Source organism: Pseudidiomarina sp. CB1 (assembly GCF_024752025.1).
Taxonomy (GTDB): Bacteria; Pseudomonadota; Gammaproteobacteria; order Enterobacterales; family Alteromonadaceae; genus Pseudidiomarina.
This window is the reverse complement of the sequence record NZ_JANTPU010000001.1, coordinates 1-115,343: the sequence shown is the minus strand read 5'-3', so window position 1 is coordinate 115,343 and position 115,343 is coordinate 1. Positions and strand designations below refer to the sequence as shown.

Annotated in this window: 109 protein-coding genes and 4 tRNA genes (1 of these 113 running past the window's edge); 34 read left to right on the top strand and 79 right to left on the bottom strand. The window is 49.7% G+C overall.

What is annotated here, in order from left to right:
* The 3 genes from rimM to ffh form a co-directional block, all read right to left on the bottom strand.
* Nucleotides 1-299, bottom strand: the 5' portion of a protein-coding gene (gene rimM / locus NV375_RS00570; RefSeq protein ID WP_258806512.1) for a ribosome maturation factor RimM. The gene continues 232 nt to the left of window position 1, outside the view; the window shows 299 of its 531 coding nt (coding positions 1-299); it begins with the start codon at nt 297-299; its stop codon lies off the left edge, out of view.
* 38 nt (nt 300-337) lie between these two features.
* Nucleotides 338-586 (bottom strand): 30S ribosomal protein S16, encoded by a 249-nt coding sequence (gene rpsP, locus NV375_RS00565; protein WP_126769587.1) that lies wholly within the window; start codon nt 584-586, stop codon nt 338-340.
* Between the two features lie 107 nt (nt 587-693).
* Nucleotides 694-2,067, bottom strand: coding sequence for a signal recognition particle protein (gene ffh / locus NV375_RS00560; protein WP_258806511.1), 1,374 nt, complete (start codon nt 2,065-2,067; stop codon nt 694-696).
* A gap of 157 nt (nt 2,068-2,224) precedes the next feature.
* Here ffh and NV375_RS00555 point away from each other — a divergent pair, with 157 nt between their 5' ends.
* Nucleotides 2,225-3,013 carry an inner membrane protein YpjD gene (locus NV375_RS00555; protein WP_258806510.1) on the top strand — a complete coding sequence of 263 codons (789 nt, stop codon included), beginning with the start codon at nt 2,225-2,227 and terminating at the stop codon, nt 3,011-3,013.
* Nucleotides 3,014-3,080: 67 nt separating this feature from the next.
* On the top strand, nt 3,081-4,382 hold the full coding sequence (locus NV375_RS00550; RefSeq protein ID WP_126769584.1) for an HlyC/CorC family transporter: 1,302 nt from the start codon (nt 3,081-3,083) through the stop codon (nt 4,380-4,382).
* Nucleotides 4,383-4,387: 5 nt separating this feature from the next.
* On the opposite strand, the gene NV375_RS00545 is transcribed toward NV375_RS00550, so the two are convergent.
* Together NV375_RS00545 and gshA are read right to left on the bottom strand one after the other, a co-directional pair.
* Nucleotides 4,388-5,005 carry a hypothetical protein gene (locus NV375_RS00545; RefSeq protein WP_258806509.1) on the bottom strand — a complete coding sequence of 206 codons (618 nt, stop codon included), beginning with the start codon at nt 5,003-5,005 and terminating at the stop codon, nt 4,388-4,390.
* Nucleotides 5,005-6,615, bottom strand: a complete 1,611-nt coding sequence (gene gshA / locus NV375_RS00540; RefSeq protein ID WP_258806508.1) for a glutamate--cysteine ligase — start codon at nt 6,613-6,615, stop codon at nt 5,005-5,007. Before gshA ends, NV375_RS00545 begins: the two co-directional genes overlap by 1 nt.
* 86 nt (nt 6,616-6,701) lie before the next feature.
* Between gshA and NV375_RS00535 the strand changes: the two genes are divergently transcribed.
* Nucleotides 6,702-8,771 (top strand): response regulator, encoded by a 2,070-nt coding sequence (locus NV375_RS00535; protein ID WP_258806507.1) that lies wholly within the window; start codon nt 6,702-6,704, stop codon nt 8,769-8,771.
* A 195-nt stretch (nt 8,772-8,966) separates the two neighbouring features.
* Here NV375_RS00535 and NV375_RS00525 read toward each other — a convergent pair whose 3' ends face one another.
* From NV375_RS00525 to NV375_RS00485, 9 genes are all read right to left on the bottom strand, one after another.
* Nucleotides 8,967-10,097, bottom strand: a complete 1,131-nt coding sequence (locus NV375_RS00525; protein ID WP_258806506.1) for a sodium ion-translocating decarboxylase subunit beta — start codon at nt 10,095-10,097, stop codon at nt 8,967-8,969.
* Nucleotides 10,098-10,100: 3 nt separating this feature from the next.
* Nucleotides 10,101-11,885, bottom strand: a complete 1,785-nt coding sequence (oadA, locus tag NV375_RS00520; protein ID WP_258806505.1) for a sodium-extruding oxaloacetate decarboxylase subunit alpha — start codon at nt 11,883-11,885, stop codon at nt 10,101-10,103.
* Between the two features lie 47 nt (nt 11,886-11,932).
* Nucleotides 11,933-12,160, bottom strand: a complete 228-nt coding sequence (locus NV375_RS00515) for an OadG family transporter subunit (protein WP_258806504.1) — start codon at nt 12,158-12,160, stop codon at nt 11,933-11,935.
* 111 nt (nt 12,161-12,271) lie between these two features.
* A tRNA-Arg gene (locus NV375_RS00510) sits at nt 12,272-12,348 on the bottom strand.
* Between the two features lie 27 nt (nt 12,349-12,375).
* Nucleotides 12,376-12,452: transfer RNA gene (locus NV375_RS00505), tRNA-Arg, on the bottom strand.
* Between the two features lie 12 nt (nt 12,453-12,464).
* Nucleotides 12,465-12,557: transfer RNA gene (locus NV375_RS00500), tRNA-Ser, on the bottom strand.
* A gap of 182 nt (nt 12,558-12,739) precedes the next feature.
* Complete coding sequence (gene csrA / locus NV375_RS00495) at nt 12,740-12,931, bottom strand: carbon storage regulator CsrA (protein ID WP_126769577.1); 192 nt, start codon at nt 12,929-12,931, stop codon at nt 12,740-12,742.
* A 187-nt stretch (nt 12,932-13,118) separates the two neighbouring features.
* A complete protein-coding gene (alaS, locus tag NV375_RS00490; RefSeq protein ID WP_258806503.1) occupies nt 13,119-15,719 on the bottom strand; it encodes an alanine--tRNA ligase in 2,601 nt (866 codons plus the stop codon).
* Nucleotides 15,720-15,802: 83 nt separating this feature from the next.
* Entirely contained in the window at nt 15,803-16,273 is a 471-nt protein-coding gene (locus NV375_RS00485; RefSeq protein WP_258806502.1) for a regulatory protein RecX, read from the bottom strand.
* Nucleotides 16,274-16,370: 97 nt separating this feature from the next.
* Between NV375_RS00485 and NV375_RS00480 the strand changes: the two genes are divergently transcribed.
* Nucleotides 16,371-17,075, top strand: a complete 705-nt coding sequence (locus NV375_RS00480; protein WP_258806501.1) for an SIMPL domain-containing protein — start codon at nt 16,371-16,373, stop codon at nt 17,073-17,075.
* On the opposite strand, the gene NV375_RS00475 is transcribed toward NV375_RS00480, so the two are convergent.
* From NV375_RS00475 to NV375_RS00360, 24 genes are all read right to left on the bottom strand, one after another.
* Entirely contained in the window at nt 17,058-18,077 is a 1,020-nt protein-coding gene (locus NV375_RS00475; protein ID WP_258806500.1) for an agmatine/peptidylarginine deiminase, read from the bottom strand. The two genes, NV375_RS00480 and NV375_RS00475, sit on opposite strands and share 18 nt — an antisense overlap.
* Nucleotides 18,074-18,937, bottom strand: a complete 864-nt coding sequence (gene rluB / locus NV375_RS00470) for a 23S rRNA pseudouridine(2605) synthase RluB (RefSeq protein WP_258806499.1) — start codon at nt 18,935-18,937, stop codon at nt 18,074-18,076. Before rluB ends, NV375_RS00475 begins: the two co-directional genes overlap by 4 nt.
* A complete protein-coding gene (scpB, locus tag NV375_RS00465) occupies nt 18,934-19,509 on the bottom strand; it encodes an SMC-Scp complex subunit ScpB (RefSeq protein WP_258240650.1) in 576 nt (191 codons plus the stop codon). Before scpB ends, rluB begins: the two co-directional genes overlap by 4 nt.
* Nucleotides 19,490-20,320, bottom strand: coding sequence for a ScpA family protein (locus NV375_RS00460; protein WP_258806498.1), 831 nt, complete (start codon nt 20,318-20,320; stop codon nt 19,490-19,492). The genes scpB and NV375_RS00460 overlap by 20 nt, the downstream gene beginning before the upstream one ends.
* 15 nt (nt 20,321-20,335) lie before the next feature.
* On the bottom strand, nt 20,336-20,959 hold the full coding sequence (locus tag NV375_RS00455) for an L-threonylcarbamoyladenylate synthase (RefSeq protein ID WP_258806497.1): 624 nt from the start codon (nt 20,957-20,959) through the stop codon (nt 20,336-20,338).
* 19 nt (nt 20,960-20,978) lie between these two features.
* Nucleotides 20,979-21,848, bottom strand: a complete 870-nt coding sequence (locus NV375_RS00450; protein ID WP_258806496.1) for a PHP domain-containing protein — start codon at nt 21,846-21,848, stop codon at nt 20,979-20,981.
* Nucleotides 21,848-23,869 (bottom strand): NADPH-dependent 2,4-dienoyl-CoA reductase, encoded by a 2,022-nt coding sequence (locus NV375_RS00445; RefSeq protein ID WP_258806495.1) that lies wholly within the window; start codon nt 23,867-23,869, stop codon nt 21,848-21,850. Before NV375_RS00445 ends, NV375_RS00450 begins: the two co-directional genes overlap by 1 nt.
* A 95-nt stretch (nt 23,870-23,964) precedes the next feature.
* The gene (locus NV375_RS00440) at nt 23,965-25,362 is read right to left on the bottom strand and encodes a carbohydrate porin (RefSeq protein WP_258806494.1); all 1,398 of its coding nucleotides are present in this window, start codon (nt 25,360-25,362) and stop codon (nt 23,965-23,967) included.
* A gap of 9 nt (nt 25,363-25,371) precedes the next feature.
* Complete coding sequence (locus NV375_RS00435) at nt 25,372-27,345, bottom strand: choline BCCT transporter BetT (protein ID WP_258806493.1); 1,974 nt, start codon at nt 27,343-27,345, stop codon at nt 25,372-25,374.
* Nucleotides 27,346-27,480: 135 nt separating this feature from the next.
* Entirely contained in the window at nt 27,481-27,744 is a 264-nt protein-coding gene (gene rpsQ / locus NV375_RS00430; RefSeq protein WP_258806492.1) for a 30S ribosomal protein S17, read from the bottom strand.
* Nucleotides 27,744-27,935: a 50S ribosomal protein L29 gene (gene rpmC / locus NV375_RS00425; RefSeq protein WP_126754486.1), complete on the bottom strand. Its 192-nt coding sequence runs from the start codon at nt 27,933-27,935 to the stop codon at nt 27,744-27,746. Before rpmC ends, rpsQ begins: the two co-directional genes overlap by 1 nt.
* Nucleotides 27,935-28,348, bottom strand: a complete 414-nt coding sequence (gene rplP, locus NV375_RS00420; protein WP_126754485.1) for a 50S ribosomal protein L16 — start codon at nt 28,346-28,348, stop codon at nt 27,935-27,937. Before rplP ends, rpmC begins: the two co-directional genes overlap by 1 nt.
* Before the next feature lie 11 nt (nt 28,349-28,359).
* Nucleotides 28,360-29,046: a 30S ribosomal protein S3 gene (gene rpsC / locus NV375_RS00415; protein WP_126833340.1), complete on the bottom strand. Its 687-nt coding sequence runs from the start codon at nt 29,044-29,046 to the stop codon at nt 28,360-28,362.
* Between the two features lie 10 nt (nt 29,047-29,056).
* Nucleotides 29,057-29,389 carry a 50S ribosomal protein L22 gene (gene rplV / locus NV375_RS00410; RefSeq protein ID WP_126769551.1) on the bottom strand — a complete coding sequence of 111 codons (333 nt, stop codon included), beginning with the start codon at nt 29,387-29,389 and terminating at the stop codon, nt 29,057-29,059.
* A 12-nt stretch (nt 29,390-29,401) separates the two neighbouring features.
* On the bottom strand, nt 29,402-29,680 hold the full coding sequence (gene rpsS / locus NV375_RS00405; RefSeq protein ID WP_008488670.1) for a 30S ribosomal protein S19: 279 nt from the start codon (nt 29,678-29,680) through the stop codon (nt 29,402-29,404).
* Between the two features lie 16 nt (nt 29,681-29,696).
* Nucleotides 29,697-30,521 (bottom strand): 50S ribosomal protein L2, encoded by an 825-nt coding sequence (gene rplB, locus NV375_RS00400; RefSeq protein WP_126769550.1) that lies wholly within the window; start codon nt 30,519-30,521, stop codon nt 29,697-29,699.
* A gap of 14 nt (nt 30,522-30,535) precedes the next feature.
* Nucleotides 30,536-30,838, bottom strand: coding sequence for a 50S ribosomal protein L23 (rplW, locus tag NV375_RS00395; RefSeq protein WP_126754482.1), 303 nt, complete (start codon nt 30,836-30,838; stop codon nt 30,536-30,538).
* Nucleotides 30,835-31,440: a 50S ribosomal protein L4 gene (gene rplD, locus NV375_RS00390; RefSeq protein WP_126769548.1), complete on the bottom strand. Its 606-nt coding sequence runs from the start codon at nt 31,438-31,440 to the stop codon at nt 30,835-30,837. Before rplD ends, rplW begins: the two co-directional genes overlap by 4 nt.
* A gap of 18 nt (nt 31,441-31,458) precedes the next feature.
* Complete coding sequence (gene rplC, locus NV375_RS00385) at nt 31,459-32,103, bottom strand: 50S ribosomal protein L3 (protein ID WP_126769546.1); 645 nt, start codon at nt 32,101-32,103, stop codon at nt 31,459-31,461.
* Nucleotides 32,104-32,141: 38 nt separating this feature from the next.
* Complete coding sequence (gene rpsJ / locus NV375_RS00380) at nt 32,142-32,453, bottom strand: 30S ribosomal protein S10 (protein ID WP_126769544.1); 312 nt, start codon at nt 32,451-32,453, stop codon at nt 32,142-32,144.
* Between the two features lie 313 nt (nt 32,454-32,766).
* Entirely contained in the window at nt 32,767-33,960 is a 1,194-nt protein-coding gene (locus NV375_RS00375) for a dipeptidase (protein ID WP_258807932.1), read from the bottom strand.
* Between the two features lie 220 nt (nt 33,961-34,180).
* Nucleotides 34,181-34,444 (bottom strand): hypothetical protein, encoded by a 264-nt coding sequence (locus tag NV375_RS00370; RefSeq protein WP_258806491.1) that lies wholly within the window; start codon nt 34,442-34,444, stop codon nt 34,181-34,183.
* 161 nt (nt 34,445-34,605) lie between these two features.
* Complete coding sequence (gene dusA, locus NV375_RS00365; RefSeq protein ID WP_258806490.1) at nt 34,606-35,658, bottom strand: tRNA dihydrouridine(20/20a) synthase DusA; 1,053 nt, start codon at nt 35,656-35,658, stop codon at nt 34,606-34,608.
* A 71-nt stretch (nt 35,659-35,729) separates the two neighbouring features.
* Nucleotides 35,730-37,313 (bottom strand): amidase, encoded by a 1,584-nt coding sequence (locus tag NV375_RS00360; RefSeq protein ID WP_258806489.1) that lies wholly within the window; start codon nt 37,311-37,313, stop codon nt 35,730-35,732.
* 62 nt (nt 37,314-37,375) lie between these two features.
* Here NV375_RS00360 and zur point away from each other — a divergent pair, with 62 nt between their 5' ends.
* Nucleotides 37,376-37,816: a zinc uptake transcriptional repressor Zur gene (gene zur / locus NV375_RS00355; protein WP_258240662.1), complete on the top strand. Its 441-nt coding sequence runs from the start codon at nt 37,376-37,378 to the stop codon at nt 37,814-37,816.
* 12 nt (nt 37,817-37,828) lie between these two features.
* On the opposite strand, the gene dnaB is transcribed toward zur, so the two are convergent.
* From dnaB to rnr, 11 genes are all read right to left on the bottom strand, one after another.
* A complete protein-coding gene (gene dnaB / locus NV375_RS00350) occupies nt 37,829-39,241 on the bottom strand; it encodes a replicative DNA helicase (protein ID WP_258806488.1) in 1,413 nt (470 codons plus the stop codon).
* A 103-nt stretch (nt 39,242-39,344) separates the two neighbouring features.
* Nucleotides 39,345-40,307, bottom strand: a complete 963-nt coding sequence (locus NV375_RS00345; protein ID WP_258806487.1) for a DUF4097 domain-containing protein — start codon at nt 40,305-40,307, stop codon at nt 39,345-39,347.
* Between the two features lie 15 nt (nt 40,308-40,322).
* Nucleotides 40,323-40,841, bottom strand: coding sequence for a hypothetical protein (locus NV375_RS00340; RefSeq protein WP_258806486.1), 519 nt, complete (start codon nt 40,839-40,841; stop codon nt 40,323-40,325).
* On the bottom strand, nt 40,834-41,391 hold the full coding sequence (locus NV375_RS00335) for an RNA polymerase sigma factor (RefSeq protein ID WP_258806485.1): 558 nt from the start codon (nt 41,389-41,391) through the stop codon (nt 40,834-40,836). The genes NV375_RS00340 and NV375_RS00335 overlap by 8 nt, the downstream gene beginning before the upstream one ends.
* Nucleotides 41,392-41,530: 139 nt before the next feature.
* Complete coding sequence (rplI, locus tag NV375_RS00330) at nt 41,531-41,983, bottom strand: 50S ribosomal protein L9 (protein WP_126769529.1); 453 nt, start codon at nt 41,981-41,983, stop codon at nt 41,531-41,533.
* 43 nt (nt 41,984-42,026) lie between these two features.
* Nucleotides 42,027-42,254 carry a 30S ribosomal protein S18 gene (gene rpsR / locus NV375_RS00325; RefSeq protein WP_006956988.1) on the bottom strand — a complete coding sequence of 76 codons (228 nt, stop codon included), beginning with the start codon at nt 42,252-42,254 and terminating at the stop codon, nt 42,027-42,029.
* A gap of 10 nt (nt 42,255-42,264) precedes the next feature.
* On the bottom strand, nt 42,265-42,573 hold the full coding sequence (priB, locus tag NV375_RS00320) for a primosomal replication protein N (RefSeq protein ID WP_258806484.1): 309 nt from the start codon (nt 42,571-42,573) through the stop codon (nt 42,265-42,267).
* A 25-nt stretch (nt 42,574-42,598) separates the two neighbouring features.
* Nucleotides 42,599-42,970: a 30S ribosomal protein S6 gene (gene rpsF, locus NV375_RS00315; RefSeq protein WP_126769525.1), complete on the bottom strand. Its 372-nt coding sequence runs from the start codon at nt 42,968-42,970 to the stop codon at nt 42,599-42,601.
* 128 nt (nt 42,971-43,098) lie between these two features.
* A complete protein-coding gene (locus NV375_RS00310; protein WP_258806483.1) occupies nt 43,099-43,557 on the bottom strand; it encodes a hypothetical protein in 459 nt (152 codons plus the stop codon).
* Between the two features lie 5 nt (nt 43,558-43,562).
* Nucleotides 43,563-44,306 (bottom strand): 23S rRNA (guanosine(2251)-2'-O)-methyltransferase RlmB, encoded by a 744-nt coding sequence (gene rlmB / locus NV375_RS00305; protein ID WP_258806482.1) that lies wholly within the window; start codon nt 44,304-44,306, stop codon nt 43,563-43,565.
* Between the two features lie 15 nt (nt 44,307-44,321).
* Nucleotides 44,322-46,676, bottom strand: a complete 2,355-nt coding sequence (rnr, locus tag NV375_RS00300) for a ribonuclease R (RefSeq protein ID WP_405035610.1) — start codon at nt 46,674-46,676, stop codon at nt 44,322-44,324.
* A gap of 237 nt (nt 46,677-46,913) precedes the next feature.
* Here rnr and NV375_RS00295 point away from each other — a divergent pair, with 237 nt between their 5' ends.
* Both NV375_RS00295 and NV375_RS00290 read left to right on the top strand, forming a co-directional pair.
* Nucleotides 46,914-47,318, top strand: a complete 405-nt coding sequence (locus tag NV375_RS00295) for a hypothetical protein (protein ID WP_258806480.1) — start codon at nt 46,914-46,916, stop codon at nt 47,316-47,318.
* Between the two features lie 51 nt (nt 47,319-47,369).
* Nucleotides 47,370-47,840 carry a helix-turn-helix domain-containing protein gene (locus NV375_RS00290; RefSeq protein ID WP_258806478.1) on the top strand — a complete coding sequence of 157 codons (471 nt, stop codon included), beginning with the start codon at nt 47,370-47,372 and terminating at the stop codon, nt 47,838-47,840.
* Nucleotides 47,841-47,855: 15 nt separating this feature from the next.
* Here NV375_RS00290 and NV375_RS00285 read toward each other — a convergent pair.
* A tRNA-Leu gene (locus NV375_RS00285) sits at nt 47,856-47,942 on the bottom strand.
* A gap of 197 nt (nt 47,943-48,139) precedes the next feature.
* On the opposite strand from NV375_RS00285, the gene NV375_RS00280 reads away from it, so the two are divergent.
* On the top strand, nt 48,140-48,667 hold the full coding sequence (locus tag NV375_RS00280; protein ID WP_258806477.1) for an RDD family protein: 528 nt from the start codon (nt 48,140-48,142) through the stop codon (nt 48,665-48,667).
* A 33-nt stretch (nt 48,668-48,700) separates the two neighbouring features.
* Here NV375_RS00280 and lptG read toward each other — a convergent pair whose 3' ends face one another.
* Together lptG and lptF are read right to left on the bottom strand one after the other, a co-directional pair.
* Nucleotides 48,701-49,771, bottom strand: a complete 1,071-nt coding sequence (gene lptG, locus NV375_RS00275) for an LPS export ABC transporter permease LptG (protein ID WP_126769519.1) — start codon at nt 49,769-49,771, stop codon at nt 48,701-48,703.
* Between the two features lies 1 nt (nt 49,772).
* Nucleotides 49,773-50,876 carry an LPS export ABC transporter permease LptF gene (gene lptF / locus NV375_RS00270; RefSeq protein ID WP_258806476.1) on the bottom strand — a complete coding sequence of 368 codons (1,104 nt, stop codon included), beginning with the start codon at nt 50,874-50,876 and terminating at the stop codon, nt 49,773-49,775.
* 123 nt (nt 50,877-50,999) lie between these two features.
* Here lptF and pepA point away from each other — a divergent pair, with 123 nt between their 5' ends.
* From pepA to NV375_RS00255, 3 genes are read left to right on the top strand one after another with little or no spacing between them, the layout of a single operon-like run.
* Nucleotides 51,000-52,505 carry a leucyl aminopeptidase gene (pepA, locus tag NV375_RS00265; protein WP_258806475.1) on the top strand — a complete coding sequence of 502 codons (1,506 nt, stop codon included), beginning with the start codon at nt 51,000-51,002 and terminating at the stop codon, nt 52,503-52,505.
* Nucleotide 52,506: 1 nt separating this feature from the next.
* On the top strand, nt 52,507-52,962 hold the full coding sequence (locus NV375_RS00260) for a DNA polymerase III subunit chi (RefSeq protein WP_258240670.1): 456 nt from the start codon (nt 52,507-52,509) through the stop codon (nt 52,960-52,962).
* 17 nt (nt 52,963-52,979) lie between these two features.
* Nucleotides 52,980-55,832 (top strand): valine--tRNA ligase, encoded by a 2,853-nt coding sequence (locus tag NV375_RS00255; RefSeq protein WP_258806474.1) that lies wholly within the window; start codon nt 52,980-52,982, stop codon nt 55,830-55,832.
* Nucleotides 55,833-55,895: 63 nt separating this feature from the next.
* Here the strand turns inward: NV375_RS00255 and rraB are convergent, their stop codons facing one another.
* From rraB to NV375_RS00225, 6 genes are all read right to left on the bottom strand, one after another.
* The gene (gene rraB / locus NV375_RS00250; protein ID WP_258806473.1) at nt 55,896-56,258 is read right to left on the bottom strand and encodes a ribonuclease E inhibitor RraB; all 363 of its coding nucleotides are present in this window, start codon (nt 56,256-56,258) and stop codon (nt 55,896-55,898) included.
* Entirely contained in the window at nt 56,248-56,997 is a 750-nt protein-coding gene (locus tag NV375_RS00245) for a 1-acylglycerol-3-phosphate O-acyltransferase (RefSeq protein WP_258806472.1), read from the bottom strand. Before NV375_RS00245 ends, rraB begins: the two co-directional genes overlap by 11 nt.
* A 61-nt stretch (nt 56,998-57,058) precedes the next feature.
* Complete coding sequence (gene parC, locus NV375_RS00240) at nt 57,059-59,299, bottom strand: DNA topoisomerase IV subunit A (RefSeq protein WP_258240679.1); 2,241 nt, start codon at nt 59,297-59,299, stop codon at nt 57,059-57,061.
* Between the two features lie 14 nt (nt 59,300-59,313).
* Nucleotides 59,314-61,206: a DNA topoisomerase IV subunit B gene (gene parE / locus NV375_RS00235; protein WP_258806471.1), complete on the bottom strand. Its 1,893-nt coding sequence runs from the start codon at nt 61,204-61,206 to the stop codon at nt 59,314-59,316.
* Nucleotides 61,207-61,282: 76 nt separating this feature from the next.
* Nucleotides 61,283-61,723 carry a DUF1249 domain-containing protein gene (locus NV375_RS00230; protein WP_258806470.1) on the bottom strand — a complete coding sequence of 147 codons (441 nt, stop codon included), beginning with the start codon at nt 61,721-61,723 and terminating at the stop codon, nt 61,283-61,285.
* Nucleotides 61,720-62,325, bottom strand: coding sequence for an NUDIX domain-containing protein (locus tag NV375_RS00225; RefSeq protein ID WP_258806469.1), 606 nt, complete (start codon nt 62,323-62,325; stop codon nt 61,720-61,722). Before NV375_RS00225 ends, NV375_RS00230 begins: the two co-directional genes overlap by 4 nt.
* 222 nt (nt 62,326-62,547) lie before the next feature.
* On the opposite strand from NV375_RS00225, the gene tolC reads away from it, so the two are divergent.
* Together tolC and lpxL are read left to right on the top strand one after the other, a co-directional pair.
* Entirely contained in the window at nt 62,548-63,906 is a 1,359-nt protein-coding gene (gene tolC, locus NV375_RS00220) for an outer membrane channel protein TolC (RefSeq protein WP_258806468.1), read from the top strand.
* Nucleotides 63,899-64,831: an LpxL/LpxP family Kdo(2)-lipid IV(A) lauroyl/palmitoleoyl acyltransferase gene (gene lpxL / locus NV375_RS00215; RefSeq protein WP_258807931.1), complete on the top strand. Its 933-nt coding sequence runs from the start codon at nt 63,899-63,901 to the stop codon at nt 64,829-64,831. The genes tolC and lpxL overlap by 8 nt, the downstream gene beginning before the upstream one ends.
* On the opposite strand, the gene glnE is transcribed toward lpxL, so the two are convergent.
* Nucleotides 64,828-67,650: a bifunctional [glutamate--ammonia ligase]-adenylyl-L-tyrosine phosphorylase/[glutamate--ammonia-ligase] adenylyltransferase gene (gene glnE / locus NV375_RS00210; RefSeq protein ID WP_258806467.1), complete on the bottom strand. Its 2,823-nt coding sequence runs from the start codon at nt 67,648-67,650 to the stop codon at nt 64,828-64,830. The two genes, lpxL and glnE, sit on opposite strands and share 4 nt — an antisense overlap.
* Nucleotides 67,638-69,128: an inorganic triphosphatase gene (locus NV375_RS00205; protein WP_258806466.1), complete on the bottom strand. Its 1,491-nt coding sequence runs from the start codon at nt 69,126-69,128 to the stop codon at nt 67,638-67,640. Before NV375_RS00205 ends, glnE begins: the two co-directional genes overlap by 13 nt.
* A gap of 226 nt (nt 69,129-69,354) precedes the next feature.
* Between NV375_RS00205 and putA the strand changes: the two genes are divergently transcribed.
* Entirely contained in the window at nt 69,355-72,525 is a 3,171-nt protein-coding gene (gene putA, locus NV375_RS00200; RefSeq protein WP_258806465.1) for a bifunctional proline dehydrogenase/L-glutamate gamma-semialdehyde dehydrogenase PutA, read from the top strand.
* Here the strand turns inward: putA and NV375_RS00195 are convergent.
* From NV375_RS00195 to NV375_RS00185, 3 genes are read right to left on the bottom strand one after another with little or no spacing between them, the layout of a single operon-like run.
* A complete protein-coding gene (locus NV375_RS00195; protein WP_258806464.1) occupies nt 72,522-74,300 on the bottom strand; it encodes an acyl-CoA dehydrogenase C-terminal domain-containing protein in 1,779 nt (592 codons plus the stop codon). The two genes, putA and NV375_RS00195, sit on opposite strands and share 4 nt — an antisense overlap.
* Before the next feature lie 55 nt (nt 74,301-74,355).
* The gene (locus tag NV375_RS00190) at nt 74,356-75,081 is read right to left on the bottom strand and encodes a general secretion pathway protein GspB (RefSeq protein ID WP_258806463.1); all 726 of its coding nucleotides are present in this window, start codon (nt 75,079-75,081) and stop codon (nt 74,356-74,358) included.
* The gene (locus NV375_RS00185) at nt 75,081-76,532 is read right to left on the bottom strand and encodes an ExeA family protein (protein ID WP_258806462.1); all 1,452 of its coding nucleotides are present in this window, start codon (nt 76,530-76,532) and stop codon (nt 75,081-75,083) included. Before NV375_RS00185 ends, NV375_RS00190 begins: the two co-directional genes overlap by 1 nt.
* Before the next feature lie 105 nt (nt 76,533-76,637).
* On the opposite strand from NV375_RS00185, the gene NV375_RS12610 reads away from it, so the two are divergent.
* Nucleotides 76,638-77,744: a hypothetical protein gene (locus tag NV375_RS12610; RefSeq protein WP_309491675.1), complete on the top strand. Its 1,107-nt coding sequence runs from the start codon at nt 76,638-76,640 to the stop codon at nt 77,742-77,744.
* 5 nt (nt 77,745-77,749) lie between these two features.
* On the opposite strand, the gene NV375_RS00175 is transcribed toward NV375_RS12610, so the two are convergent.
* The 3 genes from NV375_RS00175 to folB are packed head-to-tail and all read right to left on the bottom strand — an operon-like array spanning nt 77,750 to nt 79,438.
* Nucleotides 77,750-78,544 carry an undecaprenyl-diphosphate phosphatase gene (locus NV375_RS00175; RefSeq protein WP_258806461.1) on the bottom strand — a complete coding sequence of 265 codons (795 nt, stop codon included), beginning with the start codon at nt 78,542-78,544 and terminating at the stop codon, nt 77,750-77,752.
* Between the two features lie 18 nt (nt 78,545-78,562).
* Nucleotides 78,563-79,084, bottom strand: a complete 522-nt coding sequence (folK, locus tag NV375_RS00170; protein WP_258806460.1) for a 2-amino-4-hydroxy-6-hydroxymethyldihydropteridine diphosphokinase — start codon at nt 79,082-79,084, stop codon at nt 78,563-78,565.
* Entirely contained in the window at nt 79,085-79,438 is a 354-nt protein-coding gene (gene folB, locus NV375_RS00165) for a dihydroneopterin aldolase (protein WP_258806459.1), read from the bottom strand.
* A gap of 98 nt (nt 79,439-79,536) precedes the next feature.
* Here folB and plsY point away from each other — a divergent pair, with 98 nt between their 5' ends.
* On the top strand, nt 79,537-80,127 hold the full coding sequence (gene plsY / locus NV375_RS00160) for a glycerol-3-phosphate 1-O-acyltransferase PlsY (protein ID WP_258806458.1): 591 nt from the start codon (nt 79,537-79,539) through the stop codon (nt 80,125-80,127).
* On the opposite strand, the gene tsaD is transcribed toward plsY, so the two are convergent.
* From tsaD to NV375_RS00145, 3 genes are all read right to left on the bottom strand, one after another.
* Complete coding sequence (gene tsaD, locus NV375_RS00155) at nt 80,111-81,139, bottom strand: tRNA (adenosine(37)-N6)-threonylcarbamoyltransferase complex transferase subunit TsaD (RefSeq protein WP_258806457.1); 1,029 nt, start codon at nt 81,137-81,139, stop codon at nt 80,111-80,113. The two genes, plsY and tsaD, sit on opposite strands and share 17 nt — an antisense overlap.
* 64 nt (nt 81,140-81,203) lie before the next feature.
* Nucleotides 81,204-82,346 carry a PilT/PilU family type 4a pilus ATPase gene (locus NV375_RS00150; RefSeq protein WP_309491674.1) on the bottom strand — a complete coding sequence of 381 codons (1,143 nt, stop codon included), beginning with the start codon at nt 82,344-82,346 and terminating at the stop codon, nt 81,204-81,206.
* Nucleotides 82,347-82,349: 3 nt separating this feature from the next.
* Nucleotides 82,350-83,387 (bottom strand): type IV pilus twitching motility protein PilT, encoded by a 1,038-nt coding sequence (locus NV375_RS00145; RefSeq protein WP_126769477.1) that lies wholly within the window; start codon nt 83,385-83,387, stop codon nt 82,350-82,352.
* Between the two features lie 38 nt (nt 83,388-83,425).
* Here NV375_RS00145 and NV375_RS00140 point away from each other — a divergent pair, with 38 nt between their 5' ends.
* Genes NV375_RS00140 through NV375_RS00125 form a run of 4 tightly spaced genes read left to right on the top strand, consistent with a single transcriptional unit; the run spans nt 83,426 to nt 85,953 of the window.
* Nucleotides 83,426-84,118, top strand: coding sequence for a YggS family pyridoxal phosphate-dependent enzyme (locus NV375_RS00140; protein ID WP_258806456.1), 693 nt, complete (start codon nt 83,426-83,428; stop codon nt 84,116-84,118).
* A 10-nt stretch (nt 84,119-84,128) separates the two neighbouring features.
* Nucleotides 84,129-84,956: a pyrroline-5-carboxylate reductase gene (proC, locus tag NV375_RS00135; protein ID WP_258806455.1), complete on the top strand. Its 828-nt coding sequence runs from the start codon at nt 84,129-84,131 to the stop codon at nt 84,954-84,956.
* A 12-nt stretch (nt 84,957-84,968) separates the two neighbouring features.
* Complete coding sequence (locus NV375_RS00130; RefSeq protein WP_258806454.1) at nt 84,969-85,493, top strand: YggT family protein; 525 nt, start codon at nt 84,969-84,971, stop codon at nt 85,491-85,493.
* Between the two features lie 13 nt (nt 85,494-85,506).
* The gene (locus NV375_RS00125; RefSeq protein WP_258806452.1) at nt 85,507-85,953 is read left to right on the top strand and encodes a DUF4426 domain-containing protein; all 447 of its coding nucleotides are present in this window, start codon (nt 85,507-85,509) and stop codon (nt 85,951-85,953) included.
* A 1-nt stretch (nt 85,954) separates the two neighbouring features.
* On the opposite strand, the gene NV375_RS00120 is transcribed toward NV375_RS00125, so the two are convergent.
* Entirely contained in the window at nt 85,955-87,694 is a 1,740-nt protein-coding gene (locus tag NV375_RS00120; RefSeq protein WP_258806451.1) for a potassium/proton antiporter, read from the bottom strand.
* Nucleotides 87,695-87,767: 73 nt separating this feature from the next.
* Here NV375_RS00120 and NV375_RS00115 point away from each other — a divergent pair, with 73 nt between their 5' ends.
* Together NV375_RS00115 and hemW are read left to right on the top strand one after the other, a co-directional pair.
* Nucleotides 87,768-88,361, top strand: a complete 594-nt coding sequence (locus NV375_RS00115; RefSeq protein ID WP_258806450.1) for an XTP/dITP diphosphatase — start codon at nt 87,768-87,770, stop codon at nt 88,359-88,361.
* Nucleotides 88,358-89,494: a radical SAM family heme chaperone HemW gene (gene hemW / locus NV375_RS00110; protein WP_258806449.1), complete on the top strand. Its 1,137-nt coding sequence runs from the start codon at nt 88,358-88,360 to the stop codon at nt 89,492-89,494. Before NV375_RS00115 ends, hemW begins: the two co-directional genes overlap by 4 nt.
* A 1-nt stretch (nt 89,495) precedes the next feature.
* Here hemW and trmB read toward each other — a convergent pair whose 3' ends face one another.
* On the bottom strand, nt 89,496-90,245 hold the full coding sequence (gene trmB / locus NV375_RS00105) for a tRNA (guanosine(46)-N7)-methyltransferase TrmB (protein WP_258806448.1): 750 nt from the start codon (nt 90,243-90,245) through the stop codon (nt 89,496-89,498).
* A gap of 94 nt (nt 90,246-90,339) precedes the next feature.
* Nucleotides 90,340-91,401: an OmpA family protein gene (locus tag NV375_RS00100; protein ID WP_258806447.1), complete on the bottom strand. Its 1,062-nt coding sequence runs from the start codon at nt 91,399-91,401 to the stop codon at nt 90,340-90,342.
* A 171-nt stretch (nt 91,402-91,572) separates the two neighbouring features.
* Between NV375_RS00100 and mutY the strand changes: the two genes are divergently transcribed.
* The 4 genes from mutY (at nt 91,573) to NV375_RS00080 (ending at nt 95,483) form a co-directional block, all read left to right on the top strand.
* Complete coding sequence (gene mutY, locus NV375_RS00095) at nt 91,573-92,616, top strand: A/G-specific adenine glycosylase (protein WP_258806445.1); 1,044 nt, start codon at nt 91,573-91,575, stop codon at nt 92,614-92,616.
* Between the two features lie 42 nt (nt 92,617-92,658).
* Nucleotides 92,659-92,931: an oxidative damage protection protein gene (locus NV375_RS00090; RefSeq protein WP_126769458.1), complete on the top strand. Its 273-nt coding sequence runs from the start codon at nt 92,659-92,661 to the stop codon at nt 92,929-92,931.
* A gap of 189 nt (nt 92,932-93,120) precedes the next feature.
* A complete protein-coding gene (proB, locus tag NV375_RS00085) occupies nt 93,121-94,233 on the top strand; it encodes a glutamate 5-kinase (RefSeq protein ID WP_258806444.1) in 1,113 nt (370 codons plus the stop codon).
* Nucleotides 94,230-95,483: a glutamate-5-semialdehyde dehydrogenase gene (locus NV375_RS00080; protein WP_258806443.1), complete on the top strand. Its 1,254-nt coding sequence runs from the start codon at nt 94,230-94,232 to the stop codon at nt 95,481-95,483. Before proB ends, NV375_RS00080 begins: the two co-directional genes overlap by 4 nt.
* 18 nt (nt 95,484-95,501) lie before the next feature.
* On the opposite strand, the gene waaA is transcribed toward NV375_RS00080, so the two are convergent.
* Both waaA and NV375_RS00070 read right to left on the bottom strand, forming a co-directional pair.
* Nucleotides 95,502-97,523, bottom strand: a complete 2,022-nt coding sequence (waaA, locus tag NV375_RS00075) for a lipid IV(A) 3-deoxy-D-manno-octulosonic acid transferase (protein ID WP_258806442.1) — start codon at nt 97,521-97,523, stop codon at nt 95,502-95,504.
* Between the two features lie 5 nt (nt 97,524-97,528).
* Nucleotides 97,529-98,269: a glycosyltransferase gene (locus NV375_RS00070; RefSeq protein ID WP_258806441.1), complete on the bottom strand. Its 741-nt coding sequence runs from the start codon at nt 98,267-98,269 to the stop codon at nt 97,529-97,531.
* A 174-nt stretch (nt 98,270-98,443) separates the two neighbouring features.
* Here NV375_RS00070 and NV375_RS00065 point away from each other — a divergent pair, with 174 nt between their 5' ends.
* Entirely contained in the window at nt 98,444-100,036 is a 1,593-nt protein-coding gene (locus tag NV375_RS00065) for a cryptochrome/photolyase family protein (protein WP_258806440.1), read from the top strand.
* A gap of 57 nt (nt 100,037-100,093) precedes the next feature.
* Here the strand turns inward: NV375_RS00065 and NV375_RS00060 are convergent, their stop codons facing one another.
* Nucleotides 100,094-101,887 (bottom strand): DEAD/DEAH box helicase, encoded by a 1,794-nt coding sequence (locus tag NV375_RS00060; RefSeq protein ID WP_258806439.1) that lies wholly within the window; start codon nt 101,885-101,887, stop codon nt 100,094-100,096.
* Between the two features lie 264 nt (nt 101,888-102,151).
* On the opposite strand from NV375_RS00060, the gene NV375_RS00055 reads away from it, so the two are divergent.
* From NV375_RS00055 to trxA, 3 genes are all read left to right on the top strand, one after another.
* Entirely contained in the window at nt 102,152-103,609 is a 1,458-nt protein-coding gene (locus NV375_RS00055; RefSeq protein WP_309491673.1) for an NAD-dependent succinate-semialdehyde dehydrogenase, read from the top strand.
* Nucleotides 103,606-104,967, top strand: a complete 1,362-nt coding sequence (locus NV375_RS00050) for an aldehyde dehydrogenase family protein (protein ID WP_258806438.1) — start codon at nt 103,606-103,608, stop codon at nt 104,965-104,967. The genes NV375_RS00055 and NV375_RS00050 overlap by 4 nt, the downstream gene beginning before the upstream one ends.
* A gap of 81 nt (nt 104,968-105,048) precedes the next feature.
* Nucleotides 105,049-105,897 carry a thioredoxin gene (gene trxA / locus NV375_RS00045; RefSeq protein ID WP_258806437.1) on the top strand — a complete coding sequence of 283 codons (849 nt, stop codon included), beginning with the start codon at nt 105,049-105,051 and terminating at the stop codon, nt 105,895-105,897.
* A 1-nt stretch (nt 105,898) separates the two neighbouring features.
* Here trxA and alkB read toward each other — a convergent pair whose 3' ends face one another.
* Entirely contained in the window at nt 105,899-106,546 is a 648-nt protein-coding gene (alkB, locus tag NV375_RS00040) for a DNA oxidative demethylase AlkB (protein WP_258806436.1), read from the bottom strand.
* A 146-nt stretch (nt 106,547-106,692) separates the two neighbouring features.
* Between alkB and NV375_RS00035 the strand changes: the two genes are divergently transcribed.
* The 4 genes from NV375_RS00035 to nspC all read left to right on the top strand — a co-directional run bounded on the left by NV375_RS00035 (nt 106,693) and on the right by nspC (nt 112,493).
* Complete coding sequence (locus tag NV375_RS00035; protein ID WP_258806435.1) at nt 106,693-108,111, top strand: sodium-dependent transporter; 1,419 nt, start codon at nt 106,693-106,695, stop codon at nt 108,109-108,111.
* 18 nt (nt 108,112-108,129) lie between these two features.
* Complete coding sequence (locus tag NV375_RS00030; RefSeq protein WP_258806434.1) at nt 108,130-110,058, top strand: GNAT family N-acetyltransferase; 1,929 nt, start codon at nt 108,130-108,132, stop codon at nt 110,056-110,058.
* 91 nt (nt 110,059-110,149) lie between these two features.
* On the top strand, nt 110,150-111,349 hold the full coding sequence (locus NV375_RS00025; RefSeq protein WP_258806433.1) for a saccharopine dehydrogenase family protein: 1,200 nt from the start codon (nt 110,150-110,152) through the stop codon (nt 111,347-111,349).
* 4 nt (nt 111,350-111,353) lie between these two features.
* On the top strand, nt 111,354-112,493 hold the full coding sequence (gene nspC, locus NV375_RS00020) for a carboxynorspermidine decarboxylase (protein WP_258806432.1): 1,140 nt from the start codon (nt 111,354-111,356) through the stop codon (nt 112,491-112,493).
* Between the two features lie 57 nt (nt 112,494-112,550).
* Here the strand turns inward: nspC and NV375_RS00015 are convergent, their stop codons facing one another.
* The 3 genes from NV375_RS00015 to murB are packed head-to-tail and all read right to left on the bottom strand — an operon-like array spanning nt 112,551 to nt 115,253.
* The gene (locus tag NV375_RS00015; RefSeq protein WP_258806431.1) at nt 112,551-113,285 is read right to left on the bottom strand and encodes a type III pantothenate kinase; all 735 of its coding nucleotides are present in this window, start codon (nt 113,283-113,285) and stop codon (nt 112,551-112,553) included.
* Nucleotides 113,272-114,261 (bottom strand): bifunctional biotin--[acetyl-CoA-carboxylase] ligase/biotin operon repressor BirA, encoded by a 990-nt coding sequence (gene birA, locus NV375_RS00010; RefSeq protein ID WP_258806430.1) that lies wholly within the window; start codon nt 114,259-114,261, stop codon nt 113,272-113,274. The genes NV375_RS00015 and birA overlap by 14 nt, the downstream gene beginning before the upstream one ends.
* Entirely contained in the window at nt 114,258-115,253 is a 996-nt protein-coding gene (murB, locus tag NV375_RS00005; RefSeq protein WP_258807928.1) for a UDP-N-acetylmuramate dehydrogenase, read from the bottom strand. The genes birA and murB overlap by 4 nt, the downstream gene beginning before the upstream one ends.
* Between the last annotated feature and the right edge of the window lie 90 nt (nt 115,254-115,343).

Below are 115,343 nucleotides of genomic sequence, written 5' to 3'. Positions count from 1 at the left end.
AATTCGTCCTCTGGCAACTCAGGCAGCTGCTCAGCTTCGATGATCACGTCTGCACCAGTCATTAAATGCGCAGCGTCGCGATCTTCTACACCTACCAGCTTGGCAATCAGTCCTTTATTATGTCGACGCCATTCCTCGACTTGAACTTCTTGCACTTTACCCTGTTTACGAATCTGCCAAGGGTGATAATTAAAAATGGCTTCAACGTCATCAGTGTAACTCTGAATTTTTAGCCAACCCTTGACCCCATACACTGCGCCTAACTGGCCAATGACGACATGTTCTACAGGTTGCTTCATCGTTACTTCACTACCAACGTTGATTAAATTAAGCAGAATTAAGCTGCGCTACGCGCATCTTTTAAAAGCTTAGCTACGCGCTCAGATACAGTTGCGCCGTGACCGACCCAATGCTCTACACGCTCAAGATCAACACGTAGTTTCTCTTCTTGACCACGCGCTAACGGGTTGAAGAAGCCTACATTTTCAATGAAACGACCGTCGCGGGCATTGCGACTGTCGGTTACTACCATCTGGTAGAATGGACGCTTTTTAGCGCCGCCGCGTTGTAAACGAATGGTTACCATTACGTTCCTCGATACAGTTTTATAATGTTAAATAAATAGAAAAATCTCCGACCGGGGTCGAAGAGCCCGGCAATTCTACCGATTTTTCCGTCGAATGCAAGTATTCTCTAGCGTTTGGGGAACATTCCCGGAGGCATTTTGCCGCCCATTCCGCCCATACTTCGCATCATCTTCGCCATGCCGCCGCCTTTCATTTTCTTCATCATCTTCTGCATCTGCAGAAATTGCTTCAACAAACGATTGACGTCTTGTACCTGAGTACCCGAACCGGCAGCGATACGGCGTTTACGTGAGCCTTTGATTAAATCAGGGAACTCACGCTCTTTAAGTGTCATGGAACTAATAATAGCTTCCATGCGCACTGTCATCTTGTCGTCCATTTGACCTTTCACTTGAGCACTCATCTTGCCCATGCCTGGCAACTTATCCATGAGGCCCATCATGCCGCCCATATCCCGCATTTGCGCCAATTGCTCACGAAAGTCTTCGAGTGAGAACTTACCCTCTTTCATGACTTTCTTAGCGACTTTTTCTGCTTTGCTGCGATCGACTTTTTGCTCAAGTTCGTCAATCAACGACAGCACATCGCCCATGCCAAGAATACGTGATGCCACACGTTCAGGATGGAACGGCTCTAATGCAGTATTTTTTTCACCGACCCCCAAAAACTTAATCGGTTTGCCGGTAATGTGGCGAATCGATAACGCTGCACCACCACGGGCATCACCATCAGTTTTGGTCAAGATAACACCGGTTAACGGCAGTGCTTCATTAAAAGCCTGCGCCGTGTTCGCAGCGTCTTGACCGGTCATCGCATCAACCACGAATAAGGTCTCAACCGGATTGATGGCAGCATGCAAATCTTTAATTTCGGCCATCATGGCATCATCGATAGCCGTGCGCCCGGCGGTATCGACTAGCACCACATCGATGAATTTTTTCCGTGCATGGCTGATTGCCGCTTCGGCAATCGCTACCGGCTTTTGCTCCGTGCTCGAAGGGAAGAACTCGACTTCAACTTCATTCGCCAAGGTTTCCAACTGCTTGATGGCCGCTGGACGATAAACGTCAGCCGACACCACCAACACTTTCTTTTTCTGCCGTTCACGCAAGTAGCGCGCCAGCTTACCTACACTGGTGGTTTTACCGGCACCTTGCAGGCCTGCCATCAAAATAACCGCCGGCGGCTGCGTGGCTAGGTTCAACGGCACATTGCCTTCACCCACCGCATGCTCAAGTTCCTGCTGAACAATTTTCAGGAATACTTGCCCAGGGGTTAGGCTTTTATTGACTTCAGTGCCCACCGCTCGCTCTTTGACGCGCTTAATAAATTCGCGCACCACTGGCAACGCCACATCCGCCTCCAACAAGGCCATGCGTACTTCGCGTAAGGTGTCTTTAATGTTGTCGTCGGTTAGACGCCCACGACCACTGATATTTTTTAACGACTGCGAGAGGCGTTCACTTAAATTCTCAAACATCGGTTGTTGTCCATCTACTGCTAGCTGGAGATAATCTGGCGGCGATTATAACGTAATTCAAGCAAAGTTTCCCGATCCTATTGGGTTTCTCTGGCACAATGCATATACTTGAGCTTTCAAGTCAGGAAGTTACATCATTTAACCTGTGGAAACGATAATGCTAGGCCTGCTCGCTCTTACCTTAGTTTTGTACATTGTCAGCGCTGGACTCCTCTGGCGTCAGTTGGCGCATAAAGACTCGTCGACCACATTGATCAGCTGGGTAGCATTAGCTGCAGTCGTCAGTCACGGTGCACTGCTCGCATGGTATTTGGCCAGCGATGGCTTTGACCACCTTAATGTAGCGAGCAGCTTAAGCGTCGTTGCTTTTTTACTGGCGTTGCTCTCTTTTCTAAAAGTGCAACCTAACAGCGGACTTGTGCTACGTCCGGTTATTTATTTGTTCGCCGCAGTCAGCTGTCTTATCTTAGCGCTCAGTCCGGCCCATTGGGGTGCGAGTATTGCCAACACTCATGGTCTCGCGATCCACATTATTCTGAGCCTACTTGCCTACGCAATTTTAATGTTAGCGACACTCTATGCAGTGCAATTGCTGTATCTTAATTATCTGCTGAAAAACCACCGGATGAATGTATTATCGAACTACCTTCCGCCCTTGATGGTGGTCGAAAAATACTTTTTCCGCCTGTTAAGCAGCGGGACCTTGTTGCTTTTTGTCGCAATTGCTAGCGGCTTTGTCTTCCTCGATGACATGTTTGCCCAAGGGCAGGCTCACAAAACGATTCTTAGTTCTATCGCGGCGTTGATCTACCTCGCCATTGTTGTCTTACATCGCGTACAAGGCATGCGTGGTCGTATGTTGGTCATTGCTAGCGTCGTCGCCAGTATCCTCCTCAGTCTTGGCTATTTTGGTAGCCGCTTCGTCCGTGACGTATTGCTGAGTTAATTCAAACTTGACTTGTCTGACCATCTCATTAAATTAGGCATTCAAGTAATCAATATAGGTAACCTTCTTGGACGAGATAGCCACGTCGACCCTGCTCATTATTTTAGGGTTACTACTGTTTCTCTCGGCGTATTTTTCAGGTTCGGAAACTGGCATGATGTCGGTCAACCGCTACCGCCTGCGTCACCTCGCACAACAAGACCACGCTGGCGCCAAACGCGTGCAGTATTTGCTTGATCGGCCCGATCGTCTGATTGGCCTGATCCTGATAGGCAATAACTTGGTCAACATCGGTGCTTCGGCCATCGCCACGGTCCTCTGCTTTCGCTGGTTCGGTGACGCTGGGATTGTGGTTGCTACCTTTGGTTTAACCATCATTGTTTTGATTTTTGCCGAAGTAACCCCGAAAACCATCGCCGCCTTACATCCTGAGCGAGTCGCTTTTCCGAGCTCTATCATTCTTAAACCGTTGCTGACGATCATGTATCCATTCGTAGCTACGGTGAATTTTATCACTAATGGTTTCATGCGCCTGTTAGGCGTGAACCCTAACACCACCATGGGGCAAGATGCGTTAAGTTCAGAAGAACTACGCACGGTGGTCAACGAAGCACAATCAATGATCCCGAGCAGCCACCAAGACATGCTGCTCAGCATTTTAGATCTGGAAAAGGTTACGGTTGAGGATGTCATGATCCCCCGTGCGGACATTAGCGGGATCGACGTACAAGACGATATCAAGTCAATCATAAAGCAACTTTCGCAAGCGCAATACACACGCCTGTTGCTTTACCGTGGTGAAATCGATGATGCCATTGGTTTTTTACATGCTCGCGACATCATGCAAATTGTGACGAAAACCAATAGCGAAACGGATAAAGCAGAACTCATTCGCTCTGCCCGCGAAATTTACTTCATTCCTGAGGGCACACCGCTTAACGTGCAGTTACTAAAATTTCAGCACAACAAAGAGCGTATTGGCCTTGTCGTTGATGAATACGGCGATATTCAAGGGTTGGTAACCCTCGAAGATATCCTCGAAGAGATTGTTGGCGACTTCACCACAAATATTACGCCGGCGCCAAGTGAAACGGTCACGGCGCAAGAAGATGGCTCAATTGTGGTGGAAGGTACCGCTAACATTCGTGAACTCAATAAAGAAATGAATTGGGAGCTGCCCACTGATGGACCCAAAACAGTGAGCGGCTTAATTATTGAGTGGCTAGGCGATATTCCGCAGCAACCTTTATGCTTGCGCATCGAAGGTTACGCGCTAGAAATCGTCGAGAGCAGCGAAAGCATGGTCAAACAAGTGCGCTTCTTGCCTCACGAGTCACACCATCAAGAACAACAAAATTTGTTTAGTTGAACGCCCTAGAAGAACAGATCCAAAAACCAGTTTTTCTTGAGGTCCTCTTCACAACGACGTAATTGCGCGCCATAAACACCGGCGCGCTGTTTTACGCGTTCGGCCGTTCGCATCAGCCAAGCTTTGGAGCGATAGGTCTGACGTTTATAGCCCGTCCAACCTTCATGGTAGTTTAAGTAGAGCCCGTAAGCGTCCCACTTCGACACACCGTTCAAACGGTGGCTTTTATCAATGAACCACCCCATGAAGTCAATAGCGTCTTCAAACGAGTCGCGCGAAGCCCAACTGTTGCCAGTTTCTCGCTCATAGTCATCCCAGGTTGGCGTCTTTGCTTGTGAATAACCATAAGCACTACTCACTCGCCCCCATGGAATGATCCATAGCAGGTAATCTCTTGGTGGCACGGCGTCATGTTTAAATGAGCTTTCTTGGTACATCATTGCCATTGGAATTTGAATCGGCACGCCCCAACGTTCGCGCATTTCAGCCGCAGCATCATACCAATCAGGTTTTTCATAAAAAATTTCGCACAAATCTTCCGGCTGCTCCGGTGGCGCCGACGCACAACCCGACAGCGCCATCACCATGGCGCTTGCTACCGTAAGTGATTGCCACTTTTTCATTACTTCTCACACTCCGCCGCTGTACACTTCGCCTTAGCAAAATAATCATCAAGGAAAGCATCAAACGAGGTCCCTTGGTCATGCTGCTCGCGCGCCTCTTGCTCAGCAATCGAGGCCTGTGTCCACGTAGCAAAATCGGCCTCGCTGAAATATTTCAGCGGTGCCTGCAACTCTTTTTGGTAAGCTCGTGCTAAGCGCATACCTAGATGACTGTTATCCACATTTTCGTCGCGCATCAGCGCCAGCATACGTCCAGACAACGTTAGTTCCGGATTAAGAACCATTTGATAATGCTCGGCAACCGTTTCGCTATAAGCGTTGTCGTCCCCTTGATCCATGAACCGAGCAAGAGCCTGCAGGTCAGCGAACAACTCTTCTAACCAATCGCTAATAGGACGATCATAACCGTTGTCATTTAACGTCAAACGCGGGTTACGTCCATCGAGTACAACCTTATTAAAGTTCTTTTCGGTAAGTTGTTGAGCATCCCAATCGAGTTCTGGGCTGTCATTAAGCAAGCAATACAACAACAACAGATCGAGCATCCGAATTTGCTCCGCCGTGATCCCAACAGGGCTAAACGGATTGACATCCAGTGCACGCACCTCGATGTACTCAACACCACCTCGTTCTAACGCTTGAGTAGGCGTTTCACCGTTTTGCGCGACACGCTTAGGACGGATCGGTGAGTAAAACTCGTTTTCAATCTGCAAAATGTTGCTGTTCAACTGAAAATAGTCAGTATCACCGTGTGCGTTTTGCTGTTTTACACCAATTTTGCCAAACCGTTGCGACGGTGTGGTAATTGCACGACGTAAACGCGTGACGTAATCTTCAAGTGAGTTATAGGTAATTTGCAGGTCGGCCTGCTCTTTATTGGTGTAACCTAAGTCGCTCATTCGCAATGACGTACCATACTCGCGGTAAACCGTGCCTTTGCCTAAAGACTTCAGCTCAATAGTACTATCGGCATGCTTGAGGAATGATTGACAAATCGCTGGCGAAGCGCCAAACAAATAGGGAATCACCCAGCACACGCGCTTGTAGTTACGAATTAAACCGAAGTAGCGCTTAGAGATATAATCCGCTGAGGGTTCAACGCCATCCTGCGCTGCCAACGCTTGCCACATCGCCTGTGGTACCGAGAAGTTAAAATGTACACCGGCGATAATCTGCATACCTCCACCATAACGGTACGTCAGCCCACGGCGATACAAGTTCTTCATACGACCACTGTGAGAACTCCCATAACGCGCAATGTGGATGTCGGTTTCGTCGCCAACAAAGCACGGCATACTTAGCGGCCACATCAATTCATCACCCATATAACGGTAGGTATAGCTGTGGATGTCGGTCAGTTGATCAAGTGTGACCTGAATATCCGTTGCCACGGGCGTAATAAACTCGAGTAGCATCTCAGCATAATCAGTGGTGATATGCGGATGCGTCAACGCTTTACCCAACTCGATAGGGTGCGTGGTTGGCGCTAAACGCCCTTCCGGAGTAATACGAAGACACTCACGCTCGATTCCACGCTGGATGCCCTTCACTGCCTTCTCATCCGCGGTTGATTGCAAGTGCTCGAGCGACTTCAACAGTGTTTTTTGCAAACTCAGTCCTGCCTTTGGCTACATCGGGGTTAGATGTTGCAAAGCTTACTGTTTCTGACCACAAACGTCCATGATCATGAGATAATTTGGCGAATGCATGCGCCCGTGGCATGATATTTAGCAACCTTTACGATGACTGGAACCGCATGGCCGATAACGAGAACAGCCCGAGAGATTTAGCAGAACTAAAGCAAGCGATTGCATCTGCTGAGGCTGCGAACCAAGCCAAAAGTGAATTTTTGGCCAATATGAGTCACGAAATTCGTACCCCGATCAATGCTATTTTGGGGATGACGCAACTGTGTCTGAAAACTGAGTTGAATGATAAGCAGCGAGGGTATTTAAAATCAATTGAAGGATCGTCAAAGATACTCTTGGGAATTATCAATGATTTACTGGATTTCTCGAAGCTAGAAGCCAATAAACTTGCCATCGAATCGATTCCATTTGATTTAGAAGAAGTCCTGCGCAACCTCGCTGACCTCTTTGCCTATCGCGCGCATGATAAAAATTTAGAATTCATTATCAATTTACCGCCCAATTTACCCACGCAACTGGTCGGCGATCCACTTCGACTGAATCAAGTGCTGGTTAATTTAGTCAGTAACGCGATTAAATTCACTGAACACGGCGAAGTCGTTGTTTCGGTTACCAAGCTTGATCAAACCGATAGCCATTTGTTTTTACGACTATCGGTGACCGATACCGGTATTGGGATGGACGAAGAGCAACGGCATAAGCTATTTCAAGCCTTCACCCAAGCCGACACCTCGACAACGCGTAAATACGGGGGCACCGGCTTAGGTCTTGCCATCAGCCAACGCATCGTCAAACTCATGAATGAACATGGTATCGGCGTTACCAGCAGTAAAGGGCAAGGCACTACCTTTTTCATCGAACTGCAACTGCCGTTGCAGCAGCCCCAGCAACCACGGATTCCGTTATCGGTGCTGCCGGAACTTGCCGGTAAACGCATCATGATTGTCGAAGACAACCTCACCACGCGTGAAATGCTCAACGACTTATTGCGCAGTTTACAGATTGACGTTGTCAGCTTTCGCACTGCTGAAGATGCCCTCAGCAAGCACCAAGAAAAGCCTTTCACGGCTGCTATCATTGATTGGCAACTCCCCGGCATGAGTGGACTTGAGCTCTGCCAACGTCTTTTGCAACATCCAGCGTCACCCAAATGCATTTTAGCGACCAGCTACCATGCCACTGAGCTCATTGATAAGGCGCGCGAATATGGTGTCCAAGGCCATCTACTAAAGCCGTATACAAGTCACGCCGTGGTACGGGAGCTTAGTTCCGTATTAGCGCTCTATTCCCAACGCCACACCGAACAAGCGGACGACTATTGGCAAGAGTTGCAAGGCACTCGCGTGTTATTGGTTGAAGACAACGATATCAATCAACATATTGCCAAGGAGATGCTTGAACATTTGGGGCTGCAAGTCGATATTGCCCAGCATGGCCGTGAAGCCATCGAGCTCGTCGAGCAACACGCCTATGGTATCGTCTTTATGGACATTCAAATGCCAATCATGGATGGCTATAGAGCAACACGTGAAATCCGCTCACGCTTTTCGTACGAGCAGCTCCCGATCATTGCCATGACCGCAAACAGTGCCAGCGAAGACATTGAACAATCACTTGCGGCAGGCATGCAAGATCACTTGGCGAAACCCATCGATGAAGCAAAGTTACAAGCGACGGTGAAAAAGTGGTGTCGCCGCGACCGCCAAATTGAGCCAACTTCGCAAGCTCCCAATCCCATGACTGACAAGAAGCGACGCTACCCTAATCATCATGACATCGATTTTCAAAGTGCGTTGACACGTCTCAATCATAACATTGAGCTGTACGTCGATTTGATTGCGCGCCTCCATGGGAGTTATCAAGAAGCGCCGCAACGGGTCGTCGATTTTCTGAGTAAAGGTCAGCACGAGGAAGCTCGACGCTATTTTCACACCCTGAAAGGCTCGGCCGCAAACCTTGGCTTATTGGGGATCGAAAAACTTGCTACACAATTAGAGGCAGCGATGAAGAATGCTGAACTTGATCAGGTCGCAGACCATATTACCCGCCTGCGCCCCATGTTAGAGCAGGCACAGCTTGCCGCAACCGATTTAAAACTATGGGTGGAACGCCAATGATTCGATTTTTATTTCTAATACCACTAGTACTTGGGCTGATGTGGTGGCTCTATCTAAGAGCGAATGGATTTACCTTGAAGCAAGGTCGTAAAGGCTTTGTTTACATCTTAGTCGTAAGTTTATTTATCGCTGCGGTATACACGTTGTTGTTGTGGTTAACAGGACGCCAATTTTAGCGTCCTGTTCCACCATTCCTTAACCTACCAAGGCAAGTAGGATACCAGCAGCCACTGCTGAACCTAACACACCCGCCACATTCGGTCCCATTGCGTGCATGAGTAGAAAGTTGCTTTGATTGGCATCTAAGCCAACTTTGTTAACGACTCGCGCCGCCATAGGTACGGCCGAGACACCAGCTGCACCAATCAGCGGATTGATTGGCGTCTTACTAAAGCGTGCCATTAATTTCGCCATCAACACACCAGAAGCAGTACCAATACTAAAAGCGACCGCGCCGAGTGCTAAAATTCCGAGCGTTTCGACAGTTAGAAACTCGCTTGCTGAAAGTTTTGAACCAACCGCGAGTCCCAGAAAAATCGTCACAATATTGATGAGTTCGTTTTGCGCTGTTTTGCTAAGTCGCTCAACCACGCCCGCCTCACGCATCAAGTTACCAAGACAAAACATCCCTACTAATGGCGTTGCCGTCGGTAAGAACAACAACGTTAAAAATAACACCGCTAATGGGAATACTATTTTCTCACGGCGCCCCACCTGACGTAGTTGCTCCATACGCACAGAACGCTCTTCTTGCGTCGTTAACAACTTCATGATCGGAGGCTGAATGATCGGCACTAAAGCCATATAGGAATAGGCAGCAACGGCGATGGCGCCTAACAGCTCAGGACTCAGCCGCGAGGCTAAAAAAATAGCCGTGGGGCCATCGGCGCCACCAATAATTGCAATAGCGGCGGCGTCCTGCATACTGAACTCGAAGCCGGGAATCGCATTTAACGCAATCGCGCCGAATAAGGTCGCAAAGATGCCAAATTGAGCCGCAGCACCGAGCAACAATGTCCGTGGGTTCGCAAGCAACGGACCAAAATCCGTCATCGCGCCAACGCCCATAAAAATGAGCAGCGGAAAGACGCCTGTATCAATACCAACAACATAGATGTAATAGAGAATACCTCCTGGCTCGGTGAAGCCAGCGAGTGGGATATTCGCTAAAATTGCGCCAAAGCCAATCGGCAACAGCAATAAAGGTTCAAACTTTTTACGGATGGCCAGATACAGCAGCAAGGCGCCAACCAACATCATGACCGCTTGCTGCCAAGTAAATGCAGCCAGTGCAGTGCTTTGCCATAGTGTTATCCATCGCTCCATGACTTACTCCAACGTCAACAATGCATCACCGACAGCAACACTGTCACCTTCTTTAGCGTACACTTCAGCTATAGTGCCATCCCGATCAGCTTTGATATCGGTTTCCATTTTCATCGCTTCAAGGACGATTAAAACGTCACCTTCGCTAACCTGTTGGCCAGGTTTGACGACCACTTTAAACACGTTACCGGCAAGCGGTGCGGTCACTTCTTCTGCGCTCCCTGCCCCACTGCTCTGCTTTACCTCTTCAGTAGACGTTTGTTGCGACGCGCTAACCGTACCCGCAGGTCCAACTTCAACGTTGAACAACTTACCATCGACTTTCACGCTATAGGCTGCAGACTTACCTTGCATTGGAGCTGCTTTGGCCTCAGCCGGCGGCGCTGATTCAGCTTCGGTAGCTGACGGAATTGGTTCAAAAGCATCGGGGTTATCACGATTCTCAAGATACTTTAAGCCAATTTGTGGGAACAATGCGTAAGTCAGCACGTCGTCGACTTCATTATCGGCAATCCGCAAGCTCTTCTCTTTTGCGTGCTCGCGTAACTCAGTCGTGAGCTTCTCCATTTCGTCATCAATAAGGTCAGCTGGTCGGCACGTAATCGGCTCAGCGCCTTCAAGCACACGCTTCTGTAGCTCTTCGTTTACCGGTGCCGCAGTCGCACCGTACTCGCCACGCAAAACCCCTTTGGTTTCTTTCGATATAGACTTATAACGCTCACCACTTAACACGTTTAATACCGCTTGAGTTCCGACGATCTGTGATGTCGGCGTAACCAAAGGAATAAAGCCCAGATCTTCGCGCACCCGCGGAATTTCAGCTAACACTTCATCAAATTTTTCTACCGCGCCCTGTTCACGAAGCTGGTTTTCCATATTCGTCAGCATGCCGCCAGGAACTTGGGCCAACAAGATACGTGCATCAACGCCCTTGAGTGAACCTTCAAATTTCGCATATTTCTTGCGTACGTCACGGAAGTAACTGGCAATATCTTCCAGCTTGTCGAGATCAAGTCCGGTGTCGCGCTCAGTGCCTTCGGTCATCGCGACAATAGTTTCGGTTGCCGAATGCCCATAGGTCATACTCATCGATGAAATTGCCGTATCTAACATATCGATGCCGGCGTCAATTGCCTTCTGATAAGTAGCAGTACTTAATCCCGTGGTTGCATGACACTGCATAGCAATTGGCAAATCAGTGGCCTTTTTCAGGGCCGTAACGAGCTCATAGGCAGCTTGGGGTCGCAATAAGCCAGCCATATCCTTAATAAACAGAGAATCACAACCGAGATCGGCAAGCTCTTCTGCCATGGCGACCCACTTGTCTAGCGTATGCACTGGGCTTACCGTGTACGACAACGTTCCCTGCGCATGGCCTTCAACTTCTTTTGCTGCTTTGATAGCGGTCTGCAGATTACGCACATCATTCATGGCGTCAAAAATGCGGAACACATCAACGCCATTTTCCTTGGCGCGCTCAACGAAACGGCGCACAACGTCATCAGCATAATGCCGATAGCCCAGCAAGTTTTGTCCACGTAAGAGCATTTGTTGAGGTGTTTTCGGCATCGCTTTTTTCAGTTCGCGAATGCGCTCCCATGGATCTTCGCCTAGATAGCGGATGCAAGCATCGAACGTTGCACCACCCCATGACTCCATTGACCAGTAGCCTACGTTATCAAGCTGCTCGGCAATAGGTAACATATCGTCCAAGCGCATACGTGTTGCCAGTAGCGATTGGTGAGCGTCACGTAACACCAGCTCCGTCAGTTTTAATGGCTTTGACATGCTAGACTCCTTCCCTTCGTTGTTCGTTATTCGTTGTGTGCTGTTCGCTATTGGTGATCGCGGCGGTAGGCGTGGACGGCAGCTGTGATTGCTGCTACGCGCTGTGCGTCAGTTGCTTGAGTTTTGGTTGGTGGCGCCTGCGCAGGAGCCGTCTCATCGGTTGCGGCAAAGCGCCGCAATAACCCCATGGCTAACAGTAACAAGGTCAGAAAAACAAAGACCGTGATCATGCCAGTTAGCATGATGGTGAATGCTTCAGAGAGTTGTTGTTGCATCGTGTACCTGCCAGCTGAATCTTAAAAATAAGCGTAACTGAAAAGCAGAATAACACAACTTTCAGAGATGAAAGTCTTTGTAAGGTCTATAGAAGGTATAAATCTGAGAAATGGCGCGCTCGGGAGGACTCGAACCTCCAACCGCCTGGTTCGTAGCCAGGTACTCTATCCAGTTGAGCTACGAGCGCACTATATCGGTAGTTATTTGATTACAATGGCGCGCTCGGGAGGACTCGAACCTCCAACCGCCTGGTTCGTAGCCAGGTACTCTATCCAGTTGAGCTACGAGCGCGTTGTAAACAAATGGCGGTGAGGGAGGGATTCGAACCCTCGATAGGGCTACAAACCCTATACTCCCTTAGCAGGGGAGCGCCTTCAGCCTCTCGGCCACCTCACCGCTTACTTGTGGCGTTGCATTCTAATGGCACAGCCAACAATGTCAATTAATTTTTCTGAATTCAGGTTCGTTTGTGGGAATTTTGAACATCTCGCGTAAATTTCCCGCAGAACGCGCTGTTTTCGAATGTTACAGACAAAAAAAGCTGATGACCGCTCATCAGCTTTCGCAACAGGAAAACATTATTCGGACGAGTCAGACTTATCCTGATGTTCTGCCTGAATTCTCATATAAATCTCTTCTCGGTGTACCGAGACATCCTTGGGCGCATTGACACCAATCCGCACTTGGTTCCCTTTTACACCCAATACCGTGACTGTGACCTCGTCTCCGATCATTAAGGTCTCACCCACTCGACGGGTTAAGATCAACATGTTACCTGCTCCTTCCCTACTTTTTATGTGTGGGCATCCTTGAGAAACTCCACACGACCAGCCTGATTTTAATTCTGATAATGATGGTGCATGATTTATCACCAACTGTCATGCAACCATCATTCTAGCAAGGAACTTTCGACCTTGACAGCATGAATGTTAACAACCGCCGCCAACCTCATGTTGTTTATCGCAGCAATTCCTCGATTCGCCGCTGTGCGGCCGAAAGCGCTGCGCTAATCTTGCTTGCATCGCTACCGCCGGCTTGCGCCATATCAGGGCGACCACCACCTTTACCACCTACTTCAACAGCGGCACAGTTAACAACATCACCCGCTTTTACTTTAGCAGTTAAGTCTTTGGTCACGCCAACAATTAAACTTACTTTGTCGTCATTGGCCACCGCTAAGACCACGATGCCACTGCCCAGTTGATTTTTAAGGTCATCGACCATACCGCGCAGGGCTTTACTCTCTACGCCATCAAGTTCGGCCAAGATCACTTTGTGGCCAGCAATTTCTTCGGCACGTTCAACCAAGCTTCCACCTGCCTGAGCCGCCATCTGCTGTTGCATATCAGCAATGGTGCGCTCTAACTCTTTACTGCGTTGTAATTGCTGCTGTAGACGCTCAGGTACCTGGCCGAGATCCGCTTTCAACATGCTTGCACTCGTACGTAGCAGTTGTTCATGTTGCTGGGCATGACGCAAGGCAGCAAGGCCTGTTACCGCTTCGATACGGCGTACACCTGACGCAATACCGGCTTCACTGACAATACGGAAGTTACCGATATCGCCGGTTCGCGTGACGTGAGTACCGCCACACAATTCGATCGAATAATCTCCCATGCGCACCACACGCACTTCGTCATCGTACTTTTCGCCAAACAACGCCATGGCACCTGCTTGTTTGGCTTCTTCAATCGGCATAACCGCAGTGGTTAATTCATGATTCGCCACAATTTGCTCGTTCACTTGTTGCTCAATCGCAATAATCTCTTCAGCGCTAACTGCGGCAAAGTGCGAAAAGTCAAAGCGCAATCGTTCAGCCGTTACTAAGCTCCCCTTTTGGGTGACGTGCTCGCCAAGAATGTTACGTAACGCGGCATGCACAAGGTGCGTTGCACTGTGATTACGCTTCACCGCAGCGCGGCGTTCGGCATCAATGTGTGCGGTTACTTCGTCACCTACATGCAACGCAACATCAGTTTGGCCATGATGCGCAATAGCTTTGCCGATAGAGCTGGTATCGCTCACGACAAACTCGCCGCCGTTAGCCTGTAAGTAACCGGTGTCACCTATTTGGCCACCACTTTCAGCATAAAAAGGAGTCTGTGAGAGTACCACAACACCTTGCTGCCCCGCCGTTAATTGCTGCACAGGTTTACCGTCGGCAAATAGCTCGACAATTTTGCTGCGGCCTGCAACGTCGGTGTAGCCGGTAAACTCACTTTGCTGGCTCGACTTCAAACGCTCGTTGTAGTCCACACCAAACTGTGATGCTTGCTGTGCGCGCTTACGTTGAGCGGCCATTTCTTTATCGAAGCCTTCAACGTCAATGGTGAGCTCTTTTTCGCGTGCAATGTCAGCCGTCAAGTCAACCGGGAAGCCGTAAGTGTCATACAGTTTGAACACTACATCTCCTGGGATAACAGTGCCGTGGAGTTCATCCAGGGCATCCTGCAAAATAGCTAAACCACGCTCTAAGGTTTTGCCAAATTGCTCTTCTTCGCGCAGCAGCGCATCAGCAATAATTTTTTCTTTGTCGACTAACTCAGGGTAGGCTACACCCATTTGCTCGATTAAGGCCGGAACCAGTTTATGGAAGAAGGTGCCTTGCGCGCCCAACATGTTGCCGTGACGCACTGCGCGACGAATAATGCGGCGCAATACGTAGCCACGGCCTTCATTCGACGGTTGCACACCATCCGCAATCAGGAAGCTGCATGAACGAATGTGATCGGCGATAACTCGAAGCGATTTACTATCTAAGTCCTCAGTACCGATAATTTGTGCAGCGGCCTTAATCAGCGCTTGAAACAGGTCGATTTCGTAGTTGCTATGTACGTGTTGCAACACCGCTGCAATCCGCTCAAGACCCATACCGGTATCAACCGAAGGCTTTGGCAGTGGCTCAAGAGTACCGTCTGCTTGACGGTTATACTGCATGAAAACGAGGTTCCAAATTTCGATGTAGCGGTCACCGTCTTCTTCTGGTGTGCCTGGTGGTCCACCCCAAACCTCTTCGCCATGATCATAGAAGATCTCAGAGCAAGGTCCGCATGGGCCAGTATCACCCATGGCCCAAAAGTTATCTTTTTCGCCAATGCGCGAAATGCGGTCTTCTGGTACACCAATTTCGTTGGCCCAAATAGCGTAGGCTTCATCGTCTTCGGTAAAGACCGTCACCCAAAGCTTTTCTTTTGGAAGTTGCAACACACCCGTGAGGAATTCCCAAGCGTATTGAATGGCTTCACGCTTGAAGTAATCGCCAAAACTGAAGTTACCCAGCATTTCAAAGAAAGTGTGATGCCGTGCGGTATAGCCGACATTCTCTAAGTCATTGTGCTTGCCACCGGCACGCAAACAGCGCTGCGACGAGGTCGCTCGGTTGTAGTCACGTTTCTCATCGCCAAGGAAAACATCTTTAAATGGCACCATGCCGGCATTGGTGAACAGCAAGGTGGGATCGTTCCCTGGAATCAATGATGCTGAGGGCACACGTTGGTGGCCTCGTTCAGCAAAATAAGACAAAAACGCTTCACGAATTTGCGCGCTAGTCATACTCATATGGACACTTTCCTACTACAACTTGTCGGGGTGAAAAATTCGATTATTTAGCGCGCAAGACTACCACGATTGTCGGCTTTCGACTAGTCTGCAAACGCATCGGACTGCATAGCCAGCGCCGCTTTGATCTCATCAAAGCGAAATCCTCGGTTCAACAAATGCCGCATGATTTTGTCCCGCTCTTTTGGCGTTTGCGGTGGCTGCTCACCAAACTTTTTGCATAAGCGCTCATAGCAGAGTTCACGCCAATCGGGATTTTCCTTCGCCAAGGTTGATTGTAATAGCTCTTCATCGATGCCCTTGGTCGCCGCTTGGGCCTTTATTTTTAACCAACCATTCCCGCCGAGTAACGCTTGCCGTAGCCAGACTTCGGTGTAGCGCTGATCGGACTGCCAACCGTGTTCCTGCGCCTTTGCTAAGGCCTGCTCAATTACCGCGTTGGAGAAGCCGCGTTGCCGAAGCTTTTGTTTAAGTTCCAAAGCGCTGTGTTCGCGGCGTCCCAATAGACGCACCACAACCTCATCGGCTTGAATTTGTTCTTCAGCTTGTGTCATTTGTCTCACCATGGAATTTTTTTACTAGTCTACACTCTATAATTACAAGTGTTGAGCGCCAATGCCTCAGCGTTATCTAGCTAAAAAAGGAAGATTTATGCGTTACTTAAGTTCAGCTTTTGTTGGTCTTTGTGCTCTTGGCTTGGTCGGTTGTCAGCCACCAGCTACAGCTACTGCAGCGCCGCAGCATACCTTGTCAGTATCGGGCTCGGCCAGTGTCGAAGCGGTTCCTGATCGGGTTCAGCTCAGCTTGAACGTCGAACGGATGGGGATGGACATTCCCGCTTTAAAGAGTGAAGTAGATGGCATTACACGAACGCTACTCCAGCAACTAAGCGAACTCGGTGTCGAAGAAACGAAGATTCAGTCTCACGCCATTCGTGTGTACCCGCAACACCGTTATAGCGATGGCGAACAGAAGTTGATTGGCTATCAAGTGAATCGTCGAATGATTATCGACTTTGACGATGCCAATCAACATTCTGGCTTTTTAGAATTTGCCCTTAACAATGGCGTGCAACGCGTTGACGAACCGGTTTACCAATTGAGCAACGCTGACGCCCTTTACCAACAAGCGCTCACTCAGGCGATTGCAGCTGCGCGCAGTAAAGCTGAACAGATGGCCGCGGCTGCGGGCGTTGAAATTAGCGGGGTGCATAGCTTGCAGGAGAACTCGCAACAAGCGCCTATGGTGCGCTACCGTGTCGCCGAAGCGAGCATGGCGGACTCGGTTAGTTTACCCGGTCAACAACGTGTCGAAGCCACTGTCTCCATGGTATTTACGTTAACTGGGCAAAACTAAACTCAAGCAATGAGGGCCACCGCCGCCACGGATCATCTCCGTGGCATCGATGGACTCGACCGCAAGCTCAGGTAGGGCATCTCGCAGCAATGCCAATGCCTGTTGATTACTCGACTGGCATGAGCGATAGCTAAACTGCGGCACCAATAACACGCCTGGTAAGCGGATCATATTCACATAACTCGCTAAGCTCCCCGTGATGCCCCGCGCACGAACATCTGGCCGGCGTTGCACATCCGCAAACAAAGCCGGGTCGTCGTGTACGAGTTGACTATCCGGTAATTGCAGCCAACGATAATTGCGTGCCCAAGTTTGCTCTCGCAACTGCTGTACTTCGGCATTCCACTTAGGATCGTGCTGAGAACCGGCGAAGGCGATGGTATCTGAAGCGATAAACTGGATCTGATTATCAACATGCCCACCCGTTTCATCTGCGTTCAACGCGTGCTGAATCCAAATCACTCGCGACCAGCCGAATGCGCGTTGCAACTGTCGCTCGAGTTCGCTTAAACGCCAGTGTGGATTGCGCCCCTGCAAGCTTTTGGCATGCACAAGTACGGTACCAGCGCCGTCATGGCTGAGCATTCCGCCTTCAAAAATAAACGGCAGTTTACCAAGTACTGAATGACAGCGTTGCGCTAGCTGCTGTGGCACTCTACGGTCACGCTGATAATGACTATGGACACCTTGCCAACCATCAAATTCACCGGCCACAGCACGCACATTATGGCTCTCACGAACAAAATGCGGGCCGCTGTCGCGTAGCCAGACATCATCATATCGCAGCGGCGTCCATTCGAGTTCGTCGGGTAATTGTCGAAGAGCAGTTTGCAATTGCGGAGGATGAATACCCAGAAGCACCGCGTGATGATTGGCGACGGCATTCAATAATTGCAGAATAGCTTGTTGGGCGGGCCTTGCATTGGCCCGCCAAACATCATTTCGATACGGCCACAGCGCCAGCAGCGGACCCTGCAGCTGCCAGTCAGCCAACAAGGTCATTTGCGTGTGCGTTGTTTCGCGTTCTGTAGGCGTTTTGCTTGGTTACGGCGCGCACGTGCATAGCGCTTTTGCCGTGATTCTTGCTTACGAGGGTCAATAAAAGTGCGTTCTTCAGGCTGTAGCCCTACTAACTCACGCAGATAATTAATTTGGTTGAGTGGTAACTCGCCCCAGCCACTTTGTGGTAAGCCTTGTTCAAGTTGAATATTGCCATACCGCACGCGCATCAGGCGACTTACGGTCACCCCTTGTGATTCCCACAAGCGCCGCACTTCGCGGTTTCGGCCTTCCGTTAAAACCACACGGAACCATTGATTCATGCCTTCGCTATGCGTGCCACCCGTGCGTTTAACTTCTTTAAATGCGGCTGGACCGTCTTCGAGCTGCACACCTTTCATCAGCTTGCGTAACATCGCGTCGGTGACTTCGCCAAAAACGCGCACTGCGTATTCACGCTCAATTTGGTGACCGGGGTGCATCAAGCGATTCGCTAACTCGCCATCAGTGGTAAACAACAATAACCCTGATGTATTTACATCGAGTCGTCCAACAGCGACCCAACGCGCACCCTGAACACGTGGCAAGCGGTCATACACTGTAGGTCGCCCTTCTGGATCTTTACGCGTACACATTTCACCTTCAGGTTTGTGGTACATCAATACCCGACAAACAACGTCTTCCGGTGGCTTAATGGCGACTTCTCGACCGTCGATGCGTACCTTCGCATCACCGTCAATGCGCTCGCCTAAAGTGGCAATCTGACCATTTACACTAATGCGCCCAGCCGCGATCATCGTTTCCAGTTCACGGCGTGAACCATGACCTGAACGGGCTAGTACTTTTTGTAACTTTTCACTCATTGGGTGCTTTCACTCTCTTTTGGCGCTGTCTCAGCGTTTATCGTCTTTGCGGGGGGCTCAGGTATCGCCGGCAACTCAGCTAAATCGGTTAAATTAAAATAATCTAAAAACTCGTTGGTGGTGGCGTAAAGTTGTGGTCGCCCTGGAACCTCACGATGCCCTACTACCTTAACCCAACCACGTTCCTGCAAGGTTTTCATAATCTGTGTACTAACGCTAACACCGCGGATTTCTTCAATATCGCCACGGGTTATGGGCTGCCGGTACGCAATCAGTGCCAGGGTTTCCAACAGGGCTTGTGAATACCGCGGCGGCTTTTCTTGCCAGAGACCAGCAATTATACCACCTAATTCGGCGCGCGTCTGAAATCTGTAACCCGACGCTACTAACTGTAACTGAACACCTCGCTCGCGATAATCTTGCTCGAGTTCGTCCAAAACCTCGCGAACCTGCTTTCGGCTTGCGTCTCGCCCTTGCTCCAGCAAATAGTCACAGAGCTGCGCCACGGTTAACGGTGCGTCGGCGACGAACAACAGAGCTTCGATAAGTTGTTTAAGCTGTTGGTTCTGCATAGACTTGTCCACGTGTTGAAATATGGATTTCGCTAAAAGCATCGACCTGCACCACGTCAATGAGGGCTTCTTTGACGAGTTCAAGGACCGCTAAAAAACTAACCACAACGCCTTGTTTCCCTTCTGCTGCCACGAATAGATCGGCAAAGCGCAGGCGTTCTTGCGTTTGCAGCATGTCGAGTATGCGACTCATGCGCTCACGTGTTGAAAGTTTTTCGCGCTGTACTTGGTGGTGATGCTGTAATTCTGCCTGCGCCATCGCATGAGCGAACGCCACCGCCAATTCTGCTAGGGCAATATCTGGCAGTTGCTGTTGAATGTAGTCTTTAGCATCCGTCTCAGCATGCACAACAAAATGATCTCGACCTGACTGAGGGAGTTCGTCGAGATGGCTCGCGCCTTGGCGAATAGCTTCATATTCTTGCAACCGTCTGACCAACTCCGCGCGTGGGTCAACTTCATCGTCATCTTCCGCCGGTGGGCGCGGCAACAACATGCGACTTTTAATTTCCGCTAACATTGCGGCCATTACTAAATAATCCGCTGCCAACTCCAATTTAAGTTCCTTCATCATATCTACGTATTCCATGTACTGCTTGGTAATAGGTAGGATGGGCAACTCGGTAATTTCAAGTTTCTGGCGGCGAATCAAGTACAGCAGCAAATCCATTGGGCCAGAAAAGCTTTCTAAAATAAGCTCAAGGGCGTCAGGAGGAATATAGAGATCTTCAGGCTTCTCGATCACCGGCTCCCCGCGTACAAAGCCAAGCGGTAATGACTGTTGTTGAGGAGAAGAGTTACTTGCGTCCATGGTGGTCTGGCTCGTTTACAACGTAAACGGTGTTGGATCGCCAGCACCTACTCGGGTGACAACAATATCGCCGTCCGCTAAATCGACAACTGTGGTCGGCGCCTCGCCGCGGTGCTCACCGTCGATAATACCGTCGACGTGGTTATCGAGCTTTTCGCGAATTTCGTAGGGATCTGATTCAGCAAAATCATTATCGCCAAGAATCAAGCTGGTCGACATAAGTGGCTCACCAAGTGCCGCGACTAAAGCCGCAGTGATGGGATCATCGGTAACCCGAATACCGATGGTTTTGCGCTTTGGATTCATTAAACGCTTTGGCACGTCCTTAGTGGCTTTAAGAATAAAGGTGTAAGGCCCAGGGGTGTTGTTTTTCAATAGCCGAAAAGCAATATTATCCACGCGAGCATACGTCGACAGCTCAGACAGATCGCGGCACATGAGTGTGAAGTTGTGGTTTTTATCGATATCACGAATGCGACAAATACGTTCCATCGCATTCTTATCGCCGATGCGGCAACCAATGGCATAGCCTGAATCCGTCGGGTAAACCAATACTCCGCCTTGCTTCACAACTTGCACGGCCTGCTCAATCAAACGTGGCTGCGGATTTTCTGGATGAATCGCAAAGTATTGACTCATAGGTTTTATTAGCTCGATATCAGGAAAGTGTCCATGTACTCCATATTGGCACAGTGTCTGGCGGTAAACAAAGGTTTTTGCCGAGTTCACGCCATGGCCTTGGGCCGTGAAAATCCGAGCCTGCAGAAGCCTGGAGGCCAATTTCTCGCGCCATCGTAGCGAGTGCTAGTCGGTCACCTGGACGCTGCTGACTAATGGCGACTTCAACGCCATCGACGCCCCATTCTTTGCTGTCGCGTAAAAGGCGTCGTAACCATTTATTACTCAACTGATAAGCGTGCGGATGCGCAATGGCCGCTTTTCCTCCAGCAGCCTGCACCGCCGCAATAGCATCAGCAAGCGAACTCCATTCGGTGGCAATATAAGCTTGTTGGCCTTTTCCTAAGTAACGCCGAAATGCGGTCTCGATGTCTTTAACCCAGCCCTGCGCCACTAATGCATCAGCAAGGTGCTTGCGGGTGGGCATAGTGAGTTCGCCGGCAAGAGGTGGGTTAACGTCGATACCGGCTTTGTGTAACTTCGCCAGCATCGCTTCGTAGCGCTGTTGCCGCATCTGCTGTTGTTGTTGCAATAATTCAACTAACGCGGGGTGTTCAACGTCAACGTTCAAGCCCACCAGGTGAATTTCAAAAGCCTCCCAACGACACGTTATTTCCACGCCAGCAATGAGCTTTAACGGTAGTCGCTGTTCTTCAATCGCTTGCAGTGCCACCGCTATGCCGGCAGTAGTGTCGTGATCGGTCAACGCCAAGTGCGTCACACCATGGTCGACTGCGCGCGCTACCAGTTCGGCTGGCGCTAGTTCACCATCGGAAAAATGACTATGACAATGCAAGTCGTATAAGTCGTTGCCAGCATTCGGCGCAAAAGTTACCTGATGACTTTGCATTACAATCGCGCCGCTAATTCTGCACCCTGTCTGATGGCGCGTTTCGCATCGAGCTCTGCGGCCACATCAGCCCCACCAATAAGGTGCACAGCTTGCCCCGCCTGCTGCAATGCTTCTTGTAGTTCACGTAATGGCAATTGCCCAGCACAGACCACAACAGTGTCTACCGGTAACAACTGTTCGTTACCATCAACCTCAATCCACAGCCCCTGGTCATCAACTCTCTTGTACGTCACGCCAGCCACCATATGCACGCCCTTTTTCTTCAACGTCGCGCGATGTACCCAGCCCGAGGTTTTCCCTAAGCCTTTGCCGACTTTACTGGTCTTACGTTGCAATAACCACACTTCACGTGGCGTCTGCTCAGGTTTTGCTTGGGTTAATGCGCCACGACCTTGGTAATCCTCGTCCACGCCCCAGATCTCGTTCCATTCATGAATGTTCAACGCCGGTGAGCTCGCTGTGGTCAGGTATTCAGCGACATCAAAACCGATGCCACCGGCGCCAATGAGTGCCACCTTGTCGCCTACAACCTTATGATCACGCAGTACATCAAGGTAGCCAAGGACTTTGTCATGATCGGCGCCGACAAAATCAACCTGCCGCGGCACTACACCAGTCGCTAAAACAACCTCATCAAACTTCTCAGCCAGCAACGACGCCGCGGTTTGTCGACTGTTCAAGTGCACATTGACGCCAGTATCAGCCAAACGTTTCGCAAAGTACCGCAGGGTCTCGTGAAACTCTTCCTTGCCAGGGATCTGTTTAGCGTAATTGAACTGCCCGCCAATCTGGTCAGCGCCATCGAACAAATGAACTTGATGACCGCGTTCGGCAGCATAACAGGCAAACGCAAGCCCCGCGGGCCCAGCACCCACCACGCCAATGCGCTTAGTTTGTTGCGCCGTCGGCATCACCAGTTCAGTTTCATAACAAGCTTGCGGATTCACCAAGCAACTTGCCCGTTTGTTCTCAAACACGTGGTCTAAGCACGCTTGGTTGCAGGCAATACAGGTATTAATGCGATCCGCTTGGTCAGCGGCGGCTTTATTCACAAAGTCCGCATCCGCAAGCAATGGCCGCGCCATTGAAACCATGTCGGCCTCGCCTTCAGCAAGAATTTTCTCGCCTATCTCTGGTGTATTAATACGATTCACGGCGACCACCGGAATTTTAACTTGCTCACGAACCCTCGCGGTGATCCAACTAAAGGCACCTCGCGGAACCGAGGTTACGATGGTCGGTACACGCGCCTCATGCCAACCTATGCCACTATTGATCAATGTCGCGCCAGCCGCTTCGATCTGCTTGGCGAGCGCAATCACTTCGTTGTACTCATGCCCATCAGGGACAAGATCAAGCATCGACAGCCGATAAATAATAATAAAGTCAGCGCCCACCGCTTGCCGCACTGCTTTCATAATCTCTAATGCAAAGCGCGATCGATTTTCAAAGGAACCACCCCAACGGTCGGTGCGTTTGTTGGTACGGGGGCACAAAAACTGATTGATCAGATAGCCTTCGGAGCCCATCACCTCGACGCCATCGTAGCCAGCTTTCTGGGCTAATTTGGCACAGCGTGCGAAGTGCTTAATAGTGGTCAAAATCTGGCGTTCCGACATTGCCTTTGGTGTGAATGGCGAAATCGGCGCTTTGAGCTTGCTCGGCGCTACGGCAAAAGGATGGTAGGCATAGCGCCCAGTGTGCAAAATCTGCAGACAAATCTTGCTGTCATGTTTATGTACTGCTTCCGTTATTTTGCGATGCTTCGCAACATGCCAAGGACGGCTCAACTCAGAACCAAAGGGCTGTACACGACCGCGAAAGTTAGGACTGATGCCGCCTGTCACGATCAGACCTACGCCGCCTTTCGCACGGGCTTCATAAAATGCCGCGAGCTTCTCGAAACCGCGCTTTTCTTCTTCAAGTCCAGTGTGCATGGAACCCATCAAGACACGGTTTTTTAACGTGGTAAAGCCCAAATCGAGGGGCTTAAGCAAGTGCGGATATGGGGTTGTCACAGTGACCTCAACTTAAACGACTGTTTGAATTGTTTCACTGTACTGATTTCACCGCTTGGCGGCAAGTGCCAAGCGGTGAACGTCAGGTGGTTGACTTAAAAATAATAGCCAATATTGATGTTAAAGCGGGTGTTGGTTTCTTGCGAATTACCCGCCATTGAGCCACCAATAAACGGTTGGTTCTTGCCGGTCACCAAGTCAAAGTAGGTGTAAAGGCCGCCGGCCGATACCGCCATACCCAAGACATTCATCACCGTGTCTTCACCACCACCGCGCTTGTTCGTCATCAAGCTATAGTCGTTGTAAAACGTTAAGTTCGTGATGGGACCGATTTTCACCGGCATGCTGTAAGCGATGTTTGCCGTATAAAGTGTCGCTTTACTTGGAATAGTGTCGTAGAACGCATAGGCCCCTACAACAATGCCGTCATTGGCCATGTCCATATCATATTCGTATTGACTCACTTGCCCCATGAAGGTCCAGCGATCAACCGAATAGACACCATGTGCGGCCCACGCACTGCGGTCACCAACGTCATCGACGCCATCATTCATTTGCCCAAACTGTCCCGACAAGCCCCACTCAAAGCTACGATCGTCAGCCAAGGCATATTTGCGCGCAACACGTGCCGCGAAGCTATTTGATTCACCTACTGCCAGGGTTGGCGTATCGTAAATGCCTTCACCTTCAAAGCGAACGCCCAACGGATCATAAGCGTAACGGTCATCGCGATTGCTCACAAAACCATCCACTCCGCCTTGTTCATCGTTTTTAAAGAAGGCGATATCAAAATCCCATTCTGGGTCGCGATAGCGTAGTTTCACACCTGCATCATGGTCATCCTCCAGCCCAACATAGAAGTTTGAGCTAAAGAAATAGCTGTTGGAGTTATACGGCGTGATACCAAAAGGCACTTTGGTGATGCCCAGTTGGCCTTGCCAGTTTTCATCGAAGTTATAACCAACCCATGCATGTTGCACCGATTCCATGTATTGGAACCAACGATACTGAGCCGATAAGATCACATCGCCAATAGAGCCACTGTAGTCGATTCTGAGCAAATCAAAGTCGAAGTCACCACCGCGGTCTTTGTTGCCATCGTTATAGTCTTCCCATACGTACTGCGCACGCACAGCGCCACCAATACTGATCGGCGCATTCTGTGCGGCCTCAACATCTTCCTCTAGACGTTCGACGCGGGCAGCAAGCGCCGTATTGTTGGTAATTCGCTTGCGTGGTGCAACCGCTTCGCTGGTTGCCGAGTCGTTGTCAGCGTCCCCATCCTGCTTGACGATCACAACCTCTTTCTCGACTTCTTTTTCACGTTCTTCGGCAAGCTGCTCTTCAAGTTCTGCAACGCGGTTTTGTAATTGCTCCATTTGCTGCAAAAGCTTTTCTAACTGCGCCGCAGTCGCACTATCACTGTCCTGCATTGCCATCGCGGGGGAGCTCAAAAGAGCTCCCACACACACTGCTAACATTGTCTTTTTCATATGCCCTCCTTACCGCAACACATGCAAGAAATGCATATGCTTATGGTAGTGATCAATAACATCACCAATCACTGCATCACGCGACCAACCAAGAATATCGTAGTCTTGACCACCCTCACGTAAATGAACTTCCGCACGATAATATTTCTGCTCTTCACTCACTTCTGCGGGTTGCTCTTCGCCATCAGCATGAATGAATGCAGGTTGGATGTGGCTGACTAAATGAACTTGATAAATAAAGTCAATTTCGTCACCATGGATAACTCTAAATTCCATCGCTTCACTATCGTCTATGGTCAACTGCACCGTCAATCCACTGGCTTTCATTTCTTCAGCAACATCATCAAAAGCAGGCTTGACCACTTGCTGTAAGAAACGCTGCCCAACTTGCTTGCTCGGAAAGTCGATAATGTTGTGTAACCGCTCGCGCCAGTTTTTGTTACTCAACGCCGAGCCGGTCAGATAATTGTTCTGCAGCGCATCTTTCTTGTGCACGTCAATGCGTAACGCTTTGATCAAGCCAAAAGTGGTGATCATCAGAATAATCGTAAATGGCAATGCGGCAGCAATCGCCATGGTCTGTAACGCGCCCAAGCCACCTGCGAGCAGAAGTACGATTGCGACGACGCCCTCGCCACTGGCCCAAAAAATCCGCTGCCACACTGGTGTGTCATCGCGACCATTGGAACACAGCATATCGACGACCATAGAACCGGAATCCGACGACGTAACAAAGAACACGATCACCATAACAGTGGCGAGTCCTGACAAGAATGTGCTAAACGGGAACTGTTCTAAGAACGCGAAGAGCGCGACCGGGGTATCATTTTGAACCAATTCACCCAATTGCTCAGCCCCCTGATTCAAGATCATATCGATGGCGGAGTTACCAAAGAATGTCATCCACATGAGAGTGAAGCCAGCAGGCACTAGGAGCACGCCTAGTACAAACTCACGAATGGTGCGTCCGCGTGATACGCGGGCAATGAACAAGCCAACAAACGGCGCCCAACTTAACCACCAGCCCCAATAGAAAACGGTCCAACCACCAATCCAGTCGGTTTTCTCGTATGCGAATAAATTGAAGGTATTACCGACAATTTCTGAGACATAAGCACCGGTATTTTGCACAAACGCTTGCAACAAGAATACTGTAGGCCCTGCAATAAGAACGAAGAGCAGTAACAATACCGCGAGCGCCATATTCAATTCAGACAAACGACGAATGCCTTTATCCAGGCCTGTTGTCACCGAAATGATGGCTAAGCAGGTGACACCAATGATCAAACCAACTTGCACCATGTCCGACACCGGAACGCCGAATAAATAGCCTAAGCCAGAGTTGACCTGTGCAACGCCAAAGCCCAACGATGTAGCAACACCAAATACCGTACCAATCACCGCAAACACATCGACAGCATGACCAATTGGCCCATAAATGCGTTCACCAATTAACGGATAAAGTGCTGAACGCAACGTCAATGGTAAGCCGTGACGATAGGCGAAAAAGGCCAAGATCAGTGCGACAATGGCGTAGATGGCCCAGGCGTGGAGGCCCCAGTGAAAGAAGGTTATCTTCATTGCTTCACGAGCGGCTTCCACGGTACCAGCCTCAACCACTGGCGGCGCAAGAAAGTGCATCACCGGTTCAGCAACACCAAAAAACATCAAGCCGATACCCATACCGGCTGAAAACAGCATCGAAAACCAGGTTATCTTGGAATAGTCCGGGCTCGAATGATCCGGCCCAAGTTTAATCGTACCAAAACGCGAAAAACCTAAGTACACCACCGACAGCAAGATAACTGCAACAGCGGTTACGTAGAACCAACTCGCATTGGCAATAATCGCCGCCTGAATAGTGTCGAAAGTACCGGAGGCTGCATCAGGAAAGATGCTCGAAAATAATAAGATGATAAAGATGAGTCCCGCCGCACTAAAAAAGACGGGGGGGTTTAGACGGGCTTTCTCGCTCGACTCCATGCTCGATTCTCCCAGTTGTTATGATTTTCCATTTATTATAGAGGGTTATGAGCAAGTTGCGAATTTCGATCACAATACAAATAAAAAGGCCTCCACAAAGGGAGGCCTTTTTTAAGCGTTTTTGCTATCTAAAATTTAGATAACTTCAGCGCGCTCTACAATTTCAACAAGTGCCCAAGACTTGGTCTTAGAAACTGGACGAGTTTCGCGAATAACCACGGTATCGCCCATTTTGCACGAGTTGTCTTCGTCGTGAGCATGTAATTTGGTAGTACGAGAAATGTACTTGCCATATACAGGGTGTTTCACCCGACGCTCAACAGCAACAGTGATAGACTTGTCCATCTTGTCACTGATTACACGACCTTGCAGAGTACGAACACGTTTTTCTTCAGCCATTACGCACCTGCCTTCTGATTCAGAATTGTTTTCACGCGTGCGATATCACGACGCACTTGCTTCAACATGTGAGTTTGATTCAGCTGACCAGTCGCTGCTTGCATGCGCAGATTAAACTGCTCACGACGCAAACCCAGCAATTCTTCTTGCAGCTGCTCAACGGTTTTATCATTCAGTTCGTTCGCTTTCATTACATCACCGTCCGAGATACAAAGATGGTTTTGAATGGCAGCTTACGTGCCGCAAGAGTGAACGCTTCACGCGCTAGCTCTTCCGAAACACCGTCGATTTCATACAGGACACGGCCTGGCTGAATTTGAGCTACCCAGTATTCCACGCTACCTTTACCTTTACCCATACGAACCTCAAGAGGTTTCTTGGTAATTGGCTTATCAGGGAACACGCGGATCCAAATTTTACCTTGACGTTTCACGTGACGCGTCATGGCACGACGAGCCGCTTCGATTTGACGCGCAGTCATACGACCACGATCAACAGCTTTCAAACCGAAAGTACCGAAGCTAACTTTGTTACCTGCTTGCGCCAGACCACGGTTGCGGCCTTTGTGAACCTTACGGAATTTTGTACGCTTTGGTTGTAACATTTAGAGTCTCCTTACTTACGGCCTTTAGGGCGTTTCGCTGGAGCTTGTGGCTTTTCTTCGACTGGCATACCGCCCAGTACTTCACCACGGAAGATCCAAACTTTCACACCGATGATACCGTAAGTGGTGTTAGCTTCTGCAGTTGCGTAATCGATATCTGCACGCAAGGTGTGCAAAGGTACACGACCTTCACGGTACCACTCAGAACGAGCAATTTCTGCACCGCCTAAACGACCGCTAACTTCCACTTTGATACCCTTGGCACCAAGACGCATTGCGTTTTGCACCGCGCGCTTCATCGCACGACGGAACATTACACGACGCTCAAGCTGACCAGCAATGTTTTCACCAACCAGCTGCGCATCCAATTCAGGCTTACGCACTTCTGAGATGTTGATTTGAGCTGGCACGCCAGTCAATTTTGAAACTGCTTGACGCAGCTTCTCAACATCTTCACCTTTCTTACCGATGACCACGCCTGGGCGTGCAGTATGAATGGTGACACGGATGCTTTTCGCAGGACGCTCGATTACAATGCGCGAAACTGAAGCGTTGCTTAGTTTCTTGTTCAGCAATTGGCGAACCTGGTGATCACTGTGCAGGTTATCGGCAAAATCTTTTGTATTCGCGAACCAGGTTGCATTCCATGGCTTGGTGATACCTAGGCGAATACCATTAGGATGTACTTTCTGACCCATAACTTATCTCCTAGCTATCTGATACAACCACAGTAATGTGGCTGGTACGCTTAAAGATACGATCAGCACGACCTTTCGCACGAGGCTTGATGCGTTTCATGGTAGGACCTTCGTCAACCATTACTTTAGCAACCTTCAACTCGTCGATGTCGGCACCTTCGTTGTGTTCAGCATTCGCGATAGCTGACTCCAACACCTTTTTCAACAGACCAGCTGCATCTTTAGGGCTGTAGTTCAGTACGTCCAGCGCTTTCGCTACTGGTAAACCGCGAATCTGGTCAGCAACCAACCGGCCTTTTTGCGCAGAAAGGCGAGCAAACTTGTGAATAGCAATAGCTTCCATCTCAACTCTCCCTTAGCGTTTCTTGGCTTTCTTATCAGCGGCGTGGCCACGATAAGTGCGGGTTGGTGCAAATTCACCAAGCTTGTGACCAATCATTTCGTCAGAAACGAAAACTGGCACGTGCTGGCGACCGTTATGAACAGCGATAGTAAGGCCGATCATATCAGGGATAATCATTGAACGACGGGACCAAGTCTTAATAGGCTTTTTGTCACCGGCTTCCAACGCTTTCTCCACCTTCTTTAACAGGTGAAGGTCAATAAATGGACCTTTTTTAAGAGAACGTGGCATGTTTAATCCTCAACTCTTATTTGTTGCGACGACGTACGATGAACTTATCAGTACGCTTGTTCTTACGGGTCTTATAACCCTTAGTCGGTGTACCCCAAGGAGTAACCGGATGACGACCACCTGAAGTACGGCCTTCACCACCACCATGCGGGTGATCAACTGGGTTCATCGCCACACCACGAACGGTAGGACGAACACCACGCCAGCGCTTCGCACCAGCTTTACCCAATTGACGCAGCATGTGTTCTGCGTTGCCTACTTCACCGATGGTTGCACGGCAATCCGACTGAATTCGGCGCATTTCGCCAGAACGCAGACGTAAAGTCACGTAGCCGCCATCGCGAGCCAAAACCTGTACATAAGCACCAGCTGAACGCGCCAACTGTGCACCTTTACCAGGTTTCATTTCGATTGCGTGTACCACAGAACCTACTGGAATGTTACGCAGTGGTAAGGTGTTACCCGCTTTGATCGGTGCATCTGAACCAGACTGAATTTGATCACCAGCTTTCATGCCCTTAGGAGCAAGAATGTAGCGACGTTCACCGTCTGCATACAGAACCAATGCGATGTTTGCTGAACGGTTTGGATCATATTCCAAACGCTCAACTTTCGCAGGGATACCGTCTTTGTCGCGCTTAAAGTCGATCATACGGTAGTGATGCTTGTGACCACCGCCGATGTGACGAACAGTAATGCGACCATTGTTATTACGACCGCCTTTTTTGTTGTTTTTATCCAACAAAGGCGCGTAAGGTTTACCTTTGTACAGGTCTTCGTTAACCACTTTAACGACGTGGCGACGACCTGGAGACGTAGGCTTACACTTAACTAATGCCATGTGAATTCCTCCTCTTACTCAGCGCCGCCGACGAAGTCGATGTCAGCACCTTCTTTCAGGGTGACATAGGCTTTTTTCCAGTCACTACGCTTACCGAAGCGCATGCCGGTACGTTTGGTTTTGCCTTTCACGTTGACAGTACGAACGCCTTCAACTTCAACCTCGAACAGTTTTTCAACTGCTGCTTTGATTTCAGCTTTATTTGCGTCAGTAGCAACTTTGAAAACCACGGTGTTTGCAGTTTCTGCAGCAACCGTCGATTTTTCTGAAACGTGAGGAGCAATGATCACTTTTAATAAACGTTCTTCGCGCATCATGCTAAAGCCTCCTCAAGTTGCTTAACTGCGTCCGCAGTCATCAGAACTTTTTCAAAAGCAATAAGGCTTACTGGGTCAACAGCTTGAACGTCACGTGCGTCAACTTTGTGCAAGTTGCGTGATGCCAAGAACAAGTTTTCATCAAGTTCTTTGGTCACGATCAACACGTCGTTCAATTCCATTTCTTTCAGTTTAGCAGCCAACTGCTTCGTCTTTGGTGAATCAACACCAAAGCTTTCGACCACGATTAAACGGTCCTGACGAACCAGTTCAGACAAGATGCTTTGCATCGCACCGCGGTACATTTTTTTGTTTACTTTTTGGTCGTGGTTACGTGGTTTCGCTGCAAAAGTAGTACCACCAGAGCGCCAGATTGGGCTACGGATAGTACCTGCGCGAGCACGGCCAGTACCTTTTTGGCGCCATGGCTTTTTGCCACCGCCAGCTACTTCAGAACGCGTCTTTTGTGCTTTGGTGCCCTGACGAGCGCCTGCAGCATAAGCGACAACGACTTGATGAATCAAAGCTTCGTTGAACTCACGTCCAAAGGTAGCTTCGGAAACTTCAAGAGCGCCTTTTGCGTCTTTCAATGTTAATTCCATCACCATTCTCCTCAGACGTTACGCCTTAGCCTTGACTGCTGGCTTGATGATGACATCACCGCCAGTAGCACCAGGGACAGCGCCGCGAATCAGTAACAAACCACGCTCAGCGTCGACACGTACGATATCAAGCGTCTGTACGGTAATTTGTTTGTTACCCATTTGGCCTGCCATTTTCTTGCCTTTGAATACCCGACCAGGAGACTGGTTTTGCCCGATAGAACCCGGTGCACGATGTGACAACGAGTTACCATGGGTAGCGTCCTGAGTACGGAAATTCCAGCGCTTAACAGCACCTTGGAAACCTTTACCTTTAGAGGTGCCGGTAACGTCTACTTTTTTGGTGTCCGCAAAAATTTCTACGGTGATTTCTGAACCTACTGCGAAATCTTCACCTTCGCCGTCTTCTAGGCGGAATTCCCAGAGACCACGACCTGCTTCGACACCTGCTTTCGCAAAGTGACCAGCAGCTGGTTTGTTTACGCGGTTCGCCTTTTTGTCACCTGTTGTAACTTGAAGCGCACGATAGCCGTCTGTTTCCTCAGTTTTAACCTGAGTCACACGGTTAGCAGTCACTTCAATCACAGTAACAGGTACAGAAGCGCCGTCTTCTTGGAAGACACGTGTCATTCCTACTTTACGACCGACTAGACCAATAGCCATTGTTAAAACCTCTCGTGTGTAATCCTATTACTGCCCGCTTAACCTAGGCTGATCTGAACATCAACGCCAGCTGCAAGGTCGAGACGCATAAGTGCATCAACAGTTTTGTCAGTTGGGTCCATGATATCGATCAGACGCTTGTGGGTACGGATCTCGTACTGGTCACGTGCATCTTTGTTCACGTGTGGTGAAATCAACACGGTGAACTTTTCTTTGCGCGTAGGCAGAGGGATTGGACCACGTACCTGAGCACCAGTGCGTTTTGCAGTTTCTACGATCTCTGCAGTTGACTGGTCAATCAGACGGTGATCGAACGCTTTCAGTCGAATCCGAATTCTTTGATTAGCCATAAAAAATCAAAGCCTCAAAATAAAGAGCATTTAAAAAAGAGCACAGAAAAAAACCTGCACCCTGGCAGCATACCGGGCGAGGTATTTTCAACGAATCAACATTCAATCCCCTATCGGGATTGCTGTGGCAACCTAACTTACAGTGTTGCCCCCTACATAGGGATCAACAACTGTGGCGGCGAATTATACACGGAAATAAGCGAAAAGCAAAGGCGATGTTCGCTATTTGCTATTCGCTGTTTGTTTAAAGCTTTCATCAAACAACAAACAGCGAACATCAAACATCGCCTTTCAAGGATAGCAAACATCGCTTTTAGTGGTTTGCAGCGTAGGCTTCGACTTCGCGCCAGACGCGCAAAAGGTTCTCGTTCAAGATTTTCTTAATATCCGCTTCTGAATAGCCGCGATCGAGTAAACCTTGTACCAGATTTGGATAGGTCGAAACATCTTTGAGACCTACCGGTAATGAATCGCCTACACCATCGTAGTCCGAACCAATACCAACATGGTCGATACCGATAAGTTTCACCACGTGATCGATGTGGTCGAGCACTTGCTCAAGAGTGGCAAACGGGAATGGGTTATCTTTTTGTAGTTCGGCGATTCGGCTCTTCGCTTCTTCACTCTCTTCACCGTACTTTTCTTTAACCTGCTCGATTTGCTGATTGATCATGTCGCGATAGCGGTTAGCCGCCTGCGTGACAAAGGTTGAGCCGAAGTTGATCATGATCACGCCACCGTTTTCGCCAAGCGCTTTAATCATCTCGTCGCTCATGTTGCGTTCAAAGCCCGGAGTGTAACGGCGCAGTGACGAGTGCGAGGCAATAACAGGAGCTTCAGAGATTTCCAGTGTCTGCCAAAAGGCGTCATCAGAAACGTGCGAGATATCGATCATCATGCCGATGTTGTTCATTTCTTTCACCAGCTCTTTACCGAATGGGCTTAAGCCATCCCATTGCCGACGGATATCGTAAGACGAATCGGCAATATGGTTAGAAAGTGAATGGGACAATGTAATGTAGCGAATGCCGCGATCATAGAATTCTTTTAAGTTCGCCATGTCGCCTTCCATCGGCGAGCCGTTTTCCATGCCCAAAGCAATTGACATGAGGCCTTGCTCAAATTGCTCCTCAACGTCAGCTACGTCATAGGCCATGGCAAATTTCTCAGGCGCACGCCAAGCGAGTGCTTCCATACTGTCAATAAGGCGGTGCGCGAGTTGTTTGCTGGCACCTGGTGTTTGCTCAAGTTGAGCAGGAATGTAGATCGACATGAACGGTACATTCAAACCGCCCGCTACTGCTCGTGGGTAATCAAAATCACCACTAGCGGTAGCTTTAGTAACATCTTCCCAGTGCTCAGTGAGGCGATATGGCACATCGATGTGCGTATCAATAAGCATATTTTCTTGCGCGAGTTGCACCGCGCGCTCACTTGCCTTGTACTCTTCTGCGTTGACCGGAGTGTGCAGAGTTGCACTAACCGCTAGACTCACAGCGCTGACCATTCCTAACCATGCGTATTTGTTCACTGCTTGTTCCTCTGATGAAGACTTATTCTTATGTAAGTGAACAGCAGACTAGCACAGAAAGCGCGAAAAAATCACCCTGTGTTAGTAGCGTTAAACGTATGATTTATTGCAACGACCGCACCGGCAACCACCGTACTTACTACCGGTGCGAACATCAGCAAAAGTAACCAACCTGAAGTGTAATCAACCATAACGATTACTCAGCTTTAAGACGCTGCGGTTTCACAACTTGGCGGTTGTCGGCAATGATAACTGTTGTTTCCAACTGTGCGCGACGAAGTTTGGCCAACTGACGTAGCTGCTCTTCGCGACTTTGTTGATCAAGTTGTTGCTTCACTTGTTGCGCTTGGGCATGCAAACTCATGCCGATTGCAGCTTCAAGATCAGTCTTGGTATTCGCCAAAGCACTAGACGATGTTGCAGCAAAGGCCAAAGCAAAAAGGGCGACGGTGGTTTTCATGGTGTGCTCCTAACAGTAAGTAAAGTGCCAGTCGTTTTAAGAAGCGACTAACAGTTAAGTCGTTAGAAGTTATTCAAAGGTTGTGCCAAGTTTAACGCTGAACATGTAACTTACTGTTTAGTAAATGTTTTTAGAGCATCTTAAAAAAAGAAGAGGTGTGGCTAAGATGATGAGTTTGCCGATTCGACCAACTTTTGGTCTGCTAGCGCACGTGCGGATAACACGAACTCAAGCCCGCCACGCAGCAATTGCTCAGCATTTGCGGCGGTAGGTCCCTGTTGGCTTAGCCATTGACGCCAGCGCTTCGCACCAGGCTGGCCTTGAAACAGACCCAGCATATGCCGCACTACATGCCAGCAACGACCGCCTTGCGCGAGATGCTGCTCGGTGTACGGGATCATTTGTTCGACCACACGCACTTGTTCAGCAAAGCTTGCTTGTTGCGCCTGTGGCACTTCGCTCGGGCGCTCGCAAAGGGTATCAAAGCAATTCAGGAACGCCGGATTCTGATACGCCTCACGCCCCACCATCACACCATCAACATGGGCGAGATGCTCAACGATCGCTTCAGCATTAGTGATGCCGCCATTGATCATCATATGCAACTGCGGATAGCGTTGCTTGGCACGGTAAACACGTTCGTATTGTAATGGTGGTATTTCGCGGTTCTGCTTCGGACTTAAGCCCTGTAACCAAGCCTTGCGTGCATGCAAAGTGAGATATTCACAGCCCGCATCCGTCACCGTATCAATAAAACGATACAGAAAGTCGTCATTATCATGTTCATCAATGCCGAGGCGTGTTTTCACCGACACGCGAAGTTGCGGAGCTGCTTTCTGCATAGCACTAATACAGCTTGCTACGGCTTCGGGAGCAGCCATCAAACAAGCGCCGAAACTACCATTTTTAACGCGATCTGACGGGCAGCCAACATTGATATCCACGGCCTGATAACCACGTTCGAAAGCACGTGCTGCGCATTCTGCCATGGCCGCTGGGTCACTACCGCCGAGTTGCAACACTACCGGTTGCTCTTCAGGGTTAAAGGCTAAGAAATCATACTTACCGTAGATTATGGCGCCAGTAGTAACCATCTCCGTGAAAAGCACGGCTTTTTGGCTAAATAACCGATGAAAATAGCGGCAGTGACGATCTGTCCAATCCAGCATCGGAGCTACTGCTAAGGTAGGTTTGTTCAACGGTGCTTGGATCATAACGTCTCGTACTTGCGCTTGCCGATAAAAGGAGGCCGTATTCTACGGTTTCAGCCTCCTAATGCAAGTTCTCAGTGATGCTGCGGCATTAGACTTGGCGCTCGCCGAGCCTGACTTAACTGCTCGTAGGCAAATGCCGCTTCAATAAGCACGCCTTCTGCACCGGCACCGGCAAAGAAGCTCATGCCGACAGGCAAGTGTTCAACGAAGCCCATGGGGACACTAATATGTGGGTAGCCCGCAACGGCCGCCGGTGAACTTGCCGAGCCTGAATAGTGATCACCATTAATCAGGTCAATCTTCCACGCCGGGGCTGTCGTTGGAGCAATAAGAAGATCCAAATCATATTCAGCTAACGTGGCATCAATACCATCTGGACCAGCTGCCTGTTTTGCCCGCGCTAACGCCGCTTCATAATCGGCTTGTTGTTCGCTTGTGCGCGCCTCTGCCATCACAAAGAGCTCTTGCCCAAAAAACGGCATAATGGCATCGGCGAACTGGTTATTAGCCTCAAGTAAGCCTGCGAGGTCCTGGTACGGTGCATCGGGATGTTGCGCAAAATAGTCGGCGAGACCATATTTAAATTCATGTAACAGCACGGTGAACTCATCGTCACCCCAGTTCCGGCCGTTAACGAACGATACATCATCAACCAACTCGGCTCCGGCATTCTTGAGTACCTGCAACTGCCCTTCAAAGACCGCATCAACGCCGCTATGGTAGCCCATCAAATCACGCATGACGCCAATTCGCTTACCTTGCAGACCATTAACCTTAAGGTGTTTGGCAAACGTTTGATTGACCGCATAACTCGCCTCATCACGAGAGTCTTCGCCGAGCATCGCGTCAAGCATGTAGACTGCGTCGCTGACCGTACGTGCCATCGGTCCAGCAGTATCTTGGCTATGCGCAATGGGAATAATACCGCTACGGCTCAACAAGCCTAAGGTCGGCTTAATGGTAACGATGCCAGTGATTGCCGCCGGACACACCAAGGAGCCGTCGGTTTCTGTGCCCACTGCCAACGGAATCAAGTTGCCACTTACTGCGGCTGCTGAACCAGCGCTCGAGCCACAAGTACTGCGAGTGGTATCAAATGGATTTTTGGCCTGTCCACCGAAGCTACTCCAGCCGGAACTCGAACCCGTCGAGCGAAAATTTGCCCATTCGCTCAGATTAGCTTTACCGATCACAATGGCGCCAGCGTCACGTAACCGCTGCACGATATATGCATCGGTACTGGGATAATGATCTGCCAATAACAATGAACCTGCGGTATTCGCCAGACCATCGGCAGTATCGATATTATCTTTTAGCAATACCGGCACGCCATGCAACGGTCCCCGCAGTTTCCCTTGCGCGCGTTCTTGATCCAGCACTCGCGCCACAGATAATGCATCAGCTAACGGCAATAACTGCGTTACCGCGCGTAAATCGGCACCACGTTCATTATGCTTCGCAATTTGTCCGTAGTAATGGCGTACCACTTGTTCGGCGCTTAGTTCGTCCGCTTGCATTGCGGTCTGCAATTGCTCGACGGTGACTTCTTGGAAGTTGAATTCAGTGGCTGCTATGCCTTGGCTTTGCCACAGCAGGCCGGCGCTGAACAGTGTCAGCAACAAGCGACGCCAACTAGATTTCGGTTTTATTTTCATTGTTGATTTACTCCCGATGGGATTGCTACCCGAATGTTATTCATCGTGATAAACTGCGCCTCATGACAACGAAAGAAACGACTCGCTTGGTCACTAAGGCCGAAAAGTTATGTGCACAACGTGGGGCAAGATTAACTCCTGCGCGACGCGAAGTCTTCGAAATTCTCGCAGACCAAAGCGGTGCCATTGGTGCCTACGACCTACTCGATAAACTAAAGTCGGCAGTCCCAAACGCTAAGCCGCCAACGATTTATCGCGCACTAGACTTTCTGCAAGAACAAGGCTTCGTACATAAAATTACATCATCGAACAGCTACGTACTATGCAGTCATTTTGACCACCAACACCCTGTGCAAATGCTTATTTGTGAGCGTTGTGGGTCTGTGCAAGAGATTCAATCAGAAGGTGTGTACAACGCGCTACGTAAACAAGCTGAAGACCAAGGTTTTCGCGTTGAAAGTCAAACCATAGAAGCCCACGGCGTTTGTGGCGACTGCGCTTAAACGACAACGGACCTAATAATCAGGTCCGTCGGGAATTTCATGCTGCGCTAAATTGTCGAAACGTGAGTATTGTCCCTGGAACTTAAGTTTTACCGTGCCGATTGGACCATTCCGTTGCTTGCCTAGAATAATCTCCGCGATGCCTTTCTCCTCGCTTTCGGGGTGGTATACCTCATCACGATAGATAAACATAATAACGTCGGCATCTTGCTCGATTGAACCTGATTCCCGTAGGTCAGAGTTCACCGGTCGGCGATTTGAACGTTGCTCCAATGAGCGGTTAAGCTGAGAAAGTGCGACCACTGGCACTTCGAGTTCCTTCGCCAACGCTTTTAACGAGCGTGAAATTTCCGCGATTTCCAATGTACGGTTTTCCGCCATACCGGGCACTGTCATGAGCTGCAAATAGTCCACCATGATCAGCGATAACCCTTTATGGTCGCGCGCCACACGCCTTGCACGCGAACGAACCTCGGTCGGCGTCAAGCCTGATGAGTCGTCAACATAAATATTGTTCTTTTCTTTTAAGATGGAAATGGTTGAGGCTACCCGACTCCAATCTTCATCCTTCAACTGACCATTACGAATGCGGGTTTGGTCTACGTGACTCAATGACGCCATCATCCGCATCATGATTTGTTCAGAAGGCATCTCAAGACTAAACACTAAAACCGGCTTGTCTTCACGCATCGCGACATTTTCACACAGGTTCATGGCAAAAGTGGTTTTACCCATGGACGGTCGTGCGGCCACAATAATCAAATCGGAAGGTTGCAAGCCCGCGGTCATGCGATCAAGGTCAGTAAAGCCCGTTGAACGCCCGGTCACTCCGTTAGCATTCTTACTCGTTGAGAGCTCTTCAATACGCTGTACGGTGCGCTCCAAAATTGGTGAGATCGCTTGAGGCCCCTCATTCGCACTCGTGCGTTGTTCAGCAATCTTGAAAACTTTTGTTTCAGCAAGGTCGAGAATTTCGGCACTGGTACGATTTTGCGTGTCGTAACAATTTTCGGCGATCTCGTTTGAGGCGGAAATGAGTTCACGCAGAACCGCGCGTTCACGTACGATTTGTGCATAGGCACGAATGTTCGCCGCGCTGGGAGTGTTCTTCGCAATTTCACCTAAGTACGCAAAACCGCCAACATCTTGTAATTCACCGGCTGCTTCTAAATTTTCCGAGACCGTCACCAAGTCGATCGGCTGATTACGCTCGGTAAGCCGTGACATTGCGGTAAAAATCAACCGATGCCCACGATGATAAAAATCTTCAGCAATGATATCACCGGCGATGGCATCCCATGCCTGATTATCAAGCATTAACCCGCCCAATACTGACTGCTCAGCTTCAATTGAATGCGGTGCAGTCTTGATTGCGGCAAGCTTAGAGTCGCTGCGGGATTGCTTTTCAGGACGGTTTGCGGCCATGGTTCTCTCAGAATTTAAAACGATGGCTAAGACTATACAAAATGCGGCGGAAGGAAGAAAGCGGATCCGTTAAGGATCCGCTCCGATTGTTGATTTTTAACGCTTAGTTTTTCGTGAGTCGAATATCACCGCTCATAGTAGTGACTTCAATCACACCTGAGCCCGAACCGATTGTGGTCTCAAGTGATGCCCCGATACCCCAGCGAGATTCCTCGGCGCGAGCGTCACTCAGGCGGTTAACGATGGAACCACCGCCACTCACTTGCGCACTGACCTTGGCATTCACGTTACCGCGAATAGCGAGCGCTACGTCACCACTGACCGATTCGCCAGTAACGCGGCCATTATTGAGTAAAACAAAATAAGCTTCAGCGTCACCGCTTACTGAGCGCAGCTCGAGCTCTTTTACTTCGTCTAAGACTAGTTCGATATCACCTGACACCGTTTCTGCAGTAACTTCTGACGCCGCACTCGTGGCATTGATGTCACCGCTCGTCGAGCCATAACTTACCGTAGTCGCTTTATTACCACGGTCCAGAATATCACCGCTTACCGATTTCATTTGCACCGTGCCGGCAAGGTTTTTGCCTTGCACATCGCCACTTACTGAATTCAAGCGAATACTTCCAGTCACGTTTTGCGCTTCAAGATCGCCACTGACACTGTTTACACGCACATCGCTGTTGAAATCGTTCACCCAAAAATCCGTTGAAACACCTTCCACACTAAGCTTCGCTGAACGTGGGAGTCTGATGCTTAAGTCGGTCGCTTCATCGCCAGAAAAGTTATTGCGCTCTTCCATGTCAACGATGATTGATAAGGTGCTACCATCAAGGGTAAACGTCAGACCGGTAGCGTATTTATCGAGCTCGCCTTTTACCTCGGCATAGTTTTCGTCGGTACCACTAATGCGAACGTCGCCACGCATGTTTTCAATCTTCACGAACACGTCAGCTGGAACTTCTAAGCGCTCGTCGACGCGTTGTTGATCTGCATACGCAAGGCCGCTGAAAACCAGACCCGACAAAAGGGCCACGTTGGTTACTACATTGACTAATGTTTTCATGCTCATCTCCTACGATTAAAGCTGTTGTAGTTTGTCGCTCACGACAAATTGTGATTCCAATAATTCCAATTCTTTGCTGTGCAGCCACTGTAAGAGCTGCCATAACGCTTGGTTATTTGGCTCTGTCATCAATTGCGCGCTCACTTCATCGATACTGGCGCGGATTTGTTCTATTTCAGCCGCCACGAACTCACTTTCACCATTCCAACCTACAGCTTGGTATTGCGTTAAAACAAATTGGCGCTGCTGTTCGTGTTGCTTGTTCATGTAGGTCAGTAGCGCGCTCGCTGCTGGCTGTTCAGGATTAACAGCAGGTGCTTGCAGACTCATAAAGGTCACACCACCCACGGCCAAAACCATACAGGCTGCACTTGCCCACACCCAATTCAGCCACTTGCTGGAACGTTGCTGGCGACGGGCAAGGCTATGCTCAATACCGGTCCATAGCTCACGCTCTGGAGCGGGTGCTGCGTTACCATTCGCAGCGTCATTAATTAAGCGGTCTAGTTTGTTACTTGCTGTTGAATTACTCATCACTCAGCCACTCCTCTAACAATGTCCGGGCACGATGAACCTGTGCTTTGCTCGTGCCTACCGCAATACCTAATTCTGCAGCCACTTCTTCATGACGCAGGCCTTCAATGCAGTGCAGAACGAAAACCCAACGCATTTGCTCTGGTAAACGTATTATCAGCTTATCCAGCTCACCCAAGTCGGCACTCTCTTGCTGCGCCACGGCTTCAGCATAGTTACTGTCATCGGTTAAAGTGACGTCTTGGCGCCAGCGCTTTTGTTTGCGCATCTCACTAATCGCCACTCGCGTCGCCACCGTATGCAGCCAGGTGCTAAATTTGCTCTCACCGCGAAAGCTCGCGAGCGCGTCCCATAACTTGATGAACACTTCTTGCGTTAAGTCGTGCGCGGTATCACTGTCACCCGCTAAACGCCAGACCAAGCTGTACACTTTACGGTGGTGTCGCTCGAACAATTGCTGAAAGGCTTGCATATTGCCTTTTGCCGCTTGTCGCACCAAGCCTGTGTCAGGATCCTCGAACGCTTGATGGGTTAAAACTTGTGCCGTCACCGGTTTGCCCTTTTTGCTTTTCTTGTTAAGTAGGTCGTATGGAGTGCGTTAAAGGTTTACACGCATTTGCAAAAAAGCAAAAAAAAACCGCAGCCTGTTACCAGACTACGGTTTCTTCAGTGCTTTGTGTTTGTGCTAATTATTCAGCAGCAACCACTTGCAACTTGATGCTAGCAAATACGTCTGCGTGCAAGTGCAACTCGATGTCGAACTCGCCAGTCTCACGTAAAGTGCCGTTTGGCAACAATACTTCGCTCTTCTGTACTTCAACGCCTGCTGCAGTTACTGCATCAGCGATGTCTTTGGTACCGATAGAGCCGAAAAGTTTACCTTCGTCACCAGCTTTAGAGCTGATCACGATAGCTTCAAGTGCATTGATTTTCTCTGCACGTTCTTCAGCAGCAGCCAAATCAGCAGCAATTTTCGCTTCTAATTCTGCGCGGCGCTCTTCGAATACTTTGATGTTCGCTTGGGTTGCAGGAACTGCTTTACCTTGTGGGAACAAAAAGTTACGTGCATAGCCAGACTTAACAGAAACTTGGTCACCCAAGCCACCTAAGTTGGCGATTTTGTCTAATAGAATGATTTCCATTGTTCGCTACCTCTGAGTTTCTGAGATCGTTCGCGATGCCGACTTACTGATGTGAATCAGTGTAAGGCAGCAACGACAAATAACGTGCACGTTTGATGGCACGCGCCAACTGACGCTGGTACTTCGCAGAAGTGCCAGTGATGCGGCTAGGAACGATTTTGCCACTCTCAGTGATATAGTTTTTCAGAGTAGCGATATCTTTGTAATCAATTTCTTTTACGCCTTCGGCCTTAAAGCGGCAGAATTTACGGCGACGGAAAAAACGAGCCATGATGGTCTCCTCAAATCTTCACAAGTTGCTGGGCATGCAAGACCAATTTACCTACACCGTTTTTATCTTCGATTCGATTCAAAAAACCGGTAACTTGCACCTGCGTCCCAACGGTCAATTCGTGTATCCATTGTTTTGCTTCTGTACCACCTAGAACGACTAAGATTCTTACGAAACTACGTCGTGGGAGCCCTGCTTCTTGTTGCTCTGATTGATGATCCAATACAAAGCGCAAATGGCTAATGCCGGCTGGGCTGGTGGTTAACTTTGGTGGTTTGCTAATGCTGCCACCTAACACAAGTTGATTACTAAGCTCCACAATGGTTAGACGTTAACAAGCCAGCTTACGCTGCTTCGTTGTCGCCTTGTTCTTCGTTGCGGCTGTCGCCTTTACGCTCTTCTTTCTTAGTCAAAGGAGACGCTTCGGTGATAGCTTCTTTCTTACGCATGATCATGTTGCGCAATACTGCATCGTTGTAACGGAAAGCTGTTTCCAACTCTTCAACAACTTCAGCAGACGCTTCGATGTTCATCAACACGTAGTGTGCTTTGTGCAACTTGTTGATTGGGTAAGCCAATTGACGACGACCCCAGTCTTCCAAACGGTGGATGGTGCCGTTACCTGATTTGATGGTCTCGCTGTAACGCTCGATCATGCCAGGTACTTGCTCGCTCTGGTCCGGGTGGACCATGAATACGATTTCATAATGACGCATTTCTGCTCCTTATGGTTCATAGCTACTGATAGGCTCAGTCACACCTGCAGCAGCAAGGAACGCTTTTTGTGAGTTAAAAAACTTCAGACTGATTTAAGCGGCGGGATTTTAGCCGAATTCGCCTCAGATCACAAGCTCGCGCTATGTTTTTCTGCGTTTTCGACTAAATCAATGAGCACTTTTACAAACTGTTCGGGTAAGGCGCCCATGGCATCGTAAGGCCCCTGAATCTTGAAACGTTGCTCATGGGTACTATTATCAGCCCCCTGCTGCGGGGTGGTAAGTACGCCATGAATCATCAGCTGTTCGCCTTCTTCAATGCGCACATTGAGATGCCAAGCATAGGGCGCAGCAGTGTCTACCATGCGCCATTCATGCCGTTGTTCGATACGTTGTTGAACATCAAACAAAACATCCTCGGCCGCTTGCGAAGGCACTGCTTCAGCGAATTCCAGAAACAATTGTGGCTTATTCGTCCGTTCACCTGGCAAAAAACTTCCGGTTGGCAGCCAAGCTGCCGCCAAGAACGTCATCACGATAAGTGACAACACCACTGGGCGTAAGCGTAGGAAGGGAACCTTTTTCATCGGGGTTAACCTTGTCGTTGCCGTACAGCTTCAAATAAACACACGCCCGTTGCGACCGAGACGTTAAGGCTTGAAACCGTGCCCAACAATGGAATTTTAATCAGCTCGTCACAGGTTTCACGGGTCAAACGACGCATGCCGTCGCCTTCTGCGCCCATCACTAAAGCCGTCGGTCCCTTTAGGTCAACGGCATAGACGGACTGCTCTGCTTCACCGGCGGTTCCCATCACCCAAACCTGCAGTTCTTGCAATTGCTTTAACGCCCGCGCCAAATTGGTAACTTGCACCAACGGCATCGTTTCAGCTGCACCACAAGCAACTTTGCGTACGGTTGGATTGAGCGACGCTGACTTATCTTTGGGCACAATGACCGCTGTCACTCCGGCAGCGTCGGCGGTACGCAAGCAGGCACCTAAATTATGCGGATCAGTTACCCCATCGAGCACCAAGAATAACGGTGCATTAGCACTATTGTGCACTAAGTCAGGTAGGTCATTGTCACTGAGCAACGGGGCTTCTAGAGCCACCACCACCACACCTTGGTGATTGCCACCTTCGGCTTTCTTTTCCAACGTTTGTTTTGGCACAAACTGTGGACGAATGCCCAACTTCTGCGCACTCTGTATCAGTAACTGCAAAGCCTTATCTTGCCGTTCACGCAGGGCAAACATTTCTACCACGCGCTCAGGGTGACGTTCGACTAAGGCGCGGACGGAGTGCAAACCAAATACTGCTACTTTCTTGCTCATGCTGGGCGTAATTCCTTACTGTTTTTTCTTAGAACGCTGTTTTTTCGCTTTGCGCTGTTGTTCAACTTTGGCGCGCTTGGCTTTGATTTTTCCAGCTTTTTCGCGTTTTTGTTGGCGTTTACTTTTCGCCGCAACGGGCTTGGCCCCACGTTTTTCGCTACGTGCCGCTTCGCCAGGCATACGCTCTTTACCGCTAGGGCTTTCAGCGGACAACAAGGCAAGGTCAATTTTCCGCTCATCGAGATTCACGCTACGCACCTTGATACGCACCTTATCGCCTAATCGATAAATTCGACGGCTATTCTCACCGATCAGCAAATGGCGCTCATTATCAAAATGGTAATAATCGTTATCGAGATTTGAGACATGTACAAGGCCATCGATATGCAAGTCATCTAGGCGGATGAATAGGCCGAAGTTGGTCACCGAGGCTATCACACCAGTGAATTCTTCACCGACATGATCTTGCATGTACTCACATTTCAGCCACTCATCAACCTGGCGGGTAGCATCATCGGCACGGCGCTCAGTAATTGAACAATGCTCACCAAGTTCATCTAATTGCTCATCGGGATACATCCAAGCACCTTCGAGCGCTTGGTTAGGCCCTTGTTGCTTTTTCAGCAAGGCTTTAATTGCGCGATGCAGCACTAAGTCAGGATAACGACGGATTGGCGAGGTAAAATGCGAATACTCATCTAGCGCTAGACCAAAGTGCCCCGCGTTATCAGGCGTATAGTGCGCTTGTTGCATAGAACGCAGCAACATGGTCTGAATTAACTCCGCATCAGGCCGTTCACGGACCTGTTCGAGAACCTCAGCATAATCACTCGTGCTTGGATCGTCGCCGCCTTTTAAAGTTAGGCCGAGTTCTGCAAGGAAACTACGGAAGCTGGTCAAACGCTCCGATGAGGGAGGCTCATGCACACGGAACAAGGCACCCGCCTCTTCGTGTTTTTCAATTAAGCGAGCGGTCGCCACATTCGCCATGATCATGCATTCTTCAATAATGGTGTGCGCGACATTACGACGCACTGGCTCAATGCTTTCAATTTTGCGCTGGGCATTAAAAATAAAACGCGTTTCCAAGGTTTCAAACTCAATAGCTGAACGGCCATGGCGTGCCTTTTTTAGCACTTTGAACAATGAGTGAAGATTTTCGATCGGCGTTAAAACGGCATCATAGTCTTGGCGTAGCTTCGGATCGCCCTCGAGAATCGCCGCCACTTTGTTATAGGTCATGCGTGCGTGGGATTTCATCACCGCTGGATAAAACTTCGCGTCCAGCAACTTACCGCGATTTGAAACTTTCATTTCGGCGACCATACACAAGCGGTCGACGTCCGGATTCAACGAGCAGAGACCGTTGGATAATTTTTCCGGCAGCATCGGCACGACAAAATTCGGAAAATACACTGAATTACCGCGTTCTAAAGCATCTTTGTCCAACGCAGTGTTCGGTCGCACGTAATAACTCACGTCAGCAATAGCGACCCACAAGCGCCAGCCATCACCCTCAGGTTCAGCATAAACGGCATCATCAAAGTCGCGTGAATCCTCGCCATCGATTGTAATGAGCGGCAGTTCACGCAAATCCTTACGGTCTTTATAAGCTTCTTGTGGGACGTCTTCGGCTAATTTATCGACGTACTCAAGTGTCGCAGCGCTCCATTCCGTCGGAATATCGTGCTCACGAATAGCAATTTCGATTTCCATTCCCGGTGCCATATGGTCACCAAGAATTTCTGTCACTTCACCCACTGGCGACGTACGGCGATTTGGTCGACGCGTGATTTTCGCCACCACAATCTGACCATGCCGGGCACCATTGCGGGCTTCATCCGGAATCAAAATATCTTGATTCAAACGGCTATCGTCGGGCACCACAATGCCAAGATCGTGATCAATAAAGAAGCGTCCAACCACACTCATCTCACGTGATTCAATAACGCGTACGATGCGCCCTTCACGGCGTCCTTTCGGATCTTTGCCCTGCTCTTGCACTAGCACGATGTCGCCATGTAATACGCTATACATCTGCTTGGGTGGAATAAAGAGGTCATCGCCGCCATCGTCGGGGCGACAAAAGCCAAAGCCATCGCGGTGGCCGATAATACGACCTTTAATTAGGTTCATGCGGGTTGGCAAGCCATACGCATTGGCTTTGGTGTAAATCAGTTGACCATCGCGCTCCATGGCGCGCAAGCGGCGCTTCACGCCAATGTGCTGACGTTCATCAGTGAGCTGAAAGCGTTCTAAAATTTCATCAAATGTAATTGGCTTCAAGCGTGCTTCAACGGCAGCTAAAAGCTCTTCCCGTGATGGGATTTCAACCTCATATTCAGGTTGTTGTTTGTTTTCTTCGGTCATAATACCTCGGGGTAAACTCACGCGAATTCGTGTGTTTCCAATTGTTTTAAGCATAACAGAGAACACGGTAGAACACCGCATTCTTTAAGATTAATTAATAGACAGATTAAGGGTTTGTCATCTATCTGTCGTATTAACTGCGTAGCACTGTCGTCACGTCCAAACCACTTTCTTCGGTAACGTAAGCCCCGTTCGATCAACAGTACGTCACCGCAACATATAGATCAGGAGCAAACGATGAAGAAGATTAAGTTAAAGTGGTTAGTTATTGGCACAGTTGCCTATATAGGCGGTACTATCCTAGCGAGTTCTGTGTTAACCATTGGCGTTATGCTGCTCTTTCCGGAGATACCGCCAAGTGAACTTAGTACAACAGCACCAACTAACACACTATTCCGCGTCGCTGAGGCCATCATCGGATTTAGCGTGGCCTTATCCGTTGCTCGCTGGGTTGGTATGAAGACCCATCAAAATCACGGTCATACCTTATGGGCATTTGCGGCTGTACTCACAGTTTATGGTTTCATCAGTATTTATTTGCATGACCCGAATCTGTTGAGCCTGACAGCTTTCGGCAAAATCTGTGCACCTTGGGTTGTCGCGCTATTTGCCCAAAAATGGGTCATGAGTACCCACCGATAAATTAACTTGCTATGCTGGCGTTAACATAACCTGAAGGACGATTCATCATTCATGGACGTTAACGCCAAACTTATAAAGCAAGCTCGTGCGCAGCAGTGTTGGTCTCAACAGCAACTTGCCGAAATGGCGGGCGTCAGCTTACGCACGCTACAGCGCGTCGAAAAGTCAGAAACCGCATCTTTAGAGACCGTCAAAAGCCTCGCCGCTGTACTCGAAATCCCAGCCGCTGAGCTTACATGTCGTACAGCGCCTGATGAGCACAATGAAGAAGCGACCAAAGCGCATTCGGGGCGAAATCAGAAACAACGCAAGCGACGCTTGATGATAAGTTTAGTCATTGTTTGCGCGGTAAACATTTGCTCTCTTATTCTGGTCTTTTACCGCTTCGAGCAACAAGCCATTGATGAGACGACATTCCACTTTCTGAAAAACCTACTCTCAATAACCACATTAGGCGCGGTTATTATCACTGTATTACAGGGCTTCAGAAAAGGTATTCTCTCAAAAAATGACTTTCTATAGACGAGTTAGAAGAGATGGTGCCGAAGGGGGGACTTGAACCCCCACGCTGTTACCAGCGGCGGATTTTGAATCCGCTGCGTCTACCAATTCCGCCACTTCGGCATTGAAGATTTGACTTGAACGTCGGTAGTGCGAGGCATTATACGCAAGGGATTTTTCCGATCAAGCAAATTATGACAGTTTTCGTTTGTTCGGCTATTTCGTGAGCAGCTCGCACTTTTTCTGCGCCTTTCTTGCTTCTCCACGACGACTTAATGATAATCTGCACTAGCCCAAAATGATCCACAACCGAGGTTCTTATGACTGCAGGACAGTCCGAAATAAGCCCAGCACAAAAACTCCACGCATCATTTCCAAGCGCCGGTTTTTTCCGTCGTTTAGCAGCTTGGGTTTATGACCTGCTGGTTGCCGTCGCCATCGTCATGTTAGCTTCTGGGTTGGCGTTAGGCTTTGCCGCGGGGTTTACCGCAATGGGCTGGATTACCCTACCTCAAGGCATGGATCATGCTGCTTGGCTGAACAGTTCACCGTTGTATGGCTTGTATTTGCTCACCGTGCTCGGCCTCTTTTTCGGTTGGTTTTGGTACCGCAGCGGCCAAACCTTGGGCATGCGCGCATGGCGTTTGAAGATCCAGCAACGCAACGGCGCGCGCATTACTAAAAAGCAAACCATTGTGCGTGTGCTTACCTGTGGATTCGGTCTCGGGAACGTATGGGTTTTAGTCGATTTTAAAAACCGTCGCGCGTGGCATGACTACGCCGCAGGAACTGAAATGGTCACCCTGTCCAAAGAAGCAAACCAACTCTACTATTGGAAAGAGCTATAAAGTGCCTACTTTCGCTGCATTACTTACGTTGCATTACTTACGTTGCATTAAATAAAGCGCGGCGCCAGCAAATAACAAGCTCGGCAATAATGCGCCAAGGATCGGCGGCAAACTGTAAACCTGTGCCAAAGGGCCAAAAATTTCATTACTAACGTGGAATCCAAAGCCGGTAATCACCCCGAGTAAAATGCGGGCGCCCATGGTTTGCGAACGCAACGGACCAAAAATAAAACTTAACGCAACCAATAGCATTACCGCAACGGTAATAGGCGCAAACAATTTCCGCCACAAAGCAAGTTGATAGCGTTCGGTCGCTTGTTGGTTAGCACGTAAGTACTCTAGGTAGTCCACCAGCCCAGAAATCGATAGCGCTTCAGGCTTTACCGTAACTACACCAAGCTTGTCGGGCGTGAGTGAAGACTGCCATACCCAGCGAGGCCGCTCCTCGCGAACGATGCGTTCAACACTATGTTCGGTGATTTCAACATTGGTCAGTAGCCACTGTCCGTTTTGGTAGGTTGCGGTTTGCCCTTGCACGACGGACTCAAGTTCACGCTGATCGTTGAAGCGATAGACGGTGAGATCACGTAGCCGCCCAGTGTCTTCAACTTCGCTGATATTCACAAAGTGCGTACCATCTTTGGCCCACACCCCCTGCTGCGCCGAGATTAAACTACCGCCGGAAATCGCTGAGGCGCGTAGTTCGCGGCCTTGCGCTTCAAGTTGTGGCGCAACCCACTCACCCATCGCCATCACTGCAAGCATCATCACGATCGCCGCTTTCATTACTGAACCGACGATATTAAGGCGCGAACGCCCAGCCGCAAGCATCACCACGAGTTCAGAATTACTGGCCAGCATGCCCATGCCGATCAAACCACCAAGCAACGCCGCCATCGGGAAAAACACTTCGATATCGCGCGGCAAACTATACAAAACAAATAAGCCTGCTTCGGCCACTGAGTAAGTACCTTTACCCACTGATTTCAATTGCTCAACAAAACGGATCAGTCCAGATAACCCGCTCAAAACGGCGAGGCTAAGCAGCGAAGTAGTAAGGACCGTGCGTGCGATGTACTTATCGAGAATACTAAACTGCAACATGCTACGACCTCCGCAACTGCGCTAACACCCGCAGCCCCAACGGACGACCTTTGCCGACCAAAAGAACACCAAAGATTAGCAGCAGTACATGAATCCACCAGAGTCCAATACTTGCTGGAATCACACCGTCGGCCACCGCTGACCGCGCCGCCATAAGCAAGAGAAAATAACCAAGGTAAATTAACAGTGCAGGCGCCATTCGCGCAAATTTGCCCTGCCGCGGATTAACCCGACTTAGCGGCACCGCAATCAATGTTAGTAACGGCATTGCCAACGGAATTGCGACGCGCCACTGCCATTCTGCAGCGGCCTCTGGATGGTCTTCCGCCCATAACTCTGTGGTGCCATAAGCTTCCAGCTTACGACTGTATTCGGTCGCCTCTTGTTCCTTAATCTGCAATTGGTAACTCGCAAATTCCATAACTTGATAGTCGCCTTCACCGGTATTACGTGCATAGCGCGTACCGTCATTCAGCACCAACTGCTGTGAGCCGCTATCATTAGCGATAACAGTACCGGTATCGGCCATGACCACACTACCGCCAATGATGCGCTCGTTTTCATCACGCAGTGATTGAGCCACAAAGACTTCATCGAGATCGCCAGACTCGGTTAAACCTTTTACGAAAATAACCGCTTTCTGGTTACTCGCTTGCTGGAAGCGCCCGGGCATGATCACCGACAAGCCAGTGTCACTCCGTGCTCGCTCTTCAACTTGACGCTCTTGCTCCAGTGACCAAGGCACCAGCCATAGTGTCAATGTTGCGGTGACAATTGCTAAAATGGTCGCCAGTACCAACGTAACCCGCGTCACATACCACTCACTAACCCCACAGGCATGCAACACGGTCATTTCGTTGTCAGCATAAATGCGCCCATGGGCCAACAAGATGCCGAGGAATAAACTTAAGGGAAGGATTAATGCCGCAAGCGCAGGTAGGTTTAATCCGAGTAACTTAATCACTAAATCGCCAGGGATTTCGCCCGCAGAGGCGTCTGCCAGCACGCGAACGAATTTTTGGCTGACAAAAATGGTCATCAACACCGCTAAAACGGCGATTTGAGATTTGAAGGTTTCTCGCATTAAATAGCGGAATATACGCACTAGTGACCACTCTTAACGTTGCTTTTTGCTGGAAAAAACGCAATTTTTCAGTAAACTTGTCATTTTGACAAGAATTATTCTACGGCAGCCCTACCCTGTCAACCGCCGAAAACGGGAGTCATTATGGAGTTTAGCGTTAAAAGTGGCAGTCCAGAAAAACAACGTTCCGCCTGCATTGTCGTTGGCGTGTTTGAACCACGCCGCCTGTCAGGCGTTGCCGAACAGCTTGACCAAGTCAGTGATGGTTACCTCAGCGGCTTACTCCGCCGTGGTGACCTTGAAGGTAAAGCTGGGCAAATGTTGTTACTGCATCATGTGCCAAACATTCTCAGTGAACGCGTACTCTTAGTCGGTTGCGGTAAAGAACGTGAACTTGATGAACGTCAGTATAAACAAATTATCGAAAAAACCATCCACACTTTGAACGAAACCGGTTCAATGGAAGCCGTTTGCTTCTTAAGTGAACTGCACGTTAAAGGCCGCGATACGTATTGGAAGGTACGCCAAGCCGTCGAAGCTGCGCAAGCGGGTTTATATACCTTTAACCAATTGAAAACCCGTAAAGAAGAGCCACGTCGGCCGCTACGCAAACTGGTTTTTAATGTGCCAACCCGCCGCGAGTTGCCAATTGGCGAACGAGCTATCCAACACGGTCTAGCCATCAGTAAAGGCGTGAATATTTGTCGCGATGTTGCCAACATGCCGCCGAACATTTGCACGCCACGCTATTTAGCCGAGCAGTCCCAAGCGTTAGCCGATAACTACGAGAATGTGACCTTTACCGCCGTTGATGAGAAGCAAATGGCCGAGCTCGGTATGAATGCTTATCTTGCCGTCGGCCGTGGCTCTGAACACGAGTCGGTATTATCGCTGATCCATTATCAAGGTGCGGATGCTGACACGCCACCTGTCGTGCTAGTCGGTAAAGGTTTGACCTTTGACGCCGGGGGCATCTCGATTAAGCCAGCGGCCAACATGGACGAAATGAAATATGACATGGGAGGCGCCGCTTCTGTACTTGGCGCCATGCAAGCCTTGGCTGAATTGCAGCTGCCCATTAATGTGATCGGTGCCATTGCCGGTTGCGAAAATATGCCTGACGGTAAGGCTTATCGCCCTGGCGACGTGCTCACCACTATGAGTGGTCAAACTGTGGAAGTTCTCAACACCGACGCAGAGGGGCGCTTAGTCCTATGTGACACGCTCACCTACATTGAGCGGTTTGCGCCGGAGGCCGTTGTCGATGTGGCGACGCTCACCGGTGCTTGTATTGTCGCCCTTGGTCACCACGCAAGTGGTCTCATGAGTACACATAACCCGCTGGCGCATGAACTGCTCAATGCCTCAGAACAAAGCGGTGATCGTGCTTGGCGCTTACCCTTATGGGATGAGTATCAAGAAGCCCTAGACAGTCCCTTTGCCGATATGCAAAATCTCGGAGGTCGTGATGCGGGAACGATTACCGCAGCCTGCTTCTTGTCGCGATTTACCAAGAAGTACCACTGGGCGCACTTGGATATTGCCGGCACGGCATGGCGCAGTGGAGCAAAGAAAGGCGCAACCGGCCGTCCTGTCCCGATGCTGACGCAGTTCTTATTGAACCGCGCTGACCACGGACAGCACGATTAATATGGTGCACGGGATCTTCTACGTCCTTGATGGACTCGACGATGCACAACAGCTGTCGCTGTTCTGTCAAGTGATTGCCGAACGTTGGCGTGAACTTGGCAGCGTGCGTGTTTGGTGCCGTGACCAAAAACATGCCGAAGCGCTGGATGAAGCGCTCTGGCAGCAACCGGCAGATGCCTTTGTCCCACATAATTTGGTGGGCGAAGGGCCGAGCCAAGGCGCTCCGGTTGAAATCTGCTGGCCTGAAGCCCCCGTGGGTCCGCGACGGTGCAAAGTGGTGATAAACTTTATGCCCACAGCACCGCAATTCGCCGGTGCCCAATTGGTGCTTGATCAAGTTCCTAGTAACCCCGAGGCACGCCAAGCTGCGCGCGAGCGTTTCAAATGGTATCGCCAACAAGGGGTGCAGCTCAGTACCGTTAACGCTACTGAGTTAACTCAAATTACAGCAAATTAAAGTCGTGAAGGTTTCGCATGGATAAAACGTATTCGCCCAATGCTATCGAGCAAGCGCTCTACCAAAAATGGGAGCAGGCAGGTTATTTCAAACCCTCCGGCCAAGGCAGCAGCTACTGCATTATGATTCCGCCACCGAATGTTACGGGTAGTCTACACATGGGGCATGCTTTTCAGCACACCATCATGGATACCTTGACCCGTTACAAGCGCATGGATGGCTACAATGCGCTATGGCAAGTGGGCTCGGACCATGCGGGTATTGCCACGCAAATGGTGGTTGAGCGCCAACTCGCTGCCCAAGGGCAAACCCGCACGGGAATTGGCCGTGATAAGTTTATTGAAAAAATTTGGGACTGGAAAGCACATTCCGGCGGTACCATCACCCAACAAATGCGCCGTCTCGGCGACTCCGTCGATTGGGACCGTGAGCGCTTCACGATGGACGAAGGCTTATCCAACGCCGTTAAAGAAGTGTTTGTGCGTCTACACAAAGAAAACCTGATTTACCGCGGTAAGCGTCTCGTCAACTGGGACCCGAAATTACAAACTGCAATTTCAGATCTCGAAGTTGAGAACAAAGAACAGCAGGGCCACATTTGGCATTTACGTTACCCGTTGGCTGACGGCGCGCAAACTGCTGACGGCAAAGACTACTTGGTAGTTGCGACCACGCGCCCAGAGACCATGCTCGGAGACGTTTGTGTCGCGGTACACCCTGATGATGAACGCTACCAAGCATTGGTCGGTAAATGTATCGAACTGCCACTCGTAAACCGCCGCATTCCAATTATTGCCGACAGCTACGTCGACCAGGACTTTGGTACCGGCTGCGTCAAAATCACCCCAGCCCATGACTTCAATGATTACGAAATTGGTAAACGTAATCAAATGGCAATGATTGCCGTACTTGACGACCACGCTAACGTGCGTGAGCGCGCTGGGCTGTACACTGCAACTGGTGAAGCCATTGATAACATCGGCGACTTTGATGGCATGCTGCCAGAAGCCTATCGCGGACTTGAGCGCTTCGAAGCTCGCAAGCAGGTCGTAGCTGACTTTGATGCGCTAGGGTTACTCGACAAAGTCGAAAAACACACGAACAAAGTCCCCTACGGTGATCGCGGTGGTGTGCCGATTGAGCCGCACTTGACCGACCAATGGTACGTGCGCGTCGCGCCGCTGGCTGAAGTCGCGACCAAGGCCGTAGAAGACGGTGAAATCGAATTTGTACCGAAGCAGTATGAAAACATGTACTTCGCGTGGATGCGTGATATTCAAGATTGGTGTATCTCGCGCCAGCTCTGGTGGGGCCATCGCATTCCAGCATGGTACGACAACGACGGTAATGTTTATGTCGGCCGTGACGAAGCTGAAGTACGTCGTGACAACAATCTTGCTGACAATGTGCAGCTGCGACAAGACGAAGACGTGCTTGATACCTGGTTCTCATCAGCACTTTGGACCTTCTCAACCTTAGGTTGGCCCGAAACTACCGAGGACTTGAAAACGTTCCATCCGACCGACGTGTTGGTGACTGGCTTCGATATTATTTTCTTCTGGGTCGCCCGCATGATCATGATGACCATGCACTTCTTAAAAGATGAAAATGGTAAGCCACAGGTTCCGTTTAAGACCGTTTACGTGACCGGACTGATTCGTGACGAAGAAGGTCAGAAAATGTCCAAGTCGAAAGGTAACGTGCTCGACCCTCTCGACATGATTGATGGTATCGACTTGGAAACCTTGGTGCAGAAACGTACCGCGAACATGATGCAGCCGCAGCTTGAAGCAAAAATCAAGAAACGCACGGAAAAGCAGTTCCCTGAAGGGATCACTGCCCACGGTACCGACGCGCTGCGCTTTACTTTAGCAGCACTTGCTTCGACGGGTCGTGATATCAACTGGGACATGAAGCGCCTCGAAGGTTACCGCAATTTCTGTAATAAACTTTGGAATGCCAGTCGCTATGTGTTGATGAACACTGAAGAGCATGACTGCGGCGGCAACGGCGGTGAAATGCAACTGTCGTTAGCCGATCAGTGGATTATTGAATGCTTTAATGACACAGTAAAACAATTCCGTCATGCGTTAGATAACTACCGTTTTGACCAAGCAGCAGCGATTGCTTACGAGTTCACCTGGAACCAATTCTGTGACTGGTATCTCGAGTTAACCAAGCCGATTCTGTTTAACGGCAGCGAGGCCCAGCTATGCGGCACTCGCCATACGTTGGTAACCGTGCTTGAACAATTGCTACGTTTGTTGCATCCATTGCTGCCATTTATTACCGAAGAAATTTGGCAGCGTGTTGCGCCATTAGCTGGCGTGCAGGGTGAGACGATTATGTTGCAAGCCTACCCGCAAGCGCAGCAAGAACGCTTTGCCAACGCCCGTGATGACATGGAATGGCTTAAGCAAGTTATCGTTGCCGTGCGCAACATTCGTGGCGAAATGAATCTTTCGCCGAATAAGCCGTTGCCAATTTTGATTGCCAACGCCGATGATAAAGCTCAGCAACGCCTACAGGAAAACCAAAGCTTCTTGGCAGCATTGGCTAAGCTCGAATCTATCGACTTTTTAGCCTCCAGCGACGAAGCACCAGCAAGTGCGACTGCCTTAGTCGGCCGCATGGAAGTGCATATTCCAATGGCGGGACTTATCGATACTGCAGCAGAACTTGCGCGCCTTGATAAAGCCATCGAAAAAGCAGAGAAAGAAGTTGCCATGTTTGCCCGTAAACTCGGCAACGAAAACTTTGTCAGCAAAGCGCCAGCCGAAGTTATCGCAAAAGAACGCGAGAAGCTTGCTGACGCTGAAGAAACCTTGCAACAGTTACAACAGCAGCGTACGAAAATCGCCGCTCTGTAAGCTATTGAGAGACCACAGCACTACTTTTTGCTAAGCGAAAAGTAGTGCTGGTGCTATCTATCGTTACTCTTCTTCGTCGGCATCACCAAAAAACGTGCCCCAGCCATCGTAATCGACGCCGGCAAGATCTGCTATTTTGGCTACTTCTTGGGTTTGCTGGCGTAAAACTTCATTGTCTAGTTTTACCTCACAGACCGCTGCAAAAGCAAACAAACGACTGCCATCATCGAGCTCAAACTCATCAGCATCATCAACGTGATAACCAACTTTTACCAGTTCAACGGCGGCCTTTTCGAGTTTGGTGAAGTCGGTACCCACCAAATGATGCTCAATCGTAAACGAGTCTTCGCGCTGAGCACCATCGTCAAGTAACGCCGCAATGGTCTCGTCACTCTGTGCGAGTAATGCTTGTATGTCATTTGCCATGGCTAGACGCTCCTTTAGGCGAAGTGATCGCCAACTCATGATCGAGTTCGCTAATTTTGTTTTGCATCAACTGGTGACAATGGGCACTTAAAGCGCGAACCGAATCTGCCCCGAATTCACTCGTTTGAATCGGTGGCAACATTTCGATAATCACCTTGCCGTTGTTCCAGCGATTAAGTTTAATGCGACCGTGCAAGTTAGACACACAAATAGGTACCACATCCGCTTGCGCTTGCACTGCAGTACGAAAGGCTCCAGTCTTAAATGGTAATAAGCCACGTCCGTAGCTGCGGGTCCCCTCAGGGAACAACAACACCGAAATCTTTCGTTCCTTGATCGCTTCTGCAGCTTGTTCAATCGTACCGCGGGCACGTCCACTATTTTTGCGATCAATGAGAATGTTGCCCGAAAGCCAATACAGCTGACCAAAGAACGGAATCCACTTTAAGCTCTTCTTACCGATACTTACCGTACGTGGAGGCATTGCTCGGCTAAGGGTGAAAATGTCATAGGTATTTTGATGGTTAGCGATATAGACATAAGGGCCACCCTCATAGAGCCCCTCAGGTACACGAATCTCTAATTCCACACCAAGCAACTTATGCATACGGCCATACCAATGCGCGAAAATTGGTGTATTGTTTGGGTGAAACGGGCGCACTAGGCAGAATAACAAGCCTAAAACACCACAAATCACGACAAAACAGCCCAATAAAATCAATCGTACTACTGCGAGCATGCCATCTCCTCGTATTTTACTGCGCGCTAGTATACCTGTTTCCGCAGCAAAATACGTCCGATCAGTCTTGGCTCTCGACAGCGATTGCGTCAACCCGTTGCAAGCCTCGCGGTAATTTGTTGCCACGACGGCCACGTTCACCACGATAATGCTCTAAATCAGCGGGCTTAAGTGTTAGCTTGCGCTTACCGGCGAGCAAGGTAATCGCAGCATCATTCGGTACTACTGATGTCGCGACCACATATTCTTCACGCGATTGCGCACGCAACGCCGGAATGCTAATCATCTTGTTGCCCTTACCTTTCGCTAGTTCAGGTAAATCGGCCACAGGGAAGATCAGCATGCGCCCTTCATTTGACACCACTACCAATAAGTCGTTATCACGATTATTCACGCGCTGTGGCGGCAAGATTTTCGCCCCCGTAGGTAAATTCAAAATCGCTTTACCATTCTTATTGCGGCTCACTAAATCGCTAAACTGACAGACAAAACCGTAGCCAGCATCAGAAGCCAGCAAATAACGCTGATCATCTTTCGCCATCATAACTTGCTCGACGGTTTCCCCAGCAACCATGCTAAAGCGCCCAGTCAGTGGCTCGCCTTGGGTCCGCGCGGAAGGTAATAGGTGTGCCTCACAGGCAAAGCTACGCCCTGAACTATCGAGGAACACAACCTGTTGGTTACTCTTGCCCTGCGCACTTGAAAGGTAGCTATCGCCGGATTTATAGGCCAAACTCGAACCGTCAATATCATGACCTTTCGCAGCACGTACCCAACCTTTTTTGGACAGTACCACAGTGACCGCCTCGGCCGGAGTTAAGTCGCGTTCACTTAAAGCCTTAGCCTCTTCACGCTCAACCAAAGGCGAACGGCGGTCATCACCATACTTCTCTGCATCCGCAAGGATTTCTTTGCGAATGAGCGTCTTCAAACGACGATCGGAGCTAAGTAACAACTCAAGCTGCTCACGTTCTTTTTCTAACTCATCTTGCTCGCCTTTCAGCTTCATTTCTTCAAGCTTGGCTAAATGGCGTAATTTCAACTCCAAAATAGCTTCAGCTTGCGTTTCCGTCAGCGAAAAGCGCTTCATTAATTCAGCTTTGGGCTCATCTTCATAGCGAATAATAGCAATCACTTCGTCGATATTAAGATACGCTATCAATAAGCCTTCTAAGATATGCAAACGCGCCAAAACCTTATCTAAGCGATGCTGCAACCGACGCGTAACGGTGGTTTGGCGGAAGGTTAACCACTCTTTCAGAACCGTTAGTATCGGTTTTACCTGTGGTCGTCCATCAAGCCCCAACATATTCAGGTTCACGCGGTACTGTTTTTCTAAGTCAGTGGTGGCAAACAAATGTTGCATCATTTGCTCCACATCTACCCGGTTTGAGCGCGGCACAATCACCAACCGCGTCGGGTTTTCATGGTCAGACTCATCACGCAAATCTGCCACCATAGGAAGCTTTTTCGCCTGCATTTGTCCGGCGATTTGCTCTAAGACCTTAGCGCCCGAAGCTTGATGCGGGAGAGCATAAACAACGACTTCGCCATCTTCTAAGTGATACTTAGCACGCATACGAATACTGCCGCGGCCACTCTCGTAGAGCTTCACAATTTCATCTTGCGGGGTGATAATTTCAGCATCTGTGGGGTAGTCTGGGCCGCGTAAGTGCTCCATGACTTCAGCTAAATCCGCGCTTGGTTTTTCCAGCAACAATGCACAAGCGTGGGCAACTTCGCGCGCATTGTGCGGAGGAATGTCGGTCGCCATACCAACCGCAATGCCCGTTACCCCATTGAGCAAAATATGCGGTAAACGCGCCGGCAACATACGCGGCTCTTTCATTGTGCCATCAAAGTTTGGCACCCAGTCGACGGTCCCCTGCCCGAGTTCGCTTAGCAGCAGTTCGCTGAAGCGTGAGAGTTTCGCTTCGGTATACCGCATTGCCGCAAAGGATTTGGGATCATCTTGCGAACCCCAGTTCCCTTGGCCATCGACCAATGGGTAGCGATACGAGAACGGCTGTGCCATCAACACCATGGCTTCATAACAAGCACTATCGCCGTGCGGATGGAATTTACCCAACACGTCACCCACAGTACGGGCTGACTTTTTATATTTCGCTAGGGCTGATAAACCTAACTCTGACATCGCATAAATGATGCGCCGTTGCACCGGTTTAAGGCCATCACCGATATGCGGCAACGCTCGGTCCATGATCACGTACATGGAGTAATTTAGGTAGGCGTCCTCGGTAAAGCGGCGTAGTGGAATTTGTTCAACAGTATCCATCGACATTCTTCGTATACTCCTTACAGCTCAGCCAAATCGACCAGGTTGCCTTTGCTTTCAAGCCACTCACGGCGGTCGCCTGCACGTTTCTTCGCCAGCAGCATATCCATTAATTCTTCCGTTGCCGTAGGTTCGTCAACGGTCAACTGCACCAAACGTCGGGTGTTGGGATCCATCGTGGTTTCACGTAATTGCAATGGATTCATTTCCCCAAGCCCCTTGAAGCGTTGCACATTGACCTTACCTTTGCGCTTCTCGGCATCAATGCGATCTAAAATGCCCTGCTTTTCGTCTTCATCAAGTGCGTAAAACACTTCCTTACCCACGTCGACACGATACAGCGGTGGCATTGCCACATACACATGACCATGATCAACAAGTGCGCGGAAATGGCGTACAAACAAAGCACACAGCAACGTTGCGATATGGAGTCCATCGGAGTCCGCATCAGCCAATATGCAAATCTTGCCGTAGCGTAATTTTTCAAGATCATCGGAGTCAGGATCGACCCCTAAAGCTACGGAAATATCATGAATTTCTTGCGAAGCGAGAATTTGGTCAGACTCCACTTCCCAGGTATTCAGAATCTTCCCACGCAACGGCATCACTGCCTGAAAGTCACGATCGCGAGCTTGCTTAGCAGAACCGCCAGCCGAGTCGCCCTCGACCAAAAACAACTCGCCGCGCGCTGGGTCTTGGGTCGCACAGTCAGTGAGCTTACCTGGCAACGGTGGCCCTTGGGTCACTTTCTTGCGCACCACCTTCTTACTTGCACGCATTCGCCGCTGTGCATTGTTAATACACAGTTCAGCAAGTTGTTCTGCTTGTTCGGTGTGTTCGTTCAACCATAAGCTAAACGCATCTTTCACCACTCCCGAAACGAAGGCGGCGCATTGCCGCGAGGACAACCGCTCTTTAGTTTGCCCCGCGAACTGCGGATCTTGCATTTTTACCGAAAGTATATAGGTGCAACGCTCCCAAATATCTTCCGGCGTCAGCCGCACACCACGCGGCAACAAATTGCGGAACTCACAAAACTCGCGCATGGCCTCGAGCAAGCCCTGGCGCAAACCATTCACGTGAGTCCCACCTTGCGGCGTAGGAATTAGGTTGACGTAACTTTCAGCGACTCCTTCACCACCTTCCGGCAGCCAAGTTACCGCCCAATCCACAGCCTCTTCGTTGCCACTAAAGCTGCCAATAAACGGCTCTTCGGGCAGTGTCGGTAACTCTTGTACAGCTTCGACAAGGTAATCGCGAAGACCGTCCTCGTACTGCCAAGTGTGTTCGCTATTATCGACAAGGTTCTTAAACGTAATTTTTAGTCCCGGGCAAAGCACCGCTTTTGCCCGCAACAGATGCGTCATTTTGAGCACCGAAAACTTCGGCGAATCAAAGTACTTCGGGTCAGGCCAGAAACGTAAAACGGTCCCCGTGTTGCGTTTACCGACTGTTCCAGTAACCGTCAACTCTGAGACTTTATCGCCGTTTTCGAAAGCCATCTCGTAGACTTGTCCGTCGCGCTTCACCAACACGTCCACACGGGTCGATAGTGCATTAACGACCGAAATACCTACCCCGTGCAAACCACCAGAAAAGTTATAGCTCTTATTCGAGAACTTACCGCCAGCATGGAGTTTGGTCATGATCAGCTCAACCCCCGGCAACCCTTCTTCAGGATGCACGTCGACGGGCATTCCGCGCCCATCATCTTGCACTTCAAGGGACTGATCTGGGTATAGCGTGACGATGAGTTCGCGCGCGTGACCGGCTAAAGCCTCATCGACACTATTATCAATGACTTCTTGGCCTAAGTGGTTCGGGCGAGTGGTGTCGGTATACATTCCGGGGCGGCGACGCACCGGTTCAAGTCCGTTGAGGACCTCTATCGCATCTGCTTTGTAATCTGACATGCGCTCTTCTTTTCGGTGACAAGAATTGTAGTTATAGGATGCTCATATACTGTTACAGGATGAGCGGAAACTCAAGCTAGTATTCTGCGGCGAGACCTTGTTTTCGGATAAGCTCAAGCCACTCTTGTAAAAAGCGGTTTACCTGAAATTTTTCGTTGCTATGATGCATTGCTGGATTCGGCTGCTCATAGCTCGGTTGAAGGCGCGAAACATTCTGACTACGCATGACTTCTGCCAATTGCGCATCATGGTACAAACGCACTTCAAGCTCTGTTTCAACAAGGCCTGGTAACCGCTTCTGCAGTGCATGCTGCTGAATCCGAATATCTGTTGTGTAGGGCGCACGCTGCAGCACTTTCACACGAAAGTGCAAATGAGTCCCAACCTTAATAAGCTGTTCTCGACCCTGCTTAAGCTGCGCCACGAGTTTCGTTAGCGCAGCATAGTTGACCGCCGCCAGCCGTTGCAGGGCTGCCAGGTCAAATTGATAGCGTTGGCGTTTCACGTCTCGAGTCATGACTTACGTATTTGCTCCAAATGTAATTGCAACCATTGTAGTCCAATCACGCTGGCAGCGTTGTTAATTTTTCCTTGTTCGAGCAGGTTCATGACGTCACTGCGCGGCAGCACATGTACCTTGATGTCCTCATTCTCTGTTGGCAAACCACCATGTTCGGCGGCCTTGGTACTGTCGACCTCGGCAATGTAAATCGAGATTTTCTCGGTGCATCCCCCAGGGGTCGATAAATAGGTCAACGCATAGTGCAAGTCGTCGGATTGCAACCCCGCCTCTTCTTCAAGCTCCCGTTTGGCAACACTCAAGGCGCTTTCTTCGGGCATGTCGATCATACCGGCGACAAACTCAAGCAACCAAGGCGAGTCTTGTTGTTGGAGCGCACCAATACGAAATTGTTCCAACACCACCAGTTGGTCGCGCGCGACATCGTAAGGGATCACCATCACCGCATGCCCTCGCTCCATCACCTCACGTTCAAACTCCGGCGACCAGCCACCGGCAAACAAGCGGTGTTTTAAGCGATACTTATAAAGGCTTAAAAAACCCTCACGAACAGTGGTCTTTTCAATAATTTGATAATCTTCATGATTAAATTTTTGCACTGTAAACCTTTTCTCTCTTTCTAACGTCTATTAGTTTTTACTAAATTAACCACACTACAATCTCATAATTGGTTACATTTAGACCTAAGTTGTTGCAACTCAACACATGAATCCCGCTGGCAATCGGAGTATGCTAGTATTCATTCAAATGTGTATGTAAAATACCGAAAAAGTTTAGCAACGGTCATCTGAGCCAGACGAACCTCCAGGATTACGGAACTCATGAAAAAAACGATTCTTTCAGCAGTTATCGGACTTACTTTCGCAGCAAGCAGCTCGGCAGCATTCGCTGACGACCTTGCTGAAATCTTCCAATTAGCGTTGCAAAATGACCCTACGCTCAAGCAAGCGCAAGCGCAACGTGATGCGGCGAAAAAAGGCGTTAATATCGCCCAAGCCGATTGGTGGCCACAACTTAGTTTCGAAGCGGGTTATTCGCGTAGTCAACGGGAAACCCTCGATTTCGACAATTCCGGTAATGCGTTTATGTACGACATTACGACGACCGGCTGGGACGCCGGCGTAAGCCTTAGCCAAACCTTGTTTAGCAAAGCAGTGTGGGAACAGACTCAGATTGCTGAGAAACAAGCTTATCAGGCAGAAGTTAACTATTTGAGCGAGCGCCAACAGTTGATGATTCGCGTCGTAAACGCCTACTTCAGTGTGCTGGAGCGAATGGATGATCTCGAATTTGCCCAGGCCGAAAAACGTGCGATTGAGCGCCAACTTGAGCAAACCAAACAACGCTTCTCCGTAGGTCTTACTGCAATCACCGATGTCCATGAAGCTCAAGCGCAGTTTGACAACGCAGTAGCCCGCGAAATCCAAGCAAAAAATGCTGTCGAAATCGCGCAAGAGAGCCTACGTGAAATCACTGGTCGCTACCACGAAGAGCTTGCCGAGCTTGATACCGATAACTTTTCACCGTCATCACCTAATCCAGAGAAAGCCGATGCTTGGGTAACTACAGCTGAAGACAAAAACCTGCAATTATTGGTGCAGCGCGTTGCCGTGGAAATTTCCGAACAACAAATCGAGCTAGCCCAAGCTGGCCATTATCCGCGCGTCGGCCTGCAAGCCAGCTATGGTACTTCTGATGCCGAGCAGGAGATTCAAGGCCAAACCAACGATAGCCCGCGTATGGATAGCTCGTCTATTGGCGTCACTTTGAATGTGCCGATCTTCAGTGGTTTCCGTACCTCAGCGCAAGCTGATCAAGCGCGCTCAAATTACGTGGCCAGCAGTCAACAACTTGAATTCACTCGTCGTGGCGTTGAGCGTGAAGTGCGCAACGCCTACTACGATGTGGTTGCAGCAGTAGCGACGATTAAAGCACTTGAGCAGGCTGTGGTTTCTGCGGAAAGCGCCTTAAATGCCACGCAAACGGGTTTTGAAGTCGGTACACGTACTATCGTCGATGTGTTAGATAGCACACGCAACCTGTTCAATGCTCGTCGTAATCTGTCGACCGCGCGTTATAATTACATCAGACAATCACTGACACTACAGCAAGCTTCAGGTAAGATCAGCGAACAAGATCTGATGGCCATTAACGCAAGTCTCATTAATGAAAATAATTGAAAAACCAAAATTTGAAGCACGGTTTTTACTTCCTAAATATTGGCTGACCTGGTTAGGGGTCAGCCTTCTTTATTTTATCTCTTGGTTACCCTACAAATGGCAACTCGCGCTAGGTCGTGGTCTAGGTAAGCTGTTTTATAAGTTTGTACCGAAACGAGCAGAAGTCGCCCGCCGCAACCTTGAGCTTTGCTTTCCTGAAAAAACCGCTGATGAAATCGAAGCGTTGGTGCGCAAGAACATGCAAAACACCGGTATCGCTTTCTTTGAAACGGGCATGGCGTGGTGGTGGCCCGACTGGCGTATTCGCCGCAAACTTCATGTGCACGGTGTTGAGCATTTACATGCACCGCTCAATGAGGGGAAAGGCGTACTGTTGCTACTTTTTCACTTTCTCAGTCTGGAAGTGCATGCTCGTCTGCACGGTTTCGTGAAGCCAGCGGTGGGACTTTATCGACCCCATAACAACGCTGTCATGGAATATTTGCAAACCCGTGGCCGCGGGCGTTCAAATAAATACATGATTCCACGCAACGACGTCCGCAGCATGAAGCAAGCGATTCAAAGTGGCGAAATAGCTGGCTACCTGCCAGATCAAGACTACGGGCGCAGAAGGACTATTTTCGCTCCATTCTTTGCTGTTAACGAAACCAGCACGACAACCGGCACCCTACTTTTTGCCAATAGCAAAAAATGCGCAGTGTTACCAACTACCTGCTTTCGTCGAGAAGACGGTAGCGGTTATGACGTCAGCTTCTATCCTGAATTCGAAAACTTTCCAACTGGTGATGATTTGGCCGACGTTACCCGCGTCAACAAAATGGTTGAATTCGCCATTATGCAACGTCCAGAGCAGTATTTGTGGGTACATCGACGGTTTAAAACTCGACCAAATGAAGATGACCCGAGTCTTTATCAGCGGCGTTAATGGAGTACCTCGGCAAACCACTCTTGCCAAGCTTTGGCAACCACGGAACGCTCATCTGCGAAAGGTTGATGGGTGAGCGAACCGCGATCGTCCAGCGCCAACTGATGTAACCATTCGCGTTCACGAATATAAATCTCGGTTAACTGCTGCGCTTGTGCTGCAGGCATCACTTCTAGTTGTCCCGCTTGTTCTAAAATTCGAACGTTGTCGGTATAAGTCGTCAGTGCAGGATGCTCTGTGCTGAAACGTAACACCAAATACTGCACAAGAAACTCGATATCGGTAATGCCGCCCACGCCTTGCTTCAGATCAAAGCTATGTTGCTCACTACGCTGTTCTTTGTGACTACGCATTTTTTCTCGCATTTCAACAACTTGTTTGGCTAGTTCGGTGACATTTCTAGTCTGCCGCAATTGCGCTTGGCGCAGTTGCTGGAACGCCGCGCAAAGTTCTTGGTCGCCAAATACCGGTCGCGCTCGAACGAGTGCTTGCAACTCCCAGGTCCAAGCGTCCTCTTGTAGGTAACTGGCATAAGTTGATAAACGCGTCACCAATAGCCCAGCTTTGCCGGATGGACGTAGCCGCATATCAACTTCGTAGAGCGTCCCAATAACGGTACGCGTCGTGAATAAATGAAGTATGCGCTGCGCTAAACGCAGATAAAATTGTTGTACTTCAAGGGGCTTGGCGCCGTCGGTTTCGCCTTGATAATCGCTGTCGGTGATAAAAACCAGATCAAGATCAGAACTGTAGCTTAATTCCAGTCCGCCGAGCTTGCCATAAGCCACAACTGCAAAGCCCATGCGTGACGGTGAACAACCAGGCGGACAGCCATGCCGCGCCGTAAGCTGTTGCCACGCCAAGTTCACCACCGCACCAATAATAGCCTCGGCGAGGTAGCTCAAATGATCACTTACCTTCATCAACGGCAATGCACCGCTAATATCTGCCGCAGCAATTTTCAGTTGGCACGATTGCCGCGCTTGCCGCAGTGCGTTCATTTGTGCTTCAAGATCATCTTCTTGCTCGGGAATACGCAACAGGTATTCATCAATAATCGCACGATAATCGGTAAGTTCTGGCAGCTCATACAAATGCTGCGGGTCAATGAGCTCATCCAGCAGGATGGGAAAGTTTGCTAAATGCTGCGCAATCCACGAGCTCGCTCGGCAAAGTTTTACCAGCTGTTCACGTGCACCAAGATTTTCGACCAGTAACTCAACATAGGCGGTACGGCTCATAATCCGCCGTAACAAGGTAAACACGCGTTCGAGGACCACCTCGGCATCAGCAAGCTGAAGGCAACGTTGCACCAACACCGGTACCAGTTTTGCCATGGCCTTGCGCCCACGGGGACCACTGCCACGCTTACGTACCTCAAGGCGCAACTCATTCACATGTTGCCAAATCAGTTGCGCGCGCTGCTTATCCAGTCCGTAATCATGTAAAACATCAAGCGCAGTGCTGTCTTCAACCATGTCTTGCCAAAGTAATTGTAAGGCGCCAGCGTCTTCATCATCGCTGTCATTGTCACCAATGACATTCTGGAAGTGTTGATGAACACGCGCCATTGCTTGTTGAATAGCATTTACCAAGGCTTGCCATGATTGCCCAAAAGCCGCAGCCAGCGCCTCTTGTCGTGCGTGATCGTCAGGCAGTGTCTGTGTTTGTTCATCGTTGTACTCTTGCAGCGCATGCTCAACGCGACGCAAAAACTCATAGCTCGCCAGCAACTCCTTTACAGCTGCTGCAGGAAGTAGCTCTTGCTCAGCAATCACCTGATAGGCTTGATACAGTGACTGCGTCTGTAATTGTCGTTGCTGACCGCCGCGAATAAGTTGAAACGTTTGCGCAATGAATTCCACCTCGCGGATACCACCTGGGCCCAGCTTAATATTGTTCTGTACCCCTTGGCGCTTGGTTTCTTGGCTAATCAACGTTTTCATCTTGCGCAGTGCGTCGATTGCCGAAAAATCAATGTAACGGCGATAGACAAACGGACGCAGCAAGTCTTTAAAGGCCTGCTCACTCGCTTTATCGGCACCAATCAGGCGTGCCTTCACCATCGCGTAGCGCTCCCAATCACGACCTTGCTCTTGGTAGTAATACTCCAGCGCAGCGAGACTCGTAACCACAGGCCCCGATTGACCGAACGGACGCAAGCGCAAATCTACGCGGAAGACACGACCATCCGCTGTGAGCGCATCAAGCAAACTCATCAAGCCTTGTACCAACTTGGTAAAAAACACATCAGTTTCAATCGGTTTACGTGGATGATCGGTTTCACCGCGCTCGGGATAGCAGAAAATGAGGTCAATATCCGACGAGAAATTTAATTCCCGCCCACCGAGTTTGCCCATCCCCAATACCCACAGCGGCTGCGCGTTTCCATCATGATCAAGCGGCGTGCCGTAGCGCTCAGTAAAACGCGGATAAAGCCAATCACGCGCAGCAATAATGAAAGCATCTGCGGCAGCACTTAAATGCTCAAGCATGTCACGCAATGGCAGTTGTCCAGTTAAATCCGCTGCCGCTAATGCCGCAAACCATTGTTTGCGATGACGACGCAATAGTCGCTGCGCAGTTGCTTCATCGCTTACCTCGGCAAGCGCTTGCTGTAACCGCGGCAAGTAGTCAGTCGGTGCAATCAGCTCAATTGTTTCATTATCGGTCAGTGCAATGGTTATCGGTTCGTCCTCTCCACCCTCATGCGCCAATACATCCGCGATAAACGGACTTAGCTGAGCTAATTTTTTCAGTAACGGGGACGATAGCGTCATAACAATAGGTTCGCTCACTGCACGATTTAATTTAGCCAATAAGGCTCTTGTTTCAGAGCCGCCTTACGCGAGTGCTCAAGCGCATAGAGCAACGTCTCTAGTTGTATACTTTGCCAGTTTAACAAGCGTTCAGGCTGGCTATCTTCATTGTCCTTGATGGCTTCACGTAACAGTTTGAGCGCCATGATCTCGCGAATTCCCCGCACCATGTCCTGCCACGGCGCACGAAAGAGCTCGCGATCTTGCTCATCGAATAGGTAGCCAACACAATAACCGAGTTGCAGTGAGCTCTGTAACAGCGGTAATTGCTTTAAATAATATTCAGGCTTTAATTCATCGTCTTTTGCAAACGCATCAATGACGCTTTGCCAGTCTTCGCGAAGACGCTGTGATGCCCACTGCCGCAACGGTAACTGCGACACTTGCTCGTGACGAGGTTGCTGCTGGCACAAAGCGCCCAACTCAAGCAAGGTCAATTGATAATCATCACGAATACTTAAACTTTGGACCAGTTCTAACTGTACGGCATGCTCTTGCTGTTCAAGGATCGCCTCATAAAGCTTGGGATATTGCTTCAGTGCACGATGATAAGCGCCGTCCTCAGCGGTGAGCTCAGTCAAGCCATCGTAGCGACTTAACCAGCCCAAATGACCAAGCATTTGCTCAAGTCGTAAAATATGATCACTTACGTCGACTTCGAGGGTCGCTAACTGCTGCAGCACGACTTTACTCAGGCGGATGCCGTCGGTGATTCCAGCAACGGCACGGACACTTGGCGCTTCGCCTAAACAAGCGTCATTGTGTTGCCAGTATTGCAAGGCATAGGTCAATGCCCGATAAAGGCCGGTGCCCACATCGTCATTTGCTTCTTGTGGAACAAAGTGCGCATGGGTAAAGGGTTCGAGCACTGTTTTGCCGGCCAGTAGATAACCACGTGCAGCTTTACTTAAACTCCCCATGCGGGCATTCAAACGCGTTACCAAACGGCGCGCGATCTTATAAGCATCGGCCAGGTTGCCTTGTTGCACTTCGATTTCAACCTCGGCGATCGGACGTTGCTCGGCACCCGCTTGGATCACCCCCTCATCATAGACCAGCTCAATACGCCCATCCCCACTGGGAATGTGCCAACGGTGCCGGGTAAAGTTGGTAGAAAAAATTTCTTCGAGCTCGCGATTGATGTCGAATAAAGGAAAGTCGTCAGGCCAAATATCTTCTTCAAATAAGGTTAGATCCGGCTTATCCGCCGTGATGACAGCATTATATTCTGGACGACTGTGCATGCCGCCAAGGACTTTACCTGCTAACTTAATCGTTTGTTCGCGCTCCTCGTCCTTTTGGCGAATACGCAGCCCCATATCGTGCTGCCGTAACCGCAAATCGGCTGTATCAAAATAACGATTGCCGAGCTCAAAGGTGGCTTGCTCCGCATCTTTTGCGAAGCTTTGGCATAATTCCAGTATCTTTTCTTTGCTGGCACCGTCGACCAGTAATTTTAGTTCAATTTCTTGGCTCACACGCGCTCTCACGTCAACATTTTGATCCTGCTAAATACGGTACTCGTAGGCGCTGTGTGGGTCAACTTTAATGGGCTTGACAGGTGCGTACAAAAATTGCACCGTGGGCGGCGACGAAAAGTTTAGAAAAACTGACGAAGTGGGCTTTACGCGCAGTAAAAAAGCAATATACTGGCGCGCAAATTATGTCCCCTCCAGCCAACGGCTGAGTCTTACAGGAGATGCTATGTTCAAAGCCAGTGAAGTACTTCAGGCTCAGTATACCGGTGCCGACCTCGGCACCTTGCAACGCGCCATTACCGACAATTACTTGGTCGATGAAGACGCCTATTTGCAAGAACTGATGCAACTGGTGCCCAACGATGATTCGACGCTTGATCAAGTGACCGAGCGCACAGCAAAGTTGGTCAATACCGTACGTGACCGCGCCGATGGCGGTGGCGTTGATGCCTTTTTACAAGAGTACAGCCTTGATACGCAAGAAGGTATTATTCTTATGTGCTTGGCTGAAGCCTTATTACGCATCCCTGATGCCTACACCGCTGATGCACTGATTCAAGACCGGTTGTCCGGCGGTGATTGGCAAAAGCACATGGGCGAAAGTGCGTCATGGTTGGTAAACTCAGGTACCTGGGGCTTAGCGCTGACCAACTCAGTGATTAACCCAACAGGTCAACCAATGGCTACGCCACGCGGCGTATTTCGCCGCTTGACCCGCCGCTTGGGGATGCCCATCGTACGCAAGGCAACCTACGCCGCCATGCGTATCATGGGTAAGCAGTTCGTATTAGGACGCACCATTCAAGAAGCGCTAAAAAATAGCCGTGCCAATCGCGACAAGGGCTACACGCACGCCTACGACATGCTAGGCGAAGCGGCTTTGACGATGGCTGACGCACGACGTTATCACGCCGATTATGTGAATTCGATCAACGTTGTTGCGCAAGAAAACTTTAATAACCCTAAGGCTCCACGCCCAACCATTTCGATCAAGTTGTCGGCGCTGCATCCGCGCTATGAGTCGGCAAACCACGAGCGCGTTTTAACCGAGCTCGCACAAAGCCTAACCGAGTTGGTTAAGCTCGCGAAAGAAGCCGACGTTGGTGTCACGATCGATGCCGAAGAGGCAGACCGCCACGAACTCTCGTTAGAGCTGTTCGAAAAAGTTTATCGCAGTGGTGTTTGTAAAGGCTGGCCGCGTTTCGGCTTGGTGGTACAAGCCTATTCCAAGCGTGCACTACCCACTTTAGTTTGGCTCACCGCACTGGCGAAAGAGTGTGGTGATGAGATTCCAGTTCGTCTTGTTAAAGGCGCCTACTGGGACACTGAAATCAAACTTTGTCAGGTCAATGGCTTAACGGGCTATCCCGTTTTCACGCGCAAAGCCAATACTGACGTAAGCTACTTGGCCTGCGCGCGTTACCTGCTTTGCGAACAGACCGATGGCGCAATTTATCCGCAGTTCGCCACGCACAATGCGCAAACGGTAATTGCCATTCGCCAGATGAACGAAGCCACGCAGCGCCGTATCGAGTTTCAACGCCTGCACGGCATGGGTGATGATCTTTATGACACACTTCTGCAGGAAGATGAAAACACGACGGTACGCATTTACGCTCCGGTCGGTGCCCATAAAGACTTGCTGCCATACTTAGTACGCCGCTTGTTAGAAAACGGCGCCAATACGTCATTTGTGCATAAATTGGTGGACCCAGAGACGCCGGTTGAAGAACTTACCCAGCACCCGATGCGCACCATCACCAAGTACGAAAGCTTGGCAAATACCAAAATTCCTTTACCGACGCAGATTTTCAGCGATCGCAAAAACTCGTTAGGATTGAACATGAACATTCACTCTCAAGCAGATGATTTCATTGCTGCCGTGCAGCAATACCGCGACAAACAATGGCAAGGTGGCCCGATCGTTAATGGCGACGTGATTGATGACGCCCACCACCGCGTGAGCATTAACAGTCCGCAAGAGAATCAACGCCAAATCGGCAGCATTTGCTGGGGCGACAAGGCGCTGGCTGAGCAAGCGCTCAATAGCGCTAACGCGGCCTATCGCCGCTGGCGAGATACCGACGTCGAAGTTCGTGCAAAAGCGCTAGAAAAGTTTGCTGATTTAATGGAAGCCAATCGTGATGAGCTGATCGCTTTGTGCTCACTCGAAGCCGGTAAGAGCTTACAAGACGGTATCGATGAAGTTCGTGAAGCAGTCGACTTTTGCCGTTACTACGCGGTCGAAGCACGCAAACTTATGGGCGAAGGCACTACGTTGCCAGGGCCTACAGGCGAGACCAATGAGTTGTTCGTGCAAGGTCGTGGTACCTTTATCTGCATCAGTCCTTGGAACTTCCCCTTAGCAATTTTCACTGGCCAAGTGGTGGCCGCATTGGTAACCGGTAACTGTGTTATCGCCAAGCCTGCGGAGCAGACTGGCTTAATCGCTTTCCGTGCTGTGCAACTGTTACTTGAAGCCGGTATTCCAGGCGACGTGGTGCACTTTATGCCTGGTAGTGGTGCCGAAGTTGGCTCATTCTTGGTCAGCCAAGAAGATATCGGCGGTGTATGCTTTACCGGTTCGACCTATACGGCACAATCGATTAACCGTGCACTTGCCGCACGTACCGGTGCAATTGTGCCATTAGTTGCAGAAACCGGCGGCCAGAACGCCATGTTGATTGACTCAACAGCGCTACCTGAACAAGCCGTCACCGACATTGTTGCCAGTGCCTTCAAGAGCGCTGGCCAACGTTGTTCTGCCTTGCGCGTATTGTTCGTGCAAGATGACATTGCCGACCGCGTCATCGATCTACTCAAAGGTGCAATGGCTGAACTGAAAGTGGGCGACCCACTGTTACATGAAACTGACGTAGGTCCAGTGATCGACGGTGTGGCGAAGAGTAACCTTGAGCAGCACGTGTCGGACATTTCACAGGCAGGTCGCCTGATAGCTCGTGCACCGATGCCTGACTATACCAATGACGGTACTTTCGTAGCACCGACCGCCATCGAAATCGACAGTATCAATCAGTTGGTGAAAGAGAACTTTGGGCCAATTCTGCATGTCATCCGCTACTCTACTGACAAGCTCGATGACGTGATTGATAGCATTAACGCAACTGGTTTTGGTTTAACCTTTGGCATTCATAGCCGTAACGAAACCTTCGCGGCCGATGTTGCCCGTCGTATCGACGTTGGTAATGTGTACATTAACCGCAACCAGATTGGCGCTGTTGTAGGTGTGCAGCCGTTTGGTGGCCGCGGCATGTCGGGTACTGGACCCAAAGCGGGCGGTCCACACTACCTTACCCGCTTTATCACCGAAAAAACGCGCACCAACAACATTACTGCTGTTGGTGGTAACGCTACCCTACTCTCGCTGGGCGATTAAAAATCTTCCAATTCGTGTAGGTACAATGACTGGCTGCCGTCGGCAATGGCGGCGGCCAAGCTTTCCACCCGCGGCAACAACCGCGCCATATAAAACTTCGCAGTTTTCACCTTACTGGCTAAATACGGACGCTCAGCAACCAACGGCTGCGCCGATTTCGCCATACGTAACCATAAATAACCGTAAGTCACGTAACCAAGTAAGTGCAGATACTCAACCGCAACGCTATTAATGATGTTCTCATCACCACCAGCAACTTGTTGCAACACTTGGCCGGTTACCTCTTCGGTACGCTGTACCGCTTTACCGAGCTGTTCATATTCGGCCGCCAACTCCGAAGTCGGCTCAGCTAAAAGCGCCTGAATGTCTTCTAGCAGTGGCTTCACCAATTCGCCACGCGACCCAGACACTTTACGGCCCAGTAAGTCTAACGCTTGAATACCGTTAGTTCCTTCATAGATTTGTGCAATTCGGCAATCGCGAACGAGCTGCTCCTGGCCCCACTCACGCACATAACCATGCCCACCAAAGACCTGCTGACCAATCACGGTAGTTTCAAAGCCCGTATCGGTGATGAACGCTTTCGCAATGGGGGTGAGCAACGCGACCAACGCATCAGCACGCGCCTTTTCTTGTGCGTCCTCGCTGTACTTGGCGATATCCAACTGCTGGCCGACATAAGTTGAGAAAGCTCGTCCACCTTCAACAAAAGCTTTCATGGTTAACAGCATGCGTCGAATATCACCATGGACGATCAATGGATCGGCTTCTTTGTCTTGCGCACGAGTCGCTTTTGCACCACGTCCCTGCAAACGATCTTGTGCATACTCTAAAGCATTCTGGTACGACCGCGCAGCCGCGCCAAGGCCCTGAATACCAACCCCAAGGCGCTCGTAATTCATCATGGTAAACATCGCCGGCAATCCTTGGTGCGGCTCGCCAATAAGCCAACCGGTTGCACCATCAAAGTTCATCACACAGGTCGCCGACGCATGGATCCCCATTTTGTGCTCAATAGAGCCACACTTTACTGCATTACGCTCACCTGGATTGCCATCGGCATCAGGTAAAAACTTCGGCACTAAAAATAGACTAATGCCTTTACTTCCAGCTGGTGCGTCGGGCAGTTTTGCTAACACCAAATGAACAATGTTGTCGGTGAGGTCGTGCTCACCGCCAGTGATAAAAATTTTGGTACCGCTGATGGCGAAAGTACCATCCTCTTGCGGTTCAGCTTTTGTGCGGATGATACCAAGGTCGGTACCCGCATGCGGTTCGGTCAAGCACATGGTACCCGTCCATTCACCACTGGTCATTTTCGGCAAATAGAGCTGTTTCAATGCATCGCTGGCATAAGCATCAAGGGTGATGATGGCACCTGCGGTGAGGCCCGGATAAAGGGAAAATGAGATGTCTGCAGCGCATAACATTTCTTCATATTGCGCCGAAACAACTTTGGGTAAACCCATGCCGCCAAATTCAGGATTGGCGGTCACGCCAACCCAGCCACCAGCGGCCAGTTGTTGATAATTTTCACGGTAATTAGCTGGCGTGGTTACCACGCTATCGTTGAAGCGAACGCCTTCTTCATCGGCTGCCCGAGCGTGCGGCGCTATCAGACCTTCGGCCAATTTAGCGGCCTCGTCGATGATGGCGCTTGCCATGTCCATATCAACTTCGTTCAGTGCAGGGAAACGTGCCCAATCCTGATCGACTCGGAATACATCCTGCAGCAAAAACTGCATATCTTCGCGCGGAACACGATAGTCAGCCATACAACACCTCAAAAAAAATCAAACAATGAATTTAAACAGGTGTTTTAATATCAACTTACGGCTGCGTTGTCCAGTCTTCTAACGCAGGTTGCTGGAAAGCGTCCTTGCCAAGTGCCAAAACGACATGATTCGGCGCTATAGTAAGCACCTGAATACCCTGCCAATAATCACCTTGCCGCAAGCGTTGCCCCGCAAGCTCGACAAAGCGCTCTGTCGCTCGTGACGAGTATTGGTGACCATCGTATGTAAATGGCGGAATTTGTTGTCGTAAACTTCGCTCAAGTTCAGCAATACGCGGCAGTACCGACTCTGGAGGCGCCGTCGAGGTACTCTTGCCAGTGGCAACAATGGCCTCTTCAAACGCCGCCAGCAAATCTGCGGGCACCTCATCAAGGCTTAAGGCTTGATCTGCCGCAACCTCAGGTACCGCTTCGAACGTCGAGCGGGTCGGTTGCGGCTGGGACGATGGTGCCGCTTCAGGCGCTTCTTGCTGCGGGAGTTCAACAACACGTACCTGCTGTGGCTGTCCCAGCGTAAGGCTTGGTTCACTTGAGCTTGCTTGAGCTGTCGGTACCGTGTCAGCTCTGTCTGTCGTCAGTGGCGTCGCCCCCAAAAACCAATAAGCACCGACCCACCCAACGAGTAACGCGAGAGGTAATACTAGCCACCACCAACGCGAAGTAAGGCGCGACGGCGATATTGCCGCAGTAAGTTGAATCGGTTGTTGCGGCGGAATGAGTTGCGACTGTTGTTGCCTTAGCGCTTTCAATACTGACGACATTAGCGCGCTCCCTCTAGCCGTGGTCCCAAGGTTGTGTGGTGACTTGTTAACCACGCCAACGTTACCGCATCAAGTTGGGCGGTGATTGGCAGGCCATGTTCTTGCTGTAGGGTTTGTGCTAAGCGAGGCAGATCATCTGCATCGCTCTGCCGGTAACGCTGCAACTGTTTGGCCAACCAGTTTTGGTAAGTGCTAGGGTCATCTAATTGGTAACCAGGAGGCAGTGGCCACAAGGCCAAAAACTCGCCAGTCCAAGTTTCAGCAGGGTTCATTTGAGCATTCTCGATAAACTGCCAACTGCCATCAGCTAGTTGTAAAAGTGCCGGTAAATTTAACGCCACGATGCGGTCGAAACGTAACCGTGCTTGCGCACAGCCAAGTTGATAATCGGTGACCCATTCACAAATCGGCTGATTGGAAGGTGGTTGCGGCAACTGCCACGCCTGCAATAACTGCCGAATCCCTTGTTGAGTGCCAGCAGTCGATAGCTCTTGCGTCTGTACATTGCTCGAACCGGCAGCTGGCAACGAAGCATCACTGGCCGGAACCAACTGCCAAGCAGCAAGCGCAACGCCAAGACACAAAGCCACGAAGATGCCTGCGGCTATTGCTAGCGGTGACGAACTGCGGCGCTGGGTCTGCTCGTGCTCACCGAGCTCTCGTGCCGCAGTTTTAATCTGTGTTTTGGTTACCGTTTGGACTTGGTCGTTATACGCAGCAAGCAATGCCCGATCACAAAGTAAATTTAATCGCCTTGGTATTCCACCACTTAGTTCATGTACCTTTTTAATTGCCGTGCTATCAAACAGTGCACGTTGCGCCCCTGCGACTTGTAGGCGGTAATTAATGTAGCGTTCAGTATCACTCGCCTGCAGCGGTAAGAGGTGATAACGAGCGGTTATGCGCTGCGCCAATTGCCTTAACTCCCGACGGCGTAACAAGTCTTGTAATTCAGGCTGGCCAATTAAGATGACCCGCAAGAGTTTGTTCTGATTGGTTTCGAGATTCGTAAGTAACCTTAGCTGTTCAAGGACCTGTGGGCGCAAGTGCTGCGCCTCATCAATCAGTACGACACATTGTTGACCTTCGGCGTTAGCCGCTAAGAGAAACTCTGACAGCTTATCGGTCAAACGCTTATTAGTGATGTTGCGTTTCGCATAACGAATCCCAAACTCATCGCATAAGGTTGCGAGTAACTCAGTTTCGTTGAGCATCGGATTCAAAATAAACGCTGTGCGGGTTTCTTCCGAAAGCTGGTCGAGCAAGGCTCTTGATACCGTGGTTTTACCGGTCCCTACTTCACCCGTCAATAGAATAAAGCCACCACTACCTTGCAAACCATAACTTAAATGCGCCAGCGCCTCTTGATGGCGCTCGCTCATATACAGAAATGTTGGATCGGGCGCTATCGAAAACGGTTCTGTTTGTAGGCCAAAATAGTTCAGATACATAGTTTGTCTGTCGTTTGCGAAACCAAGTCGAACTCCAGTGTAACGATTGACTTGCATCAGAGCTAGTCATTAGCGATCATCAATGAAACAAAGAAGGAGTTCGCAGTGAAAGTCTATCTTGTCGGTGGTGCTGTACGTGACCAATTGCTTGGTAAAACCGTACATGAAAAAGATTACGTCGTCGTCGGCGCCACGCCACAAGAAATGCTGGCCAAGGGCTATCGCCAAGTCGGCAAAGACTTTCCAGTGTTTTTGCACCCCGAAACCAATGAAGAGTATGCGCTCGCACGTACCGAGCGCAAATCAGGAAGAGGTTATACAGGCTTTACCATAGCGGCCGACCCTAACGTCACACTTGAAGAAGATCTCTTACGCCGTGACCTCACCATTAATGCCATCGCGCAAGACCAAGACGGCCACTTCATCGACCCCTACGGCGGCCTCAAAGATATCAACGCGCGTCGACTACGCCACGTTTCGGCAGCCTTCGTCGAAGATCCGTTACGCATTCTTCGCGTTGCGCGCTTTGCCGCCCGCTTTGCCGATGACGGTTTTACCGTTGCACCGGAAACCCTAGAACTCATGCGGAGCATGAGCGCCGCCAATGAGTTGCAAGAATTGGCCAATGAACGCGTCTGGCACGAAACCGTGAAAGCACTCAACAGCGCTAGTCCAGCCACTTACTTTGCGGTTTTAGCGCAAGCTAATGCCCTTGCACCGTGGTTCACTGAACTTACCGATGAACGCACGCTGGAGGGCGTCCTAGCGCGGCTTAATCACTGCACAGCCGGGCAAGCTGAATTGGTATTTGCTGGATGGCAAGGAGAACTCGATAGCGAAGCACAAGTCGTCGCGTGCTGTGAGCGTTTGCGGGTACCCACCGAGTGGCGGCACATGGCCCTGTTGGCGCACCGTTGGCACGCCGCCAAACATCGGCTTGCAACCAGCACTTGTTTCTTTACTTGTCTCAATCAGGCTGATTGTTGGCGCCGCCCGGAGCGGGTACCGAAGCTCGTCGCAATTTGGCAACTGCAAGGGCTAACAACGTACGACGCACAACGCTTACTCGAGGCTTTTAACGCTGCGCGAAAAGTAGCAGCGACAGAGGTGATCGCTGAAGCAAAAACAAGAGGCGAAACCTTGTCTGGCCCAGCAATCGGCGATGCGGTACAACAAGCTCGTGCCAGTGTTTTGCAGACACAGCTAGCGTAAGTGAACTACAAAAACATTAGGAATAACACCACGCCAAGTGCTAATCGATAGAGTACGAATGGCAACATACCCATGCGTTCGATAACCTGTAAAAACAGCTTAATACACAGGTAGGCCGCAACAAACGATACAGCCATGCCTATCAATACGAATGACCAAGCGACTGGCTCCGCTTGTTGCGCTAACTGCAAGCCTTTATAGCCTCCCGCTAAGGCAATCACCGGAATCGACAATAAGAATGAAAAACGTGCAGCATCAGTGCGCGTTAGGCCCAGCAAGAGTCCTGCGGTAATGGTAATACCTGAGCGCGAGGTGCCAGGAATCAGGGCGATAGCTTGTGCGATCCCGACAAACATCGCTTGCCGCAACGTTAACGTCGCCAAAGCTGCTTTCTCGCTAGCACGGCGATCGGCGTACCATAGGGCAAGACCAAAAACGATAGTTGTGGTGGCAATGACCAACGCTGAGCGGCCGTAGTTTTCTAGCAAGTCCGCGCCAAACAACCCCGCAAGGCCTGCCGGAACCGTTGCCCAAACAATAAACCACGCCAATCGGCTCGACTCGGTATACTGGCCACGAAAGGTGCCCCACCATCCCACCAGCAACTCGGTCACCTGTTGGCGATAATAAAACACCACTGCCGCAAGCGTTCCTACATGTACTGCTACGTCAAACGCAAGACCTTGGTCCTGCCAGCCAAGCAGTTGCGACGGCAAGATTAAATGCGCCGAACTCGAAATCGGAAGAAATTCCGTGAGACCTTGAATAAGCGCTAGAATAATGGCTTCAAAAGTAGACAACGTCAGCTTCCTTGTGATCTAAGGCGTAAGTAAATAAGGTAATGGCTCAAAGGCAAAGTCTAACGGCTTTAGACGTTGCTCGCTAGCGTAAGATTGCCAATGTTCTGCAAAGCTTATGCCCGTCTCAGGATGCCGTAATGCGGGCGCCAATTCGGCTAATGGCCACAATACAAAAGCATTTTTTAATACTTCACCACGAGGTAATTGTATCGGCTGACGACAAATAAAGTCGTCATACATCAAGACATCAATATCAAGTGTGCGGGGACTGTATTTGGGCACATTCGAAGGATGCCCGTGCGCTTGTTCAATGGCTTTGCAGGTCTGTACCACTTGCTGAAGCGAGAGGTCCGTACGGAGTTCCACCACGGTGTTGTAAAAATCGTGTCCGTCAAAGCCAACCGCGGCACTTTCATACACCCGCGACACACGCAATGGATGCGCCGCTGAGGCAAAGGTATCATGCAAGGCACGAAGGCCAGCTCGAATGTGCTTGCTCCGATCCCGATTACTCCCAAGCCCTAAGTAAACGACAGCCATTTATGCTCGGCTCCGAGTGATTTCGACCCCAACGGTGTTTGCCGCAGCAACTGCTTGAGGTTTTTCGACGCGCACCGTGACTGACGCAACATTGAAGTCGGTGAGGATCAGTTGCGCAACTTCGGCAGCGACGGTTTCAATTAACTGTCGCGGGCGCGCTTGTATCAGCGCCACCACAGCTTTACTTAAGGTGTCGTAATCCAAAGCATCGGACAGGGCGTCACTGGCGCCGGCAGCCGTTTGGTCCCAAGTCATTGTTAGGTCCAAAAACAAAGGTTGGGTTTGCTCATGCTCCCAATCGTACACACCAATGTAGGCATCCACACGCAAACCTTTCACAAACACTTTATCCATTGAGCGCTACTCTTTTTGTCAGCATAGAAATTTTTCTGCAAAGCGCTTATGCTAAGTGCTTTACTTAAGAATGAAAAGCACAGCGGAAACGTTTCCCTATGGGTGGATTAATTATTTTAGCGATCGTGATCGCTTATTTGTTTGGCTCCATTAGCAGCGCTGTGCTGATCTGCAAACTGTTTGGTCTTCCTGACCCACGCCAAAATGGTTCGAATAATCCCGGCGCAACAAATGTTTATCGCCTTGGCGGTAAAATCCCAGCGATTCTTACCCTCTTTTTCGATGTCCTCAAAGGTATGATTCCAGTCTGGGGATCGTACTTTCTTGGCATTCCACCACTGTTTCTCGGGATGATTGCCGTTGCCGCATGTTTAGGCCACATTTTTCCACTGTACTTCCATTTTCGGGGCGGCAAAGCGGTAGCAACAGCTTTAGGCGCAATGTTTCCAGTGGCATGGGAAATGGCACTGTTACTTATCTTTACGTGGCTGGTGGTTTTTAAAGTTAGCAAACTATCGTCATTGGCAGCGATTATTACTGTATCGCTCGCACCATTTTATGCTTATTGGATTAAGCCGCAGTATACCGTCCCTGTCATTATGATTTCAGCACTCATTATTTGGCGCCACCAATCGAATATCTCGCGCTTACGTCATGGTAACGAACAGCGCATCAAGCGCAATCGCTGACAGGTTCTTTTAGCTGCTCTAATGGCCAGCGCGGATAGGTTTTCACGCGTTCATCAACGTGTTCTCCGGCGGCCAGACGTTGTGCACCAGCATAAGCAATCATAGCGCCATTATCGGTACAAAACTCAGGGCGCGGGAAAAACACTTCACCGCCAATTTTCTCAGCAAATGCATGCAACTGTGCGCGCAACTCTTTGTTCGCGCTTACGCCACCAGCAACCACAAGGCGTTTTAAACCGGTCTCTTTCAGGGCGCGGCGACATTTAATCACCAACGTATCGACGACTGCGTCTTGAAACGCGCGAGCGATGTCCGCGCGCGTTTGCGCATCATCATCAGCCGCAGCTATGGTGTTTGCGGCAAAGGTTTTTAACCCGCTAAAACTAAAATCAAGTCCTGGCCGATCGGTCATTGGCCGCGGAAATTTATAACAATCAGCGCGCCCCTGCTCAGCCAATGCTGCCAACCGTGGTCCCCCTGGGTAATCCAACCCCATCAACTTTGCTGTTTTATCAAAAGCTTCGCCGGCGGCATCATCAACAGACTCACCCAGTAGTTGATACTGCCCGATGCCGTCTACGCGCACCAGTTGCGTATGGCCGCCGGACACCAACAGTGCAATAAACGGAAATGCGGGTGGTTTGTCTTCAAGCATCGGTGCCAACAAATGCCCTTCCATATGATGGACAGCCACCGCAGGAACTTGCCAGCCCAGTGCTAAACTGCGACCAATACAGGCCCCCACCAGCAACGCACCAACGAGGCCAGGACCAGCGGTGTAGGCAACGCCGTCGATCTGTTCGGCGGTGAGGTTTGCTTGTTTTAATGCGGCTTGAATGAGCGGAAGGGTTTTGCGCACGTGGTCGCGTGATGCCAATTCCGGCACCACACCACCATAATCTGCGTGAAGTTTTACTTGTGAGTAGAGTTGATGAGCAAGTAACCCATGCTCGGTATCGAAAATAGCGATACCGGTTTCATCACAAGATGTTTCAATTCCTAATACACGCATTGCCAACCTCATACAAACTGCGCCCAAGAGCACTCACTTTGGAAAGGCAATAGTGTAATCGAAGTTACTCTAAATCTACAGTCACACCTTTCAATGGACCATCCTCGCCACCACGCGATTCACCACTTAGTTTAATGCGTAAGCGGAGGTCATTTGGTGCATCTGCGTGACGAAGCGCTTCTTCAAAAGAAATTTTACGTGCCTTGTAAAGATCGAAAAGCGCTTGGTCAAAGGTCTGCATGCCAAGTTCTCGCGACTTCGACATGATCTCTTTGATCTCGCCCATATCGTTTTTGGCGATTTTCTCTGCAACGATTGGACTATTAAGCAATACTTCGATCGCCGCGACCCGTCCACCGTCGGTGGTTGGCACTAATTGCTGTGCCACAATTCCGCGCAGGTTCAACGACAAATCAAACATTAATTTGCCAATTTTCTCTTTTGGCACCATGTGCATAATACGTTCAATCGCTTGGTTCGCATTGTTGGCGTGCAAGGTTGCAACACACAAGTGACCGGTTTCAGCAAAGGTTAACGCGTACTCCATAACTTCTTGCGAACGGATCTCACCCACCAGAATAACGTCTGGAGCCTGCCGCAATGAACTCTTCAGCGCAGCCTCGAAGCTCTCGGTATCGGTGCCGACCTCACGTTGCGTCACCATCGATTTACCATGTTCATGAACAAACTCGACCGGATCCTCAATCGTCAAAATGTGTCCACGTGAATGCTGATTTCGGAAGCCAATTAAGGCCGCAAGACTGGTCGATTTACCGGTACCGGTACCACCCACAACCAGCATTAAGCCACGTTTAGCCATGATGAGCTTGGTTAATACTTCGGGAAGTTTGAGTTGCTCAACCGTCGGAATCTCAGTAACGATACGACGAATAACCATACCCGCGCGTTGGCGCTGCCAAAACGCACTGACACGAAAGCGTCCAATGCCCTCACGGAAAATCGCAAAGTTCGCTTCTTGCTCGTTAAAGTATTCATCTTGATGCTTCTCACCAAGCGCTTCTTTGACCAATTCCAGTGCTTGCTCTTCGCTAAGTTTTTGTTCGGTCAAATGGCGCAACTCGCCATTGATTTTTGCACTCGGTGGTAACAGCGCCGAGATGAACAGATCCGAGGCATCTTTCTCGATCATGACCTTGAGTAGTTTGTCCAACAACATACGGCCTCCTGATTGCTTATCGTTCGCCATGGCTTATTTAAACGCCTCTTTATTGGCAGCTTTAGCACGAGCATCAATGCGCGACACCAGACCTTGGTTGAGCAAATTCAGCAGACCTTGATCAAGCGTTTGCATACCATGAGCAGCACCCGTTTGAATGGATGAATACATCTGCGCGACTTTATCCTCGCGAATAAGATTCTTAATCGCCGGTGTGGCTATCATAATTTCATGCGCAGCCACACGACCACCGCCAACCTTTTTCAGCAGGGTCTGCGAAATAACGGCGCGCAAGGATTCCGAAAGCATTGAACGTACCATCGGCTTTTCATCACCCGGAAACACATCAATAATACGGTCAATCGTCTTCGGTGCTGAGGTGGTGTGCAAGGTACCAAACACTAAGTGACCTGTTTCCGCAGCAGTCATCGCTAAGCGAATCGTCTCAAGATCCCGCATCTCACCCACCAGAATCACATCAGGGTCTTCCCGCAGCGCCGAACGTAAGGCATTGCTAAAGCTGTGGGTATCGCGATGAACTTCCCGTTGGTTGATCAGGCTTTGTTTGTTTTTGTGCACAAACTCGATCGGATCTTCGATGGTGAGAATGTGGTGATGTTTGTTTTCGTTAATGAAATCGACCATCGCCGCAAGCGTGGTTGATTTACCTGAGCCGGTAGGTCCAGTAACCAACACTAATCCCCGAGGTTGGTCGGCAATCGTTTTAAAGATATCAGGAGCACCCAATTGCTCAAGCGTTAAAACATCGCTAGGAATAGTACGTAATACCGCACCACAACCGCGGTTTTGTACGAATACGTTCACCCGGAAGCGAGCTAAATCAGGAACCTCAAAGGAAAAGTCACACTCAAAGTTTTGCTCGTACTCTTTGCGCTGACGGTCATTCATGATGTCATAAACCAGCTCTTGCACTTGTTTATGGTTCAGTGCCGGAATATTGATTTTACGAACGTCACCATCTACCCGTATCATAGGGGGCGAATCCGCCGACAAATGTAAGTCCGAGGAATTATGTTTGACGGCGAAGCCGAGTAACTCAGTAATATCCATACTCTTTCTCTTTGTTGTTATGGGTGAGCCGTTAGCAAATGAATAGCATAGTTGAACGCTTAAAAGAAGTCCGTAGCCAAATCGAAAACGCTTGCCAACAATGCAATCGTAGCCCAGATTCGGTGCAATTGTTAGCGGTAAGCAAAACCAAACCGGCCAGCGCAATACGTGCGCTTTACCAAGCCGGACAACGCAGTTTTGGCGAAAACTACCTGCAAGAAGCCTTATCGAAACAACAAGAACTGAAAGACTTAGAAGCCCTCGACTGGCATTTTATTGGGCCCATCCAGTCTAATAAAACCCGCGATATTGCCACTCATTTTGCATGGGTACAAAGTATAGACCGCGTAAAAATTGCGCGCCGCCTGAACGAGCAACGCCCGAAATCATTACCGCCCTTGCAAGTACTGATTCAAGTCAATATTGACGACGAAGCAAGCAAATCCGGTGTGGCGCCGGACGAAATTGCTCACTTAGCCGCAAGCATTGCGCAATTTCCGCAACTTACCTTACGTGGCCTCATGACTATTCCCGCCGCAGCAACGTCTGCCACAGCAGCGAGCAAGAGCTTAAACGCCATGCAAAGCTTGTATTCTGAGTTAGCGTCCCAATATCCAACAGTAGATACACTTTCAATGGGTATGAGCAATGATCTTGCTCCCGCCATCGCTGCCGGCTCCACAATGGTGCGCGTCGGTACTGCGTTGTTTGGCGCCCGCGAGACAACTTAAGGAGTAACCTATGTCCACGCAATCACGTAACATCGCTTTTATCGGCGCCGGTAACATGACGCAAAGTATCGTCGGCGGTATGGTGGCTAGTGGCTACCCCGCTGCGGCTATATCCGTGAGCAACCCAAGCACGGGTAAACTCGAAAAAATGGCGCGCGAACTCAAAGTTAACACCAGTCAAAGTAATGCCGAAGTCGCCGCGCAAGCAGACGTTATCGTGTTAGCCGTAAAGCCACAGTTAATGGCTGATGTTTGCGCCGCATTGCGTAACGAAGTGGCAAACCTGAGCGATAAACTTATCGTCACCATTGCGGCGGGAATTCGTATCGAAAAATACCGCCAGTATCTTGGCGATGATATCCGTATGATTCGTGTAATGCCAAATACCCCATCGTTAGTGGGCAAAGGCATGTCGGGCTTGGTTGCCGATGACCGTGTGACCGATGACGACAAAAACTACATCACTGAAGCTTTCGACGGTGTTGGTGCCACTCTATGGGTCGCTGACGAAGACGAGCTCGATATCTTAGGTGCAGTTGCAGGCAGTGGACCAGCATACTTTTTCGAGTTCATGGCAAGCCTGCAAAAAGCGGCGGTGAAGCTTGGTTTTGATCGTGATAAAGCGCGTACCATGGTGCAACAAACAGCTCTCGGTGCAGCTGAAATGGCCATCGCGAGCGAACTCGAATTAGAAGACTTACGTAAACAAGTCACAAGTAAAGGTGGCTCCACCGCAAAAGGTATCGAACAGTATCAAGCCTATGACATTGATAAAATCTCAGCCGATGCGGTCGAAGCAGCAGTCAAACGAAACCAAGAAATGGCAAAACTCTTTTAAAGGCTAAGCACTATGGAACTTATGCGTTTTCTCGTCACCATCTTATTTGAATTATTCTTAATGGTGGTGATTTTGCGAGTCTGGCTGCAAGCCGCACGCGCTGACTTTTACAACCCCATGAGTCAATTTGTGGTGAAGGTAACCAATCCATTGGTGCTGCCCCTGCGCAAACTTATTCCTACTGTGGGAGTTTGGGATCTCGCGACCATAGTGCTCGCCCTCGTGGTCAGTATTGGTAAGTTTGTTGCGCTATCCGCTATTTTGGGCTATCCAATGATTTGGAGTGATTTGCTCCTCGTTGGTGTGTTGAGTGCCATAAGCCAGTTCCTCCAACTGCTGTTTTGGATTGTCATCATTCGTGCTCTGTTAAGTTGGTTTGCACAAGGTTACAACCCTATGATGGCCATCTTAGTGCAACTCACGGAGCCCTTCTTAGCCCCGATTCGGCGCATTATTCCGCCCATCGGCGGGCTTGACCTGTCGGTGCTGGTGCTGGTGATCGCAATTCAGGCATTACGCATTCTGATTGGCATGTAAAAAGGAATGAACCATGAAAAAGTTCTTGTTGGGCGGTGCTTATTTGGTGCTCGTGACTTGGGCCACCTTGACCGCCACCACAGTTTCGGCTGAGCAAAGCCAGCGCTTGGGGCCGTGGGAAGTCCATTACAACGCCTTTAACTCAACGGCACTACGCCCTGAAATGGCACGCCAGTACAACCTCGAACGTGGCGAGACCATCGCCACGCTCAATATTGCCGTACTCGCCGCCGAGCAACCTGGCAAGCCCGCCCAGCGAGTCACCGTGGAAGGCTACGCGATGAACCCGTTGAGTATGCAACAGAAGCTCGAATTTAATGAAGTTATCGAAGGCGATGCGGTTTATTATCTGGCACAAACGTCGTTTACCAACCTCGAAACACTGCGCTTTTTTATTACCATCAAACAGGGAAATGAGGTTCAGGAACTACGGTTCTCGAAAGAGTTCTGGCAGAATTAAGCTAGGATTCCCCCAGATCCAGTAACTTCACCCCAACCTTACTGATTTTATCGTGCTCGTCCAGCTCGCGTACCGTGAGCTGGACATTTCCTAGCACTAACTGGTCCCCAACCACCATACGTCGATGAAACTTGCGCGAAAAGTAATCATGTAGGCTCAGTTGCCGCTGCTCTGGTGACAGCTCACCCAACGGGTAGAAGCTTCCTACGTCACCTAAGGTAAGGTCGCCATTCAACGTAAAGTCGCCGAAGAAGTCACTGCTATTCAAGGTTCGTGCTTTACCACCCGCCGCGAGCACTCGGCTGATCTCATCAATATGTTGAACCTTGGCCACCACCAGAACTCTGTCTTCTTCGCAGAGCTTCAGACGACTCTGTGGGCGTAACCATTCACCTTGGCGAATCACACCAACGAACTCCAGTGGTACCGACCAACGTAATTCATGCCAAAAGTGATCGCATGCGGGTGAGCGCTCGCTTATCTCATAGGCCCACAATTCTAACGGGTCTTTACTGCCAACTTGGTCAAGAGCCATGCGCCGATCGGGTTCTGCCTGCGCCGGAACTTCTAACTTTAACCAGCGCGCCATAGGGGCTAGCGTCCAGCCTTGCAAAACCAAAGATACCAGCACCACCACAAAGGCGATATCAAAAAACAGTTCTTGCCCTTCAACGCCATTAAGCCACGGATAAAGTGCCAAGATAATAGGCACGGCTCCACGTAAACCAACCCAACTAATAAAGAACTGTTCGCGTAGCGGGAAGGAAAACGGTGCCAAACTAATGAATACTGCCAGCGGACGAACAATAAAGATCATTAAGCCAGCAACAGCGAGCGACAAACCAATATTGTCAACTAAATGAGATGGCGTGACTAAGAGGCCCAGAATCAAGAACATCATGATCTGACTCAACCAAGCGAGACCATCTTGTACCTGAAGAATATGCATCAGTTGCGGTAAACGAGCGTTACCGATCATGTAGCCCATTAAATAGGCGGCAAGAAATCCACTGCCCCCCAGACCGGAGGTAATCGCAAAGATCACCACCGCACTGGCGGCGGCCAGCAACGGAAAGAAAGTGAACTGCGCAGTGATTTTGCGTGCCATAAAGATAAACAAACGCCCGCCCAGCCAACCGCCTAGATAGCCGAGCACTAATTGTTGCATGACGTTGAAACCAACTGCCGTCAACGAAAACGCCTCGGTCGCGGCAATGATTGAGGTCATGGTGAGGGTTAGAATTACGGCCATCGGATCGTTGGTGCCCGACTCGATCTCTAAGGTTGAAGCGACCCGCTGTTGAATTTTCAAATTCTGAGACTGGAAAATACCAAAGACTGCAGCTGCATCGGTCGAACTTAAAATAGCACCGATCAACAATGCAATTGGCCAAGGTAGCTCAAAGAACCAAACAATGCCTAATGCGGTCAGCGAACAGGTGAGTGCGACACCTAATGTCGCAAGACTTATTGCCGGCCATAACGCCACCCTAAACTTCTCTTTGCGCGTGCGCATGCCACCATCAAATATGATGATCACCAAGGCCAACGAACCAATAAAGAATGCGACCTCAGGTTGATTGAACTCGATACCGAGCAGACCTTCTTCACCCGCGAGCATGCCGACAATGAGAAAAACCAGTAACAATGGAGCGCCAAACTGCGATGACACCACCGCAGCCAGAATACTGACCAATAACAATGAGCCCATTAAAAGCATGACACTGTTTACATCAGACAAGTATTTCTCCTTGGGTCGTATTGCCACGATGACGTATAATGTTTTCATTGTGCCGAAAAGCAAGGCAGCTGTCATGCAAGAAGTCGTACTAGCTACTGGAAACCAAGGTAAAGTCCGCGAACTGAGCGAGCTTTTGCGCCCATTTCAATGGCACGTTCGCCCACAGAGCGAATGGCGCTTTAGCGAAGCCGAAGAAACCGGTCTAACCTTCATTGAAAATGCCATACTGAAAGCTCGCCATGCCGCTCAACACACGGGATTACCGGCACTTGCTGATGACTCAGGTCTCGCCGTGCGAGCACTTGGCGGTGCCCCTGGCATCTATTCAGCACGCTACGCTGGCACTGACGCCACTGATGCAACCAACGTCGCTAAATTGCTGGATGCATTACAGCAGGTACCACCGGGTAAGCGACAAGCGGAATTTCACTGTGTACTCGCCTTTTTACAACATGCCGAAGACCCAACACCACTCATTTGTCATGGCACTTGGCAGGGTGAGATTACTATGCAGCCATCCGGTGACGGCGGTTTTGGTTATGACCCGGTATTTTGGGTAGCGAGTGAAAACTGCACGGCAGCGGAATTAAGCAAGGAACGTAAACAAGCGTTAAGTCACCGCGGCCAAGCCTTGCGCCAGCTTATCCAACAGCTCGAACAGTCATGAATTTACCGCCACTCTCTCTCTATATCCACATTCCGTGGTGCGTGCAGAAATGCCCATACTGTGACTTTAACTCGCATGCACTTAAAGGCGGTGTTCCAGAAGATGCTTATGTCGCAAGACTGCTCGATGATCTTCGTGCCGACCACGAATGGGTTCAAGGGCGAACCATTGCTAGTATCTTTATCGGTGGTGGCACACCAAGCTTACTTACCCCGCAAGCGGTAGCGCGACTACTTCAGGGCGTCGCTACACAACTGTCTTTAGCGAAGGACTGTGAGGTCACTTTAGAGGCCAACCCAGGCACCTTCGAGCAAGAACGTTTCGCTGGTTTCATTGCCGCCGGTGTTAACCGTCTATCGATTGGCGTGCAAAGCCTCAATGCTGAACAGTTACAGCGCCTTGGCCGCATTCACGACCCCGATCAGGCACTCACCGCCGCACACTATGCTAAGCAATTACCATTGCAAAGTTTCAACTTGGATTTAATGCATGGCTTGCCTGAACAAAGCATCGAACAAGCTATGGCTGATCTCGATGCCATTATCGCACTCGAGCCACCGCATATTTCTTGGTACCAGCTTACCATTGAGCCCAACACCTCGTTTGCAAGCCGGCCGCCAGGCTTGCCGGAAGATGACATTCTTGCCGAAATTAATGAACAAGGGCATGCCAAACTGCTTGCTGCAGGCTATGAAAATTACGAAGTGAGTGCTTATGCGAAACCAAACCACCAAAGTCGACATAATCGCAATTATTGGCAGTTTGGCGACTATTTAGGGATTGGTTGTGGTGCCCATGGAAAAATCTCTTTACCGGACTCCTCTCGCATTATTCGTAGCGAGAAAATCAAACACCCGCAGGGCTACCTCGATCTGACCCGCCCGCTGCGTTACCGCACGTGGGACGTGTCAACCGCAGAGCTACCGTTTGAGTTTTTCATGAACCTTCTACGTTTAGCTGAGCCAATTCCCAAAAACTTATTCACCGAGCGCACTGGTCTGCCGCTAGCAGTGGCAGAAACTTCCTTGGCGCCAGCCATCACGAAGGGATTAATGGAAGATAGTCCGACGGAATGGAAAACGACGCCACTTGGACGCCGTTTTTTGAATTCAATTTTGGATGAGATGGTTTAGCTTAGGTTCGACGACGGAATTTTAAATCCCAAACGCCGTGCCCTAATCGTTCACCACGCTTCTCAAATTTGGTTAGCGGACGCTCTTCTGGGCGAGGAATGAAATCATTGCTTGCTGATAGATTTTCCCACTTACCCTCTTGCTCTGCTGCTTGCATAACTTCCAGCATATGTTCAGCGTAGTTTTCCCAGTCTGTCGCAAGGTGCAGCACGCCTCCAATACGAAGCTTAGCCCGTAATTTCTCGACGAACTCCGGCTGGATTAAACGACGCTTATGATGACGCTTTTTATGCCAAGGATCTGGAAAAAAGACTTGCACGCCAGCCAAACTTTCGTCTGCGATACAATCGCGAAAAACCTCAACAGCGTCATGTTCATAAACACGCAAATTAGTTACGCTCTGCTGCTCAGCTTCCATCAAGCAGGCACCGACGCCTGGACGGTGCACCTCAATACCAATAAAGTTCTTGTCGGGTGCAGCAGCAGCCATTGCGACCAACGAATGCCCCATGCCAAAGCCAATTTCAACGATCGTATCGGCAGAGCGACCAAATACCTTGGTCAAGTCGATGGGTCCATTGGCGTGCTCTAAGCCCATACTCGGCCAACTGCGCTCAAGTGCAGCAGCTTGCCCTTTCGTTAGGCGTCCTTCGCGTTTAACAAAACTGCGAATTTGACGAATATAGCGCCCTTTTTCTTGCGCTTCTTCAAGGTTCTTCTGTGTTTCTGGTGGCGTATTGCTTTCGGACATGAGGATTCTATTACTCAATTTACAGACTTCATCTAAAGACAAAAAAGGCGCTACTAAGCAAAGCTTAGCGCGCCTTTTCTTTACCAATTAAAGCTTAGTTGCCTTTTGTCACCGGTTTTTCTTTGGTGATTGACATTTTCGCTTCAATGCGACGGTTCTTCGCGCGATTCTCTTTCGAGTTATTTGGCACAAGCGGACGATTTTCGCTGTAACCAACGGTGTCAACGCGATCTTGCTCGATACCATAATCGTTGATCAAGCTATCGCCAACTGACTTCGCTCGACGCTCAGATAAGCCTTGGTTGTACTCAACAGTACCCACGCTATCGGTATGTCCTTCGATCAGAATTTTTACTGCTGGATACTCATTCAAGAAGTCCGCAGTTTCGCGTACTTCACTCTGAGCTTCCGCTGGGATAACAGCTGAGTCGAACGCAAAGTTGATCATCAACTCATGGGTAATCGTCTCATCTGCGTATACCACGCAACCAGTGTTATCCACTTTGAAGGTAGGCTGAGTGTTTGGACACAAATCATCGGCATCCAACACACCATCTCCATCTGAATCAGCTGGAGCCGCTTGTTGCGGTTGTGGTGCAACTGGAGCAGGCGCTGGCGCCGCTGAACGGCCGAAGTAGTAGCGCAGACCCGTCATCAACATAAACTCAGTAAGGTCACCCTCACTTTGTTGGACAGCACCTTCAACGAAAACATCCCAATTGCGGTTTAACTGCTCACGATACCCTGCTCCAACGCGTAAAAAGGTATCTGAGAATTCACCTAAATCAGTCTCGTTCAAACCAATAGTACCGTATACACTTTCGGTGAAACTGTAAATCAAGTCAGCCCCGTATACATGACCGGTTGAACTACCACCAACTTCGACATCACCTCGGATATAATCTAAGTAGACTCGAGTTCCCCACTCTGGGGTAAACTTGAAACCAGCTTCTAAACCATAAAAGGCTGTATCGAACCCACCTTTGAACTTGACCAATTGGCCATCTTCAAGGGCTAGACGATCTGAGTCTGTGCCCATTGGACCAATACGAGGACCTACGTACCACTCGCCTTCATTGCTAGACTGCGCATGGACGGTTCCAGTGTACGAGAGACCTGCTAAAACTGCTAATGAAACTGCGGCTAAACGATTCACGAGATGCTCCTTTAATTTCCCAATGAATAGATTCGAATTTCCCTTTACTATATACGAAATATGTAGATTTTGCTTATATTTTAGCGATTTCTTCGGGTTTTACCAAAGTTTTACGAGAACTTATTTGAGGCTTTAATGGCAATTCCAACAACGCTGCGTAGGGAATCTTAAGTGGTTGATTTATTGACAACGGCAGCCGAAAAGGTTTTATCGGCAAAAGCATTTGCAGAAACTGTTGTAACTTGGCAGCAGCAACATGGTCGCAATGATCTTCCTTGGCAGCAACACAACGATCCGTACCATGTGCTAGTGAGTGAGCTCATGTTGCAGCAAACTCAGGTCACCACTGTCATTCCGTACTTCGAACGGTGGCTGCAGCGTTTCCCCGATGTGACCACGCTGGCTGCCGCCGAAGAACAAGAGGTTATGGCGCATTGGCAGGGGCTTGGCTACTACAGACGAGCGCGGAATTTACACGCTGCGGCCAAGACCATCGTTGCCGACTATGCGGCGCAGATACCAGAGCAAGCCGTTGAGCTGCGCGAAATACCGGGCATAGGTCCGTACACCGTAGGCGCCATTCGCTCCTTTGCTTTTAACGCGCCAGCGGCAATTGTCGATGGCAACGTCAAACGATTGTTCGCGCGTTTGTTTATGCTGCCTTATGCCGTTAATCATAGTGCCAATGACCGTTATTTTTGGGAACTCGCCGAACACTACACGCCGACATCGCAGAATCGACGTTTTGCCCAAGGGTTACTTGATCTCGGTGCGACAATTTGCAAGCCAAAACAACCGCTTTGTCACGCCTGTCCACTGCAAAGTCGATGCCGTACTTATGCGAATGCTTGCGTTGAGGACTATCCTAAACGCAAGCAAAAGAAAGCAATCCCTAGCAAAACTGGGCATTTCTTGTTGGCGATTAATCACTTCGGCGTTTTTCTCGAACAACGTCCCGCCAGCGGCATATGGCCATCACTGTGGTGCCTACCTGAAGTATCTCAAGCACCAGATGCTGAGTTAGGGTACGAATTCAATCACACTTTTAGTCATTATAAGTTAGTCGGAAAAGTGTGGTTAGTTGCGCCCACGGCAACTACCGACAACTTAATGCAAGTGCCTTACAGCGATCTTGCTGACTACGGCCTGCCCGCCCCAATCCGCAAGTTACTTACTACGATCGATTGGGATGAAGTTTGTAACACCAAGCAATAGAGCGTAAAATTTTGCTTATACATTGAAGACGTTGAGGTAACCATGAGTCGCACCGTATATTGCCAGTACCTAAAGAAAGAAGCAGAAGGCTTAGATTTCCAACTCTACCCGGGTGAATTAGGGCAAAAGATTTTTGAGAATATCTCGAAAGAAGCTTGGGCCGAATGGCAAAAGAAGCAAACCATGTTGATTAACGAGAATCGTCTTAATCTTATGGACCCGAAATCTCGAGAATTCCTTGAAGAACAGATGAAAGCTTTTCTTTTTGAAGGTAAAGACGTAAAAATCGAAGGGTATACCCCACCTAGCGCATAAAGACTTACCAAGCCCCTATCACAGGGGCTTTTTTCTATTCGCCGCCACTACAACTTTGCATGATTTTTAAGCACTATTTCCCAAATTTGACTAAGCTATGATCAACATAGGCACGACTTATGGGTCGAACCTAGAGAAACCCCTGCAATTCTGTTAGACTACGAACGAATTTTTCAAGAGGGAGCCACTATGAAAATGCCTTCCTGGCAGCGCGCCGTGGTAAAAGTAGGCAGCGCTTTGATTGCGCCAGACGACACAGGAACGAGCACTAAATACTTACTAGCGATTGCCCGCTTCATTATCGAGTGCCACGAACGTGGGCAAGAAGTAGTCTTAGTTTCTTCCGGCAGCGCTGCGGCCGGACGCAAACATATCGCTTATGATAGCGATACCATCCCAGTCACCGTAAAGAAAGCTATGGCGGCGGTCGGACAAAATGACATGATGGCCAATTGGTCACGTTTTTTTGACTTCCCGTGCGCTCAGGTGCTGATGACTCATGGTGACTTACGTGACCGCGCTAGATATGTGAGTATTCGGAACACCTTGCATACATTGTTAGAACACGATGTATTACCTATTGTGAATGAAAACGATGCCCTAGCAACCGACGAAATGAAAGTCGGCGATAACGATAATCTTGCAGCAATGGTTGCCACCCTCGTCGATGCAGACGCCTTGTTCATTTGTTCGGACATTGACGGGTTATTTGATGCTGACCCAAGGGTTAAACCAGACGCGAAAAAAATTCCCGTGGTCGATGAAATCACCGAGGAAATTTTCGCACTTGCAGGCGGTACCACGAACAAAATCGCCACCGGTGGGATGCGTACCAAGATTGAGGCAGCTGAAAAAGCGACCTCACACGGTATCGATACCTATATCGTCAATGGCCGTAAAGGTGAGACGTTTGAGCTGATGCTGCAAGGTGAAAACCCTGGAACGCTCTTTAAACGTCAACAAGATCCAATGAGCAATAAGAAACACTGGTTGCGCCATACGCTCGTATCACAAGGTGAAATTGTGGTCGATAGTGCGACGGTGGACAGTTTGCTCGCCGGAGAAGCGTTAACCACTACAGGCATTGTTGACGTACAAGGTGACTTTAACCGTGGCGACGCGGTTGTGATTCGTAATGGTGAAAATGCAGAGGCTGTTGCCAAAGGGATTTGCCAATATAGCTCCCACGAGCTTCTGCACATTAAAGGCCAAGAAGTAAGCCATATTGCGGAACAATATGGTTACAGCCCGATCACTGAAGTCATCGAAAGTAACGATTTAATGATATTGGAGGATGTATGAGTAACTCCGTAGCAACTGAAATTTCAAAACGTGCGGCAGTAGCGGCACGGGCAGTGGCAACACTGAGCGAAGAGCAAAAAAATGCTGTTTTACAAAAAATGGCAGATACCATTCGCAAACATCAAGATGAAATCCTTGCGGTAAATGAAAAAGACATGGCCGCTGGCCGCGAAAAGCAACTGTCGGATTCCATGCTGGATCGATTGCAGCTCAACCCTGAACGCATCGAAGGAATGGCGACCGCAATTGAAGAAATCATCGAGCTCAAAGACCCAGTCGGTGAGCGAATGCCGTTCACTACCCGCCCTAATGGCATTGAAGTTGAAAAAATGCGAATTCCATTAGGTGTTATCTGTATGATTTACGAAGCACGACCAAATGTAACCGCAGATGCAGGTGCATTGTGCTTCAAGTCAGGTAATGCAGTTATCTTGCGCTGTGGCCGTGAAGCCATTGAAAGTAGTAAAGCGATTGCTGCTGCCTTGCATGAAGCCCTGCGCGAAAGTGGTCTACCTGAAGATGTAATTACCGTGGTCCCGACCCCTGACCGCGAGCTAATGCTTGAGCTACTGCAGCAAGATCAGTACATCGACTTGGTTATTCCACGTGGCGGTGAAGGTTTGATCCACTTTGTTAGCGACAATAGTAAGATCCCTGTCATTCAGCACTACAAGGGTGTTTGCCACTTGTATGTCGATAAAGATGCGGATCTAGAAAAAGCATTGAACTTGTTACTGAACGGTAAGACTCAGCGCACCGGCGTTTGTAACGCTCTCGAAGGCTTGCTGGTCCACGCCAACATCGCCGACAAATTCTTGCCTATGGCTGCGCAAGCCCTGCAGGAGAAAGGTGTCAAAATTCACAGTGACAAAGCCTCTGCACACTACTTTGCCGATGCTGATGTTATTGCTGACGATGCTTTTGGTGAAGAGTACTTGGCGCTTGAGCTTGCCGTACGAACTGTTGCCGATTTTGACGGTGCGATTGCCCACATTCAAGATTTCGGGAGTGGCCATACTGAAGTTATTGCCACGGAAAACGAAGCAACCGCACAACGCTTCATCCGTGAAGTTGATTCAGCAGTAACCATGTGGAATGCTTCATCACGCTTCAGTGATGGCGGTCAGTTAGGTTTAGGTGCTGAAATCGGTATCTCAACCAGTAAATTGCATGCCTACGGCCCAATGGGCTTACAAGCATTGACCACAGAAAAATTCGTAGTTACCGGTACTGGGCAAATTCGCGACTAACGTCCATCGCGATTTCGTCTAATTTGCTTGGTAACCGGCAAGTAACAGAGGCCAATCACGTGCTTCCTGCCAATGGAAGTCTTGCTTGGCCTCTTTTGCTTTACCCAGTTCTTTAGTAAAGCTCCGCAGTAATCTTGCTAAGTTCGCTTGTGCCCAGTCCCCTGGTTCACGGAAACCACACTTATCAAAGTCAACGATCCAAGCCTTACCTGCCTCATCCAGCATTAAGTTATGGCAGTTCAAATCAGAGTGATAAACCCGGTGCTCATGTAGCAAGCGAATTGCTTGTCCCAACGTATGCCATTCCTGCTCACTTAATTGCCGTTCACCAAGCATTTTGAAGACATCTTTTGCCGAGGGGATCACAGCAACTAAAATATCCGCTCTATAGCCCCAGCCAGATGCTTTAATATAGCGCGCTGCAAGAGGCTCCGGTACTGGCAGCCCCCGCTCACATAACTTCAGCAATAATTCAAATTCAGCCATCGCGCGACTCACAGCCACCGGCTCACGTTTGAAGCGATCTTTATTCAATTTGCCGACCAAACCACCGCGGTAATAATGCCGTAGCAGCATGTCCGTGGGTTGGCTCGCGATAAACCAAGCGGTACTGCGGCCGGTCGCTGCACCTTTGATTTGACCTTGTTGACGCCAATAATCCGCACTAAAAAATGCTGGTGAAAACTCGCTAAAACGGTCCTGTCGGTACCAAATTGTCTCGCCTTTGGTCGGTTGTAAAACCTCTACGTTCTGCATCGCCAGCGGTGCTCCTTGTGGTAACTGTGAAAACTGCTGTTTGATATCGGCCAACATTGCCGCTGTTGCACCTTGGTCCTGGGCAAACTCACGCTGTGCCGCACACTGTAACTGGTGCCGCAATTGTGCATCGCACAACAACTCGAGAATATGTCGGGCTATTTGCTCCGTAGTCTCCCCAAAACGCACTGCGCGAGCGTTTGTTAGCCGTTGATAAATATCATTAAAGTTAAATACATGTGGGCCTGATACGACTGGAGTGTGTGTTGCAACCGGCTCTAAAGGGTTATGCCCACCACGGGTAATCAGACTGCCACCAACAAAAGCAACGTCAGCCAGTGCATACCACAACAGGAGCTCGCCCATACTATCGCCCAGTAAAACCTGGTGTTGCGCTTGTGGGTCGGTTCCGGCACTACGAGCGACGTAAGTGAATCCTTCTCGTGCAACGAGTTCACCGACACTGGCAAACCGCTCGGGATGCCGCGGCACTAAAATAAGCAGCGCTGTGGGTAATTCGCTAAGAATCTGCTTAAACGCGGCAAGCAATAACTCATCCTCGCCCTTGTGAGTGCTTGCGGCAACCCAAATTGGACGCTCCAAGCGTTGTTTCATTGCCGTCGCCGCTGCGAGTGTTGCCATGGGTACATGACTATCAAACTTCAGATTACCGCGCAGCGCAGACCGTTCCGCTGGCACGCCCAACGCTACAAAACGCTCAAGACTTGCTTGAGTTTGTGCTGCTACCCAACTGAGTTCACGCCAAATAGGTCCCAACAACCACGCAAATCGGTGATACGACGAAAATGACTTTTCCGACATTCGGGCGTTTAGTAAAAGCACAGGTACCTTTCGACGTTGCGCTTCACGCACGAAGCAAGGCCATACTTCAGTCTCTAAAATCAGCACGGCACAAGGCGCTAAGTTAGTGAAAAATCGGCGCATAGCACCTGGGGTATCAAAGGGTAAGTACAAATGCTGCACTCGATCGCCAAATAGCTTATGCGCCAGTTCAGCCGCCGTTGGCGTCATCGAAGACAGCGTTATCGGTACCTGCGGATAATCGTTCAGCAACGTCTCGATAAGCTGCCGCGCAGCAACCGTTTCGCCAACCGAAACACAATGAATAAGCAGACCATGACGATAACGGGCAGGTATAGATTGCAATGCTAAGCGTTCATTCCAACGCTCTCGGTAAGCGGGGGCTTTACGCCCCCGCCACCACAAGTAAACAAAAACAGCCGGCATTAACAGCCGAATGAGCAGTCGATAAACGGCTGTCATAAGCCTTAACGCCAGTACTCTTTAATCCACGATGTCGGCAGAACCTTACGGTACCACTTGCCACTGCGTCCAGCGATCGCATCATCAGGGTGCGGACGGCCATGGAAAATAATCACTTTTGCGCCCTCAGGAATACGCGGCTCTTGGAAAAAACTCAATGGGAACGGACGTAAGCAGTGACGTTTAAAGCTGCGGCACCATTCCGCCGGCCAATATTTCAGCTTATTCTGGCGATCGACATATTGGGTAATGTATTCCTGCTCGTTGCGAACATTCTTGCGGGCACCAACGGGGTCGTCTTTCAGATGCTCAAGCGCGTCAACATGAGCGCCAATAGTAAAGCGGAATACCGAAGTGTTACCGGTCGCATCGGATTTATCCCATTCTTTAATCACCAAGAAGTCACCCTCGGGTTCAAAGAATTCATCGAGACTGCCGACAATCACGATGTCGAGATCTAAGAATAGTGTTGGCCCTTCCAAATCATATAATGGCTGAGCAAAAACAGTCAGTTTCAGCCAGCCGTGACCAAAGGTCCACGGTTTACGTTCATCAAAATCTTTAAAGCCAACTTCTGGGATAGGTTTAACTTCAACTTCGTCACGTATGCCGTCGTTATCATCGGTGAAACAGACAAACCGAAACGGACGTGAAAGGTGACGACTCACCATCGAATAGAGCGTGTTGACATAATCAGAGCCGTACTTTTGGCCCCACTTGATACATATTACATTAACTGGCTGCATTTTATTCTGCCTGTAGACGTCGATTTATATAACGCTATTCTGCCAAATAAAGCCTGTTATGGCTATGTTTAGCCGTAAGTTTCCGAGGGTTAGGTCGCTATGCATAGCGATCTTTTCATATTTTTAAAACGTAACCACGTTATTAATGTAATACACATTTTTTAGGTTGCCACCATGCCAACGTCAACTGCCTATATATCTGATTCCTGTACACGAAAAATTGAGGACTTGCCTGAACAAACCATCAAGTCTGTCGCTCTCGTTCTCGGTGATCAGCTCAACGCAAGTCACAGCTGGTTCAAAACATCTACAAAAGAACGACTCTATGTGTTCATGGAAGTGCGGCAAGAGACGGATTATTGCCGGCACCACGTGCAAAAAGTGGTGGGCTTTTTTGCCGCGATGCGTAAGTTTGCAAGCGCCCTTGCGGAGGCTGGACACCGAGTGCTCTATCTGACGCTCGATAGCGACGATAATCAGCAGTCACTGACAAAGAATCTGGAGCAGATTTGCACGCACACCCATGCTCAAGACGTACTACTGCAACAACCCGATGAATTTCGATTAGATCAGCAACTGCAAGAATGGAGTCAGGCAACCGAGGTTCAAATCGAATGGTGCGACAGCGAACACTTCATCACCCAACGTAGTGTCCTACAGGAGTGGTTTGGCGACCAAGACAACTACGTTATGGAACATTTTTACCGCCGCGTGCGCGAGCAAACCGGTTATTTGATGGATGGCGACAAACCGCAGGGCGGCAAGTGGAACTACGACCAAGAGAACCGTAAAACACCCAAAAAGGGTCACGATTTCCCCGCTCCTCTTACTTTTGCACACGATGTTCGAGAGATTCATGAGCTTATTTGTAATGCAGGCGTGGATACCATTGGCGAAATCGAAGCAGAACGATTTATTTGGCCGCTGACTCGACGCGAGGCGAAAGAGCTATTGACTGACTTTATAGAGCATTTGTTACCGGCTTTTGGCGATTATCAAGACGCAATGGTTACCGGCCAGTGGAGCCTCTACCACTCGCGTCTTTCATTCGCCTTGAACACCAAAATGCTAAGCCCGAAGCAGGTGGTCGAAGCCGCTATTTCAGCATGGCAGCAGAACTCAGATAATATCTCTCTCAATCAAGTTGAAGGCTTTGTTCGACAAATCATCGGTTGGCGGGAGTTTGTGCGCGCCATTTATTGGCAATTTATGCCGAACTACGGTAACCGCAATCACTTTAACCACCAACGTAAGCTCCCTGATTTCTACTGGACAGCTGAAACCCAAATGAACTGTCTCGCGCAAAGCGTACGTCAATCATTGGATTACGCCTATGCTCATCATATTCAACGCTTGATGATTACCGGTAACTTCGCCCTCTTGGCTGGCTGTGACCCAGACGCTGTCGATGCTTGGTATTTGGGCATCTATATCGACGCAATTGAGTGGGTCGAGTTACCTAATACTCGTGGTATGAGTCAGTACGCAGACGGCGGCATTTTGGCGACGAAGCCTTATATCTCAAGCGGTAGTTATATCAACAAAATGTCTGACTACTGCGCTGAATGTGACTATGACGTGAAACAAAAAAGTGGTGAAGGTGCCTGCCCGTTTAATTTGCTGTATTGGCAGTTCATCAACCGGCACTTTGAGCAATTACAGGGTAATGGCCGCATGGGGTTGATTTTAAAGCAGTGGGAGAAGCGTGAGCAGAGCGATAAGGAACAGATTGTTAAACAAGCCGAAGCTTTTCTGGCGAAGCTTTAATTGAGCTTGCATGAAAAAAGGGAGCCGCAGCTCCCTTTTCATTTTTTGCTGTAACGCTTACTGGAAACGACGGCCACGGCGTTCACCACGTGCTTGACGCTCTTTACCACCAGCGAAGCCTTTTGGCGCTGGACGCTCGCCGCGAGGCTTACGTGGACGTGCAGCAATGGCGTTGTCAGAGAGTTCCATTCCCATTTGCTGTTGACGCACACGTGCCCGTTGCAGAATACGCAGTACACCAGTAGGCATACCCTTCGGCAACTCGACCAAACTGTGGCTATCAAATAGCTGGATTTGACCGATATATTTACTATCGATATCACCTTCGTTGGCGATAGCGCCAACGATATCTTGTGGACGCGCACCATGCTCACGGCCAACTTGAATGCGATAGGTATCGAATTCGACATTCGCATCACGGCGGTCACGGCCACCAACACGCTTATCATTACGCTTACGGTCACCGCGATCTGCACGCTCAGGACGTTCAGCGAACTTTTTCGGAGCAGGATCCGCAGCGACGATAAGTGGACGCTGTTGCTGTTGTTGCGATAATAATGCAACGGCAATTTCAGTAGCGCTTAGGCCGGTTTCTTCTTGCATCTTTTCGATGATCGCAGTCATTTCATCCAAGCCACCTTTCGCGACTTGTGCGACCAACTTCTCTTGCAAAGAATTTTGGCGATGCTTACTTAATTCAGCGGCATTAGGCACTTCAAAGAACTCAATCGAGCTGTTGGTTAAACGCTCATATTGACGCAGCAAGTGCTTCTCGCGTGGGCGGAAGAACAAAATCGCTTCGCCACTGCGACCAGCACGGCCGGTACGACCAATACGGTGTACATAAGACTCGTTGTCACCTGGTAAATCATAATTAATGACGTGGGTGATCTCTGGTACGTCGAGACCACGCGCGACAACGTCGGTTGCTACCAAAATTTCGATGTGACCACTGCGTAATTGACTCACCGTCTGTTCACGCTGACTTTGGTTTAAGTCACCACTCAAAGGCGATGCTTTAAAGCCAGATTTTTGCAGTAACTCGGTGAGCTCCATAGTGTCGTTACGCGTACGCACGAAAATCAGTACCCGCTGGTACTCCATGGTTTCTAGTAACCGTGTTAAGGCGGTCATTTTGGTCAAGCCACGGACTTGCCATGCGCGCTGACGAATATTGGCTTTATTCTGCGTTATCGCAGCAATTTTAATGTTTACTGGCTGTTCACCGGCTTGATTCACCAAGAACGTTTTTGCCAATTTGCGAATCGCATTTGGCATGGTCGCTGAGAACAATGCACGTTGCGCAGTATTCGGTACCGCGCCCATAATGGTTTCGATGTCCTCGATGAAGCCCATGTTGAGCATTTCATCGGCTTCATCGAGCACTGCCATGCGCAGTGCAGAAAGTTTCAACACACCTTTATTCAGCATATCGAGCAAGCGCCCTGGAGTACCCACAATGATTTGTGCTCCAGTTCTTAAGGCTTTAATTTGCGGGCCAAATGCAGCACCACCATAAACGGTAGCGACTTCTAGACCACGCATCTTTTGGCCAAACTCCGACAGTGCTTCGGCAACCTGAATAGCAAGCTCACGCGTTGGTGCAACCACCAACATTTGCGTTTCACGAGTGTTCGCGTCAAGCAACGAAAGGCCAGGCAAACCGAAAGCGGCGGTTTTACCGGTACCAGTTTGTGCTTCACCAAGCACGTTCTTACCTTCCAGCATGGCTGGAATGGCTTGTAATTGAATAGGGGTAGGAGCAGTAAAGCCCATGCTGTTTAATTGATTAAGCACAGGACTAGGTAGACCCAAGTCGGCAAACGACTGGTCCGCAATAACTTCTGACATAGTTTTCTCACATCATTTCTGTAAAGCATAAAGGGGGAATGTACGCCCGGCTACAGAACACGATGAACACTCTGGCAGGATATAGGCGCTGAACCCCAGCGAATCAGGGGTTGAGCCGCTCCCATCATTAGCGGTAATGACCCTGAGGAGCGCGCACTATACGCTAAACATAACAAAAGTACAAGGTAAACTATCATTGCAACTCCTGCGTATAAGCAACATACTCTTAAAACAATCATTTAGTGAAACAGCAGGGGGAATACTATGTCATCCCATAGCATGCGTTCGTTAACCAAAACCAATGCGTTCATCGATGGGCACTGGGTTCCAGTGGATCAGCGCTTCACGGTTACGAATCCAGCCACCGGTGAAACACTTGCTGAAGTTGCCGATGCCGACGCAGCACTAGCCGAACGAGCAGTAGAGGCCGCACACCGCGCGTTACCCGCATGGCGTTCACGACCAGCCCATGAACGCGCCGATCTGCTGTTAAAGTGGTTTGAGGCGATGCAAGCAAATAAACAAGCACTTGCCGAACTTATGTGCGCGGAGCAAGGTAAACCCATCGCTGAGGCGGCGGGCGAAATCGAGTATGGCGCCAGCTTTGTGAAGTGGTTTGCTGGTGAAGCCGAGCGTAGTTACGGTGATGTGCTGCCGCTCCAAAGCACCGATAAGCGAGTTTCGATTGTGAAGCAAGGCGTCGGCGTCTGTAGTGCCATCACGCCTTGGAACTTCCCGAATGCGATGATTACGCGGAAAGTTGCACCTGCCCTCGCCGCAGGCTGCACGATGGTCGTCAAGCCACCACAACTCACGCCGCTTTCCGCACTTGCTATTGCGCAGCTTGCCAGCGAAGTCGGTATTCCTGACGGCGTGCTCAATATTGTGCCAAGTACCGATTCCAAAGGTGTTGGCAAGGTGCTTACCGAACATCCATTGATTCGTAAGTTTAGCTTTACTGGTTCAACCGAAGTTGGTAAGCAGCTTATGCAACAATGTGCGACGAATGTGAAAAAAGTCTCGTTTGAACTCGGTGGCAATGCGCCTTTTATCGTTTTTGATGATGCCGACATTGAACATGCCGTCGAGCAACTGATGATTTGTAAGTTCCGTAACGCCGGCCAGACGTGTATTAGCGCTAATCGAGTATTGGTGCAAGAAAGCGTGCTTGATGATTTTGTGAATAAGCTTAAAACGGCAATGCAAAACCTGAAAGTCGCTGCCGGTAGTGCAGATGATGTTGACTACGGTCCTTTAATTAACCAAGCCGCGATCGAGAAGGTCGAGCGTCTCGTGAACGATGCGCGCGATCAAGGCGCCGAATGCTTACTCGGTGGTGAAGTACTGCAAGATGTAGGCGAACTGTTCTACGCACCAACGTTACTGACCAACGTGAGCTCAACCATGGACATCACGCAAGAAGAGATATTTGGGCCAGTGGTTGCGGTGCAAAGTTTTGCCGACGAAGAAGAAGGTATACGCAAAGCCAACGACACGCCGTTTGGACTCGCAGGTTACTTTTGTGCGCAGGACTATCGTCGCATTGAACGTGTCAGCGCCGCTCTTGAATGCGGCATGCTCGGCATTAATGCTGGTGCCATATCCCATGCCTACAATGCCTTTGGCGGCGTAAAGGAGTCCGGTATCGGGCGCGAAGGGTCGCGTTACGGCCTCGCCGAGTACCAAGAAACCAAAACCCTAACGCTCGGTGGCTTCGCATGAACGACATGATGGAACGTCTCCGCCATAGCTCAATCAGCGGGCTAACGCGCCCGCTGACTTGGCGCCTTGAGCAATTAAAACAGCTCAAACTGATGCTGACCGATCATGAAAATGACTTTCTTAAGGTGCTTGAGCATGACTTGGGAAAAAGCAAAGCCGAAGGTTGGCTTACGGAACTGGGTTATCTCAATAGTGATATCGATTATACCTGCAAACACTTGGCCAAGTGGATGCGGGGCAAACGTGTTTCACAGCCACTCATGGCTTGGCCGGGCAAGAGTTTCCTGCACCCCGAGCCATTAGGCGTGGTGCTCATTATTGGCGCCTGGAACTATCCATTACAGCTGTTGTTGAGCCCACTCGTAGCGGCCCTGGCAGCGGGCAACTGCGCCGTAGTTAAGCCCTCGGAACTTGCTCCACGAACCGCTGAACTCATTGCTAAATTGTTACCTGATTACCTCGCTAATGAAGCGGTACAAGTGGTAACTGGTGGCGCTGAGGTTGCACAAGAGCTGCTTGCGCAACGCTTTGACCATATTATGTATACCGGTGGTGGTCGTGTCGGTCGCATCGTCATGGAAGCCGCAGCGAAACACCTGACCCCTGTCACGCTTGAGCTCGGTGGTAAAAGTCCCGCCGTGGTCTTAGACGATGCTGACATCAAAACTGCCGCGCGCCGAATTGCCTGGGGCAAATGGTTGAATGCCGGACAAACCTGTATTGCACCTGATTATGTGCTGGTGGCCGAAACCCAGCGAGAAGCTTTGATTGCCGCTTTGAAAGAGGCTGTCGAAGACTTTTACGGCAGCGATCCAAGTGACGCCGATGACTACGGCCGCATCGTCAACGAACAACACTGGCAACGTCTCGTCAATTACCTCGACGACGGCACCATCGTTCACGGCGGCGACTATGACCGTGAACATTGCTTTTTAGCGCCGACCATACTGACCGACGTGGCGCCTGACAGCCCTGTCATGGCGGAAGAAATTTTTGGTCCAATTCTGCCGATACTGAGCATTCCAAACCTCGCCAGTGCAATCGAATTTATTCGCGAGCGCGATAAACCGCTTGCTCTGTATGGTTTTAGTGCCTCAACGCGATCGCTCCAACAACTCACCGAACAAACGCACGCCGGCAACCAGTGTAACAACGACACACTAATGTTTATGCTGAATCCAGAGTTACCCTTTGGCGGCGTTGGCCCAAGTGGTATGGGCCGTTATCACGGCAAGTTTGGCTTTGATACGTTCAGCCATCAGAAAGCTGTCATGCAACGCCCGTTCTGGTTTGATCCGAAGTTCCGTTATCCACCCTACACTTCGTTCAAGCAAAAACTGTTACGTTGGTTGAGTTGAGACGAGGGCTGGAAAGTAGTTGAAAAACCGCTGACTGCCCCCATTTAATCAACATTCATTTGTCGTTGAGAAGGAATAGCTGTGGCAAATCAAAGCATTAACGTCACGATTGAAAATTTCCAGCAAGTCATCCTAGAAGGCTCTAAGCAGAAGCTTGTCATCGTTGATTTCTGGGCGGACTGGTGTGAGCCCTGTAAGCAGCTCATGCCGATTTTAGAAAAACTGGCCAACGAATTTAGCGATCGCGTGACGTTGGCAAAAATAGACTGCGAAGATCAGCAACAGCTCGCAGCTCAGTTTGGCATTCGTAGTCTGCCGACCGTCGCTTTTTTTAAAGACGGCCAACCCGTCGATGGCTTTGCCGGTGTCGAACCGGAAAGCGCAATCCGAGCACGTATCGAGCAGCACGTACCAGGACCCGGTGCAGACCTTGTGCAGCAAGCACAAGAACTGTTGCAACAAGAGAGCTACCAAGAGGCCTACGCACTTGCGAAACAGGCTTACGATTTGCAGCCGGAAGATACAACTGCGCAGCTTACGCTCGCTGACGCCGCTTGTAGCGTTGGTCGCCTAGAGCAAACCGAAGAACTTTTAACGGCTATCGGTTTAGCCGATCAAGACAGTTACTACCAGCATGTTGTCAGCAAGCTTGAACTCGCTAAGCAAGCGGCTGATAGCCCAGAGCTGCGCGCCTTGCAAGAGCAAGCAAGCGCACAACCCGACAACCTCGAATTGCAACTGGAGTTAGCGACTAAGCTCTACGATGCGCAACGAATGGAAGAAGCACTCGAGCTCGCCTTTGGTGTGTTAGTGAAAGACTTTAATTTCGGTTCAGCGAAAAAACAGACCTTGGACATGCTGAATGGCTTACCGAAAGGCGATCCTCTTGCCGCACATTATCGGCGCAAACTCTATAGCATGATGTACTAAATTATTTAGCCCGACGAAAAGTTAGGTTAATCCGCTGCTCGCCGAGCAGCGGATGACTGCCGGACATAATAGTCGCTATGCCATGATAATTCAGCCGATCGACGCCGCCCCAGACCACCACATCACCATGGTTTAAAACGATGCGCTGCGGTCGGTCGCTTCTTGCCTCTCCGCCCCAAAGGAACTGCGCGCTTAAACCGAGCGAAACCGACACGATTGGTGCTTCCAGAACGTCTTCGTCGCGATCTTGATGCAACCCTATACGCGTACCTGGTTGATAGCAATTAATCAGACAAGCATCAGGTTCAAAATTCGCAAAATCTGCCGCTTTAGCCGCGACTCGAGCAAGTTCCGAAAAAGCTTCAGGCATTGCGGGCCAAGGTGCTTTGCGTAGCGGATCTAGCTGTTCATAACGGTACCCTTTGGCATCACTTAGCCAGCCCCAACGACCACAGTTCGTCGTCTGTACCGACATCCGCCGCCCGCCCGGCGTTAGCAACTGTCGCCAAGGGGCGACTGCTACGACCTCTTGCACAGCCTGCCACAAAGCGGCATCCCGTTCTCGCGCAAAGCCTTTTAACACAAAGGCTTGCGTACTTAGCTGTAAAAGTGATTGGTGGCTATCTTGCGAAAAAAGGTCGTGTTGCATAATTTTGTTACGTGTTGAGTGCTTGCCGCAGTTTACGGCATACGCTAGGATTGAGCGAATAACTTTCAAGGGCGCTATGCGAGCATACTACATGCTATTGAGAGCCCTTCATCGCGCATAATAACTATAAACAAAAGGTCTCCTCTATGAGTACTTCTCGCGAGCACTTTAGCTCGAAAATTGGCTTCATACTTGCCGCTGCAGGTTCTGCAGTGGGTATCGGAAACCTCGTTGGTTTCCCTGTAGCTGCAACCAAAAATGGTGGTGGCGCATTCTTGATCATTTACGCACTGTTTGTTGCTTTCATCTGCCTACCAGTGATGTTAGCCGAAATGGGCTTAGGTCGCCGCGCCCAGCACAGCCCATACAAAGCCTACGCAGAGTTAGGACAAGATACCAAACGCTGGCGAATTGCCGGCTGGCTAGCCACTATTACGCCGTTTATGATTGCGGTGTTTTATATGGTCATCACAGTGTGGATCTTTGGCTACCTGTTCCAAACGCTCTCTGGCAACTTGGATATTATCGCGCAGCCCGATTATTTTGGTAAGTTTGTAAACGATTACTCCTTTGTCGGCTACCTCGTTGCAGTTACCGTGATTATCAATTTCATTTTAGTAGGTGGAGTTCGCAAAGGCATCGAACGGGCATCGAAAATCCTAATGCCAACCCTGTTCCTCATGCTCGTACTGTTAGTTATTTTCGTGCTGACACTCGATAATGCAATGGCAGGCGTTGAGTTTTATTTAGTGCCTGATTTTAGCAAGATCGATGGCAGTGTGATTAATGGCGCTTTAGCGCAAGCGTTCTTCTCGCTGTCGCTAGGTATGGGGATCCTCATCACTTACGGCTCTTATTTCCGTCGTAGCGACGATATCGTAACCTCGGGTAAGTTGGTGGCAATTACCGATACCGCCGTAGCATTCACCGCGGGCCTAATGACGCTACCGGCTATTTTTGCCATCTATCCTGACACCAATCCGGAAAGTCTGAGCGATTCCTCCGTCTCGATGATTTTCTCGTTCTTCCCACAAATTTTTATGCAGCTGTCTGACATTGTGGGCTACGGTTTTGCATCGGTAGCGGCGTCCATTTTCTTTTTGCTAGCTTTTGTTGCCGCAATCACATCGTTGGTGTCCATTATTGAAGTTCCGACCTCATCATTTATGGAACGTCACAATGTCTCACGAAAGAAGGCGCTGTTGGCGATGGGATTTGCCATCACCTTACTAACTCTACTTGCCGCAACTTCGTTCGGTTTATTACCTTGGGTAAGCAACGTTGCCCATTATGCTGGCGTTGATAAGTCATTATTTGACGTTATTGTTGACGTTTTCTACGACACTATCCTGCCGCTTAACGGCTTGCTTATCTGCTTATTTGTTCGTTTTCGTTGGAAGCGCAAGAATTTTGCCGCTGAACTGAGTGAAGGCAACCCGAACTATCAGACGTCATGGTTACATAAGTATGTCGACTTCTCGATTGGTACCTTCATTCCGGTAATTTTAGCTGTCATCTTTGCCAACACCGTGGCGACGAAGTTCTTCGGTACTTCGTTCCTTTAAGGTGCCGCTGGACAATTTATGTTCGAACAACAGCTCGAACACTGGTTAGAACCCTTCAAGGCAGCGCGGCAACGCGCTGTCTTCATTTTCAGCCCAGTGCATCAGCATGAGCGTGATCTCGTTCTCGACCAACTGACCCAATTACCAAGTCACACTTTGTGGCTTTCCGATAGCTCTCGTCAGGTAGCGCAGATGCACCGTTATCGTGACTACTTGGGACAAAACACCCAGCATGTGGTGTTGGACTTTCAACAGTTGATTCACGCAGATGCCCTTGCCGCACTGGCCGGCACTGTTCGCGGAGGTGGTTGTTTGTGGCTGGTTCTACCGCCGCATTCATCATGCTTTCAACAACGCTTATTAACGCACGCCAAGCAGATTACTGGTTTATTTCATTGTCCAACGTGGCAAGATTTTTTAGCTTTACTCAACACCACTGCGCCGAGTTTGCCGCCAGCTAGCCCGGCATCAAGCCGGCCAAGTCAGGCCCAACAAGCCATTATTAATAAGCTACTGGAGCACCCGACACACACCCATGTTTTGATGGCCGATCGAGGGCGCGGCAAAAGCACTACGCTCGGCCTTGCTATTCGGCAAGCAAAATTAACCACGCCTATTGTCGTCACTGGTCCCCGCCCATCGGCGCTCACCACTTTGTTACAAGAAGCTGGCGCAAATGCTGAGTTTCGTGCTTGGGACCGCCTGCTTGGCGACGCGTCGAGCCACGGACAAGCTCTGGTTATTGATGAAGCCGCGGCGATTCCACTCCATTGCCTGCAAGCGCTCTGTAATAACTATCAAGTGTGGGCCGTCGCAACGACCGTAGAGGGTTATGAAGGCTGTGGCCAAGGTTTTGTTTTGCGTTTTCTTGAGTGGCTGACACAACACTTTCAGGTCATCCAACACCAACTTACTGAGCCGTTACGCTGGGCGAATGACGACTGCTGTGAAACTTGGTTGAACAGAGCTTTATTAATGGTTTCGAGCGACGCTCACCAACGTAGTCAGCCGCTGTCCGAGACCGTACGGTTGCAGTTTTGCCACGCCAGTCAACTCGACGAGAGCGCTTTAGCACAAGTCATGGCGCTGCTATTAGAAGCTCATTATCAAAGCAGCCCTAATGATTTGCGGTTGCTCCTTGATGACCCCGATCAACATTTGCTTATTGCCTGTTGCGACCAAGCAATTCTTGGTGTGACCTGGCTTGCCACTGAGGGCCCCATCGCAAACGACTTGCATACACCTATTATGCGCGGTGAACGTCGCATCAAGGGACAGCTCCTCCCGCAAGCTCTTGGCTTTTACCGACAGCAAGCACAGAGCCTTGGTTGGGCTTGGTGGCGCATCGTTCGAATAGCCGTTGCACCGCAGCACAGGCGTCAGCGTATTGGCGCGAAAATGCTCAGTGCGACCATCAAACATGCTCGACAACACAATGTTACTGCGATTGGTACCAGCTTTGGCGTAACACCAGAGGTCGAATGTTTTTGGTCGGACACACCGTTGCAGGAAGTCCGCCGCGGTTTGAAAAAGAACGCAGCAAGTGGAACGGTAAGTGCGTTATGGGCGTTTGGATTAGAACCTGAAGCACGTGCAATTATTGATGGACTGGCAACCCTTCAACGGCTTGAGAATGCTTGGACAAAGGGCAGCACAACAGAGTTCGCGCACCTTGTTACACCGTCATTAGCTCAGCATTGCCTTGTTATACTGCAAGGATTCTGTGGCGGCGCCTTGCCATTTTCCGATGCCCGCTTTGCGTGGTGGTTGCTAGCTCACCTTTTAGGGGACTCTAGAACTATTGCACGTGACGTTCTCCAGCCGCAGCAAAGCACTGCAGAATTGGTGCGTAATAGCTCTGCAACAAGCCGTGCCGATCTCGAACGGCAGTTACGGCATGAGGCTGCACGGTTTCTACGCTCTATCGACCAGAACAAATTCCTCTGAATGCTCCTCATTACGGATGCTGTTTCCGTGAAAATATGCTATCTTTCAGCCTTTATGTCACCCGTTTATAGATCGGAAAAAGGGTCATTTCATGTCACGAGTCTTAATTATTGGTGCCGGCGGAGTTGCCGGTGTTGTGGTAAAAAAATGCGCTATGTTGCCGGAGTATTTTTCAGAAATTCATCTTGCGAGTCGCACGATTTCTAAGTGCGAAAAGTTGCAAGAAGAAGCAGGCAAAGATCGCGTTGTTGGGGTTTATCAAGTCGATGCCGATCAAGCAACTGAAGTTGCTGCGTTGATTCGTAAAGTTGAACCTGCACTGGTTATCAACGTTGCCTTGCCTTACCAAGACTTGCCTATCATGAACGCTTGTTTAGAAACGGGCGTGCACTATCTTGATACTGCTAACTACGAACCGAAAGAAGAAGCGAAGTTCGAGTACTCATGGCAATGGGCTTACCACGAGCGGTTTAAAGAAAAAGGTATCATGGCACTATTAGGTGCCGGTTTTGACCCTGGCGTAACCAACGTCTTTACCGCCTACGCGGCTAAGCACTACTTCGACGAAATTCATTACTTAGATATTGTCGATTGTAATGGCGGTGACCACGGTCAGGCCTTTGCAACAAACTTCAACCCAGAGATCAATATTCGTGAGATTACTCAACGCGGTAAATTCTGGGAAAACGGTGAGTGGCACGAGACTGATCCTATCAGTGTTCGTGAAGACCTAGACTACCCTAATGTAGGTGTCCGCGCTTCTTACTTGCTCTTTCACGAAGAGTTGGAATCGTTGGTCAAGCACTTCCCAACACTAAAACGTGCGCGGTTCTGGATGACGTTTGGGGAACAGTACCTGACCCATTTGCGCGTACTTGAGAACGTAGGTATGACCTCAATTGAACCTGTTGAATTTCAAGGACAGAAGATTGTTCCACTGGAGTTCTTAAAAGCGGTATTACCAAACCCAGGTTCGCTTGCCGAAGGCTATACCGGCATGACCTGTATCGGTACCTATGTAACCGGTTTGAAAGATGGCAAAGAAAAGACCATTTTCATTTATAACAACTGCGATCACGCGGTATGTAATGCCGAAGTTGGCGCACAGGCGGTTAGCTACACCACTGGCGTACCAGCTATGATTGGTGCATCGATGATGTTGCAAGGGCACTGGATGAAAGCCGGTGTTTGGAATATGGAACAATTCGATCCAGATGAGTTCATGGAACGTTTGAACAAGTACGGTCTCCCTTGGCAGGTGGTCGAATGCGACACCCCGTTTAAGCAGTAAACTCATGACTCAAAACCGCTATTTAACAGACGCAATCCCGTCGCCTTGTTACGTATGTGACGAGGCTTTGCTGGAGCGCAACTTAAAACTAATGCAGCGTGTCCAGCAAGAAAGTGGCGCTGAAATTATTCTTGCCTTAAAAGGGTTCTCGATGTGGAGTACCTTTCCATTAGTGCGAGAATATCTTCAAGGTTGTACTGCCAGCTCTGTTTGGGAAGCCAAATTAGCAGCCTTTGAATTCGGCCGCGAAGTACACGCCTATGCCCCAGGCTACAAGGCAAAAGAAATTGATGAGCTATTACCACTTGTAAATCACATTTCTTTTAATAGCTTAGGGCAATGGCGACGTTACCGTGAGCAAGTAGCTGCGGCAGGAGTTTCGGCCGGCCTTCGGGTCAATCCAGAACATCAAGAAGCTGAGACTGAGTTATATGACCCAAGCGCGCCCGGTTCGCGTCTAGGTATTCGTGCCGCTGACCTTGCAGATGCTGATTTAACGGGTATCGAGGGCCTGCACGTTCACAACCTTTGCGAATGTGACTCCTATGCCTTAGAACGCACACTGCAAGCGGTTGAAAGCAAGTTTGGGCAACTGCTTAAGCAAATGAAATGGCTTAACCTTGGTGGCGGTCATTTAATGACGCGTGAGGGCTATGATGTTGAGCATTTAATTGCACAGCTCAAGCGTTTACGTGAAACTTATGACCTGCACGTCATTCTGGAACCAGGCTCGGCGGTTGCGTGGCAAACCGGCCCATTGGTCGCTGAGGTGGTGGATATCGTCGAGAATGATGGTCCAATTGCGATTCTGGATATCTCAGCGACTGCGCATATGCCTGACGTGTTGGAGATGCCCTATCGGCCAACCATTACCGATGCGAAGGAACCAGGAGTGCTAGCGCACACGTACAAGCTCGGCGGTAACTCTTGCTTGGCGGGCGACGTCATAGGTCTTTATAGTTTTGCCGAACCGTTACAACCCGGTTCGCGCATTATTTTTGAAGATATGATGCATTACACTATGGTGAAAACGACGTTCTTCAATGGCGTTGAGCATCCTTCAATTGGTATCTTAAGACGTGATGGTCGCTTCGATCTCGTTCGCTCATTTACTTATGAAGACTTCCGTAATCGCTTATCGTAAGCATTTTGAAATAGCTATAGAAAGGAAAGGCGCCATTATATTAATGGCGCCTTTTTTTTATGTGTTGGCGTAGAGGGCTAAGCCCTGCAAAACCAGTTCACTGCGATGCTCGCCACGCCGTTTAAGCTCGATCGGTAAGAGTGGCGTTGAACCACCGCTAAAGAGCAATCGAAAGTCGAACCAATCAAGCTCAACTTCACTGACGTAAATAGCTTGCCGCACTATTCCAGCGAACATGTTGACGCATCCATCCAGCAAACCATCAGGGGTACTTGTACCCAGTTGATTGACCCGTCCCCACATTTGCTCTTGTCGAGTAAACACCCGCGGTGCACGGCTCGTCACCGCTGTTTGCATCAGATCGACACCAGGGGCGATCCAGCCCCCCAAATGTCTGCCATCGGCAGTTACCCAGTCAACGGTTATTGCGGTACCAGCGTCGATAATGACCGTTGCTTTGGGCTGTTCATTATAAGCACCAAGCATTGCAAGCCATCTATCAATACCCAAGGTCTTTGGTTCGGCGTAAGCATTCCTCACGCCAAACGCCTGCGCTTCAGATTCTACTTGATGCACTGCAAGCTTGTGACCTAACCACTTCTCAAGTAGTTTGTGTTGCTGCGGGCCACCGACCAAAGACAGCCAACAAACGTTCACAGTTGTGGGGAGTTGCTGCGCGACGATATCCTCGTAAGGCAAATTAAACCAAGGTTCAATATGACCATCGGCATCCATTAAGGCGGTTTTTACCCGCGTATTGCCGGCATCGATTAAAAGTTTAATTGGTGTCATAACGCAGACTCACCTCGCCAGCATGAAAATGTTTTACAGTACCATCAATCTCAACACATAAGGCTCCGTCACTAGCGATGCCTTTAGCAATACCATGAAGGCTTTTCGAGCCCATCGTTAACGTGACATTGCGCTCGAACAAATCATCGTAGTCAAGCCAGCGCTTGATGAAAGGCTCAAGACCTTGCTCATCGAACGTCGCCAACCCGCTGCGTATACGAGTAATAAGATCGGCAACCCATTCATTGCGATTGAGCTTCGTCGTAAGTTCAGACTGCAAATCTGTCCATGCTTGATCAATCGGGGTGGCTAACCATTCCGGCATCGACAGATTAACACCAACACCAATGATCGCATGGGCATCGTCAATAACCTGTCCTTCGAGATCAATAAGAACGCCCGCCAGCTTTTTACCATTAACAAGAACGTCATTTGGCCACTTCAGTGCGACATCAGTAACCCCAGCATTTTTAATCGCTTCTGCTAGGAGTGTACCAACGACAATGCTGAGCCCCATCGCAGCACTCATACCACGCCCTAGTGGCCAATACATTGATAAGTAAAGATTAGTCGCGAAGGGTGAGTACCATTGCTTACCTCGCCGACCTCTACCTGCAGTTTGCGCCTCCGCTAATAAGACTTCACCAGCCTTAAAAGTATAACCGTTCTGTAGGCGGTCACGCATAACATCATTGGTGGATGTAACGATACGCTCTAACGCTACTGAGCCTTTAGCTTCTCGATTCAATAAGGATTCGATATGGGCCAAGTCTAGCAACTCGATTGCTTGAGAAAGTTTATAGCCTTTGCCGGTTATACGAAACACATCTAAACCTAGAGCCTGTATATCCTTGATGTATTGACTTATTGCGGTACGCGATACGCCAATTTCCTTACCGATATGCTCACCCGAGTGAAACTCACCGTCAGCCAACAGCTCTATCACTCTGATCATTCGTTCGTTACGTTTACTCATAACTCGATAAGTCCTTGTTCATTCATCAGCCTTACCTCGGGCTCTAGGCTTACTTGAAACTCTGCTGCGACTTTCTGCTGGACATGTCGCGCAAGAGTCAGGACATCATCGCCGTCTGCATCTTCGCAATTGATCAACACCAGCGCCTGCTGACGATGTACTGCTGCACCACCACATTGAAAGCCTTTTAAGCCTAATTGATCAATCAGCCAACCAGCTGCTAGCTTGATGTTGCCATTCACTAACTTATAGTGCGCGACATCAGGGTGGCGTTGTTGGATGCTTTCAAACTTTTTAAGAGTAACTTCTGGATTTTTAAAGAAGCTACCGGCATTGGGAATTTCGCGGGGATTAGGAAGTTTACTGTTTCTTACGGCGATGACCGCCGCCATAATGTCATTAGCACTCGCATCTTTACCAACGTGTGCAAGCGCTCCATAACTCAATCGAGCTTGCCATTCCTTAGGTAAGCTTAAAGACACTTCGGTAATCACGAACTGGTCAGGTTTACGCTTGAAGATGCTATCACGATAAGCAAACGCACATGCCTCCTTATCGAAAACACGCCACGTACGCTTTATTCTATCCCAAGCTGTAACATTCTCGATGAACTCACCGACTTCGACGCCGTACGCACCGATATTTTGTACTGGTGCTGCACCCACGCTTCCGGGTATCAATGCTAGGTTCTCTAGGCCTGGCATATTGTGCTTAAGTGTATAGGTGACTAGGTGATGCCAGTTTACCCCCGCACCGATACGTAGGCGGAAACTATCCTCGGTTTCAGTTACGTTTATATGCTGCAGCGCAATGCGTAGGACAGGTCGCGCAAAATCGCAGGTAAAAATAGTATTACTACCTTCCCCGAGCACGAGATAATTCCCTTTGATTTCTTCCAATTCCTCGGCCTTTTGAATTGTAATAACTTCAGAGGCTGAATAAGGAAGTTGAAAAGTATGTAGGGATTTCAGTGAAATAGAGTTTTGATGCATTGTCATGCATGCATTTTAAACTACGCCCGAACGAAAGGCGAGTTAGAAAAACGAAAAGCGAACAGCGAAGAGCGAATAGCGCCGTTATCC

Coding starts and splice junctions, on each gene's coding strand:
- rpsP (WP_126769587.1), bottom strand. CDS start 586: ATGGTAACCATTCGTTTACAACGCGGCGGCGCTAAAAAGCGTCCATTC.
- ffh (WP_258806511.1), bottom strand. CDS start 2,067: ATGTTTGAGAATTTAAGTGAACGCCTCTCGCAGTCGTTAAAAAATATC.
- NV375_RS00555 (WP_258806510.1), top strand. CDS start 2,225: ATGCTAGGCCTGCTCGCTCTTACCTTAGTTTTGTACATTGTCAGCGCT.
- NV375_RS00545 (WP_258806509.1), bottom strand. CDS start 5,005: ATGAAAAAGTGGCAATCACTTACGGTAGCAAGCGCCATGGTGATGGCG.
- NV375_RS00525 (WP_258806506.1), bottom strand. CDS start 10,097: ATGGAGCGATGGATAACACTATGGCAAAGCACTGCACTGGCTGCATTT.
- oadA (WP_258806505.1), bottom strand. CDS start 11,885: ATGTCAAAGCCATTAAAACTGACGGAGCTGGTGTTACGTGACGCTCAC.
- NV375_RS00515 (WP_258806504.1), bottom strand. CDS start 12,160: ATGCAACAACAACTCTCTGAAGCATTCACCATCATGCTAACTGGCATG.
- csrA (WP_126769577.1), bottom strand. CDS start 12,931: ATGTTGATCTTAACCCGTCGAGTGGGTGAGACCTTAATGATCGGAGAC.
- alaS (WP_258806503.1), bottom strand. CDS start 15,719: ATGAGTATGACTAGCGCGCAAATTCGTGAAGCGTTTTTGTCTTATTTT.
- NV375_RS00485 (WP_258806502.1), bottom strand. CDS start 16,273: ATGACACAAGCTGAAGAACAAATTCAAGCCGATGAGGTTGTGGTGCGT.
- NV375_RS00480 (WP_258806501.1), top strand. CDS start 16,371: ATGCGTTACTTAAGTTCAGCTTTTGTTGGTCTTTGTGCTCTTGGCTTG.
- NV375_RS00475 (WP_258806500.1), bottom strand. CDS start 18,077: ATGACCTTGTTGGCTGACTGGCAGCTGCAGGGTCCGCTGCTGGCGCTG.
- rluB (WP_258806499.1), bottom strand. CDS start 18,937: ATGAGTGAAAAGTTACAAAAAGTACTAGCCCGTTCAGGTCATGGTTCA.
- scpB (WP_258240650.1), bottom strand. CDS start 19,509: ATGCAGAACCAACAGCTTAAACAACTTATCGAAGCTCTGTTGTTCGTC.
- NV375_RS00460 (WP_258806498.1), bottom strand. CDS start 20,320: ATGGACGCAAGTAACTCTTCTCCTCAACAACAGTCATTACCGCTTGGC.
- NV375_RS00455 (WP_258806497.1), bottom strand. CDS start 20,959: ATGAGTCAATACTTTGCGATTCATCCAGAAAATCCGCAGCCACGTTTG.
- NV375_RS00450 (WP_258806496.1), bottom strand. CDS start 21,848: ATGCAAAGTCATCAGGTAACTTTTGCGCCGAATGCTGGCAACGACTTA.
- NV375_RS00440 (WP_258806494.1), bottom strand. CDS start 25,362: ATGAAAAAGACAATGTTAGCAGTGTGTGTGGGAGCTCTTTTGAGCTCC.
- NV375_RS00435 (WP_258806493.1), bottom strand. CDS start 27,345: ATGGAGTCGAGCGAGAAAGCCCGTCTAAACCCCCCCGTCTTTTTTAGT.
- rpsQ (WP_258806492.1), bottom strand. CDS start 27,744: ATGGCTGAAGAAAAACGTGTTCGTACTCTGCAAGGTCGTGTAATCAGT.
- rpmC (WP_126754486.1), bottom strand. CDS start 27,935: ATGAAAGCGAACGAACTGAATGATAAAACCGTTGAGCAGCTGCAAGAA.
- rplP (WP_126754485.1), bottom strand. CDS start 28,348: ATGTTACAACCAAAGCGTACAAAATTCCGTAAGGTTCACAAAGGCCGC.
- rpsC (WP_126833340.1), bottom strand. CDS start 29,046: ATGGGTCAGAAAGTACATCCTAATGGTATTCGCCTAGGTATCACCAAG.
- rplV (WP_126769551.1), bottom strand. CDS start 29,389: ATGGAAGCTATTGCTATTCACAAGTTTGCTCGCCTTTCTGCGCAAAAA.
- rpsS (WP_008488670.1), bottom strand. CDS start 29,680: ATGCCACGTTCTCTTAAAAAAGGTCCATTTATTGACCTTCACCTGTTA.
- rplB (WP_126769550.1), bottom strand. CDS start 30,521: ATGGCATTAGTTAAGTGTAAGCCTACGTCTCCAGGTCGTCGCCACGTC.
- rplW (WP_126754482.1), bottom strand. CDS start 30,838: ATGATGCGCGAAGAACGTTTATTAAAAGTGATCATTGCTCCTCACGTT.
- rplD (WP_126769548.1), bottom strand. CDS start 31,440: ATGGAATTAACATTGAAAGACGCAAAAGGCGCTCTTGAAGTTTCCGAA.
- rplC (WP_126769546.1), bottom strand. CDS start 32,103: ATGGCTATTGGTCTAGTCGGTCGTAAAGTAGGAATGACACGTGTCTTC.
- rpsJ (WP_126769544.1), bottom strand. CDS start 32,453: ATGGCTAATCAAAGAATTCGGATTCGACTGAAAGCGTTCGATCACCGT.
- NV375_RS00375 (WP_258807932.1), bottom strand. CDS start 33,960: ATGGTCAGCGCTGTGAGTCTAGCGGTTAGTGCAACTCTGCACACTCCG.
- NV375_RS00370 (WP_258806491.1), bottom strand. CDS start 34,444: ATGAAAACCACCGTCGCCCTTTTTGCTTTGGCCTTTGCTGCAACATCG.
- dusA (WP_258806490.1), bottom strand. CDS start 35,658: ATGATCCAAGCACCGTTGAACAAACCTACCTTAGCAGTAGCTCCGATG.
- NV375_RS00360 (WP_258806489.1), bottom strand. CDS start 37,313: ATGAAAATAAAACCGAAATCTAGTTGGCGTCGCTTGTTGCTGACACTG.
- zur (WP_258240662.1), top strand. CDS start 37,376: ATGACAACGAAAGAAACGACTCGCTTGGTCACTAAGGCCGAAAAGTTA.
- dnaB (WP_258806488.1), bottom strand. CDS start 39,241: ATGGCCGCAAACCGTCCTGAAAAGCAATCCCGCAGCGACTCTAAGCTT.
- NV375_RS00345 (WP_258806487.1), bottom strand. CDS start 40,307: ATGAAAACATTAGTCAATGTAGTAACCAACGTGGCCCTTTTGTCGGGT.
- NV375_RS00340 (WP_258806486.1), bottom strand. CDS start 40,841: ATGAGTAATTCAACAGCAAGTAACAAACTAGACCGCTTAATTAATGAC.
- rplI (WP_126769529.1), bottom strand. CDS start 41,983: ATGGAAATCATTCTATTAGACAAAATCGCCAACTTAGGTGGCTTGGGT.
- rpsR (WP_006956988.1), bottom strand. CDS start 42,254: ATGGCTCGTTTTTTCCGTCGCCGTAAATTCTGCCGCTTTAAGGCCGAA.
- rpsF (WP_126769525.1), bottom strand. CDS start 42,970: ATGCGTCATTATGAAATCGTATTCATGGTCCACCCGGACCAGAGCGAG.
- NV375_RS00310 (WP_258806483.1), bottom strand. CDS start 43,557: ATGAAAAAGGTTCCCTTCCTACGCTTACGCCCAGTGGTGTTGTCACTT.
- rlmB (WP_258806482.1), bottom strand. CDS start 44,306: ATGAGCAAGAAAGTAGCAGTATTTGGTTTGCACTCCGTCCGCGCCTTA.
- rnr (WP_405035610.1), bottom strand. CDS start 46,676: ATGACCGAAGAAAACAAACAACAACCTGAATATGAGGTTGAAATCCCA.
- NV375_RS00295 (WP_258806480.1), top strand. CDS start 46,914: ATGAAGAAGATTAAGTTAAAGTGGTTAGTTATTGGCACAGTTGCCTAT.
- NV375_RS00290 (WP_258806478.1), top strand. CDS start 47,370: ATGGACGTTAACGCCAAACTTATAAAGCAAGCTCGTGCGCAGCAGTGT.
- NV375_RS00280 (WP_258806477.1), top strand. CDS start 48,140: ATGACTGCAGGACAGTCCGAAATAAGCCCAGCACAAAAACTCCACGCA.
- lptG (WP_126769519.1), bottom strand. CDS start 49,771: ATGTTGCAGTTTAGTATTCTCGATAAGTACATCGCACGCACGGTCCTT.
- pepA (WP_258806475.1), top strand. CDS start 51,000: ATGGAGTTTAGCGTTAAAAGTGGCAGTCCAGAAAAACAACGTTCCGCC.
- NV375_RS00260 (WP_258240670.1), top strand. CDS start 52,507: ATGGTGCACGGGATCTTCTACGTCCTTGATGGACTCGACGATGCACAA.
- NV375_RS00255 (WP_258806474.1), top strand. CDS start 52,980: ATGGATAAAACGTATTCGCCCAATGCTATCGAGCAAGCGCTCTACCAA.
- rraB (WP_258806473.1), bottom strand. CDS start 56,258: ATGGCAAATGACATACAAGCATTACTCGCACAGAGTGACGAGACCATT.
- NV375_RS00245 (WP_258806472.1), bottom strand. CDS start 56,997: ATGCTCGCAGTAGTACGATTGATTTTATTGGGCTGTTTTGTCGTGATT.
- parC (WP_258240679.1), bottom strand. CDS start 59,299: ATGTCGATGGATACTGTTGAACAAATTCCACTACGCCGCTTTACCGAG.
- parE (WP_258806471.1), bottom strand. CDS start 61,206: ATGTCAGATTACAAAGCAGATGCGATAGAGGTCCTCAACGGACTTGAA.
- NV375_RS00230 (WP_258806470.1), bottom strand. CDS start 61,723: ATGACTCGAGACGTGAAACGCCAACGCTATCAATTTGACCTGGCAGCC.
- tolC (WP_258806468.1), top strand. CDS start 62,548: ATGAAAAAAACGATTCTTTCAGCAGTTATCGGACTTACTTTCGCAGCA.
- putA (WP_258806465.1), top strand. CDS start 69,355: ATGTTCAAAGCCAGTGAAGTACTTCAGGCTCAGTATACCGGTGCCGAC.
- NV375_RS00195 (WP_258806464.1), bottom strand. CDS start 74,300: ATGGCTGACTATCGTGTTCCGCGCGAAGATATGCAGTTTTTGCTGCAG.
- NV375_RS00190 (WP_258806463.1), bottom strand. CDS start 75,081: ATGTCGTCAGTATTGAAAGCGCTAAGGCAACAACAGTCGCAACTCATT.
- NV375_RS00185 (WP_258806462.1), bottom strand. CDS start 76,532: ATGTATCTGAACTATTTTGGCCTACAAACAGAACCGTTTTCGATAGCG.
- folK (WP_258806460.1), bottom strand. CDS start 79,084: ATGGCTGTCGTTTACTTAGGGCTTGGGAGTAATCGGGATCGGAGCAAG.
- folB (WP_258806459.1), bottom strand. CDS start 79,438: ATGGATAAAGTGTTTGTGAAAGGTTTGCGTGTGGATGCCTACATTGGT.
- plsY (WP_258806458.1), top strand. CDS start 79,537: ATGGGTGGATTAATTATTTTAGCGATCGTGATCGCTTATTTGTTTGGC.
- tsaD (WP_258806457.1), bottom strand. CDS start 81,139: ATGCGTGTATTAGGAATTGAAACATCTTGTGATGAAACCGGTATCGCT.
- NV375_RS00150 (WP_309491674.1), bottom strand. CDS start 82,346: ATGGCGAACGATAAGCAATCAGGAGGCCGTATGTTGTTGGACAAACTA.
- NV375_RS00145 (WP_126769477.1), bottom strand. CDS start 83,387: ATGGATATTACTGAGTTACTCGGCTTCGCCGTCAAACATAATTCCTCG.
- NV375_RS00140 (WP_258806456.1), top strand. CDS start 83,426: ATGAATAGCATAGTTGAACGCTTAAAAGAAGTCCGTAGCCAAATCGAA.
- proC (WP_258806455.1), top strand. CDS start 84,129: ATGTCCACGCAATCACGTAACATCGCTTTTATCGGCGCCGGTAACATG.
- NV375_RS00130 (WP_258806454.1), top strand. CDS start 84,969: ATGGAACTTATGCGTTTTCTCGTCACCATCTTATTTGAATTATTCTTA.
- NV375_RS00125 (WP_258806452.1), top strand. CDS start 85,507: ATGAAAAAGTTCTTGTTGGGCGGTGCTTATTTGGTGCTCGTGACTTGG.
- NV375_RS00115 (WP_258806450.1), top strand. CDS start 87,768: ATGCAAGAAGTCGTACTAGCTACTGGAAACCAAGGTAAAGTCCGCGAA.
- hemW (WP_258806449.1), top strand. CDS start 88,358: ATGAATTTACCGCCACTCTCTCTCTATATCCACATTCCGTGGTGCGTG.
- trmB (WP_258806448.1), bottom strand. CDS start 90,245: ATGTCCGAAAGCAATACGCCACCAGAAACACAGAAGAACCTTGAAGAA.
- NV375_RS00090 (WP_126769458.1), top strand. CDS start 92,659: ATGAGTCGCACCGTATATTGCCAGTACCTAAAGAAAGAAGCAGAAGGC.
- proB (WP_258806444.1), top strand. CDS start 93,121: ATGAAAATGCCTTCCTGGCAGCGCGCCGTGGTAAAAGTAGGCAGCGCT.
- NV375_RS00080 (WP_258806443.1), top strand. CDS start 94,230: ATGAGTAACTCCGTAGCAACTGAAATTTCAAAACGTGCGGCAGTAGCG.
- waaA (WP_258806442.1), bottom strand. CDS start 97,523: ATGACAGCCGTTTATCGACTGCTCATTCGGCTGTTAATGCCGGCTGTT.
- NV375_RS00070 (WP_258806441.1), bottom strand. CDS start 98,269: ATGCAGCCAGTTAATGTAATATGTATCAAGTGGGGCCAAAAGTACGGC.
- NV375_RS00065 (WP_258806440.1), top strand. CDS start 98,444: ATGCCAACGTCAACTGCCTATATATCTGATTCCTGTACACGAAAAATT.
- NV375_RS00060 (WP_258806439.1), bottom strand. CDS start 101,887: ATGTCAGAAGTTATTGCGGACCAGTCGTTTGCCGACTTGGGTCTACCT.
- NV375_RS00055 (WP_309491673.1), top strand. CDS start 102,152: ATGTCATCCCATAGCATGCGTTCGTTAACCAAAACCAATGCGTTCATC.
- NV375_RS00050 (WP_258806438.1), top strand. CDS start 103,606: ATGAACGACATGATGGAACGTCTCCGCCATAGCTCAATCAGCGGGCTA.
- alkB (WP_258806436.1), bottom strand. CDS start 106,546: ATGCAACACGACCTTTTTTCGCAAGATAGCCACCAATCACTTTTACAG.
- NV375_RS00035 (WP_258806435.1), top strand. CDS start 106,693: ATGAGTACTTCTCGCGAGCACTTTAGCTCGAAAATTGGCTTCATACTT.
- NV375_RS00030 (WP_258806434.1), top strand. CDS start 108,130: ATGTTCGAACAACAGCTCGAACACTGGTTAGAACCCTTCAAGGCAGCG.
- NV375_RS00025 (WP_258806433.1), top strand. CDS start 110,150: ATGTCACGAGTCTTAATTATTGGTGCCGGCGGAGTTGCCGGTGTTGTG.
- nspC (WP_258806432.1), top strand. CDS start 111,354: ATGACTCAAAACCGCTATTTAACAGACGCAATCCCGTCGCCTTGTTAC.
- NV375_RS00015 (WP_258806431.1), bottom strand. CDS start 113,285: ATGACACCAATTAAACTTTTAATCGATGCCGGCAATACGCGGGTAAAA.
- birA (WP_258806430.1), bottom strand. CDS start 114,261: ATGAGTAAACGTAACGAACGAATGATCAGAGTGATAGAGCTGTTGGCT.
- murB (WP_258807928.1), bottom strand. CDS start 115,253: ATGCATCAAAACTCTATTTCACTGAAATCCCTACATACTTTTCAACTT.